Source organism: Frigoribacterium sp. MCBA15_019 (assembly GCF_001864945.1).
Classification (GTDB): Bacteria; Actinomycetota; Actinomycetes; order Actinomycetales; family Microbacteriaceae; genus Frigoribacterium.
The window spans coordinates 134,295-248,279 of sequence record NZ_MJGS01000012.1; the positions used below are offsets into that span (position 1 = coordinate 134,295).

General features: G+C 72.2%; 107 protein-coding genes (1 of these 107 cut by a window edge). 61 read left to right on the forward strand and 46 right to left on the reverse strand.

Annotated features, from left to right (window positions below; all coding sequences use genetic code 11):
• Positions 1–1,196 (forward strand): AI-2E family transporter (locus BIV04_RS09885; protein ID WP_255364250.1); only part of this gene is annotated, 1,196 nt, incomplete at its 5' end.
• Positions 1,197–1,574: 378 nt separating this feature from the next.
• Positions 1,575–2,486 (forward strand): phospholipase, encoded by a 912-nt coding sequence (locus tag BIV04_RS09890; RefSeq protein WP_255364251.1) that lies wholly within the window; start codon positions 1,575–1,577, stop codon positions 2,484–2,486.
• A gap of 110 nt (positions 2,487–2,596) precedes the next feature.
• On the opposite strand, the gene BIV04_RS09895 is transcribed toward BIV04_RS09890, so the two are convergent.
• Both BIV04_RS09895 and BIV04_RS09900 read right to left on the reverse strand, forming a co-directional pair.
• Positions 2,597–2,911 (reverse strand): hypothetical protein, encoded by a 315-nt coding sequence (locus BIV04_RS09895; protein WP_071256117.1) that lies wholly within the window; start codon positions 2,909–2,911, stop codon positions 2,597–2,599.
• 293 nt (positions 2,912–3,204) lie between these two features.
• Complete coding sequence (locus tag BIV04_RS09900) at positions 3,205–3,501, reverse strand: hypothetical protein (RefSeq protein WP_043596776.1); 297 nt, start codon at positions 3,499–3,501, stop codon at positions 3,205–3,207.
• A 113-nt stretch (positions 3,502–3,614) separates the two neighbouring features.
• Here BIV04_RS09900 and BIV04_RS09905 point away from each other — a divergent pair, with 113 nt between their 5' ends.
• A complete protein-coding gene (locus tag BIV04_RS09905; protein ID WP_071256118.1) occupies positions 3,615–4,490 on the forward strand; it encodes a transglutaminase family protein in 876 nt (291 codons plus the stop codon).
• 219 nt (positions 4,491–4,709) lie between these two features.
• Here the strand turns inward: BIV04_RS09905 and BIV04_RS09910 are convergent, their stop codons facing one another.
• Positions 4,710–6,158 carry a glucose-6-phosphate dehydrogenase gene (locus BIV04_RS09910; protein WP_071256119.1) on the reverse strand — a complete coding sequence of 483 codons (1,449 nt, stop codon included), beginning with the start codon at positions 6,156–6,158 and terminating at the stop codon, positions 4,710–4,712.
• 62 nt (positions 6,159–6,220) lie between these two features.
• Here BIV04_RS09910 and BIV04_RS09915 point away from each other — a divergent pair, with 62 nt between their 5' ends.
• Entirely contained in the window at positions 6,221–6,433 is a 213-nt protein-coding gene (locus tag BIV04_RS09915; RefSeq protein WP_043596779.1) for a hypothetical protein, read from the forward strand.
• A gap of 18 nt (positions 6,434–6,451) precedes the next feature.
• On the opposite strand, the gene BIV04_RS09920 is transcribed toward BIV04_RS09915, so the two are convergent.
• Both BIV04_RS09920 and BIV04_RS09925 read right to left on the reverse strand, forming a co-directional pair.
• Positions 6,452–7,126, reverse strand: a complete 675-nt coding sequence (locus BIV04_RS09920; protein ID WP_071256120.1) for an SDR family oxidoreductase — start codon at positions 7,124–7,126, stop codon at positions 6,452–6,454.
• Positions 7,127–7,188: 62 nt separating this feature from the next.
• On the reverse strand, positions 7,189–7,518 hold the full coding sequence (locus tag BIV04_RS09925; RefSeq protein WP_071256121.1) for a DUF3140 domain-containing protein: 330 nt from the start codon (positions 7,516–7,518) through the stop codon (positions 7,189–7,191).
• A 54-nt stretch (positions 7,519–7,572) separates the two neighbouring features.
• Between BIV04_RS09925 and BIV04_RS09930 the strand changes: the two genes are divergently transcribed.
• Positions 7,573–8,613: a glycosyl hydrolase family 18 protein gene (locus BIV04_RS09930; protein ID WP_071256123.1), complete on the forward strand. Its 1,041-nt coding sequence runs from the start codon at positions 7,573–7,575 to the stop codon at positions 8,611–8,613.
• A gap of 122 nt (positions 8,614–8,735) precedes the next feature.
• Here the strand turns inward: BIV04_RS09930 and BIV04_RS09935 are convergent, their stop codons facing one another.
• Positions 8,736–9,179 (reverse strand): hypothetical protein, encoded by a 444-nt coding sequence (locus BIV04_RS09935; RefSeq protein ID WP_071256124.1) that lies wholly within the window; start codon positions 9,177–9,179, stop codon positions 8,736–8,738.
• Between the two features lie 177 nt (positions 9,180–9,356).
• Here BIV04_RS09935 and BIV04_RS09940 point away from each other — a divergent pair, with 177 nt between their 5' ends.
• The 5 genes from BIV04_RS09940 (at position 9,357) to BIV04_RS09960 (ending at position 16,378) form a co-directional block, all read left to right on the forward strand.
• The gene (locus tag BIV04_RS09940; protein ID WP_071256125.1) at positions 9,357–9,968 is read left to right on the forward strand and encodes a hypothetical protein; all 612 of its coding nucleotides are present in this window, start codon (positions 9,357–9,359) and stop codon (positions 9,966–9,968) included.
• A gap of 85 nt (positions 9,969–10,053) precedes the next feature.
• Entirely contained in the window at positions 10,054–10,944 is an 891-nt protein-coding gene (locus BIV04_RS09945) for a hypothetical protein (protein ID WP_071256126.1), read from the forward strand.
• 411 nt (positions 10,945–11,355) lie between these two features.
• On the forward strand, positions 11,356–13,449 hold the full coding sequence (locus tag BIV04_RS09950; protein ID WP_255364252.1) for a glycosyltransferase: 2,094 nt from the start codon (positions 11,356–11,358) through the stop codon (positions 13,447–13,449).
• On the forward strand, positions 13,446–14,177 hold the full coding sequence (locus BIV04_RS09955) for an HlyD family efflux transporter periplasmic adaptor subunit (protein WP_054145227.1): 732 nt from the start codon (positions 13,446–13,448) through the stop codon (positions 14,175–14,177). The genes BIV04_RS09950 and BIV04_RS09955 overlap by 4 nt, the downstream gene beginning before the upstream one ends.
• A 146-nt stretch (positions 14,178–14,323) precedes the next feature.
• Positions 14,324–16,378, forward strand: a complete 2,055-nt coding sequence (locus BIV04_RS09960) for a glycosyl hydrolase (RefSeq protein ID WP_083396341.1) — start codon at positions 14,324–14,326, stop codon at positions 16,376–16,378.
• 33 nt (positions 16,379–16,411) lie between these two features.
• Here BIV04_RS09960 and BIV04_RS09965 read toward each other — a convergent pair whose 3' ends face one another.
• Complete coding sequence (locus BIV04_RS09965) at positions 16,412–18,064, reverse strand: PQQ-binding-like beta-propeller repeat protein (protein ID WP_071256130.1); 1,653 nt, start codon at positions 18,062–18,064, stop codon at positions 16,412–16,414.
• Positions 18,065–18,310: 246 nt separating this feature from the next.
• Between BIV04_RS09965 and BIV04_RS17155 the strand changes: the two genes are divergently transcribed.
• Together BIV04_RS17155 and BIV04_RS09970 are read left to right on the forward strand one after the other, a co-directional pair.
• Positions 18,311–18,466, forward strand: a complete 156-nt coding sequence (locus BIV04_RS17155; protein WP_177174804.1) for a hypothetical protein — start codon at positions 18,311–18,313, stop codon at positions 18,464–18,466.
• A 73-nt stretch (positions 18,467–18,539) separates the two neighbouring features.
• Positions 18,540–19,031 (forward strand): GNAT family N-acetyltransferase, encoded by a 492-nt coding sequence (locus BIV04_RS09970; protein ID WP_083396413.1) that lies wholly within the window; start codon positions 18,540–18,542, stop codon positions 19,029–19,031.
• 10 nt (positions 19,032–19,041) lie between these two features.
• Here BIV04_RS09970 and BIV04_RS09975 read toward each other — a convergent pair whose 3' ends face one another.
• The 5 genes from BIV04_RS09975 to BIV04_RS09995 all read right to left on the reverse strand — a co-directional run bounded on the left by BIV04_RS09975 (position 19,042) and on the right by BIV04_RS09995 (position 25,252).
• Complete coding sequence (locus tag BIV04_RS09975; protein WP_071256529.1) at positions 19,042–19,710, reverse strand: response regulator transcription factor; 669 nt, start codon at positions 19,708–19,710, stop codon at positions 19,042–19,044.
• The gene (locus BIV04_RS09980) at positions 19,707–21,044 is read right to left on the reverse strand and encodes a sensor histidine kinase (protein ID WP_143048657.1); all 1,338 of its coding nucleotides are present in this window, start codon (positions 21,042–21,044) and stop codon (positions 19,707–19,709) included. The genes BIV04_RS09975 and BIV04_RS09980 overlap by 4 nt, the downstream gene beginning before the upstream one ends.
• 10 nt (positions 21,045–21,054) lie before the next feature.
• Positions 21,055–22,230 (reverse strand): amidoligase family protein, encoded by a 1,176-nt coding sequence (locus tag BIV04_RS09985; protein ID WP_071256133.1) that lies wholly within the window; start codon positions 22,228–22,230, stop codon positions 21,055–21,057.
• A 155-nt stretch (positions 22,231–22,385) separates the two neighbouring features.
• Positions 22,386–23,159 carry a hypothetical protein gene (locus BIV04_RS09990; RefSeq protein WP_143048658.1) on the reverse strand — a complete coding sequence of 258 codons (774 nt, stop codon included), beginning with the start codon at positions 23,157–23,159 and terminating at the stop codon, positions 22,386–22,388.
• Between the two features lie 296 nt (positions 23,160–23,455).
• Complete coding sequence (locus tag BIV04_RS09995) at positions 23,456–25,252, reverse strand: PQQ-binding-like beta-propeller repeat protein (RefSeq protein ID WP_071256135.1); 1,797 nt, start codon at positions 25,250–25,252, stop codon at positions 23,456–23,458.
• A gap of 111 nt (positions 25,253–25,363) precedes the next feature.
• Here BIV04_RS09995 and BIV04_RS10000 point away from each other — a divergent pair, with 111 nt between their 5' ends.
• Positions 25,364–26,911, forward strand: a complete 1,548-nt coding sequence (locus tag BIV04_RS10000; RefSeq protein ID WP_071256136.1) for an APC family permease — start codon at positions 25,364–25,366, stop codon at positions 26,909–26,911.
• Positions 26,912–27,136: 225 nt separating this feature from the next.
• On the opposite strand, the gene BIV04_RS10005 is transcribed toward BIV04_RS10000, so the two are convergent.
• From BIV04_RS10005 to BIV04_RS10025, 5 genes are all read right to left on the reverse strand, one after another.
• Positions 27,137–27,829: a peroxiredoxin-like family protein gene (locus tag BIV04_RS10005; RefSeq protein ID WP_071256530.1), complete on the reverse strand. Its 693-nt coding sequence runs from the start codon at positions 27,827–27,829 to the stop codon at positions 27,137–27,139.
• 186 nt (positions 27,830–28,015) lie between these two features.
• Positions 28,016–28,753 carry a peroxiredoxin-like family protein gene (locus tag BIV04_RS10010; protein ID WP_083396342.1) on the reverse strand — a complete coding sequence of 246 codons (738 nt, stop codon included), beginning with the start codon at positions 28,751–28,753 and terminating at the stop codon, positions 28,016–28,018.
• Between the two features lie 324 nt (positions 28,754–29,077).
• Positions 29,078–29,854: a DNA-formamidopyrimidine glycosylase family protein gene (locus tag BIV04_RS10015; RefSeq protein ID WP_071256137.1), complete on the reverse strand. Its 777-nt coding sequence runs from the start codon at positions 29,852–29,854 to the stop codon at positions 29,078–29,080.
• Positions 29,855–29,857: 3 nt separating this feature from the next.
• Entirely contained in the window at positions 29,858–34,789 is a 4,932-nt protein-coding gene (locus tag BIV04_RS10020) for a DEAD/DEAH box helicase (protein WP_071256138.1), read from the reverse strand.
• Positions 34,790–34,831: 42 nt separating this feature from the next.
• On the reverse strand, positions 34,832–36,031 hold the full coding sequence (locus BIV04_RS10025; RefSeq protein WP_071256139.1) for a Fic family protein: 1,200 nt from the start codon (positions 36,029–36,031) through the stop codon (positions 34,832–34,834).
• 142 nt (positions 36,032–36,173) lie between these two features.
• On the opposite strand from BIV04_RS10025, the gene BIV04_RS10030 reads away from it, so the two are divergent.
• The 3 genes from BIV04_RS10030 to BIV04_RS10040 all read left to right on the forward strand — a co-directional run bounded on the left by BIV04_RS10030 (position 36,174) and on the right by BIV04_RS10040 (position 38,137).
• Positions 36,174–36,818 carry an FMN-dependent NADH-azoreductase gene (locus tag BIV04_RS10030; protein ID WP_071256140.1) on the forward strand — a complete coding sequence of 215 codons (645 nt, stop codon included), beginning with the start codon at positions 36,174–36,176 and terminating at the stop codon, positions 36,816–36,818.
• 2 nt (positions 36,819–36,820) lie between these two features.
• Complete coding sequence (locus tag BIV04_RS10035) at positions 36,821–37,045, forward strand: hypothetical protein (protein WP_055975237.1); 225 nt, start codon at positions 36,821–36,823, stop codon at positions 37,043–37,045.
• 93 nt (positions 37,046–37,138) lie between these two features.
• Positions 37,139–38,137 carry an aldo/keto reductase gene (locus BIV04_RS10040; protein ID WP_071256141.1) on the forward strand — a complete coding sequence of 333 codons (999 nt, stop codon included), beginning with the start codon at positions 37,139–37,141 and terminating at the stop codon, positions 38,135–38,137.
• Between the two features lie 71 nt (positions 38,138–38,208).
• Here BIV04_RS10040 and BIV04_RS10045 read toward each other — a convergent pair whose 3' ends face one another.
• On the reverse strand, positions 38,209–38,778 hold the full coding sequence (locus BIV04_RS10045; RefSeq protein ID WP_043595928.1) for a phosphatase PAP2 family protein: 570 nt from the start codon (positions 38,776–38,778) through the stop codon (positions 38,209–38,211).
• A 136-nt stretch (positions 38,779–38,914) separates the two neighbouring features.
• Here BIV04_RS10045 and BIV04_RS10050 point away from each other — a divergent pair, with 136 nt between their 5' ends.
• A complete protein-coding gene (locus BIV04_RS10050) occupies positions 38,915–39,808 on the forward strand; it encodes an SDR family oxidoreductase (RefSeq protein WP_071256142.1) in 894 nt (297 codons plus the stop codon).
• A gap of 105 nt (positions 39,809–39,913) precedes the next feature.
• Here BIV04_RS10050 and BIV04_RS10055 read toward each other — a convergent pair whose 3' ends face one another.
• From BIV04_RS10055 to BIV04_RS10065, 3 genes are all read right to left on the reverse strand, one after another.
• Positions 39,914–40,771 (reverse strand): NAD-dependent epimerase/dehydratase family protein, encoded by an 858-nt coding sequence (locus tag BIV04_RS10055; RefSeq protein WP_071256143.1) that lies wholly within the window; start codon positions 40,769–40,771, stop codon positions 39,914–39,916.
• Positions 40,768–41,763: a prolyl aminopeptidase gene (gene pip / locus BIV04_RS10060; protein ID WP_071256144.1), complete on the reverse strand. Its 996-nt coding sequence runs from the start codon at positions 41,761–41,763 to the stop codon at positions 40,768–40,770. Before pip ends, BIV04_RS10055 begins: the two co-directional genes overlap by 4 nt.
• Before the next feature lie 119 nt (positions 41,764–41,882).
• Entirely contained in the window at positions 41,883–42,308 is a 426-nt protein-coding gene (locus tag BIV04_RS10065) for a DUF1810 domain-containing protein (RefSeq protein WP_071256146.1), read from the reverse strand.
• Positions 42,309–42,433: 125 nt separating this feature from the next.
• On the opposite strand from BIV04_RS10065, the gene BIV04_RS10070 reads away from it, so the two are divergent.
• A complete protein-coding gene (locus BIV04_RS10070; RefSeq protein ID WP_071256148.1) occupies positions 42,434–43,666 on the forward strand; it encodes a GNAT family N-acetyltransferase in 1,233 nt (410 codons plus the stop codon).
• Between the two features lie 336 nt (positions 43,667–44,002).
• Here BIV04_RS10070 and BIV04_RS10075 read toward each other — a convergent pair whose 3' ends face one another.
• Both BIV04_RS10075 and BIV04_RS10080 read right to left on the reverse strand, forming a co-directional pair.
• On the reverse strand, positions 44,003–44,680 hold the full coding sequence (locus tag BIV04_RS10075; protein WP_071256149.1) for an SIMPL domain-containing protein: 678 nt from the start codon (positions 44,678–44,680) through the stop codon (positions 44,003–44,005).
• A gap of 50 nt (positions 44,681–44,730) precedes the next feature.
• Positions 44,731–45,444: an alpha/beta hydrolase gene (locus BIV04_RS10080; protein ID WP_071256151.1), complete on the reverse strand. Its 714-nt coding sequence runs from the start codon at positions 45,442–45,444 to the stop codon at positions 44,731–44,733.
• A gap of 98 nt (positions 45,445–45,542) precedes the next feature.
• On the opposite strand from BIV04_RS10080, the gene BIV04_RS10085 reads away from it, so the two are divergent.
• Entirely contained in the window at positions 45,543–46,091 is a 549-nt protein-coding gene (locus tag BIV04_RS10085) for an NUDIX hydrolase family protein (protein WP_043595902.1), read from the forward strand.
• A gap of 431 nt (positions 46,092–46,522) precedes the next feature.
• On the forward strand, positions 46,523–47,158 hold the full coding sequence (locus BIV04_RS10090; protein ID WP_143048660.1) for a hypothetical protein: 636 nt from the start codon (positions 46,523–46,525) through the stop codon (positions 47,156–47,158).
• 90 nt (positions 47,159–47,248) lie between these two features.
• Here the strand turns inward: BIV04_RS10090 and BIV04_RS10095 are convergent, their stop codons facing one another.
• Together BIV04_RS10095 and BIV04_RS10100 are read right to left on the reverse strand one after the other, a co-directional pair.
• Complete coding sequence (locus tag BIV04_RS10095) at positions 47,249–49,129, reverse strand: DEAD/DEAH box helicase (RefSeq protein ID WP_218141844.1); 1,881 nt, start codon at positions 49,127–49,129, stop codon at positions 47,249–47,251.
• A gap of 430 nt (positions 49,130–49,559) precedes the next feature.
• Positions 49,560–50,159, reverse strand: coding sequence for a DUF1684 domain-containing protein (locus BIV04_RS10100; protein ID WP_071256533.1), 600 nt, complete (start codon positions 50,157–50,159; stop codon positions 49,560–49,562).
• Between the two features lie 230 nt (positions 50,160–50,389).
• On the opposite strand from BIV04_RS10100, the gene BIV04_RS10105 reads away from it, so the two are divergent.
• Positions 50,390–50,893 (forward strand): nucleoside deaminase, encoded by a 504-nt coding sequence (locus BIV04_RS10105; RefSeq protein ID WP_071256152.1) that lies wholly within the window; start codon positions 50,390–50,392, stop codon positions 50,891–50,893.
• A gap of 31 nt (positions 50,894–50,924) precedes the next feature.
• On the opposite strand, the gene BIV04_RS10110 is transcribed toward BIV04_RS10105, so the two are convergent.
• Positions 50,925–51,413: a hypothetical protein gene (locus BIV04_RS10110; protein ID WP_071256154.1), complete on the reverse strand. Its 489-nt coding sequence runs from the start codon at positions 51,411–51,413 to the stop codon at positions 50,925–50,927.
• 87 nt (positions 51,414–51,500) lie between these two features.
• Between BIV04_RS10110 and BIV04_RS10115 the strand changes: the two genes are divergently transcribed.
• Together BIV04_RS10115 and BIV04_RS10120 are read left to right on the forward strand one after the other, a co-directional pair.
• Entirely contained in the window at positions 51,501–52,097 is a 597-nt protein-coding gene (locus BIV04_RS10115; RefSeq protein ID WP_071256155.1) for a hypothetical protein, read from the forward strand.
• A 49-nt stretch (positions 52,098–52,146) separates the two neighbouring features.
• Positions 52,147–52,452, forward strand: coding sequence for a DUF427 domain-containing protein (locus BIV04_RS10120; RefSeq protein WP_055975201.1), 306 nt, complete (start codon positions 52,147–52,149; stop codon positions 52,450–52,452).
• A 295-nt stretch (positions 52,453–52,747) separates the two neighbouring features.
• On the opposite strand, the gene BIV04_RS10125 is transcribed toward BIV04_RS10120, so the two are convergent.
• From BIV04_RS10125 to BIV04_RS10160, 8 genes are all read right to left on the reverse strand, one after another.
• Positions 52,748–53,392, reverse strand: coding sequence for a CGNR zinc finger domain-containing protein (locus BIV04_RS10125; RefSeq protein WP_071256156.1), 645 nt, complete (start codon positions 53,390–53,392; stop codon positions 52,748–52,750).
• Between the two features lie 107 nt (positions 53,393–53,499).
• Positions 53,500–53,955 (reverse strand): SprT-like domain-containing protein, encoded by a 456-nt coding sequence (locus BIV04_RS10130; protein ID WP_054145362.1) that lies wholly within the window; start codon positions 53,953–53,955, stop codon positions 53,500–53,502.
• Between the two features lie 21 nt (positions 53,956–53,976).
• Positions 53,977–55,188, reverse strand: coding sequence for a hypothetical protein (locus tag BIV04_RS10135; protein ID WP_071256158.1), 1,212 nt, complete (start codon positions 55,186–55,188; stop codon positions 53,977–53,979).
• A 135-nt stretch (positions 55,189–55,323) separates the two neighbouring features.
• A complete protein-coding gene (locus tag BIV04_RS10140; protein WP_071256159.1) occupies positions 55,324–56,532 on the reverse strand; it encodes a sorbosone dehydrogenase family protein in 1,209 nt (402 codons plus the stop codon).
• 115 nt (positions 56,533–56,647) lie between these two features.
• Positions 56,648–57,052 carry a flagellar assembly protein FliW gene (locus BIV04_RS10145; protein WP_071256161.1) on the reverse strand — a complete coding sequence of 135 codons (405 nt, stop codon included), beginning with the start codon at positions 57,050–57,052 and terminating at the stop codon, positions 56,648–56,650.
• Positions 57,049–57,933 (reverse strand): flagellar hook-associated protein FlgL, encoded by an 885-nt coding sequence (gene flgL, locus BIV04_RS10150; RefSeq protein ID WP_071256162.1) that lies wholly within the window; start codon positions 57,931–57,933, stop codon positions 57,049–57,051. The genes BIV04_RS10145 and flgL overlap by 4 nt, the downstream gene beginning before the upstream one ends.
• Positions 57,934–57,936: 3 nt before the next feature.
• The gene (gene flgK / locus BIV04_RS10155; protein WP_071256164.1) at positions 57,937–59,361 is read right to left on the reverse strand and encodes a flagellar hook-associated protein FlgK; all 1,425 of its coding nucleotides are present in this window, start codon (positions 59,359–59,361) and stop codon (positions 57,937–57,939) included.
• A 1-nt stretch (position 59,362) separates the two neighbouring features.
• Positions 59,363–59,866, reverse strand: coding sequence for a flagellar protein FlgN (locus BIV04_RS10160; protein WP_071256165.1), 504 nt, complete (start codon positions 59,864–59,866; stop codon positions 59,363–59,365).
• A 477-nt stretch (positions 59,867–60,343) separates the two neighbouring features.
• Between BIV04_RS10160 and BIV04_RS10165 the strand changes: the two genes are divergently transcribed.
• From BIV04_RS10165 to BIV04_RS10185, 5 genes are all read left to right on the forward strand, one after another.
• Entirely contained in the window at positions 60,344–61,165 is an 822-nt protein-coding gene (locus BIV04_RS10165) for a sigma-70 family RNA polymerase sigma factor (RefSeq protein ID WP_143048661.1), read from the forward strand.
• Positions 61,166–61,281: 116 nt separating this feature from the next.
• Entirely contained in the window at positions 61,282–62,106 is an 825-nt protein-coding gene (locus BIV04_RS10170; RefSeq protein WP_071256166.1) for a flagellin, read from the forward strand.
• Between the two features lie 217 nt (positions 62,107–62,323).
• On the forward strand, positions 62,324–63,712 hold the full coding sequence (gene fliD, locus BIV04_RS10175; RefSeq protein ID WP_071256168.1) for a flagellar filament capping protein FliD: 1,389 nt from the start codon (positions 62,324–62,326) through the stop codon (positions 63,710–63,712).
• Positions 63,712–64,188, forward strand: a complete 477-nt coding sequence (gene fliS, locus BIV04_RS10180; protein ID WP_083396348.1) for a flagellar export chaperone FliS — start codon at positions 63,712–63,714, stop codon at positions 64,186–64,188. Before fliD ends, fliS begins: the two co-directional genes overlap by 1 nt.
• Entirely contained in the window at positions 64,178–64,513 is a 336-nt protein-coding gene (locus BIV04_RS10185; RefSeq protein ID WP_071256169.1) for a hypothetical protein, read from the forward strand. The genes fliS and BIV04_RS10185 overlap by 11 nt, the downstream gene beginning before the upstream one ends.
• Before the next feature lie 45 nt (positions 64,514–64,558).
• Here BIV04_RS10185 and BIV04_RS10190 read toward each other — a convergent pair whose 3' ends face one another.
• The gene (locus BIV04_RS10190; RefSeq protein WP_071256170.1) at positions 64,559–66,088 is read right to left on the reverse strand and encodes a CitMHS family transporter; all 1,530 of its coding nucleotides are present in this window, start codon (positions 66,086–66,088) and stop codon (positions 64,559–64,561) included.
• Positions 66,089–66,390: 302 nt separating this feature from the next.
• On the opposite strand from BIV04_RS10190, the gene BIV04_RS10195 reads away from it, so the two are divergent.
• Positions 66,391–68,334, forward strand: a complete 1,944-nt coding sequence (locus BIV04_RS10195) for a sensor histidine kinase (protein WP_083396349.1) — start codon at positions 66,391–66,393, stop codon at positions 68,332–68,334.
• Complete coding sequence (locus BIV04_RS10200) at positions 68,331–69,029, forward strand: response regulator (RefSeq protein ID WP_071256174.1); 699 nt, start codon at positions 68,331–68,333, stop codon at positions 69,027–69,029. Before BIV04_RS10195 ends, BIV04_RS10200 begins: the two co-directional genes overlap by 4 nt.
• A gap of 147 nt (positions 69,030–69,176) precedes the next feature.
• Here the strand turns inward: BIV04_RS10200 and BIV04_RS10205 are convergent, their stop codons facing one another.
• Together BIV04_RS10205 and BIV04_RS10210 are read right to left on the reverse strand one after the other, a co-directional pair.
• Entirely contained in the window at positions 69,177–69,710 is a 534-nt protein-coding gene (locus tag BIV04_RS10205; RefSeq protein ID WP_143048662.1) for a hypothetical protein, read from the reverse strand.
• On the reverse strand, positions 69,703–69,987 hold the full coding sequence (locus tag BIV04_RS10210; protein ID WP_071256176.1) for a hypothetical protein: 285 nt from the start codon (positions 69,985–69,987) through the stop codon (positions 69,703–69,705). The genes BIV04_RS10205 and BIV04_RS10210 overlap by 8 nt, the downstream gene beginning before the upstream one ends.
• 192 nt (positions 69,988–70,179) lie before the next feature.
• Here BIV04_RS10210 and BIV04_RS10215 point away from each other — a divergent pair, with 192 nt between their 5' ends.
• The 12 genes from BIV04_RS10215 to BIV04_RS10270 all read left to right on the forward strand — a co-directional run bounded on the left by BIV04_RS10215 (position 70,180) and on the right by BIV04_RS10270 (position 81,272).
• A complete protein-coding gene (locus tag BIV04_RS10215; RefSeq protein WP_043596821.1) occupies positions 70,180–70,524 on the forward strand; it encodes a flagellar basal body protein in 345 nt (114 codons plus the stop codon).
• Positions 70,524–70,919, forward strand: a complete 396-nt coding sequence (locus tag BIV04_RS10220; protein WP_043596823.1) for a flagellar basal body rod protein FlgC — start codon at positions 70,524–70,526, stop codon at positions 70,917–70,919. The genes BIV04_RS10215 and BIV04_RS10220 overlap by 1 nt, the downstream gene beginning before the upstream one ends.
• Positions 70,919–71,275, forward strand: a complete 357-nt coding sequence (gene fliE, locus BIV04_RS10225) for a flagellar hook-basal body complex protein FliE (RefSeq protein ID WP_071256177.1) — start codon at positions 70,919–70,921, stop codon at positions 71,273–71,275. The genes BIV04_RS10220 and fliE overlap by 1 nt, the downstream gene beginning before the upstream one ends.
• Positions 71,275–72,966, forward strand: coding sequence for a flagellar basal-body MS-ring/collar protein FliF (fliF, locus tag BIV04_RS10230; RefSeq protein WP_071256178.1), 1,692 nt, complete (start codon positions 71,275–71,277; stop codon positions 72,964–72,966). Before fliE ends, fliF begins: the two co-directional genes overlap by 1 nt.
• Entirely contained in the window at positions 72,963–74,018 is a 1,056-nt protein-coding gene (gene fliG, locus BIV04_RS10235; RefSeq protein ID WP_071256179.1) for a flagellar motor switch protein FliG, read from the forward strand. Before fliF ends, fliG begins: the two co-directional genes overlap by 4 nt.
• A gap of 140 nt (positions 74,019–74,158) precedes the next feature.
• The gene (locus BIV04_RS10240) at positions 74,159–74,896 is read left to right on the forward strand and encodes a hypothetical protein (RefSeq protein WP_143048663.1); all 738 of its coding nucleotides are present in this window, start codon (positions 74,159–74,161) and stop codon (positions 74,894–74,896) included.
• Between the two features lie 62 nt (positions 74,897–74,958).
• Positions 74,959–76,317 (forward strand): FliI/YscN family ATPase, encoded by a 1,359-nt coding sequence (locus BIV04_RS10245; protein ID WP_071256535.1) that lies wholly within the window; start codon positions 74,959–74,961, stop codon positions 76,315–76,317.
• A complete protein-coding gene (locus BIV04_RS10250; RefSeq protein ID WP_071256181.1) occupies positions 76,317–76,775 on the forward strand; it encodes a hypothetical protein in 459 nt (152 codons plus the stop codon). Before BIV04_RS10245 ends, BIV04_RS10250 begins: the two co-directional genes overlap by 1 nt.
• On the forward strand, positions 76,772–77,563 hold the full coding sequence (locus BIV04_RS10255; protein WP_255364256.1) for a C40 family peptidase: 792 nt from the start codon (positions 76,772–76,774) through the stop codon (positions 77,561–77,563). The genes BIV04_RS10250 and BIV04_RS10255 overlap by 4 nt, the downstream gene beginning before the upstream one ends.
• Complete coding sequence (locus tag BIV04_RS17160) at positions 77,560–79,494, forward strand: flagellar hook-length control protein FliK (protein WP_071256184.1); 1,935 nt, start codon at positions 77,560–77,562, stop codon at positions 79,492–79,494. The genes BIV04_RS10255 and BIV04_RS17160 overlap by 4 nt, the downstream gene beginning before the upstream one ends.
• Positions 79,495–79,506: 12 nt before the next feature.
• Positions 79,507–79,953 carry a flagellar hook assembly protein FlgD gene (locus tag BIV04_RS10265; protein WP_071256187.1) on the forward strand — a complete coding sequence of 149 codons (447 nt, stop codon included), beginning with the start codon at positions 79,507–79,509 and terminating at the stop codon, positions 79,951–79,953.
• A gap of 149 nt (positions 79,954–80,102) precedes the next feature.
• On the forward strand, positions 80,103–81,272 hold the full coding sequence (locus BIV04_RS10270; protein ID WP_043597522.1) for a flagellar hook protein FlgE: 1,170 nt from the start codon (positions 80,103–80,105) through the stop codon (positions 81,270–81,272).
• Positions 81,273–81,437: 165 nt separating this feature from the next.
• Here BIV04_RS10270 and BIV04_RS10275 read toward each other — a convergent pair whose 3' ends face one another.
• The 8 genes from BIV04_RS10275 to BIV04_RS10310 form a co-directional block, all read right to left on the reverse strand.
• A complete protein-coding gene (locus tag BIV04_RS10275; RefSeq protein ID WP_218141845.1) occupies positions 81,438–82,808 on the reverse strand; it encodes a reverse transcriptase family protein in 1,371 nt (456 codons plus the stop codon).
• A gap of 428 nt (positions 82,809–83,236) precedes the next feature.
• Positions 83,237–83,509, reverse strand: coding sequence for a DUF4190 domain-containing protein (locus BIV04_RS10280; RefSeq protein WP_055975123.1), 273 nt, complete (start codon positions 83,507–83,509; stop codon positions 83,237–83,239).
• A 114-nt stretch (positions 83,510–83,623) separates the two neighbouring features.
• The gene (locus tag BIV04_RS10285; protein WP_255364273.1) at positions 83,624–84,262 is read right to left on the reverse strand and encodes a YitT family protein; all 639 of its coding nucleotides are present in this window, start codon (positions 84,260–84,262) and stop codon (positions 83,624–83,626) included.
• Positions 84,263–84,627: 365 nt separating this feature from the next.
• The gene (locus tag BIV04_RS10290; protein ID WP_071256188.1) at positions 84,628–85,218 is read right to left on the reverse strand and encodes a hypothetical protein; all 591 of its coding nucleotides are present in this window, start codon (positions 85,216–85,218) and stop codon (positions 84,628–84,630) included.
• A 45-nt stretch (positions 85,219–85,263) separates the two neighbouring features.
• Positions 85,264–86,514 carry a hypothetical protein gene (locus BIV04_RS10295; RefSeq protein WP_143048664.1) on the reverse strand — a complete coding sequence of 417 codons (1,251 nt, stop codon included), beginning with the start codon at positions 86,512–86,514 and terminating at the stop codon, positions 85,264–85,266.
• On the reverse strand, positions 86,511–87,182 hold the full coding sequence (locus BIV04_RS16805) for a hypothetical protein (protein ID WP_143048665.1): 672 nt from the start codon (positions 87,180–87,182) through the stop codon (positions 86,511–86,513). The genes BIV04_RS10295 and BIV04_RS16805 overlap by 4 nt, the downstream gene beginning before the upstream one ends.
• Entirely contained in the window at positions 87,179–88,471 is a 1,293-nt protein-coding gene (locus tag BIV04_RS10305) for a hypothetical protein (RefSeq protein WP_071256193.1), read from the reverse strand. Before BIV04_RS10305 ends, BIV04_RS16805 begins: the two co-directional genes overlap by 4 nt.
• Entirely contained in the window at positions 88,468–88,755 is a 288-nt protein-coding gene (locus BIV04_RS10310) for a hypothetical protein (protein ID WP_071256195.1), read from the reverse strand. The genes BIV04_RS10305 and BIV04_RS10310 overlap by 4 nt, the downstream gene beginning before the upstream one ends.
• Before the next feature lie 246 nt (positions 88,756–89,001).
• On the opposite strand from BIV04_RS10310, the gene BIV04_RS17510 reads away from it, so the two are divergent.
• The 15 genes from BIV04_RS17510 to BIV04_RS10385 all read left to right on the forward strand — a co-directional run bounded on the left by BIV04_RS17510 (position 89,002) and on the right by BIV04_RS10385 (position 103,279).
• Positions 89,002–89,409, forward strand: a complete 408-nt coding sequence (locus tag BIV04_RS17510; RefSeq protein WP_083396351.1) for a flagellar FlbD family protein — start codon at positions 89,002–89,004, stop codon at positions 89,407–89,409.
• Positions 89,410–89,411: 2 nt separating this feature from the next.
• Positions 89,412–90,248 carry a motility protein A gene (locus tag BIV04_RS10320; RefSeq protein WP_055975102.1) on the forward strand — a complete coding sequence of 279 codons (837 nt, stop codon included), beginning with the start codon at positions 89,412–89,414 and terminating at the stop codon, positions 90,246–90,248.
• Positions 90,245–91,291: a flagellar motor protein MotB gene (locus BIV04_RS10325; protein ID WP_071256196.1), complete on the forward strand. Its 1,047-nt coding sequence runs from the start codon at positions 90,245–90,247 to the stop codon at positions 91,289–91,291. The genes BIV04_RS10320 and BIV04_RS10325 overlap by 4 nt, the downstream gene beginning before the upstream one ends.
• Before the next feature lie 138 nt (positions 91,292–91,429).
• Complete coding sequence (locus BIV04_RS10330; protein ID WP_071256197.1) at positions 91,430–92,377, forward strand: flagellar motor switch protein FliM; 948 nt, start codon at positions 91,430–91,432, stop codon at positions 92,375–92,377.
• Positions 92,374–93,099, forward strand: a complete 726-nt coding sequence (gene fliN / locus BIV04_RS10335) for a flagellar motor switch protein FliN (RefSeq protein WP_071256199.1) — start codon at positions 92,374–92,376, stop codon at positions 93,097–93,099. The genes BIV04_RS10330 and fliN overlap by 4 nt, the downstream gene beginning before the upstream one ends.
• Before the next feature lie 2 nt (positions 93,100–93,101).
• Positions 93,102–93,743 (forward strand): flagellar biosynthetic protein FliO, encoded by a 642-nt coding sequence (locus BIV04_RS10340; RefSeq protein WP_071256200.1) that lies wholly within the window; start codon positions 93,102–93,104, stop codon positions 93,741–93,743.
• Positions 93,740–94,783: a flagellar type III secretion system pore protein FliP gene (gene fliP / locus BIV04_RS10345; RefSeq protein ID WP_369825314.1), complete on the forward strand. Its 1,044-nt coding sequence runs from the start codon at positions 93,740–93,742 to the stop codon at positions 94,781–94,783. Before BIV04_RS10340 ends, fliP begins: the two co-directional genes overlap by 4 nt.
• Positions 94,783–95,058 (forward strand): flagellar biosynthesis protein FliQ, encoded by a 276-nt coding sequence (gene fliQ / locus BIV04_RS10350; protein WP_043596053.1) that lies wholly within the window; start codon positions 94,783–94,785, stop codon positions 95,056–95,058. Before fliP ends, fliQ begins: the two co-directional genes overlap by 1 nt.
• 9 nt (positions 95,059–95,067) lie before the next feature.
• Complete coding sequence (locus BIV04_RS10355; protein WP_255349758.1) at positions 95,068–95,820, forward strand: flagellar biosynthetic protein FliR; 753 nt, start codon at positions 95,068–95,070, stop codon at positions 95,818–95,820.
• A 1-nt stretch (position 95,821) separates the two neighbouring features.
• Positions 95,822–97,120 (forward strand): flagellar biosynthesis protein FlhB, encoded by a 1,299-nt coding sequence (locus BIV04_RS10360; protein ID WP_071256201.1) that lies wholly within the window; start codon positions 95,822–95,824, stop codon positions 97,118–97,120.
• Positions 97,117–99,168: a flagellar biosynthesis protein FlhA gene (locus BIV04_RS10365; protein WP_071256203.1), complete on the forward strand. Its 2,052-nt coding sequence runs from the start codon at positions 97,117–97,119 to the stop codon at positions 99,166–99,168. Before BIV04_RS10360 ends, BIV04_RS10365 begins: the two co-directional genes overlap by 4 nt.
• A gap of 1 nt (position 99,169) precedes the next feature.
• Positions 99,170–100,360, forward strand: a complete 1,191-nt coding sequence (locus tag BIV04_RS10370) for a hypothetical protein (RefSeq protein WP_071256205.1) — start codon at positions 99,170–99,172, stop codon at positions 100,358–100,360.
• Positions 100,361–100,488: 128 nt separating this feature from the next.
• Positions 100,489–100,737 carry a carbon storage regulator CsrA gene (gene csrA / locus BIV04_RS10375; protein ID WP_043596512.1) on the forward strand — a complete coding sequence of 83 codons (249 nt, stop codon included), beginning with the start codon at positions 100,489–100,491 and terminating at the stop codon, positions 100,735–100,737.
• A gap of 341 nt (positions 100,738–101,078) precedes the next feature.
• Complete coding sequence (locus BIV04_RS10380) at positions 101,079–101,804, forward strand: ABC transporter ATP-binding protein (RefSeq protein ID WP_177174805.1); 726 nt, start codon at positions 101,079–101,081, stop codon at positions 101,802–101,804.
• Positions 101,801–103,279 (forward strand): hypothetical protein, encoded by a 1,479-nt coding sequence (locus BIV04_RS10385; protein ID WP_071256206.1) that lies wholly within the window; start codon positions 101,801–101,803, stop codon positions 103,277–103,279. Before BIV04_RS10380 ends, BIV04_RS10385 begins: the two co-directional genes overlap by 4 nt.
• Here BIV04_RS10385 and BIV04_RS10390 read toward each other — a convergent pair.
• Positions 103,218–104,075 carry a spermidine synthase gene (locus tag BIV04_RS10390; RefSeq protein WP_071256208.1) on the reverse strand — a complete coding sequence of 286 codons (858 nt, stop codon included), beginning with the start codon at positions 104,073–104,075 and terminating at the stop codon, positions 103,218–103,220. The two genes, BIV04_RS10385 and BIV04_RS10390, sit on opposite strands and share 62 nt — an antisense overlap.
• Before the next feature lie 320 nt (positions 104,076–104,395).
• Between BIV04_RS10390 and rpoB the strand changes: the two genes are divergently transcribed.
• From rpoB to BIV04_RS17475, 4 genes are all read left to right on the forward strand, one after another.
• On the forward strand, positions 104,396–107,887 hold the full coding sequence (gene rpoB, locus BIV04_RS10395; RefSeq protein WP_054145403.1) for a DNA-directed RNA polymerase subunit beta: 3,492 nt from the start codon (positions 104,396–104,398) through the stop codon (positions 107,885–107,887).
• A 49-nt stretch (positions 107,888–107,936) separates the two neighbouring features.
• The gene (locus tag BIV04_RS10400) at positions 107,937–111,818 is read left to right on the forward strand and encodes a DNA-directed RNA polymerase subunit beta' (protein ID WP_055975076.1); all 3,882 of its coding nucleotides are present in this window, start codon (positions 107,937–107,939) and stop codon (positions 111,816–111,818) included.
• A gap of 267 nt (positions 111,819–112,085) precedes the next feature.
• Positions 112,086–113,747 carry a GspE/PulE family protein gene (locus tag BIV04_RS10405; protein ID WP_055975071.1) on the forward strand — a complete coding sequence of 554 codons (1,662 nt, stop codon included), beginning with the start codon at positions 112,086–112,088 and terminating at the stop codon, positions 113,745–113,747.
• A gap of 46 nt (positions 113,748–113,793) precedes the next feature.
• Positions 113,794–113,985, forward strand: the start of a protein-coding gene (locus BIV04_RS17475; protein WP_304457119.1) for a type IV pilus twitching motility protein PilT. It continues 1,818 nt past the right edge of the window; 192 of the gene's 2,010 nt are visible here — the first part of the coding sequence; its start codon is at positions 113,794–113,796; its stop codon lies beyond the right edge, outside the window.

A 113,985-nucleotide genomic window follows, 5' to 3' on the forward strand; every position in this document is an offset into this window, starting at 1 on the left:
CCGCGGCCGCCGCCGACCCGGGCGACCCGGCCCGCGCCTCCTCGCCCGGTGCCGCACTGCCCGGTGCCGCACTGCCCGGTGCCGCGCTGCCCGGCGGTGCACCGCCCGCAGCCGCACTGCCCCCGGGCATGCTGATCGCGGGCGCCTGGGCCTGGCGCCTGCTCGCGGTGGCCGCCGCGCTGGCCGTGCTCTTCTGGCTGATCGCGACGCTCGAGGAGATCGTCGTGCCGCTGCTGATCGCGATCCTCGTGTCGGCGTTCCTCGTGCCGGTCGCGGGGTTCCTGCGTCGGCACCGGTGGCCGCGCTGGCTCGCCATCGTGGCGGCGCTGCTGGCCGGGGTGGTCGTCGTGGGCGGGCTCGTGCTGCTCGCCGTGACGCAGATCCGGGCGGGACTGCCGCAGATCGAGAAGCAGTCCGTGGCGCAGTACGACCAGCTGACGACCCTGCTGCAGGGGCCGCCGTTCCAGCTGACGAACGCCGACGTCGACGGCTACCTGAAGGACGCGCAGAACGCGCTGCAGACCGAGAGCAAGGCGATCCTCAGCGGCGTGCTGTCGATCGGCACCGCTGCCGGCCACCTGCTGGCCGGAGGCCTGCTGACCCTCTTCGCGACGATCTTCCTGATGATCGACGGCCGTGGGGTCTGGGCCTGGACCGTCCGCCTCTTCCCGAAGGCGGCCCGGCCGGCCGTCGACGGGGCCGGCCAGGCGGGCTGGCACACGCTGACGTCGTTCGTCCGCGTGCAGATCGTCGTCGCCGCGGTCAACGCCGTCGGCATTGGCCTCATCGCGTTCGTCCTCGGGCTGCCGCTCGCCGTGCCGATCGCGATCCTGGTCTTCCTGGCGTCGTTCATCCCGGTCGTCGGTGCCATCGTGACCGGCGCGCTCGCCGTGGTCGTCGCCCTGGTCTTCGCGGGGCCGGTGCAGGCCGTGGTCATGCTGGCCGGAGTGCTCGTCGTGCACCTGCTCGAGGCCCACGTGCTGCAGCCGCTGGTCATGGGTTCGGCCGTGCGGGTGCACCCGCTCGCGGTCGTCTTCGCCGTGGCGGGCGGGTCGTACGTGGCGGGCATCCCGGGCGCGCTCTTCGCCGTGCCGACGGTGGCCGTGCTCAACGTGATGGTCAAGTACGTGGCGACGGGGTCCTGGCGTCGATCCCGCGTCGCGGACGACGTCGTAGCGGCGCCCGAGGCGTCGTGATCGTGGGTCGCTGACCTGCTCGACCCGAGCCTCCTTCGCTCGGATGAGGGAGGCGCGGGTCGATGTCATCCGCTGGGCTGATGCGCCGGACTGCCCGGTTCGACACGGGATTGTGTGGTTCTACTCAGGAAGTCTCTGCATACTCGTCACTTCGCCCGGGCGCGTGCGCCCCTGTCGATCGAGTCCCCACTCGACCGAGCAGCCGTGGCGGACGAGTCGAGGCCCCACGGCCTCGCGAGACCGACACCGACCTGTCACGGCCCCTCGCCCCGTCGCGTGGACTTCGGCCACCCGTGAGCGCCCCCGAGCGCCCGGCGTGGCCGCGCCGTGTGCGCCCCGCCCGACCGGAGGCGCGGGTCGGCCGAGCACGAGGACCACATGACCACCGAGAACACCCCTGCCCCCGGCGAGGACTCCGTCACCGCCGAGTCGACCCCGACCGCCGAGGCTCCTGCCACGCGCCGCTCGCTCTCCGCCGGCCGCCGTCGCAGCGCTCGTCGCCGCCTGTCGCTGATCGGAGGCGTCGCCGCGGTCGCCCTCGTGGCGGGGACCGGTTTCGCGGTCACCTCGATGTCGGCCGCCGGTGCGGACACCATCTCGGCCGAGCAGCACGCCGCCGACGTCAAGCAGCAGAAGGCCGACATCGCCACCTCGCTGGCGCAGGCCAAGGCGCGCTCGACGATCCAGATCGCGAACCAGGTCGTGGCCTCGACCTCGAGCCGGACCGACGCCAGCGAGTTGCAGACGCAGGTCGCCTCGCTCGCCGACTACGAGAAGCTCGACGCCTCGACGCTGAACGACCGCGTCGAGAAGACCGCGCTCTCGGCGCAGACCGTGCAGTCCGCCGCCGCCGAGGCCGACCGCCAGGCCGCTGCTGCCGCCGCTGCCGCGCAGGCGGCCGCCGAGGCCCAGGCCGCTGCCGAGGCGAAGGCCGCCGCCGAGGCCGCCGCTGCCGCCGAGGCCGCCCGTGCCGCGTCCGACAACTCGGTGGCCGGGGCCAAGGCCACGGCGCAGTCCCTCGCGTCGTCGCAGTACGGCTGGGGCAGCGACCAGTTCTCGTGCCTGGTCTCGCTCTGGACGAAGGAGTCGGGCTGGAACTACAAGGCCTACAACGCCAGCGGCGCGACCGGCATCCCGCAGGCCCTGCCCGGCAGCAAGATGGCCTCGGCCGGCAGCGACTGGGCGACGAGCGCCAAGACGCAGATCACCTGGGGCCTCGGCTACATCAAGTCGGTCTACGGCACTCCGTGCGGCGCCTGGTCGCACTCACAGTCCGTCAACTGGTACTGAGCCGACCCTTCCGCGGCTCGGGTCGCACCGCCTTCTGAACGTCGCACCGCGCACACGCGCGGTGCGACGTTCAGTTCGTGGTGCGATGCCGGGTCGACGGGGGCCGGCCGCTAGTTCTGCGGGGGGATCGTCTGCCGGTCGGTGGGCTTGTCGGTGGTGACCGGCGTGGGGCGCGGGCTGGGACCGGGGCTGGGGCTGGTCGGGCTCGGCGTCGGCGTGACGGTGCCGCCGGTAGGAGGCGCGGGTGCCGGCGTCGGGATCTCGGGCGTCGACGACGGGCTCACGCTCGGGCTGACGGTCACCACGGGGTCGTCGTCGTCACCCCCGCAGGCCGTCAGCATCCCCAACGCGAGCACGACCGTCGCCGCGGCCGCACCCGTGCGCCCGCTCGTCCTCAGCCGTCCACGCTTCGTCGTCGTCCCCATGTCGGGAGCCTACGCGGGGGCCGTGGGCCTCCGCGGGTGTCGCGAACCTCCGCGGAGCGAGCGCGGTCCTCGAGAATCCGTGATCCGGTACGTACCGGATCAAGCTGTCGAGGGGATGGAAGTCCCCGGGCCTGCCCGACAGGTCTGGACGCCTGTCAGGTCGCGACGCGCAACGCGTGACGCCGCGCGGCAGGTCGCGCCGGGCGGCAGGTCGCGACGCGTGCCGGGTCGGGCCGGGTGCCAGGTGGCGACGCGCGACATCGCACCCCACGCAGCAGATCACACCGCCCGGCTCAGACCGCGCCCACCAGCGTCCACGCCCCGCCGTCGCGACGCGTCACCCGACCTTGCACGACGTCGGCCAGCTCGCCCACGGTGGCCTCGACGACGGCCCCGATGCGGTGCGCGGGCTCGTCGGCGGCGCACTCGTAACGCACCACCAGGCGGGGCTCGCCGCGCACCAGCGTGACGTCGCTCGCCTCGACCGTGGTCAGCCCCGCCGCGCTCGCGGCGGCCGCGGGCAGCACGGAGTCGGGCCGCACCCCGGGTCGCAGGGTGCCGACGGTGAGCGTGACGCGGTACGAGGGCATGCGTTCATCCAACCCGGCACCACCGACATCGAGCGGCGGTCCCAGCAGGGTCGCAGCCGCTTCACGGCACACCCCGAAACACGCCCGACTCACGGACGTGCCACCCTCTCGTCATGAAGCGCACCGCGTCCGCCCGGCTCGAGTTCGACGTCGACGGCCCTGCCGAGTTCGTCCTGTCGATCGCCGCCTCCCGCGCCTACGCCCCGGCCGGCACAGGAGCGGCAGCCGGCACAGGAGCGGCAGCCAGCACAGGCGGCACAGCCGGCACGGCCGGCACCGCCCGCATCACCGAGGAGGCGCTGGCCGTCACCCAGCACGGCGCACCCCTCGAGATCCGCGAGCTGCACGACCACCACGGCACCCTCCTCCACCTGTGCGAGGTCGGGGCCGGCCGGGTCACCGTGGACTACCGGGTCGTCGTCGACGGACGCCTCGACGAACCCGCCGTCGACGAGCTGGACCTCGTGCGGTACCGTCGCCCGAGCCGCTACTGCGAATCAGACACGCTCAGCCCCACCGCCCGCGCCGAGTTCGGCGGGCTCGACGGGCGCGAACTGCTGGCCGCGGTCGCGACGTGGGTCGGCTCGCACCTCGCCTACGTGCCCGGGGCCAGCGCTCCGACCGACGGCGCCGTGCAGACCCTGCTCGACCGGCAAGGCGTCTGCCGCGACTACGCCCATCTCGTGATCGCCCTGTTGCGTGGGCTCGACGTGCCCGCGCGGCTGGTCAGCGTCTACGCCCCGGGCCTGTCGCCGATGGACTTCCACGCCGTGGCCGAGGCCTTCGTCGACGGCGCCTGGCACGTGGTCGACGCCACCGGGCTGGCACCACGGCAGACGTTGCTGCGCATCGCGACCGGCCGGGACGCCTCCGACACGGCGTTCCTCTCGAGCCACGGCGGCCGGGTCACGGTGGCGGGGATGCAGGTCGGAGCCGTCGCCGACGTCCTGCCGCGCGACGACGTGAGCACCTTCGTCAGCCTCGGCTGACCGCCCGCCGGCACCGCGCCTCCTGCGCTCGGCCGCCCTGCCCTGCCCTGCCCTGCCCCACCGGCCCCGCCTGCCACTGCCTCGCCTGCCGCCCCGCCCGGGGCCCGACCCACCCCGCCACGAAGTAAACAGTCCGCCACACGATCGCGTGGCGGACTGTTTACTTCGTGGCGGGGTGCGGCGTGCGGGGTGCGGCGAGCGCCTGCCCGGCGGCGTGGCTCAGTCCTCGCGGTGCGCCAGCTTCGCGCCCTCGCGGGCCCGGACGGCGGGCTCGTTCTGGTGCACGCCCGCGGGCCAGGACGACGGCCCCGCCGACCCCGCCGGGTACTCGTCGATGGCGACCTCGCCGGACTTCCAGGCCTTGACGACGGGGGCGACGATGCGCCAGCCCTCTTCCGCCGAGTCGCCGCGCACCGACAACGTCGGATCGTCGTCGAGGATGCCCTCGAGCACCTCGCCGTAGGCCGTCAGGTCGGCCGCGCCGAAGTCGGCGTGCAAGGAGGCGCGGGACAGGTCGTACGAGTCGCCCGGCCCGTTGACGTTCAGCTCGAGCGACATCTCGTCGGGCGAGATCGCGATGCGGAGGCGGTCGGGGGTGCCGCCCCCGACGAACTCCTTCGGCACGTGGGTCGGCGGGCGGAACGTGATGACGATCTCACGGCGACGCGAGGCCAGGGCCTTGCCCGACCGCAGCAGGATCGGCACGCCGGCCCAACGCCAGTTCGCCACCTCGACGACGACCTCGGCGAGCGTCTCGGTCTCGAGCGACGGGTCGACGCCGTCCTCGTCGACGTAGGCGGGCAGGGTGCGGTCGTCGACCTTGCCCTTTCCGTAGCGGGCGCGGCGGGTGTTGGCGACGGCGTCGTCGTCCCAGACGTGGGTGGCGCGCAGCACCAGCTCCTTCTCGTCGCGCAGGTCGGCGGGGCCGAGCGTCGCGGGGGCGTTCATCGTCAGCACGGCCATGACCTGCAGCAGGTGGCTCTGGATCATGTCGACCATGGCGCCGGCGTGGTCGTAGTAGCGCGCGCGGTTCTCGAGGCCGAGCTCTTCGTCGTAGACGATCTCGATGCTCTCGACGTGCTGGTTGTTGAGCATGGGCTCGATGAGGCGGTTCGCGAACCGCAGGCCGAGCAGGTTGAGCACGGTCGAGCGGCCCAGGAAGTGGTCGACGCGGTGCACCTGGTCCTCGTGCACGAGTCGCAGGACCTGCTGGTTCAGCTTCTTCGCGCTGGCGAGGTCGGTGCCGAACGGCTTCTCGAGCGCGAGTGAGGTGCCCTCGGGCAGGTCGACCTTCCGCAGGGCGGCACAGGCCTTCTCGGTGATGGCGGGCGGCAGGGCGAAGTAGATCGACGGAGGCGCGTCACAGGCCTCGACGAGGCTGCGGAGGCCGTCGACCCCGGTCACGTCGGCCGTGATGTACGTGGTCGACTCGAGCAGAGCGTCGACCGCGGGGCCGCTCGCGTGGACGCTGTCGAACGACGTCTTCACCCGCGCCTTCCACTCGGCGTCGGTGTACTCCTCGACGCCGGCGCCGATCAGCTGCACACGGCGCTTCGGTTCGAGGGCCAGCAGCCCGCCGAGGCCGGGCATCAGGAGGCGCGCGGCGAGGTCCCCGCTCGCACCCAGGATCAACAGGGTCGCCGGCTCGGGGGCCTTCTTCGCGCTCATGCCGTGCACGGTAGTGGGTCGGTCGCGGCCGTGCCCGGAGCAGGGCGGCGTAGCGTGCGGGCATGAGCGACCAGACCTACACCGCCCGCTTCGTCGGCCACGACGAGACCACCACCGAAGAACTCACCCTCATCGACGGCCTGCCGCAGAAGAGCGTCACCCGCCCCGGGGCCTCCGACGGCGAGGACCTCATGTGGGAGCTCGACGACGACGCCAGCGAAGGCGGCGAGTACGTCTACCGCTCCCTCGGCGTCTCGGGCCACGACTACAGCTGACCCGCTCCGCGCGCCGGGTCAGGCCCGGCGGGTGGGGCGCACCGAGACGACCTCGGCGGTGGCCCCGTGCGGCAGGTCGACCACGAGCCGCACGGCGTCGGCGACGGACTGCGGCTCGAGGTAGAGCGACGTGTCGTACGTGCCGCCCTCGGCCGTGACCAGCTCTCGCTGCATGTCGGTGTCGACGCGGCCCGGGTGCACCGAGCTGACCCGGACGCCGTGAGGGCGTTCCTCCTCGCGCAGGGCGTCGGTCAGCGCGCGCAGGGCGAACTTGCTCGCCGCGTAGGTGCTGCCGTCGGGCCCTGCCGTGAACCCCGAGCCGCTGTTGATCGAGACGACGGTGCCCTGCGCCGCTCGCAACGCCGGCAGCAGCTGCCGGGTCACCTCGGCCACGGCGAACACGTTGACCTCGAACACACGACGCCAGTCGTCACGCGACGTGTCGGCGACGGCCCGGCCGCCGATCACGCCGGCCGCGTGGACCAACACGTCGAGCTCGTCCAGCGGCGGCACCGTGAGCGCCGGGCCCGAGAGGTCGGCGGCCCACGCCGTCGCGGACGGGAGGTCGGCGGTGATCGCCCGCAGCGCCTCCTCGTCCCGGCCGTGGACGATCACGTGGTGGGTGCGGGCGAGGTCGCGGACGACGGCGAGGCCGATGCCCCGCGAGCCCCCGGTGACGAGTGCGGTCTTCATGGGCCCAGTCTGCCGGTCGGTCCGTCCGCGCGTCAGGTCGCTGCCGGTCGGGCCTCTGCCGGTCAGGCGAGCGGGTCGTGCCCCCAGTTCATCAGCGACCAGCGCCACTTCGTGTCCGTGACGTCGCCCGAGGGGCGCTGCTTCGAGTGGCGCGCGACGTAGCCGTGGACCTTCTCCATGTGCTTCCAGTCGGCATCGGTCAGGTCCGCCTTCTTCTTCTCGAGGATGCGCACGATGTGTCGGCCGCTCTCGTGCCCGACGGACTCGCCGCCGTCCTTCTGCCCCACCTCGCGAAACTCATCGGTGTCGAGCCACTCGCGAAGCGTCGAGGCCGTCATGTTCACGTCGTCGTGGAACTGGTCCCAGGTCTGCTGTCGGTCGTCGTCTGCCATGCGACGAGCCAAGCACGCCCCGCATCGCCGTGCCGGATCGGCGATGATGGCACGGTGCGCACCCTGACCACCGGCACCGCCGCCCTGCTGCTCGCCGCCTCGCTCGCGGTCACGCTGACCTCGTGCTCGGCCGACGGGAACAACCCGACGGTCGCGCCGCAGGCGAAGATCCCGGCAGGGCTCGCGGTCGAGGGGTACGCCATCGCCTCGCCCGATGCGACGACGGCCGCGGTCGAGGCGTTCGACCGCAGCGAGGCGGCGATCGACACGGTCGGTGTCTCGGGAGTCGCGATCACGACAGGCGGGGCCGGTGTCGCCCCGAGCGACGAGTCCGCCAACTCCCTGCGCGAGGCCGCCCAGTCGGCGGGCAAGAAGGCCGAGCTGCTGGTCGTCAACGCCGGCCAGGACGGCTTCAGCGGCGAGCTCGCGACACAGCTACTGTCGAGCCGGGCCAACCGGGAGTTCGTCGTGTCGGGCCTCACCGGAGAAGTCGTCAACGGCGGCTGGGACGGCGTCCAGATCGACTTCGAGTCGCTCTCGGCCGCGGACGCCCCGGGGCTGGTCGACTTCGCCGCCGAGCTGCGCGACGCCCTGCCCGACGACGCCACGATCTCGATGGCCGTGCAGCCCAGCACCGACGAGACGGGGTACATCGACCTCGGGTACGACCTCGCCGCCCTGTCCGATTCGGTCGACCGTTTCGTGCTCATGGCCTACGACCAGCACGGCACCGGCTTCAGCGAACCCGGGCCCGTCGGGGGCCTGCCCTGGGTCGGCGAGGTGCTCGACGCCGCGCTCGAGCTCGTCCCGGCCGACCGCCTCGACCTCGGTGTCGCGGGGTACGGCTACCGCTGGACGGGCGAAGGCACCGCAGGAGGCGCGGTGTCGGTCGCCGAGGCCCGCACCGGCGCGCAGTCCACCGGTTCGTGGGACGCCGAACAGGCCGAGTACACGGCGTCGCCCGGTGACGGCTCGACGCTCTGGTGGTCGGACGGACGCTCGATCACCGCCCGCGCCGACCTGGCCGAGTCGAAGGGACTGCACGGCGTCGCGATCTGGCAGCTGACGACAGGCGACCCGATCCGCCGCGGCTGAAGCCGGGGGAGCGTCCGCCCACCAGCTGATCCGGTACGTACCGGATCGTCGGGAGTCGGAGGGGGCGGGTGCCGGGTTCGTCGATCCGGTACGTACCGGATCGACGCGAGAGAGGGCTGCCCCTACGGCGTGACGATGCCGATCGGGCCGGTCAGCTCGGGGATCTCGCGGTCGCTGAGCAGCCAGCGGTCGCCCCTGCCGGTGACCAGGAAGGCCAGCGGGCCGGGACGGCAGACGACGAGCGCGCCGCCCTCTTGGTGCAGCACGCCGTCGAGCGCGCCACCGAGGTCGCGGTCGTCCTCGGAGCCCGAGGCCGACAGGACGGCGCAGCGGCCCTCGGCACCCATCGCCTGGAGCAGACGACGCATGCCCTCGGGGTCGCTGCGGTCGGGGCCCAGCGGGTGCGCGACGGCCATGTCGACCCACTCGACCGAACCGGTCAGGTCGGCGAGGGCCTGCTCTTCGGGGCCGGCCGGGTCGACGGCGAGGTCGTGCACGGACTGCTTGCGATCGGGCGCGGCGAAGGCCTCGAGTGCGGTGATGACGGAAAGGGGGAGCGACGCCACGGGTGTTCTCCTGTCGAGGGGTTCCGACCATCCTCCCACCCGGGGTGCCCTCACAGGTCCGTCCACAGGCGGAAACCCGAGCCGGCACCGAGTCGAGCCCCGCACTACGCTGCCGGAGAGCGGCCCGACGCGCGACGACGACCCGACCTGCCCACCCACGACGACGACGGAGACACCGTGAGCGACACCCCCGGCCAGCAGCCCTGGCAGAACCCGCAGAACCCCCAGAACCCGCAGCACTCGGCCCCGTACCAGGGTCAGCACCCGCAGCACCCGCAGCAGCCCTACCCCGGTCCCGGCGGGTACTCCGACCCGCTGAAGGGCACGAACCCCGGCGTCAACACCTCGACCCCGTTCATCTGGGTGCTCGTCGTCCTGCCCCTCGTGCAGCTGATCGGCCTGGCCCTCTGGGACATCCCCGACTACCTCGAGCGCACCGCCACGTTCACCCCGGGCGTCTACCAGTCGCCCTTCACGCCGGGATACCTGGCCTACATGGGCATCGGGCTGGTCGTCTACGCGCTGACGGTCGTCCTCGCCTGGCTCGACCACCGGGCGCTGGTCGCCAAGGGCATCGTCAAGCCCTTCCCGTGGCCCTGGGCCTTCCTCACGGTCGTCTACGTCATCGGTCGCTCGGTCGTCGTGAAGCGCCGCACCGGGGGTGGCCTCGCCCCGCTCTGGCTCTTCATCGCCGTGTACCTGATCACGATCGTCGTCGCGTTCTCGGTCTTCATCGCGGCGTTCGTCGAGTTCGCCCGGACCGTGCCGTCGCTCCCGACGGCGCCGTAGCCCGCGACGCGAGGCGCAGGAGGCGCGGGTCGACCGAGCGGGCCGGCCCGCGCCTCCTGCGTCCCCCTGCTGCGAGGATGGTCCGGTGACCTCCTCCACCGCACCCCGCCTCGGCCTGCTCCTCGACGTCGACGGCCCGATCGCCAGCCCCGTGACCCGCAGCATCGCGCTGCCCGAGATCACGCGCGACCTCGTGGCGCTCGCCGCCCTCGGCGTCCCGATCGTCTTCAACACCGGGCGCTCGGACGCCTTCATCCGCGACGAGGTCGTCCGCCCGTTGCTCGCGGCAGGCCTGCCCGAGGGGTCCCGCGTGCACGGCGTGTGCGAGAAGGGTGCCGTCTGGTTCACGATCGGCCCCGAGCACGGTGTCGACGGCATCGGCCCGATCGAGGTCGACTCGTCGCTCGCCATGCCCGCCGACTTCGGTGCCGAGATGCAGGCGCTCGTCGCCGACGAGTTCGCCGACCTGGTCTTCTACGACACGACCAAGCACGCGATGGTCTCGATCGAGCAGCTCACGAGCGTCGAGTCGTCGACCTACCTGGCCCGGCAACGTGACCTCGACGAAAAGGCGATGCAGGCGTTGGTCCGCCGCGGGTTCGGCGTCCGCCGACTCGACGACGTGCGGCCGGACACGTCCGGTGCCGTGCAGTGGCGCGTCGACCCGACGATCATCTCGACCGACATCGAGTCGGTGCGGCTCGGGAAGGACCTCGGGGCCGAGCGCGCCCTCGAGCTGCTGGCGGCCGACGGCGAGCCCCCGCTCGCCTGGCGCACGGTCGGCGACTCGCGCAGCGACTACGCCATGGCCGACTGGCTGCACGCGCAGGGTCACGCGGTCGCCCACGTCGACGTCCGGCCGGCCGACGGCGTGCCCGCGACGCCCTACCCCGTGTTGACCAGCGCGACGGGCGCGATCCACGACGAGGCCGGCGCCGAGTTCCTCGCCGGCTGGCTGGCCGACCTGACCGCCTGAGTCCGGGACACGCCCGACCTGCCCCCCGGACGGGGTGAGACGGGTGAGTGTTCGACCTCAACGGGTGTCACCTCCCCGCTGTCCACGCGGGCTGTGACCCGTTCGAGGGGGCTTGCCCCCCGAACGGGTGTCACGAAAGGGCTCGAACGACCCTGTACTGTTTCGACACGTCCCCGGAACGGTCCCCCGAAAGGCCCACACCGGAGGCGAGCCCGTCGATCGAGTGGCCCGAACCGCTCGCAGTCGACGGACCCGAAACGGGAGCCCACGGCTCCCACCCGACCGCCGCCCACCCCGGCGCGTCACCTCGAGTCGCCGCTGTCGCCGACGCCCCTCCGGACGTCCGACGGCGGTTCCCCACCGCCGTCGGCGTCCGGTCGTCTCTCAGACCCGAACCCGGAGAGAACACGCATGTCCCGAACCATGCGCGTCCGCGACAGCGACGCCGAAAACCGACCCGACACCGCAGCACCCGACACCGCAGCCCCCGACACCGCAGCCCCCGACGCGGGCCCCGCCCTCGACCTGGCACCTCGCTCGCGCGGCGAACTGAGGCGCCTGGCACATCACGACGAGGTGCGGGGGTCGCGTGCGCGCCCCTCGACGCGCATCACGAGCGACCATCACGCGTCGGTCGTCTCGCGCACCGAGGGCCGTGCCCACTCGCCCTTCATGGTGCTGCTGGTGCTCGCCTGCACCATGGGCATCCTGCTGTACGGGCAGTTCTTGCTGAACCCCGCGAACCGGGGCGACCTGCTGCCCTACGTCGCGGTCATCATCGCCGAGGCCGTCCTGGTCCTGCAGGCGTTGCTCGCGATGTGGACGATCCTTTCCGGGGGTCAGAACCCCCGCGACTTCGACTTCCACTCGACGCAGGACACGCTCTACGACGAGGACGCCATCGACCGGCTCGGCGTGCGCGACCAGCCCCACCTGTGGCCGATCGTCGTCGACGGGAAGACCGTGGTCGTGGACGTCTTCGTCACGGTCTACGGCGAGGAGCTCTCGAAGATCGCGATGACCGTCCAGGCCGCCGTCGCGATGCAGGGTGCGCACCGCACCTGGGTGCTGGACGACGGTCGCAGCGACGAGGTCAAGGACCTCGCCGCGACCCTCGGCGCCCGCTACATCCGCCGGTTGACCAGCCACGGCGCCAAGGCGGGCAACGTCAACTACGCCCTCTCGGTGGCGAAGGGCGACTACTTCGCCATCTTCGACGCGGACTTCGTGCCCAAGCCGATGTTCCTGCACGAGACCGTCCCTTTCTTCATCGACGAGAAGGTCGCCTTCGTCCAGACGCCGCAGTCGTACGGCAACCTCGTCAGCATCGTCAGCCGCGGCGCGGGCTACATGCAGGCCGTCTTCTACCGGTACATCCAGCCCGGCCGCAACCGCTTCAACGCGGCGTTCTGCGTGGGCACCAACGTCATCTTCCGCCGCGCGGCGATCGACGAGGTCGGCGGCATCGACACCGACTCGAAGTCCGAGGACGTCTGGACGAGCCTGTTCCTGCACGAGGCCGGGTGGCGGTCGATCTACATCCCGATGACACTGGCGATCGGCGACGCCCCCGAGACCATCGAGGCCTACAGCAAGCAGCAGCTGCGCTGGGCGACCGGTGGGTTCGAGATCCTCTTCCGGCACAACCCGCTGAGCCCCCGTCGCACCCTGACGATGGACCAGCGCTTCCAGTACACGCTGACGGCGACGCACTACCTGACGGGCATCGCCCCGCTGTTGCTGATCATGGTGCCGCCGATGGAGATCTTCTTCGACCTGCGGCCGATGAACCTGCACATCTCGGTGCTGCAGTGGCTGCTCTTCTACTCGGGCTTCTACCTGCTGCAGATCGCGCTGGCGTTCTTCACGCTCGGGTCGTTCCGCTGGGAGGTCCTGATGCTCGCCTCCGTCTCGTTCCCGATCTACGTCAAGGCGTTGTGGAACGTGCTCAGCGGCAAGGACACCGCCTGGCACGTGACCGGCGGAGGCAAGGCGTCGAGTCCGTTCAACGTGCTCGTCCCCCAGGTGCTGTTCTGGCTCTTCCTGTCGCTCACGTCCCTCGTGGCGATCTGGCGCGACTGGGACAACCGGGTGCTCACGCTCGCCACGGTGTGGAACCTGATCAACACCGCCGTGCTCTCGGCGTTCCTGCTGGCGGCCCTGCGTGAGGCCGGGTCGATCAAGCGGGCGGCCCGCTCGGGGTCGAGCGCTCGCACGACCGTCGCCGGTCCCGTCACCACCGGCCCGGTGGCCGTGCAGACGCTCCGCACCCAGGTGGCCCGACCGCTGCCCCGCAGCCACGACGAGTTCCTCGAGCTGTCGGCCGAGCAGCGACACGAGCAACGGCGGCGCGACGACGAACGCCGTCACCTGCTCGAGGCCCGACTGGCCGTCACCGACGAGCAGCACGCCGACGAGCACCGCGCCGACGAGGCGCCGCACGCCGGAGCCGCGACCGGACCCGACCGACACGACACGAACGACCGAGAGAAGGTGGTCTCATGACCTGGGGCAACAGGATCAAGATGACCGTGGGCATCCTCGTGGTGATCGCCCTCGTGGCCGTCTTCACCGTCATCTTCACGCAACGGCAGGCGCAGGTCATCAGCACCAGTGCGGCCATCGCGAGCCAGGACTTCTCCGTCGGCACCGACTACAGCGGCACGGTCACCTCGACCGACGCCGAGGTCGGCGACCGGGTCTCGAAGGGCGACGTCCTCTTCTCGCTCCAGAGCCCCTCGCTGCAGAAGGACCTCGCCGACGACGTGGTCGTCCCCGACACGGACGCCTACACGGTGGCCGACGACGGCACGATCACCTTCATGGCCACCGTCGACGGCACGCTGTCGCAGCTCGACGTCCGCGAGGGCGGGTTCCTCGGGTCGGGCACGTCCGTCGCGACGATCGAGAAGGCCGGCACGCTCTTCGTGGACGCCGACTTCACGCTCACGCCCCGCGACTACGAGCGCATCCAGGACGGCGCGACCGTGGACGTCATGCTGCCGAACCAGCAGGTCGTCGAGGGCAGCGTCGACCTGGTCAGCGTGCAGACCAAGGACGGCGCGGCCGCGGCCACCGTCCGCGTGGTCAGCGACCAGCTGAGCGAGGGGGCCTACAACGGCCTCGTCGCGAGCGGCACGCCGGTCGAGGCGACCATGCACCTGCGCGACGACGGCATCCTCGCGGGTCCGGTGGACACCATGCAGGACTTCCTGCGCCAGATCGGGGTCTGACGATCCCCGGCGCACGGAGCAAGACGACGGGTCGGTCCGACCGACGGGATCGTTCGGGATCACCGATCGGTTCCGGGCCGGCCCGTCACCCCCAGGAGGCACGGGTCGACACCCGACGCGACCCGCGCCTCCTGACCCTCCGCCGCGTGGTCGCGGGCGTCGCCCTCGGCACGGCCGGCGTGCTCGTGCTGGCCGGGTGCACCGGCGGCTCGGGCACCGACGGCGACACCACGGGCCGACCCGACGCCGGAGGCGACGTGTTCCCCGCCTCGCAGGTCGACCCCCTCGTGGCCGCCCTGCCGCAGGAGTCGGTCGGCGACGTGCCGACCATGCGCCTCGCCGACGGGCTCGTCCCGCCGACCAACACCTGGTTCTCGGGGCTCGTGTTCGGCGACCAGCCGACGCCCGTGTTCCCGTTCCCGATCTCGTTCCAGCTGACGGAGACCGGCTTCGCGACGGGGCTGCCGGTGCCGGTGGCTTCCGAGAAGGCGATCGTGTCGCCCGCCCTGCCCGACGTCACCCTCGACGTCGGGGCCTCGGCGACCGAGGTCAGCGGCTACGACGAGGTCTCGGTGACGATCGCGCACCTCGACGGCGACACGGTGCTCGGTCACACGACCGTCGCCGAGGGCTCGCCGCTCGTCTCGTACACCGCCGCGTCCGCGCAGACCGACACCCTCGGCACGGCCGTGACGGCCGTCGGCGAGGGGCGTGGCACGTTCACGGTCGGCGACACGACGTGGGGCGTGGCCGTCACGGGCGGCAGGCTCGACGGCACGGCGGTCCGGCTCGACGAGGGCGGCTCGGTCGTGCTCGTGCCACTGCCCGACGGGGCCACCGCCGCGCAGGTGGGGACGGTGCTCGACGCGGCCGCCTCGCCGCTGGGGTCGGTGACCACCGCGCACCGCGCCTCCGGGTCCGGGTCGTCGGCGGTGTCGACCACCGAGCTCGGCTACGAGACCACCGCCGGGGGAGACACCCTGCTCGTGTCGGCCCCGCACATGGGCGACGCGGCGACGGGTGACGGCACCGGGCTGAGCTACGACACGATCTACGGCACCGTCCCGTTGTCGATCGGTTCGAGGCTGTCGTTCGACGCACCGGTCACGACGGCCTCGACCGAGCTCGACCTCTCGGGGCTGAGCGACGACCAGAGGCGACAACTCGAGGACCAGGTCGAGGCCGACGTCGCGGCGACGGAGGACCCGGCGGCGGACACCTACTTCGGCGGCAAGGCGCTGTACCGGTCTGCGATGCTGCTGCAGCTGGCCCGGCAGCTCGGCGACGACGCGTCGGCCGATACCCTCCGCACCTCCCTCGTCGACCGCCTCGACACCTGGACCGACCCCTCGGGCTGCGAGACGCGCGAGCAGGAGTGCTTCGTCTACGACCCCGCGGTGAAGGGCGTCGTCGGCAAGGTGGCCTCGTTCGGCTCGGACGAGTTCAACGACCACTACTTCCATTACGGCTACTTCCTCTACGCCGCCGGCGTCGTCGCGGCCGACGACCCCGAGCTGGCCGAGCGGTGGAGCCCCGTGATGGACCTGCTCGCGGCCGACATCGCCTCGGGCGCCGACAACGGGTCGTTCCCCGACCGGCGGGCGTTCGACCCCTACTGGTCGCACAGCTGGGCCTCGGGCTACTCGCCGTTCGCCGACGGCAACAACCAGGAGTCGTCGTCCGAGGCGGTCACCGCCTACGCCGGCCTGTCGCTCTGGGCCGCGGCCACGGGCGACGACGCACTCGGCGACGAGGCGTCCTGGATGCTGAGTGCCGAGGCCTCGTCGGCGCTGGCCTACTGGCTGAACCCCGACCTGACCGGCCCGACGTCCGCCGGCTACGACCACGAGATCGTGTCGCTGACCTGGGGCGGCAAACGCGACTACGGCACGTGGTTCTCGGCCGAGCCGTCGGCGATCGCCGGCATCCAGCTGATCCCGCTCAGCCCGTCCTCGGTGTCGTACCTGACGTCGTCGGCCGCGGGCGGGGCCGAGCAACTCGCCGCCGTCGTCGCCGAGGCGAGCGCGTCCGGCTTCGACACGCCCCTGGGTGACTACGTGCTGATGTACTCGGCGCTGCAGGGCCCCGACCAGGCCGCAGCGGCCCTGACGGCGCTCGCCGACCTGCCCGAGACGGGCATCGACGACGGGAACTCGCGCGCCTACGCGATGGCGTACGTCATGAGCGCCGGGGCGCGATAGGGCGCAGAGGCCAGGCGCAGGAGGCGCGGGTCGTCAGCCGACGACGCGCACCGGGTCGATGACGCGCACCGGGTCGACGAGGCGCTGCACGCTGCCGTCGGGGTGGTTCGCCACGAGCACGCCGCCCCAGAAGCCGAGCTGGTCGCGCTCGGTGTCGAGCTGCCAGAGGCGGTGGCCGTCGGCCAGGTCGAAGGCGGTGACCGTCGACGTGCGGCCGCTCGAGGAGGTCGTGGCGTAGCCGGTCGTGCGGCCGACCAGCGCGATCTGGGACTCGCCCGGCACCACCGCCCGGGCCAGCTCGTGGCCGGACGCCGCGTCGAGCAGGCGGACGGTGCGCTCGGCCGCCTCGTCCGACGTGAGGTCGCCGGTGACCGCCGCCGCGCCTCCCGGTTCGAAGGTCTGGGCGAAGACGAGCGCCCCCCGGCCGCCGGCGGGATCGGTGGTCACGCGGGCGAGGCCGTGGCGGCGGTCGCGGGGCGGGGTGGTCCAGAGTTCGGCGCCCGTGCGCCGGTCGACGCAGACCACCCCGGGCGTGGTCGAGAAGACGACGCAGTCGCCGGTCGTCTGCACGCCGCGGTCCTGGCGGAAGCCGTGCCGCCCGAGCTCACGACCGTCGAGCGACAGCGCCACCACGGTGCCGTCGGTGTCGTCGGTCGAGGTGGGGATCGCCGGGTCGAGGCCCACCACGACGAGGTCGCCGTCGACGACGAGGGTCGTGGCGGTCGGCAGGTCGGGCCCCCAGGCGTGCGTGTCGCCGGTGCGTCCGTCGACCGCGGTGATGGTGCCGCCGTCGAGGACGAGCAGGCCGTCGGGGGTCAGGGCCTCGTCCTGGCTGCCGGTGGTCTCGCCCGTCCACACGGGGGTGTCGAGGTCGTCGGCGGCGTAGAGCGAGAACTCACCGGTGCCGGGCTCGGAGTCGTAGTAGACGCGCGAGTCCTGGTACGAGAACTGCGGGTCGCTCGAGACGAGGGCCCAGGAGGCGGTGGCGTCGGTCAGGCGGGCACGCCCGTTCGGCGAGGTGGTCACGTCGGTCAGTTCGCCGGTCCCGAGGTCGAGGCGGGCGTACGACGAGGCGAACCCGTCCGCGCCGAAGCCCAGCGTCGAGACGAGGGTCGTGTCGCCGGCGTCGTCGGCGGGCCAGACCTGGACGAAGCCGCTGCCGGCGTCGAGCTCGGCGCCGAGGTCGACCCACCAGCGGACGGTGCCGTCGACGGGGTCGACGCGGGCGAGCCGGCTGACGGCCTGCGCGGTGCTGCCGAAGCCGCCGTCGAACCGGCAGTCGGTGTCGCCGGCGTCACCCGTGCCGGTGCCGGCGTCGCCCGCGGCGCCGCCGGCGCTGACGAGGACGTCGCCGCCGAGCCGGTCGGGGCCCACCGCGGTCTCGGCCTGCCAGAGGAGGCAGCGGCCCTGATCCGCCGGCACGCCGACGTCGGCGGGCGTGAGCGTCCACGACTGCGGGACGGGCTCGTGCCTGAGGTCGTCTCCGACGACGCCGTCGAGCGCGGCGGCCGACGAGTAGCGCGGAGCCTCGACCAGGCCGACGGTCGTGACGAGCGCCGCCGCGACGAGGACCGCGGCGGTCGCGAGGGCGAGCCGACGAGGGCGGGAGGCGCGGCGCCAGACGGCGGCTCCACGGCGGCGGGCGCGGGCGAGCGGCTGGTCGCTCGGTCGGGCGTCGTCCGTCACCCGGCCATGCTACGAGTCGGGTGCGGGGGGCGGGCCGTGAGCGGTCCCGGGGTCGCGACCCGCGCCTCCTGGGCTCCCGGGGTCGGCCGTTAGGCTGGTGCGGGCCGTCCGGTCCCGCCCGCCGGTGCCCGACCGGCGCCGCCCGTTCGCTCTCTTGCCGTCCGTCCCCTCTCGCCCGCCCCTCGAAGGAGCCGTGCCATCGAAGCCGTCGTCATCTCGATCCTCGCCCTGGCGATCGTCGTGCTCGTGGTGATCCAGGTGATCTACCGTCGCCGCGTGCTGCAGCGCCGTGAGGCGGCCGGTCAGCCGGTCGTCGGTCGGGGCACCTACGTCGTGTTCGGCGTCATGGCGGCGTTCTTCCTCTTCGCGGTGTTCGTGTTCCCGTTGCTGGTGCGGGGGTAGCTCGTGCTGAGCCGAGCCACCCCGTGCCGCTCCCGGCCCGCGTGCCACCGCACCGCGGTTCGTGCACCGCACCGTGGCTAGTCGCGGTGCCGTGCACGAACCGCGGTGTGCTGTCGCGGCCGATCTCGAGGCGTGCCTCGCGATCTGGGTCGCTGCGTGCGCCGCGCGCGACGGGCAGGCGTTCGCCGGGGTCGCCGAGCGGGCCCGACCGAAGTTCGACGCGGGCGTCGTCTGGCTGGTCGCGGACGGCGTCGACGGGGTCGACGGCTTCGTGCTCGCGACGCGCCCGGGCAGCGGCCTGCCCGCAGACCCTCCCGACGCCCCGGTACTCGGCCTGCTGGCGACCAGGCCCGGTGCCCAGGCGCGTGGGCTGGGGCGTGCCCTGCTGAGGGAGGCGACCGCCCGGCTGGGCTCGCTCGGTCACGAGCGTGCCGTCTTGCACGCGCTCCTCGACAACGTCGCCGCGGTCGGGCTGTACGAGAGCGAGGGGTGGGTGGCCGCCGGCGAACCGTACGAGCACTCGTTGCTGAAGCGGCCGTCGCAGCGGTTCGAGCGGGTGCTCTGAGCGGAACGGCTCAGCCACTCTCCGGGCGGGCGAAGCCCGAGCGGAACGCGAAGACGGCCGCCTGCACGCGGGTGCGGCTGTCGGTCTTGGCCAACAGGCTCGAGATGTGGCTCTTCACGGTGGCCGTGCTGACGAAGAGCTCTCGGGCGATGTCGACGTTGCTGAGTCCGCGTGCGACGGCGTCGAGCACGTCCCGCTCGCGGTCGCTCAACGAGTCGAGGGCCGCCCGGTGGCGCACGGCGTCCGGCGACGCTGGGGCCGGGGCGACGCGTTGCTCGATGAGGGCCCGCGTCATGGCCGGGTCGATCAGCGAGTCACCGCGGGCCGCCGACCGCACCGCGGCGGCGATGAGGTCGGGCCCGGAGTCCTTCAGCAGGAAGCCCGAGGCGCCGGCCGCGATGCCGTCGAACAGGTGCTCGTCGTCGTCGAAGGTCGTGATGAGGACCACGGCGCAGCCGATGGCCGGCACGATGCGCCGGGTGGCCGAGATGCCGTCGAGCCGGGGCATGCGGATGTCCATCACGACGACGTCGGGTCTCAGGGCGAGGGCGTCGGCCACGGCGTCCTCGCCGTCGGCGCTCTGCCCGACGACGTCGACGTCCGGTTCGGCGTCGAGCATCGTCGCGAGCCCGGCCCGGGCGATCGCCTGGTCGTCGACCACCAGCACGCGCAGCGTCATGCCGCCCGCCCTGCCGTCGACGCGGAAGCCGGTGCCGGTGCCGGTGCCGACGCGGTAGCCGTCGCAGCCGGCGCTGCCGGGGCCGACGCCGCTGCCGGTGCCGACGCCGGCAGGTCGGCCCGGACCTGCCAACCGGCCCCCTCAGGGCCCGGCCCCGCGACCAGCGAGCCGCCGAGGGCACCGACCCGATCGCGCAGGGACGGCAGGCCGGCCCCGCCTCGGGGCACGTCGGGGAACCGCTCGCGGGCAGGACCCGGGTCGGTCACCCTGACGACCGTCACGCCGGATGCGTCGCGGACCGTGACGTGCACCCGGTGCGCCGACGAGTGCAGCATCGCGTTCGTCAGACCCTCGCGCACCACGGCGACGACCGTGGCCCGCTGCTCGCCCGGCAGGTCGTCGCCGTCGAGGTGCACCGAGCAGTCGACCTCGTAGCCGAGTGACGTCAGGCGGTCGGCCATCTGCGCCAGTTCGGCGACGACCGACGTCGACCCGGTGGTGTCGGCGGGCACCGCCCGGAGCACGCGCAGCACCCCGCGGATGCGTCCCAGGACGTCCTGCCCGCCCGCGGCGATGTCCCGCATGGCCGGGGCCAACTGCTCGGGGTGCTCGTCGGCGATCCGCAGGGCGGCCTGAGCCCGGATGACCAGGGCGGCGACGTGGTGGCCGACCTCGTCGTGGACGTCCCGGGCGATGCGGGTGCGTTCCTGCTCGGCGATGCGGGCGACCTCGCCCGCCCGCAGCACGAGCAGCTCGCGGTTCGTCCTCGCGAGCTCGGTCGTGGCCTGGCGCTGCCGCCGGAGGAGGAGGGCGACCACCACGACGAGGCCGCACGCCATGAGCCGGCCGAGCACGACCGAACGGTCCTGCCCCACGTCCGACAGCAGCACCTGCGAGAGGGGCACGCCCTGCACGCCGGCCGCGGCGACGTCGCGCCAGGGCAGCACGACGAGCACGGCGAGGGTGGCGAAGGTCGCCGCGCTGGCGAACACCGGCCCGCGACCCGAGATGGTCAGGAACACCACGACCGCGAGCGGCAGGAGCGCCACGGGCGGCCCGAGGTAGAGGCCGTACAGCGCAGGGGGGAGGGGCGCGAGGGTCGTGAAGGCCGTGAAGCCGGTGACGACGGCCAGCGTCTCGACGGGCCACCGGTCGAGGGTCGCGCACGCGACCAGCGCCACGACGCCGAGGTAGAGGTACCCGGGGAGCGCCTGCGGGTACCACTCGAGTCGCAGGGCGAGGGCGAGCCCGCCGAAGTAGGCGACCCCGACCAGCGCCAGCACCACGAGTCGGGTGCGTCCCCACCCGGCCGTCGGGGTCCCGTTCGTCTGCACGGCCTCCACGCTAACGCCGCCGCCGTGCCGTGGCCTCGGCCGAAAGGACCAATCCGGCGGGGTCGGCCGCCCGGGCGAGGTCGAGCAGCTCGGCCGCGGCCCCGCGTGCGTCGGTGCTCTTCGGACGGGGCACGGGCTCCGCCTCGAGGCAGCGGGCCAGCAGTCGCTCGACCAGGCCCGCGCGGCGGGTGAGGTCCGCGGCGTCGAGGGTGCCCGGCAGGATGCGGACCTCGATCGTGTCCCGCACGGGCCGCTCGGTCACCAGCGCGGTCAGGTTGACGTCGGCGTACTTCGTCAGCCCGGTGCCCGCGGCGGCCGCCTGCAGCCGTGACCAGTCGTCGGCCCGCCCGGCGCCTCGCGGGTCGGCCCGGCCGACGAGCTCGACCAGGGCGGACGGCAGCGGTGCCAGGCGCGTGCACGCGGGGTTCGTCCCCAGAACGGTCCGCAGGGGCTCGTGCCACCACGAGAAGAGGCGCACCAGGTTGGAGAAGGCGGCGACCGATCGGAACGGGGCACCGTCGAGGTGCAGGTGCACGGCCGCCTCGACCGGCACCGCGAAGCCGAGTTCGCGCGCCGGTGCGAGCAGGTGCTCGAGGGCGGCCTCGTGGTCGGCGACGAGCGGCGGCGTGACGATCTCGCACGGTCGCTCTCGTCCCGCCGCCAGCGCCGAGGCGAGGGCGATGCTCGAGCCCGCGCCGTCGCGCAGGCGACGCACGGCACCGATCGTCTCCACCGTGCTGCCGAAGAGCACGGCCACGTCGTCGAGGGCGCGGTCGAAGGGCGTGTCGGGGGACGAGTGCCGGGCCACGAGACGCAGGAGGCGCGGGTCGTCGGACAGCACCCGGTAGGACCGGTCGTCGGGCGGGACCGCGTCGGCGGGGCGCGTGTCCATCGACGACCCGACCCGCGCCTCCTCGTGGTCACGGCGGAGGTCGTCGACGAGCGTGACGTCGTCGACGAGCTCGGCGAGGGGGCCGCCGCGGGAGTCGGACACGACGTAGCCCGGCGTCAGGTGCCAGAAGTGGCCCATGCCCGGCACGAGCGACGGCTCGGAGTCGGTGTGGAAGATGCGGGTGACCTGGCCGTCGTGGTCGCTCGCGAGACGGTCGGCGAGGGTGCGCCGGCTCGACCCGGGCGGGGCCAACAGCTCGATCTCGAAGCCGATGCGGGAGTGGAGGGTCGTCATGGGGCTTCCGGGTCGAGGGCGGGTGCGGTGCGGGTGCTGCTGGTCGTGCGGACCGGGCGGCGGCGCCACCGCCCGGTCCTGCCGCACGGTCCTGCCGCACGGTCCTGCCGCCGAGTCGGGCGGCCCGATCGGGTCGTCCGACGGGCGGGGCGGGCTCAGAGGGGCAGGTCGTCCCCGGCCAGGAGGGCGGCGCCGGCGCGCACCACGGCCGACCGGGTGTCGCTCTGCCACAGGCCTGCCAGCTGGGCCGCCTCGGCGTCGCCGTAGCCGACGAGGGCGAAGGCCCGGGCATCCTGGTCGTCGGTGTACGAGGTCGGCGCGACGGGCACCTGCTCGTGGGCGAGCAGCAGGCCGCCGACCTTCGCCTTGGCCGTCGCGACGTCGTCGCTGCCCCAGGCGACGGCCAGCCCGAGGGCTTGGGTGAAGTCGTCCTGGAACGTCGTGTCGGTGCCCGCGGCGAAGAAGGCTGCTTCGCGTTGCTCGTCGGTGTAGGCCGTCGTCGTGGCCGCGCCCGCCGCGAAGGGCAGCGCCGTGCCGGCCGTGAGTGCGGCTCCGGCCTTGCCCTTCGCCGTGGTCTGGTCCACTCCCCAGACGACCGCGAGGTTGAGGGCGTCGTCGGCGTAAGGCGAGGCGGCGAAGGCGGCCAGGTCGGCCGCGGTGTACGTGACCTTGGGGACGGTCGCCGTCGTGGGCTCTGACGCGGCCTGGGCGGCGGGGGAGCTGCCCGGGGCCGCGAGGGCGCCGAGTGCCCCGAGCCCGGCGATCGAGCCCGCGAGGGCGCAGGCGACGGCCGCGGTCGCCCCCACCCGGCGGAAGGCGGAACCGGCCGAGCGGCGCGGGGCGCCGGCGCGGTCGGTGCCGAGGCCCCGGGTCGTCGCGGTCGCGTCGTGGGTGTCGTGGGTGTCGTGGGTGTCGGTCGTGTCGTTCATGTCGGTCTCCTCGTTCGGTCGGTCGGTCGGGGTGACGGGGTCCGTCACCTCGCGACCACGGCCGACGCTAGGAGGCGCCGACACCGGGCGACAAGGGTTCGGGGTGGGGTCTGGTCGGTCGGCGGCGGACGGTGGCCGTCGGGACGAACCCGACGCGTCGCGGCCTCCTCCGAAGGGATGGTCCCGAGGCGATTCTCCCGGGTACCCACCCGCCGCGTCGCCATTCCGCCACGAAATAAACACGCCGCCACCCGATGTCATGGCGGGTTGTTTATCTCGTGGCGGGTTGCGTCGCGTCAGGCGCCGTCGACGACCGCCGTGGCGTCTCCGAGGCGGCGGACGATGCCGTCCCGGGTCACGACGACCAGGTGCTGCCCCCAGAACTGGTAGGTCAGCACGTCGTCGCCGGACGTCCGCCACAGCTCTCGGTGGCTGGAGCGGTCGAGGGCGACGACGGCCAACCGCCCGTCGACCCCGAAGGTCTGCTGGTAGACGGTCGTGCGCCCCTGGGCCAACGGTGCCGAGTACCCCGGCAGGGTCGCCTCGAAGACCACGCGCCCGTCGCCCGCGTCGAACGTCGTCACGGTCGACGTCTCGTCACCGAAGCCGTTGGACGGTGAGACGGTGACCTGCACCTCGTCGAACGGGGAGCTCGGCGAGGGGTTCCACCCCGACTGCACCGTCTGACCGCTGGCGACGGGGACCGTCGTCGACCACACGGTCTCGCCCGTCGAGGGCGACAGGCAGGTGACCGAGGCACGACCCACGGGTTCGTCCGCCTCGGCGGTGCCCGCGTCGTCCGAGCCCCTCGGCCCCGCGACCACCGGGTCACCGCTCGCGACGGTGGACGTGATGGTGACGCACCGGTCCGACACGATCAACGAGGCGTCGCCCGACAGGTCGGCCGTCCAGTCCACCGTGCCCGGCCGGTCCTGCGAGAAGGCGACGAGCTGCTGCCCGGAGGGTGCGGCGAGCGTCACGACCACGTGGTCGCCGGCCGCCTCGGGCCAGCCGTACGTGTCGTCGTCGATCGGCAGACGGTGCTCGTCGCCGGTGGCGGCGTCGACCACCCGTGACCCGTCGCCGGCCGTCGTCAGCAGGTAGAATTCGTCGTCGACGAGCCTCACGGTGGCCTGCGACGGTTCGTCGCCCTGCCACGAGACGGTGTCGAGATCGTCGAGGACGCGGAGCTCGAACCGCGTCACGTCGTCCTCGTCGGTGGTCGGCCCCGAGCCGTCGGGCCCGAACCGCGACCGGGGCTGGTGCGAGACCAGGACCGTCGTCGTCGAGACCTCCTCGATGCGCGTCACCAGGTCGTCGTCGGTCGATTCGACGGACGCGGACCAGTCGGTCACCTCGCCCGTCCGCAGGTCCACCCGGGCCAGGGTCGAGCCCGTGTCGCCCTGGACGACCAGGGTGGCCACGCGTCCGTCGGCGTCCGGGGTCACCGAGACCGACCGCACCGCCCGACCGAGGGCCGTGGCCACGTTCGCACTCCACACCACGTCGCCGGTGTCGGCGTCGACCCGGGCCAGGCGTCCCCCGGCACCGCCGCAGCGGTCGGACTGCTCGGCCGACTGGGCGGAGACGAGAGCGTCGTCGCCGACCATCCCGGCGAACGCGTAGTAGGCGCAGCCCGAGGGCATGCCGGGGGTGGCCGCGCCGGCCAGGTCGGTCTGCCAGACGGTCGTCGTGGGCTCGCCGCGCAGGTCGTCGACCAGCATCGCGGGCCGCACCGGCTCGTCGTACCGCGGTTGCATCGCGAGACCCGCGCCGGCGACGAGTGCGGTCACCACGGCGACGGCGCCGACCGTCAGCCCCAGGCGGCGAGCCCGGGAGGCGCGGGTCCAGATCCGGCGCAGCGCACGACCCGCCCGACGGCCGGCCGCCTGCAGCGGTGGCGGCTGCGCGCGCCTCCCTGCCCCGGCCGGCTCCACCCCGTCGACCTCGTCGCGAGCGTCGGCGTCGGCACGGGTGTCGCGGTCGGGGAGGCGTTCGGCACCCGAGGCGGGCTCCGCCGGGGAGCCGGCCCGCGCCTCCCACGCTGCCGTCGGGCGCTCAGGGCGCTCGGGCTGCCACGACCGTCCGTCCACGATGCCCCTCCCGCCCGCCATGCTACGAGACGCGGCCGGTCCGCCGGTATGCTGGCGCGTCGTCCCCGGAGACGGGGCCACACCATCGCCCGCACCACACCAGGAGGCAGCATGAGCACCGTCCCCAAGGCCCGGGGGCTCAGCACCCTGTGGCGCACCAAGTCGGTCGAGTCGTCGCTCGCCGACTCGACGGGGCCCGAGAACGGGCTGAAGCGGTCGCTCGGCGTCACCGACCTGACCCTCATGGGCATCGCCGTCGCGGTCGCGGCCGGCATCTTCTCGGTGGGCGCCAACGCGGCCGCGAACTTCGCGGGCCCGGGCGTCACGCTGTCGTTCATCCTCGCGGCCGTCACCTGCGGCCTGGCCATCATGTGTTACGCCGAGTTCGCCTCGACCATCCCCGTCGCGGGCAGCGCGTACACCTTCACCTACGCCACCCTCGGCGAGTTCCTGGCCTGGATCATCGGATGGGACCTCATCCTCGAGACCCTCACCGGCGCGGCCGTGCTGGCCAAGTACTGGGGCATCTACCTCAGCACCGTGTTCTCCGGTTTCGGTCTCGACGTGCCCGACACCCTGCCGCTCGGGCCGCTCGAGCTGAGCTGGGCGCCGTTCGTCATCGTCGCGTTCTTCACCGTGCTGCTCGTCCTGGGCACGCAGCTCAGCTCGCGCGTCGGCAGCGTCTTCACGGTGATCAAGGTCGCGATCGTGCTGTTCGTCATCGTGGTCGGCTTCTTCTTCGTCAAGGCGTCGAACTACACGCCGTTCGTCCCCGCGTCGCAGCCCCGCCCGGCCGGTGAGGGAGACGTCTGGACGCAGTCCCTGTTCTCGTTCGTCTCGGGCGCCGAGCCCGCGCAGTACGGCGTCTTCGGCCTGCTCGCCGGTGCCTCGCTCGTCTTCTTCGCCTTCATCGGGTTCGACGTCGTCGCGACCAGCGCCGAAGAGGTCAAGAACCCGCAGAAGACCATGCCCCGCGGCATCTTCCTGGGCCTCGCCATCGTCACCGTGCTCTACGTGATGGTCTCCATCGTGCTCACCGGCATGGTGTCGTACCGCGACCTCGCCGCCGTCGAGGCCCCGACCCTCGCCACGGCCTTCGACCTGGTCGGAGTCGGCTGGGCGGCCCAGGTCATCGCGATCGGCGCCCTGATCGGCCTGACGACGGTCATCATGGTGCTGCTGCTCGGCCTCGCCCGCATCGTCTTCTCGATGGCGCGCGACGGCCTGCTGCCCCGCTGGCTCGCGAAGACCTCGGCCGTCCGCAAGACGCCCGTGCGCGTCCAGGTGATCGCCGGCGTGGTCGTCGCCCTGATCGCCGGCTTCACCGACGTCGGCGTCCTGGAAGAGATGATCAACATCGGCACGCTGTCGGCCTTCGTGCTGGTCAGCATCGGTGTCATCGTGCTGCGGCGCACCCGTCCCGACCTGCCTCGCGCGTTCCGGGTGCCGCTGTCGCCCGTGCTCCCGATCCTGTCGGCGGTGCTCTGCGTCTGGCTGATGTTCAACCTGACCACCCTCACCTGGGCGCGCTTCGCCGTGTGGCTCGTGATCGGCGTCGTCGTGTACTTCGTCTACGGGCGTCGGCACTCGCGGGTCGGGCTCGGCGAGGACGCCGCCGCCCCGGCACCTGTCGTCGACGCCGGTGGCCGGCCGCACTGAGCGGCATCGCCGATCGACGAAGAACCCCGCTCCGTGCGGTGAACCCCGAATCTTCGGGGTTCATCGTCCGGAACGGGGTTCTTTGCGGCGTGCCAGGGGGGTGACCGGCGCAGGGGCTGACCGGCGCAGGGGCTGACCGGCGCAGGGGGTGACCGGCGCGGCCGGGCCGAACCGCGCCTCCTCGGGGTCAGGAGGCGCGGGACAGCGAAGGAGGCGCGGCGCCGGTCAGGAGGCGGGGGGCGTGTCGAGCGCGTCGACGGCGGCGACGACCTCGTCGACCTCGGTGCGGGTCGTGTAGTCGACGTGGACGTCGGCGAAGACGACCTTGCCGTCACGGTCGACGACGAGGACGGTCGGGAAGGGCACGTCGGCGGTCGCGTCGGCGTTGCTGTCGGCGACGTCGAAACCGAGGTCGGAGTGCACCGCGCGGGCGGCCGCGACCGGCTCGGTCTGGATGCCCAGGGCCCGGACGAGCACGTTGCCCGGGTCGGACAACACGGGGAACTCGAGTCCGCCGTTCGCGACGGACTGCTCGCTGCCCTCGGGGGTCTGCGGGCTGATCGCGACCAGGGCGACGCCGCGCTCGCGCAGCTCGGGCAGCAGGTCGGCCTGGTAGGTCTTGAGCGTCAGGTTGCAGTACGGGCACCAGGCGCCGCGGTAGAAGACCAGGACGGCCGGGCCCTCGCCGACGGTCTCCGACAGAGAGACCTCGTCACCGGCGGTCGTCACGAGCGTCGCGTCCACGATGGTGTCGCCCACCCGGACGGCGGCCGCGGGGACCCCCGAGTCGCGCAGTCCCGACTGCTCGTCGTCGAAGACCTTCGTGGCGTCCACGCCGATCTGGGCGTTGAAGCCCTCGTTGAACTCGGTCACCTGGTCGGCGATGCGGGTGGGGGCGCTGGAGTCGGCGTTCGACATGGAGTTCCTCTCGACCGGGGCGGTGCTGCTCGGGGCTGTGCTGACCGGGGCGGTGCGGACCACGGCAGGGCCGACCGGGTTCGGGCCGGCCGCCTCGATCGAGGGTAGGCGGATCGGCGCCCCGTCGTCCGCACCCGGCACGTTCTCGTTCGCAAACGTCCGGCCGGGCGCGGAGGCGCGGGTCGATCAGGCCGCGCGTCGCTCGAGCAGGTCGAGGGCGGCGACGATCTCGTCCACCTCGGTGCGCGTCGTGTAGTCGGTGTGGACGTCGGCGAAGACGACGACCCCGTCGTGGTCGACGACGAGCACGGTCGGGAACGGGATGTCGCCCGTCGCGTCGGCGTTGCTGTCGGCGACGTCGAACCCGAGCTGGGTGTGGACGGCGCGGGCGTCGGCACTCGGTTCGGTGCGGATGCCGAGGGCACCACTGAGCACGTTGCCCGGGTCGGACAACACCGGGAACTCGAGGCTGCCGTTCGTCGCCGACGCCTCGGAGCCCTCGGGGGTCTGGGGGCTGATCGCGACGAGCGCGACGCCGCGCTCACGGAGTCGGGGCAGCAACTCGGCCTGGTAGGTCTTGAGCGTCAGGTTGCAGTACGGGCACCAGGCACCGCGGTAGAAGACGAGCACGGCCGGCCCCTCGCCGACGGTCTCGGCGAGTGAGACCTCGGTGCCCTGCGGTGTCAGCAGCGTCGCCTCGACGACGGTGTCGCCGGGCTTCACCGCGTCGTCGGGCATGCCGGCCTCGCGCAGGGCGCTCTGCTCGTCGTCGAAGACCTTCGTGAAGTCGGGGCCGATCTGCGCGGTGAAGCCTTGGTTGAAGTCGGCCACCTGGTCGGCGATGGTGGTGACGGGGCCGGGGGTGCTGCTGGAGCTGGGGCTGCTGGGGGTGCTGGCGGTCTCGGGGGTGTTGGTGTTCGACATGGTCGTCCTCTCGCGCTGACGGGCTCGCCGGGTACGGCCGTCGGGTGCCGCCGATCGTAGGCACGTCACCTCGGACCGACGCCGAGCCGCGTCACGGGACGTCACACGCGGCCGGACGTCTGGGCGCTTGGGCGCTCGGGCGCTCGGGTGCTCGGGCGTTGCCCTGCCGATCGACCCTGCATCGCGGCACTGCTCGGCCGCCGACCCATTCCGCCACGATGTGAACATCCCGCCACACGATTGCGTGGCGGGATGTTTACATCGTGGCGGCGTGGCGGCGTGGCGGCGTGGCGGCGTGGCGGCCTGCCGGTCGGGCACGCGCCGTCAGCTCTGGCAGTGCGGGCACCAGTAGGTGTCGCGCAGCTCGAGTTCGCTCTCGCCGAGCTCGCCCCGCAGGATCTTCGTGCCGCAGCGCAGGCACGGCTTGCCCGCCCGGCCGTAGACCCAGTCCGTCGTGCCGCGGAGGTTGCCGGTCGTGGTGCGGTCCACCCGGTCTTTGTTGGCCTGGATCAGCCGGTGCGCGAGGTCGATCATCTTGGGTCGGTTCTCGACCTCGCCGACGGGACGCGTCGGCAGCACGCCCCGGAGGAAGCAGAGCTCGTTGCGGTACACGTTGCCCACCCCGGCGAGCACCCGTTGGTCGAGCAGCGCGAGTCCGACCTCGCGGGCCGGGTCGGACTCGAGGTTCGCGAGGGCCCGCGCGGCGTCCCAGTCGGGGCCGAGCAGGTCGGGGCCGAGGTACGAGACCACGCTGTCGCCGGCGTCGCGGGCCACGAGCTCGACGATGCCGAGGTCGAACCCGACGGCGACCCAGTCGGCGGTCTCGAGCACCACGCGCGCCTGGTAGGCGGGGCGCTTCCACTTCGTGCCGTGCCGGTAGACGTGCCACGAGCCCTCCATCTTGAGGTGCGTGTGCAGCGTCAGGTCGCCGATGTGGTGCAGCAGGTGCTTGCCGCGCGCGATGACGTCGTCGATCACCTCACCGCTGAGGTCGACGGTGGCGAACGCCGGCACCCGGAAGTCGCTGGCGGTGAGCGTCTGGCCGTGCAGCACCGCGTCGAGGTTCTTGGCGGCGCGGTAGACGGTGTCTCCTTCGGGCATCGGTCAGGCCCTCAGCCGGATGCCGCTCGGCGTCGGCGCGAATCCTGCGTCACGCAGGGCGTCGCCGAGGGCGGTGCCCAGCACGAACTCGCCGTCGACCCGTTCGACCGCGAGCTTGCCGATGCGGTTGCGCACGGTGGCGGCCAGCGAGCCCGCGGCCAGGGCGAGCTCGCGCTCGTCCGGCTCGCCGAAGGTCAGCACGGTCTTGCCGCCGCGTTCGACGTAGACGACCAGTCGTCCGTCGACGAGCACCACGAGCGAACCGGCCTTGCGCCCCGGGCGGTGACCCGATTTCTTCTTGCCGCCCGCGCCTCCGGACGTGTCGTTCGTCGCGCGGTCGGCACCCCCCGAGGAGGCGCGGGTCGCCTCACCCGTGGAGTCCGCTTCGGCGCGCGTCCCGGCTCCCGTCGCCGTGGTCGCCGCCGCGGCGGTGGCGGCTCGTGCCGCCGCGCTCGCGACGGCCGCGGCCTCGTCGGCGGAGACCCCGTCGAGCGTCTGCCCGGGCCACGGCAGGGCGGCGCCGTAGGGGTTCGCCGGGTCGGTGGCGGCCAGGGTCACCACGGGCACGTCGCGCTGACGACCCGCGGCGACGAGGGTGTCGTCGTCGCGGCGGTCGCCCTCGTCGCGGACGAACGACCGCAGGCGGTCGACCGTCGGCCCGGTCGCGAACTGCGCCGCTCCGAGGCCCTCGACGAAGTAGCCGCGGCGGGCCCGCCCCGTCTCTTCGAAGCCGCTGAGCACCTTGTAGGCCGTCGAGAAGCCGCCACGGACGCCCTCGTTGACGACGGCACCTCGGGTGACGACGCCGTGCCGTTCGAGCAGGATCTCGGCCGTCGCGGCGGCCCGGACGGTGCCGTCGGGTTCGGCCAGGGGCAGCAGCGACCAGCGTCCGCCCACCGTCGGCGGGCCCGCCTGGCGCGGCATGGCGACCCGGCCGCGGCTGCGGTACGACGAGCGCGACCGCGTCGGGGTGCGCGGCCTCGGCGTGCGACCGCCGCCGACCTGGGTGCGCAGGGGAGCGAAGGTGTCGTTGGTGATCTGCCCCGCCCAGACGAGCTGCCAGATGGCGGTGACGAGCGAGTCGTCGTCGGTGCTGCCGACGGCGTCGGAGAGCTGCCGGAAGAAGTACGCCCCGCCGCCGGCCAGGGCGGCGAGCACCTCGCGTTGCAGGTCGTCGGTCTCGGCTGCGGACGGTTCGGGCAGGGTGACCTGGGCGCCGTCGGCGAGGTGCAGGCTGACCCAGCCGTCGTTGCCGGGCAGGGTGCCGGTGCCCGACCAGATGACGTCGCCGGTGGCGGTGAGCTCGTCGAGCATCGACGGGTTGTAGTCGGTCACGCGGGCCGGCAGGATCAGGGACTCCCACGCCGAGGCGGGCAGCGAGACCCCGCTGAGCTGATCGACGACCTGCACCACGCCGTCGAGGCCCCGTAGCCCCGAACCCTTGAGCCCGGTGGCGACGTGCTGCCAGGCGGGAAGGAAGCGTCCGAGCGTCTCGGGGGCGACGGGTTCGACCTCGTGCCGCAGGGCGGCCAGCGACTTGCCGCGGAGGCGACGCAGCACCTCGGAGTCGCACCACTCGCTGCCCTGCTGCCGGGGCCGGAACTCACCCTCGACGACGCGACGCTGGGTGGCGAGCTTGCGCAGGGTGTCCATCACGACGGCGGTGCCGAGGCCGAGACGGTCGGCGACCATGGCGGGGGTGAAGGGCCCGTGGGTGCGGGCGAACCGGCCGATCAGGTCGCCCAGCGGGTCGTCGACCGGTTCGACGAACGCGGTCGGCACGCCGATCGGCAGGGCGACGCCGAGGGCGTCCCGAAGGCGCGAGGCGTCCTCGATGCCGGCCCACCGCACGGTGCCGGCGTGGGTGAAGCGCAGGACGCGGTTCGACCAGGCGAGATCGGTCAGGGCGGTCTCGAGCGCGCGGTGCGCGTCGTCGCGGGCGGCGACGTCGCCGGCGACGAGGGTCGCCGCGAGCCAGCTGCGGTCGATGATCTCGTCGGTGGTCAGCGGGCCGAGCAGGCGCAGCAGGTCGACGACGCCCTCGATGTCGCGGGCGCGGCGGTCGGGGGCGAGGCGCTGCAGTTCGAGTTCGTGCTGGTCGATGACGTCGGCGTCGAGCAGCTCGCGCAGCTCGGCCCGGCCGAGCAGCTCTTGCAGCAGGCTCGAGTCGAGCGACAGGGCCGCCGCACGCCGCTCGGCGAGGGGCGAGTCGCCCTCGTACATGAAGGCGGCGACGTAGCCGAAGAGCAGCGACCGGGCGAAGGGCGAGGGCACCTCGGTCTCGGTCTCGACGATGCGCACGGTGCGGCTCGCGAGGTCGCGGGTGAGGCTCATCAGGGCCGGCAGGTCGTACACGTCTTGCAGCACCTCGCGGACGGCCTCGAGCACGATCGGGAACTGTGGGTACTTGCGGGCGACGTCGAGCAGCTGCGACGACCGCTGGCGTTGCTGCCAGAGCGGCGACCGCTTGCCGGGGTTGTACCGGGGCAGCAGCAGCGCCCGGGCGGCGCACTCGCGGAAGCGCGACGAGAACAGGGCGGAGCCGCCGACCTCTTCGGTGACGATCTCGTCGAGGTCGTCGAGCTCGAACGAGAACAACTCGGCCCCGGGAGGCTCGGCGTCGGTGTCGGGGATGCGCACGACGATGCCGTCGTCGGCGGCCATCGCGCCTCCGTCCACCCCGAGCTGGTCGCGGATGCGCGCCGAGACCGCCAGGGCCCACGGAGCGTGCACCTGCATGCCGTACGGCGAGTGCAGGATCAGGCGCCAGTCGCCGAGCTCGTCGCGGAAGCGCTCGACCACGAGGGTGGTGTCGGTCGGCACGTACGACGTGGCGGCCTTCTGCTCGGCGAGGAACGCGATGAGGTTGCGTGCCGCCCGTTCGTCGAGGCCGCCGGCCGCGACGCGGGTGGTGGCGTCGGCCTCGCTCGAGTTCGACAGTTCGCGGATGTAGCCGCCGATGGCTTTGCCGAGCTCGGCGGGGCGCCCGATGCCGTCGCCCTTCCAGAAGGGCACACGACCGGGCTGGCCGTAGGCCGGCGAGACGAGCACGCGGTCGTGGGTGATGTCCTCGATGCGCCAGCTCGTCGCCCCGAGGGCGAAGACGTCGCCGACCCGGGACTCGTAGACCATCTCTTCGTCGAGCTCGCCGACGCGGGCGGCCTTCTCGCCGACCATGAACACGCCGAAGAGGCCCCGGTCGGGGATGGTGCCGCCGCTCGTCACGGCGAGGCGTTGGGCGCCGGGGCGGCCGGTCAGCGTGCCGTGGACGCGGTCCCAGACAATGCGGGGCCGCAGTTCGGCGAACTCGTCGGACGGGTACTTGCCGCTGAGCAGGTCGAGGGTGGCGTCGAAGGCGGAGCGGGGCAGGGTGGCGAAGGGGGCGCTGCGACGCACGGTGTCGAACCAGGCGTCGGCGTCGAGTTCGTCGAGGGCGACGGCCGCGACGGTCTGCTGGGCCAGCACGTCGAGGGGGTTGGTCGGCACGCGCAGCTCTTCGATGAGCCCGGCGACCATGCGCTCGGCGGCGACGGCGGAGTGGATCAGGTCGGCCCGGTGCTTGGGGAACAGCACGCCCCGTGAGGTCTCGCCGACCTGGTGCCCGGCGCGGCCGACGCGCTGCAGCCCGCTGGCGACGGAGGGCGGCGACTCGACCTGGATGACCAGGTCGACCGCACCCATGTCGATGCCGAGCTCGAGCGAGCTCGTGGCGACGACGCAGCGCAGCCGGCCGCTCTTGAGGTCGTCCTCGATCAGGGCGCGTTGGTCTTTCGACACCGACCCGTGGTGGGCACGGGCGAGCAGGGGGTCGCTGCCCGCGGTCTGCCCCGACCCGCCCATGAGCTGGGCCGGTGCCCCGCCTCCGACGGCCGGGTTGCGCGGCGCGGCGGGTGCCGGGGCGAAGGGGTCGACGGTGTCGGCGGCCGAGTCGTCGCCGACGGTACCGGCCGTGACCAGCTCGCCCCGCGCCTCCTCGGTCGCGCGCACGGCGGCCTCGAGGTCGCCGCCCTGGCGTTCGATCCAGATGTCGTTGAGGCGGGCCGTGAGGCGTTCGGCCAGGCGACGCGAGTTCGAGAAGACGATGGTCGAGCGGTGCGCGGCGATCAGGTCGACGATGCCCTCTTCGACGTGCGGCCAGATGGAGCCCTGCGGTGCGGCGCCGGCGGCCGACCCTTCGAGCGGGGCGGCGGTGCCGAGCTCGGTCATGTCGTCGACGGGCACGACGACGCGCAGGTCGAACTTCTTGTCGGCGCGCGGGTTGACGATGGTGACGGGTGCCGGCCCGGCCAGGAATCGGGCGACCTCTTCGGGCGGGCGCACGGTCGCGCTGAGGCCGATGCGCTGGGCCGGCTTGTCGAGCAGGGCGTCGAGGCGCTCGAGCGAGAGGGCGAGGTGGGCGCCGCGTTTGGTGGAGGCGACGGCGTGGACCTCGTCGATGATGACGGTCTGCACGCCCTTGAGGGTCTCGCGCGCCTGCGAGGTGAGCATGAGGTAGAGCGACTCGGGCGTCGTGATGAGGATGTCGGTCGGGGTGCGGGCGAGCCGGCCGCGGTCGCTCGAGCTCGTGTCGCCCGAGCGCACGCCCACCGTGATGTCGGGAGCCTCGGTGCCCAGGCGGCGGGCGGTCTGGGTGATGCCCACGAGCGGCGAGCGGAGGTTGCGCTCGACGTCGACGCCGAGCGCCTTGAGCGGAGAGATGTAGAGCACGCGGGTGCGGTGCAGCTTCTCGTCGGGCGGGGGCGACGAGGCCAGCGAGTCGATCGACCAGAGGAACGAGGCGAGCGTCTTGCCCGAGCCGGTCGGCGCGATGACGAGGGCGTGGTCGCCTTGGCTGATGGCCGTCCAAGCGCCCTCTTGCGCCCGGGTCGGCGCGGCGAAGGCCCCCCGGAACCACTCGCGGGTCGCGGGGGAGAAACGGTCGAGCACGTCGGTCATCGCTGCCATCCTGCTCTGCACCACCGACATTCCGCCGGGGGGTCAGCCCAGCACGGTGGCCTCGCCCCGGCGTCCTGAGCGCGCGGCGAACGCATCCAGCGCCTCGAGGACCTCGTCCGCCCGCCAGATCGTGCCCATCTTGTACTCGGCCTTCTGCTTCAGTACTCCGGATTCGACCAGCCGTCGGAGCAGGGGGTAGACGTTGCTCGGGGTGAGCGAGAGCCGCGAAGCGGCCGTCGTGGCGTCGAGGACGGGTTGGTGGACGAGCAGGTCGAGCAGGCGCCAGACCGAGGAGTCGCGTCGTGCGGTCACGCGGGCAGACCAGGACGCTCGGACGTCGTGGAGGTCGTCGACGAGCGTCCGGGCGTTCGCGACCGCCCGGAGGGACGCTTCGGCCGTCAACCGCACGATCGGGTCGAGCTCGCCCGCGCGGTAGGCCTTCAAGGCCCGGTGGTAGGCGTCGACGTCGGTCAGCAGACCCGCCGAGACCGGCACCGTCACGGACCGTGTGACCCCCTTGGACCGCAGCATCGCCTGGGTCAGGGATCGCCCCGTCCGACCGTTGCCGTCGGTGAACGGGTGGATGGTCTCGAACTGGGCGTGGGTCACGGCGGTCTGGACGAGGACGGGTAGGTCGTCGCGTCGTGCGAACGTCAGGCAGTCGTCGAGCAGGCCCGGGACCCGTTCGCTGACGGGGGCGACGAACTCGGCGCCGACGGGGCTGGCGCTGCTGCGGCCGATCCAGACCTGCTCGGTCCGAAGGGCGCCGGGCGTGTGCCGCGCGTCCGACGCCATCAGCGTGGCGTGCATCGTGAGGACGGAGGCGCGGGTCAACTCGTCGGCCAGGTCGATCGCCGCCGACACGGCCCGCGTGTTCGCCGCGATCAGGGTCGCGTTGCGCTTGCGTTCGTCCCCGAGTTCGGCAGAGAACACGGATCGGGCGTTCGCGGTCAGGTTCTCGATGCGCGACGAGGCGACGGCCTCGCTGCGCAGCAGGAGCGGGGCGAAGGCCGCCACCTCGCCGCCGAGGGTGGCATCGAAGCGGGTCAGTTCGAGAGAGGCGTCCTCGGCGAGAGCGGCGACCTCGGGAGACGGAGAGGGGTCGAGTGCGCCGATCAGTGGGGGCACCGCCGCACGGAACACGGCCGGGCGGAACAGCTCGGTGCGCAGCCCGGCCGTCGGGCGCCCGGACGGCACCCACGCGACCTCCTCGTGGTCGAGTGGAGGCCAGATGGCGGTCACGACACCTCACAAGTCAGAATCCGGTCACATCGCTTTATGACTTACGATGCTAAGTCATAATCTCCCGTGTCGAGATTACGGTTCGAGGCCTCGCGGCGCAACGCTCGCCGGCCGTGTCGGCCGCCCCGGCTACGGTGGGCGCATGCCGAACCTGCTCCATCTCGACTCGTCCGCCGACCTCACCACGAGCCGCTCGCGCGCGATCACCGCGGCGTTCGCCGACGCCTGGCGCGACCTCGGCGCCGACCACACGGTCACCCGCCGAGACCTGCACGTCGACCCGCTGCCGCACCTGAGCGACAGTGCGTTGCACTGGCCGCCGCGCCTCCGTCAGCCGGGCGACGCCCCCGACCCCGCCCACGAGGCCCTGCAGCAGGCCCTCGTCGCCGAACTCGTCGCCGCCGACGTCGTGCTGATCGGTGCCCCGCTCTACAACTACTCGCTGCCCTCGACGCTCAAGGCCTGGGTCGACAACATCCACCTGCCCGGCGTCACCGCGCCCTTCGACGGCGACGACCAGCAGCCGATGCTCGGGCGACCCGCGGTCGTCGTGACCAGCCGCGGCGGCGTCTACGACGCGGGCACGCCCACGGCCGGCTGGGACCACGCCACCCCGGTCCTCGACATCGTCCTGGGGGCGACGCTCGGCATGCGCGTCGAGACGATCGCCACGAACCTCACGCTCAGCGACCGGCTCCCGATGCCCGAGGCGGCCCGCGAGCGGGCCACGCGCGAACTGCGAGAGGCGAAGGAGGCGGCGGTCGCCTCGGCCCGCCGCCTCGGCTGACCATGTCGTCGCGTCGACGAGGCGGCCGTCGGGCCGGGGCCGCGCGCCGGCTGAAGTCGATCGTCGCCCGCGTGTTCGGCATGCTGGCCGCGGCGCTCGCCATCATCGGCCTCGTGCGGCTGCTGCAGGGACAGGCCGGGTTCGGTGCCGCCTTCCTCTTCGCGGGCTTCGTCTCGGTCGTCGTGTCGTACGCCCTCGTGCGCAGCGTGAACGCGTCCCGACGCTGACCGCACCTGCGGCTGAGGCTGCGCCTGCATCTGCATCTGCATCTGCATCTGCATCTGGGTCACCCGTCGGGCGGCGTGGCTAGGCTCGACGACATGCAGAGCCGCACCCTCGGAACCCGTTCATCCTTCCTCGCCGACCGCCCCGTCTCGGTCATCGGCCTCGGCACCTGGCAGCTCGGTGCCGACTGGGGTGACGTCAGCGAGAGCGACGCGCTCGACGTGCTGGGCGCCTCCGTCGAGTCCGGGGTGACGTTCTTCGACACCGCCGACGTCTACGGTGACGGGCGCAGCGAGCAGATCATCGGCCGCTTCCGCGCGTCGAACCCCGACGTCCCTCTGACGGTCGCCACGAAGATGGGCCGCCGGCTCGACCAGGTGCCGTCGAACTACGTCCGCGACAACTTCGTGGCCTGGACCGACCGGTCACGCCGCAACCTCGGCGTCGACACCCTCGACCTCGTGCAGTTGCACTGCCCGCCCACCCCCGTCTTCGAGAGCGACGCCGTCTACGACGCCCTCGACGAGCTGGTCGAGAACGGGGCGATCCGCGCCTACGGCGTCAGCGTCGAAGAGACCGCACAGGCCCTGACCGCCATCGCCCGCCCGAACCTCTCGACCGTGCAGATCATCTTCAACGCGTTCCGTCTCAAGCCCCTCGACGAGGTGCTGCCGGCCGCGCGACGCGCCGGCGTCGGCATCATCGCCCGGGTCCCCCTCGCGAGCGGGCTGCTCTCGGGCAAGTACACGACCGAGACGACGTTCGCCGAGAACGACCACCGCACCTACAACCGGCACGGCGAGGCGTTCGACCAGGGCGAGACCTTCAGCGGCGTCGACTTCGAGCAGGGCGTCGCCGCCGCGCAGGAGTTCGCCGCGGCCGTCCCCGACGGAGTCACCGTGCCGCAGGCCGCCCTCGCCTGGATCGTCGAGCAGCCGGGCGTCAGCACGGTCATCCCCGGCGCGCGCAACGTCGCTCAGGCCACGGCGAACGCGGCGGCCGGAAGCGTCGGTGACCTCGCCGACGGGCTCGACAGCGAGGTCGTCCGCATCTACGACCAGTACTTCCGCGAGGCCGTCCACCCCCGCTGGTAGTCCGAGCGGGTCGACCCGGCCGGTTCCCGCTCGGTGTCGCCGAGCCGGGCCCGGCGGGGAACCCCGTCGGGTCAGCGCTCGCGCGGTGACACGAGTCGCCCGACCAGCGCGACGCCCGACCCGATGATCAGTCCGCCGACCACGTCGGACGTCCAGTGCGCCCCCACGTGGAGGCGCGACCACGAGACGGCGCCGGCCAGCGGCAACAGGGCTGCCGCGGCACCCGGCGACTCGATCGCCACACCCGTGACGAAGCCGGCGGCACAGGCCGCGTGGCCGGACGGGAACGACGCGGACAGCGGTTGGCTGCGCAGGCGTCGTTCGATCGGGACGTCGTCGATCAGCGGACGGTTGCCGCCGAAGATGCGCTTGCCGACGATGTTCGCCATGGCGCTCGCAAAGCCGAGCGACAGCGTGCCCCGCACGGCGGCGCGACGCTGGCCCACGAGGGCGAGGCCTGCGGCGACCGCGGCCCACAACAGCCCGTGGTCGGCGAAGTGGCTGAGACGGCTGAGGTTGCGGTCGACGACCGGCACCCCTCGGACCGAGTTGATGCGTTTGGCGGCCCGGCGGTCGGCGCGCAGCACCCAGGCGGGCAGGACCTGACGGGGAGTCTCGGAAGGCAGTGGCAGCAGGGGCACGCGACCACCGTATCTTTCCCCGGGGGCCGCGCCGCGCCTCCTCGGCTCGGCTCGGCGTGCTGCGACCCGCGACGTCGCTCCGGGCAGGGGTACAAGCTGGGCCGGCGCACCCCGGCCGCCGCGTACACCGGGGGACATGGCAGACAACATGTACACCCCGCAGAACCCCGTCACCCAGTACCCGCAGCCGCCCTTCGAGCACCAGCAGCAGAGCGCTCCCGGCGACGTCCACGCCATGAAGCCCGAGCCCGACCACGGCGAGACCAGCTACGTCGGCAGCGGTCGCCTCGCCGGCCGCAAGGCCCTCGTCACCGGTGCCGACAGCGGCATCGGTCGCGCCACGGCCATCGCCTTCGCCCGCGAGGGAGCAGGCGTCGCGCTGAGCTACCTCGCCGAGGAGCAGTCGCAGGCCGAAGAGGTCGCCGCGCTCGTCCGAGACGCCGGTCGCACCGCCGTCCTGCTGCCCGGTGACCTGCAGGTCGAGCAGACCAACGCGGACATCGTCGAGAAGACCGTCGCCGAGCTGGGCGGCCTCGACATCCTGGCGATCATCGCCGGCGTCATGCCGACCGTCAGCAGCATCGACGACTTCGAGACCGAGACGCTCGACCACGTCCTCAAGGCCAACATCTACCCGCTGTTCTGGCTGACCAAGGCCGCCTCGAAGCACCTGAAGCCGGGGGCGTCGATCATCACGACCTCGTCGATCCAGGGCTTCCAGCCGTCGCCCGACCTCGCCGAGTACGCCGTGTCGAAGGCCGGCATCGCGAACTGGACCCGCGCCATGGCCCAGCAGCTCGCCGAGCGCGGCATCCGCGTCAACGGCGTCGCGCCCGGCCCCGTGTGGACGCCGCTGCAGCCCGCGTTCGTGCCGAACGAGAAGATCGAGAGCTTCGGCTCGGAGGCCGCCTACGGTCGCCCCGGCCAGGCCGTCGAGCTGGCCCCGTCGTTCGTGTTCCTGGCCAGCCAGGAGTCGAGCTACATCAGCGGTGAGACCATCGCCGTGACGGGTGGCACGCCGATCCACTAGATCGCCGACCCACCCTCGAGGACGCCGTCGAGTGGACCGGACACCGTCGAACACCTCGGTGCCCCGTTCGCCGGGCGGCGTTCTCGTGCGCCGGGCGGGCCCGGCTCAGGGGTGCCGGACGCCCTCGCCCGCGATCACGGCACGGTACCCCTCGCGGAAGGTCGGATACGCGAAGTCGAACCCGGAGCCGCGCAGTCGCGCGTTCGACAACCGCTTGTCGCCGCCCGCCTGACGGCCCCGAGGAGGCGCGCTCGGCGGCACGGGCACCCCCAGTTCGTCGGCCACGAACGTCAGCACGTCGTCGAGCCTCGACGGCTCGTCGTCGACCCCCACGTACAGGACGTCGGTCGGCTCCGGGGTGGTGGTGAGGTGCACGATCGCGGTCGCCGCGTCGTCCCGGTGGATGCGGTTCGTGTGCGGCGAGCTGCCCGCCGGCTCGGCCAGTCTCGCCTCGCCGTCGCGGACCTGGGTGATGAGTCGTTCCCTGCCCGGACCGTAGATGCCGCCGAGGCGGAGCACGACGCCGTCGGGCCGACGTTCGTGCAGCAGGGCCTCGGCCTCGAGGATCACCTCGGCCGTCGGTGAGGCCCCCGTCGCCGGAGTCGCCTCGTCGACGACGCTGCCGTCGTCGACGTCGTACACGGCGGTCGACGAGACGAACAGCACCCGGGCGTCGACCGCCCCGGCCTCGTCGAGTGCGTCGAGGACGGTGCGCAGACCGTCGACGTAGGACGCCCGGTAGGTGGCAACGTCGCGCGACCCGGCCGAGAGGGCGACGACGACGACCTCGGTGTCGGCGGGGAGCGTGGGGCGGGTGGTGCTCAGGTCGATCGAGACGCCCTCGATCGAGGCCGGGAGCTTGCCTGCCGAGCGGCGGAGGCCGAGGACGCGGTGCCCGAGGGCGACGAACCGCAGGGCGGCCTCGGTGCCGAGGTCGCCGCAACCGGCGAGGACGACGGTCATCGGGTCACCTCGTCGTCGGCTGCGGTCGGTGCGTCGGCGAACCGGTCGGTCGCCGCGATCAGCGCGTCGAGGATGCCAGGCTCGTCGAACGCGTGCCCGGCGTCGTCGACCAGGACGAACTCGGCGTCGGGCAGGGCCGCGTGCAGGTCGAAGGCCGTGGTCGCCGGAGTGCACAGGTCGTAGCGACCCTGCACGATGACCGTCGGGATGTGCGCGACGAGGTGCGCGTCACGGATGAGCTGGCCCTCGTCGAGGAAGCCGCGGTGGACGAAGTAGTGGTTCTCGATGCGGGCGAAGGCCAGGGAGAACGCCGGGTCGGAGTACCGCTCGACCAGGTCGGGTCGGGGCAGCAGGGTGATCGCCGAGGCCTCCCACGACGACCACGCGACGGCGGCCGGCCCGTGCACGGCCGGGTCGGGGTCGGCGAGCAGACGCGAATAGGCCTCGATCAGTCCGCCCGGTCGGCGTTCGTCGACCGGCACCGGGGCGAGGTAGCCCTGCCACCGGTCGGGCAGCACGTTCGACGCCGGACCCTCGTAGAACCAGTCGAGCTCGCTCTGTCGCAGCGTGAAGATGCCGCGCAGCACGAGCTCGGTGACCCGGTCGGGATGGGTCTCGGCGTAGGCGAGCGCCAGGGTCGACCCCCACGAGCCGCCGAACACCTGCCAGCGGTCGATGCCCAGGTGCTCGCGCAACGTCTCGAGGTCGGCCACGAGGTGCGGCGTCGTGTTCGTCGAGAGGTCGGTGCCGAAGGTGCCCGCGTGCGGCGTGCTGCGTCCCGCCCCGCGCTGGTCGAGCAGCACGATGCGGTACCTCCGCGGGTCGAACAGGCGGCGGTGCGCGGGCGACGACCCACTGCCGGGCCCGCCGTGCAGGAAGACCACCGGCTTGCCGTCGGGGTCTCCGCATTCCTCCCACCAGACGTGCTGGCCGTCACCGACGTCGAGCAGGCCGGAGTCGTACGGTTCGATCTCGGGGTAGAGCGGGGGCATGCCGACGAGCGTAGCCGTGGGTGCCGACACCGGCAGGGGAGGCGCGGCGCCTGTGGGGGGCGACCCGCGCCTCCTCGTCCGGGGACGAGCCGTCGACCGAAGGACGGCGGTCGCCGGACTCAGAGAAGGGCGACGGTCAGATCGTCCTCGACGCCGTCGAACCACCGGTCGAGCACCGCCCGGAACGCGGGCTCGGACGGGTCGGCCCGGCCGAAGAGGGTCATCGACGACCGCAGCTTGAGGGCGTCGATCCCGCCCATCAGGTCGTCGACGCTCGCTGCGTCCGCTGCTGCGGCCAGACCCGCCGCCTCCCGCAGCCGCGGGCCGAGGACGGGGTGCGCGAGGTAGGCCCGCGCCTCGTCGAGCGAACGGATCGCGTAGGTGCGATCCATGCCGCTGCGGCCGAGGCCGGCGATCTGCGGGAAGACGAACCACATCCAGTGCGACGACTTCCGCCCCCGGCGCAGCTCGGCGAGGGCCCGGTCGTGGGTGCCGCCGGCGTCCTGCGCGTCGACGAACCGGTCGAGGTCGAAGGGGTCGCTCATCGACCCGTTCTACGCCTCGTGGGTCGGGTCGTCGCCCCCTGGCGCGGCTGCGGATGACGGCGCTAGTCTGGTCGGCTGCCCTGCCGGGCGGCGGACGACGTCCCCGCCTCGACCCCGGAGCCCCCGTGACCGACATCGTGATCGACGAACTCGTCGTTCCCCGCACGCTCGAGCCCCGTCCCGCCGCCGACCGCGACGCAGACGCGGACACCGCCCCCGACCGCGCCGACCGCGCCGCGCGCGTCGCCGCCTACGTCGAGGCGATCGCCCTCGAGAACGCCGTCCAGACCGAGGTGCTCGGTTTCGGCGACCTCGACTTCGCTCCGGCCGAACAGCTGCCGCAGTGGCACGACCCGTTCACGCCGCGGCGACTGTTCGTGGTGCGGGCCGCGGGCCGCATCGTCGGCCAGGCCACCTACGAGACGCTCGCCGACCCGGCGGTCACGACCTGCTGGCTCTGGGTCGCCGTCGCCCCCGAGCACCGCCGCCGGGGCCTCGGCACGGCCCTGCTCGACCACCTCGAGGCCGTCGCCCGCGCCGCCGGCCGCACCGACGCGATCGCCTTCGTGGCCTCCGGCCAGGGCGTCGCCTCGGGCCAGGACGTGGCGTCCGGCCAGGGCGGGGCCTCGGGCCAGGGCGCCACCGCAAGCCAGGGCGCCACCGCAGGCTCGGCCCCCGCGACCGCCCCGGCCGACCGCCTCGAGGCCTCGACCGGTCACGGCTGGGTGCCCCGCGCCTCCTCGGAGGTCCGGTTCGCGCTCTCGCGCGGCTACGCGCTCGGCCAGGTCGAGCGCATCAGCCGCCTGCCGCTGCCGGTGGACGAGGAGGCGCTGGCCGCGATCCGCTCCGAGGCGCTCGCCGCGGCGGGGGACGAGTACCGCGTCCACACCTGGTCGGGCCCCACTCCCCGGCGCTGGCAGTCCGACGTCGCGGCCATGGCGACCGCCCTGAGCACCGACGCGCCGATGGGCGACGTGCCCGAGCCGGAGGACGTCTGGACCGTCGAACGCCTCGTCGAAGCCGAGCAGCGACGGGCCACGAGCGGGCGTGCCTCGCTGACCGCGGCGGTCGAGCACGTGCCGACGGGCCGCCTCGTCGCGTGCTCCGACCTCGCGGTGCCCGACGACGCGGCGCGGCCAGCGATGCAGCAGATGACCCTCGTGCGGCGGGAGCACCGCGGGCACCGGCTGGGCTGGCTGGTGAAGGTCGCGAACCTCGACCGGTTGGCCGTGGAGAAGCCGGGCCGGCCGGCCGTGCTGACGTTCAACGCCGAGGAGAACCGTCCCATGCTCGCCGTCAACGAAGCCGTCGGGTTCGTGCCGATCGGCGTCGAAGGGGTGTGGCACCGGCCGCTCTGAGTTGCGGCGCCGGGCTGACAGGCGGCGCGGCTCCCCGGGGTGCCGGAACCGGAATCGGACCAGCCGCTCGGGTCGGCGTGTGCCGAACCCGACCGGTGGCGAGCCCCTGGCGTGCCGAACCCGACCGGCAGCACGCCCCTGGCGTGCCGAACCCGACCGGCAGCACGCCCCTGGGTGTGCACAACCCGACATCGCCGCGACGACGCGCCGCTCATGTCCGCCGTCGCCCGGCGTGTCGAAGTCCGGTTGTCGCGATTTGCACACCGAGACGGTGATACCGGGGCAGGGGCAGGGGCAGGGGCAGGGGCAGGGCCGCGACGCGGGGGAGCAGGCGGCTCAGGCGACGAAGTCGGCGCTGACCTCGGCGGAGACCTCGATGTCGTCGGGGTGCAGGTCGAACGTGACGGGGCCGCCCGACGAGAACGTCGCGACGGCACGGGCCAGGCCGAAGGGGCTGCCGCCGCCCGGTGCCCCCGGTCGCAGCCCCGGCTCGAACACCGACTGTAGCGTCGGCTGCCCGAGCCCGAGCGCCTCGGCGTAGTCGCCGGCCCGGGTGACGGCGTCGGCGATCGCGGCGACCCTCACGGCCGTCTCGACCTCGGGTCGGCGGGCGTGGCTGAGCGACCACTCGATCCATTCGACGGTCACGCCCGGTTCGAGGGCGACGTCGCCCACCCACGACGCCAGCGCCCCGAAGTCGCTGAACCGCACGTCGACGGCGGCCCGGGTGCGGAACCGCACCCTCGAGGAGGCGCGGGTCGAGTCGCCCCCGTCACCCCGGTCGGTCGCCGCCTCGGTCTCGACCGCGACCGTGACGCTCTGGGCGCTCCACCAGGTGGCTGCCTCTTGGCGGCGCCAGGCCGTCGCCTGCTCGGCGAGGCGGGAGTGCACGGCGGCGGTGTCGCGGACGACCTTCTCGCGGTCGTCACCGTCGAAGCCCACGGTGAGGTGGACGACACCGCGCTCGGCACGGTGGCGGTGGGTGGCGGAACCGGACACCGAGAGCGTCGCCATCGCGCGCCTCCTTCGTTCGTCGGGGGTGAGGGGCCGGGGCGGGCCGCGGATCAGTCGGTGGAGTCGGCGCCGGCGACCGACACGGGTGCGTCGGCGTCGACGACCGGGGCGGCGGTCACGCGGCCGATGAACGCGTTGAGATCGTCGAGCTCTTCTTGCGAGATGCCGTGGGCCAGCCCCGGGTACACGGTCTGTTCGGCGTCGGCGTGCGCCTCGAGCCAGGCCGAGGTGCGCTCGACGGCGTCGGCGGGGATGATCTGGTCGACGTCGCCGCGACCGTAGAAGACCGACGGGCGGACGGCCGCCACGGCGTCGTCCCGTGCGGCTGCGCGCTCGAGCGTGGCGTCGTCACCTGCGGCGGGGACCACGAACCCGGCGAGCACGGCGGCGAACGCGAACCGCTCGGGCGCGTGCCGCACCAGCTGCAGCGAGAGCGAACCGCCTTGCGAGAAGCCGAGCAGGCTAACGCTCGGGTGAGCGGTCGCCAGGGAGTCGAGCCAGGCGAGCACGGCGTCGGCCGCGTCGTCGACGGCACCCGGGTCGGGCGCACCGGGCGTCGAGAGCGGGTACCACGAGAAGCCGTCACCGTGAGGCAGAGGTGCCCGCAGCGACGCCGCCACGAAGTGCTGCGGCAGGTAGGGAGCGAGGCCGATCAGGTCGCCCTCGTGCGAGCCCACGCCGTGCAGCAGCACGAGCAGTGGCCGCCCGTCGCGCTCGGCCTCGACGGCGGACCACTGGACGAGGGACGGGTCGATCTGCACCATGGGCCGAGCCTAGCGACGGGTGGCGACATCGGGGCCGGTGCTGTTCGCCCGTAGCGTCACGTCACGCGATCGGGCCGTCGAGCCGGTAAGAATGGGCCATGAGCTCCGTGCGGACACCCGACCCCGACCCCAATCCCGGCTGGCTCTCGGAGGACGAGCTCTTCCAGGCGCGGCAGCACCTGCCGATCCTCTACGTCGAGGCCGTGCCCGTGCGCACCGACGGCATGGGGGTCGTGACCGAGGTCGGAGTGCTGCTCCGCGCCTCCGACGAGGGGTCGATCTCGCGCATGCTCGTCTCGGGCCGGGTGATGTACGGCGAGAGCCTGCGCACCGCCCTGTTCCGTCACCTCGAGAAAGACCTCGGGCCGATGGCCTTCCCGCAGCTGCCGCCGTCGCCGGTGCCGTTCCAGGTCGCCGAGTACTTCCCGCTGCCCGGCTCGTCGGTCTACACCGACCCCCGTCAGCACGCCGTGTCGCTCGCCTACGTGGTGCCCGTGACCGGCACCTGCGACCCGCGGCAGGACGCCCTCGAGCTCACCTGGCTGACGCCGCACCAGGCCGCCTCCGACGAGGTCGCCGCCGAGATGGAGGGCGGCCGCGGCACCCTGCTGCGCAGCGCCCTCGCCTCCGTCGGCGCCCTGCACTAGCCCCGGCGCGCAACACCCCCGAACCGGCGCGACACCCTCGGATCGCGGGGTGTCACGCCGGTTCGGGGGTGTCGCCCGGCACTCCTCCACAGGCGAGGAGGCGCGGCTCGCGTTCCTCGCGGCGCTCGGCCAAGCTGAACCGATGCGTGACATGTCAGGACTGCTCATCCGTCGTTCCCGGCTCGTCGACGACGGCGTGGATGCCTCGTCCATCGAGCGGGACGCGCGACGTGGCCTCGCGGTGCGGCTCGCCGCCGGCGTCTACGTCCGGGCGGACGACTGGCGGTCGCTCGACGCCGCGTCGAAGCACACCGCCCGCGTGCACGCGGTGCTGCCCCGGCTCGGACCGCACGCCGTCGTCTCGCACGAGTCTGCCCTCGCCGTTCGGGGGTTTCCGCTGCTGGGTGAGTGGCCTCGAGCGGGTGCACGTCGTGGCACGACAGCGCGCTCGCGACAAGGTGACCGGGTCGGTTCACCAACACGCGGCGCCCCTCGGCGACGGCGAGATCGACACGGTCGACGGGTTGCCGGTGGTGGGTGCCGCCCGCGCGGCCATCGACAGCGTGCGCCGGCATGATCTGCGCGGGGCCACCGTCGTGCTGGACCACGGGCTGCACGTGGGGGCGTACGACCGGGCCGCGCTCGAGGCCGCACTGGCCGCCCGGCCCGGGGTGCCCGGGCGTCGACGGGCGGCGGTCGCGGTCGCCTTCGCTGACGAGCGGTCCGAGTCGCCGGGCGAGTCGCTGAGCCGGGCGGGCATGAGGGCTGCGGGGCTCGCGGGGCCCGAGTTGCAGGCCCGGTTCCCGGTGACGGGCCCCCTCGTCGGCTTCGCGGACTTCTGGTGGCCGCAGTTCGGCGTCATCGGCGAGTTCGACGGCGAGGTGAAGTACCGCGACGAACGGATGCGGGCCGGGCGCAGTCCCGAGCAGGTCGTGATCGACGAGAAGCGGCGCGAGGACGATCTGCGGGCGCTGCCCGGCGTGCGCACGGTCGTCCGGTGGACCTGGGGCGACGCCCTGCGCGCCGAGCCCATGGTGCGGGCCCTCGCCCGTGCCGGGGTGCGCTGATGTGGGTGGCAGCGCAACACCCCCGAACCGGCGTCACACCCTCGGATCAGAGGGTGTCACGCCGGTTCGGGGGTGTGGCAGCGGGTCGGGTCAGCGACCGCCGCGCTGGCCGCCGCCGGTGCGGGCCTTGCCGCCGACGAGGCCGCCGACCTTGAGCGAGCCGGGACGGCCGCCCTCGGACGAGGCGCGGCGTCCGCCGCTGCGCTGGCCGCCGTCACGCTGGCCGCCCTCGCGCGAGCCGCCGAGCGACGCGGCGAACTCGGCCTGGTCGTTGCGGACCGCGTTGGTGCGGCTCTGGCCGCCGTCGCTCTGGGTGCCGCTGCTCTGGGCGCGGCGACCGGTCTGGCGGGTGCCACGGGTCTCGTCACGAGCACCGTCACGCGCGCCACGGGCGTCGTCACGGACGGGCGTGGACGAACCGCGGCCCGACTCGGTCGAGTAGAAGGTCGAGGCGCCACCGCGGGGGGCGGCGTCGCGACGCGCACCTCCGTCGCGGCCACCCTGGCGGCCGCCGTCACGCGAGCCACCCGAGCGACCCGCACCGGCACCGGCGCGACCGGCGTCGGAACCGCGACCCGCGCCTCCCTGGCTGGGGCGACCCGAACGGTCCTGACGGGCGATGGGGTTGCCCTGCGAGTCCTGACGGGCGGCGCGCTTGCGCTGGGCGTTGGCGCCCTGCGAGCGTCCGCCGCCACCCTGCTGCTGCTGGACGGCAGCCTTGGGCGAGGGCTTGACGTAGGCCGCGACCTGGCCGACGAGGGCGTCGACCTCGGGCGAGTTCGGCGTCACGGAGGTGATGGTCGGGCGGATGTCGGCCTTCTTCATCAGCTGGGCGACGTCGCGCTTCTGGCTGGGGATGACGAGGGTGACGACGTCGCCCTCGGCTCCGGCGCGGGCCGTGCGGCCCGAGCGGTGCAGGTACGCCTTGTGCTCGGTCGGCGGGTCGACGTGGATGACGAGCTCGATGTCGTCGACGTGCACGCCTCGGGCGGCGACGTCGGTGGCGACGAGCACGCGGGCCGAGCCGTCCTGGAAGGCGGCGAGGTTGCGGTCACGTTGCGGCTGCGACAGGTTGCCGTGCAGGTCGACGGCGGGGATGCCGGACTCGGTCAGCTTCTTCGCGAGCTTCTTGGCGTGGTGCTTGGTGCGCATGAAGAGGATGCGACGGCCCTGGCCGCCGGCGAGCTTCTGGATCAGCGCGTTCTTGCTGTCGACGTCGGGCGTCTCGAAGACGTGGTGGGTCATCTTGGCGACGGGCGAGTTGGCCTCGTCGACCGAGTGCAGCACCTCGTTGTGGAGGAACTGCTTGACCAGCTTGTCCACGCCGTTGTCGAGGGTGGCGCTGAAGAGGAGGCGCTGGCCGTCGTTCGGGGTGGCCTTGAGGATGCGCGTGACGCCGGGCAGGAAGCCCAGGTCGGCCATGTGGTCGGCCTCGTCGAGCACGGTGATCTCGATGGCGTCGAGCTTGACGAAGCCCTGCTTCATCAGGTCTTCGAGGCGGCCGGGGCAGGCGATGATGATGTCGACGCCGGCCTTGAGGGCCTGCACCTGACGGTTCTGCGAGACGCCGCCGAAGATGGTGGTGGTGCGCATGCCGTAGGCCTCGGCGAGCGGGGCGAGCACGGCGTCGATCTGCGTGGCGAGCTCGCGGGTGGGGGCGAGGACCAGGCCGAGGGGGCGACCGGCGCGGCGGTTGCCGCCGGCCAGCTTGCCGCCGAGGCGCGCGGCCATGGGGATGGAGAAGGCGAGGGTCTTGCCCGAGCCGGTCTTGCCGCGGCCGAGGACGTCGCGTCCGCCGAGGGTGTCGGGCAGCGTGTCGACCTGGATCGGGAAGGCGGTGGTCTTGCCTTCCGCGGCGAGGGACTTCACGATCGGGGCGGGCACGCCCAGCGAGCTGAAGGTGACGGTGTCGGCCGCCTCGTCGACGGTCGTGGCGTCGGTGTTCTCGGTGTCGAGGGTGTTCGTTGACATGTGGTGCACCTTTCGGGGCATCGGTGTCGAGCCGGGCCGAGGCTGCCTGGCCGCCTGCTGGTGCGAGGGCACGTCGGGGACGTGCTCGCACGAGGGCGGGGCAGTGCCGGGAGAACGGCTGTCGTAGCCGGGCTCGAGGTGTGGCGACGGTGCAGGTGTGCACGATCGTTTCGCCGCAGAGTGAGCTTCGCGCGCCTGCTGTTCTGCCTGGGTGTGTGCCAGGGCGGAGAGGCGGTGAGGGGCGTGCTACGACGCAGGGAGCCGATCGGACCGGCTCGCAAGTGACCCCAGCCTAGCGGCTGGGGCCGGAAAACGCGACGGGTGTGGTCTGCACGCCTGTGCGAGGGCGACGGCGGTGACGACTACAGCGTCGCGGTGGAGGTCGACACCGAGCCCAGGGGTTAGGTGCGCGTCCGTCCGCAGGGGCCGGTCAGACCGTGCGCCCGTACCGCTCGCCGACGGGGATCTCGACCGCGACCGTGTTGCCCGGCTGCGCGAGCGGGCAGGCCCAGGCCGGGTCGTAGGCACAGCTCGGGTTGTAGGCGAAGTTGAAGTCGAGCACGATCGTGCCGGGCTCGCCGCCGGCGCCGAGGTCGGCTCCCTTGACCGAGTCGATCAGGTAGCGCCCGCCGCCGTAGGTGCCGCCGGGCTTGCCTGCCAGCGCGTCCTTGATCGGGATGAACAGGCCGCCCGCGTACTGCGCCAGCTTCCACACGTCGAGGCTGCCGACGCCGGGCACGTCGACCACGCCGACGAGGTCGAAGAGCACGTCGCCGTCGGTGCCGGTCTCGACCACCATGCGTCGCGGTTCGGCCGGCTCGACCGCCACCTCGAAGCGCCATGCCGGGTCGTACGGCTTCGTCGGCAGGCCGGTGAAGTCGGGGCGGTCCTCGGGCAGCAGCGGAGTCGAGGGGTGCGTCGAGAACAGCTCGTCGCGGGTGCGTCGCCACAGGTCGTGGGCCGCCGCCAGGTCGGTCGCCTCGCGTATGTCACGGTAGAGCCCGTGGATCGTCCGCCGCCACGACGCGATGTCGAGCGCGCCCTGGGCGGGCGTCGGGCCGGTGGTCTCGGCAGGGGCGTCGGCTGTGGTGTCGGGGGTGGTCTCGCCGGTGGACGAGGAGGTGCGGGTCGGGTCGGTCACCTCTGCCACCGTACGCAGGCGGTCGCCCCGCCGCCCGTGGCTCCCTCACAGGCGGGTCGCCCGTCCACAGCGCCCCGTCCCGGCCGCGGCGATGGGCGCCCCGTGGCTACGCTCGCCCCATGACGACCGACACCACGACCACCGATCCCACCGTCACCCCGGCCGACCTCGCGCAGCTGCACCGCGCGATCGAGGTCGCGCAGCAGGCCCGTGACCACGGCAACCATCCCTTCGGCTCCCTGCTGCTCACGGCGGACGGAGAGGTCGTTGAGGCCGAGAACACGGTCGTCACCGAGGGCGACCCGACGGGCCACGCCGAGACGAACCTCGTCCGCCTCGTCGCGCAGCGGTTCGACAAGCCGACGCTGAAGGCCGCGACCCTCTACACGAGCACCGAGCCGTGCGCGATGTGTGCCGGAGCGATCCACTGGGCCGGCATCGGCCGGGTCGTCTACGCGCTCGCCGAGCAGCAGCTGCTCGGCATGGTCACCGAGCAAAAGGGCGAGTCGACGCTCGACCTGCCCTGCCGCGAGGTCTTCGCCCGTGGGGGAGGCGCGGTGTCCGTGTCGGGGCCGGCCCTGTTCGACGACGCCTCGGCCGTGCATGCCGGGTTCTGGAGCTGACGCCGGCTCCCGGTGCGGCGTGCTGCCGAGGTCAGACGTGCTTCGGGTGGGTCGGAGCCCCGCGCCAGCTCGGGGCCAGCGCCTTCATGCGCAGCGCGCGCCACTGCCACGTCGCCCAGAGCCCGGGCCAGAGCAGCAGGCCCAACGGCCCGGCGTGGAACTCGAGCCGGTCACGCAACAAGGTGTGGTCCGGGCCGTCCGGCACGACGGCCATCCGGTGGTTGATGCGCATCCGGGCGAACTGGCCGCTCGTGCCGCGACCGGTGTCACGCTGGATCCACGCACCGTCCCGTTCGTGCCAGTCGAGGTCGACGTGCGTGCTGCCGAGCGGCAGGACGCCGAGGATGCTCGCGGAGACCGGGTGCGCCTCCTCGGTCCAACGGTCGGGGAAGCCCGACGGCGACTCGGACCGGTAGACGACCAGCGGCTTCGTCACGGCGACCATCACCCGGGGGTCGCGCAGGGCGTCGGTCGCGACGTCGACGGGGCAGGCGAGGCGGAGTTTGAGCTGCACGTGCATGCCCCGATCCAACTCCCGCCGCCTGATCGGATGTCACGTCGCGTCACGCACGGGCGACGTCCGAGCGCGGCTGCCTACGCTGGTCCGATGAGTTCGCACGGCCAGCAGAAGTACCAGGTGAGGCTCGACCACGGCGTGGCCGGAGCCGCCCGCATCGCCCCCGGGGCGCACGTCGTCGTCGTGGTCGACGTGCTCGACGGGCACGGCACCCTGTCGCGGGACGAGACCGTGCGCGTCGTCGCCGCGCTGCCCGAGGTCGCGAGCGGGGCCGACGTCCTCGTCGTCACCGGCGCCAGTGCCGCGGCCGAGGTGGCCCGGCACGTGGTCGATCGTCAGACCCGAGAAGGAGACCGCGCCCTCGTCGCGATCGTCGCCGCGGGGGCGGTCGAAGCCGACGGGTTCCGGCCCGCCGTCGAGGACCAGCTCGCCGCCGGAGCGGTGGTCGACGCGCTCGCAGCGGTCGGCATCGACTTCTCGTCACCCGAGGCGGCCGTCGCCTGCGCCGCCGCCGGGGCGCTCGCCCGGGCCTCGTCGCACCTGCTGACGGCCTCGGCCTCGGCGACCGAGCTGGTCGCGACCGACCGGGGCGACGTGGTCGACGCGGCCCGCGCCTCCTCGTCCTCCGTGGCGGTCGTGGCCGTCGTCCGGGAGGGCTCCCGCGAGGAATTCATCCCCTCGGCGTAGCGTTGCGGCCAGAGCGACCCGAACGTCGCCCCGACCCGCAGGAGGAACCATGAAGGCAGTGCTCACCGACGGAACCGTCGTCGCCGAGGCCCCGAAAGACGAGCTGATCTCGATCGAGGGCAACTGGTACTTCCCGCCCGCGAGCGTGAACTCCGACCTGCTGACCGAGAGCCCCACCCAGTACCACTGCCCGTGGAAGGGCGACACCCAGTACTTCAGCGTGAAGTCGGGCGACGACCTGCTGCAGGACCGCGCCTGGAGCTACCCGACGCCGATCCCGACCTCGTTCGACCGCGTCGGCAAGGACTACTCGGGCTACGTCGCCTTCTGGAAGGACGTCTCGGTCGTCGACTGACCTGTCGTCGCCCGTCGTCCGTCGCCCGCGCGGGTCGGCCCCGTGCGGAGCCGCACCGCTCACGCCGCCACGAAATGAACAACCCGCCACGCGATCACGTGGCGGGTTGTTTACTTCGTGGCGGGGAGAGCATGTCGGGTGCCGGGTGCGGGGCGTCGGGCGGCACGCCGGGCTGGGTGACTGGACAGAGGCCGAGCGGGTCAGCGGGCTCGGGTGGTGGCCGAGCGGGCCGGACGGGGTGGCCGAGCGGAGCGGCCGATCAGCGTGCGCGACTCCGACCTCGGCCGAGGGAGGGTCAGGCGCGGGCGGCCCGGGCACGGTGTGCCCGCACCTTGGCGCGGTTGCCGCACCGCTGCATCGAGCACCAGCGGCGGCTGCCGGCGCGCGACTCGTCGAAGAAGACGAGCCCGCACGCCTCGTTCGTGCACCGACGGAGGCGCGAGTCCGGTCCGCCTCCGAAGCCGACGGTCGTGAAGAGGGTCACCGCGTCGCGCGCGACCGACGCCATCGCCTGCCCGAGCCGCAGGCGCCCCGCCCCGGCCTGGCGTCGGCCGCCCTCGAGGGACGGCGGGACGTCGGGCAGCGCCGCGAACAGGTTGAGCGTGTCGACGTCGTCGGGGTCCGTCGAGGTGCCGTCGGCCGCGGCCACCGCGAGCCGGGCGATCGCGTCGCGCAGGCCCCGGGCGTCGGCGAGTTCACGGTCGCCCGCCGAGCCCGCGATGCCGTCGAAGCGTTCGCCGATCCAGTCGTCGAGATCGGCGGGCAGCAGCAGGCCGTCCCACGGGGTCGATCCGTCGGCGGGCAGGCCGAGGCCCGACTCCGGGCCGAAGCGCGACCCGGCACGGAATCCGCCGAGGTAGGCGAAGTCGAGGCTGAGCGCGCCCGAGTCGAAGAACCACCGGGTGTCGGTGTCGGATCTGAGCCACTGTCCGGTCTGCACCTGACCACCCTAACCGGTTACGGGCCTCCTCGGCCTTCCTGTCCCTGCTCCGAGGGGCAGGGGCGGGGGCAGCCGCGGGGGCGGACGACGGCCCGGGAGGCGCGGCGTCAGACCTCGCGCTTGGTCCAGGTGATCAGGTGGGCCGGGTCGTACCGACGCGAGCACCGCCCGCAGGCGAGCGGCCGCGCGGGCTGCCGGTAGCGGTAGTGCTCGTGCCCCGCCGGGCAGACCCCGACCCAGGGGGCGAGTTCGCTGGCGATGGCTCCGTCGTGCAGGCGTGAGCCGACGTAGCCCAGGTCGGTCGCGACGGCCTTCCACCGGGGGCCGTGACCGGCGCGCGAGCCGGCGAGGGCGTGGGCGACCTCGTGCAGCAGCACCTGGTGGATCTCGTCGTCGTCGTATCGGCCGGCGAGGTGCCGCGAGACCGTGATGCGCTTCGTCGTGTAGTTGCACAGGCCCGCGCGGGTCTTGGCGTTGTCGAAGCCGAAGGTCCACACGGCGGGGTCGAGGTGCAGGTCGATGAGCGCGGCGGCCCAGCGCCGCACCCGGTCGAGGTCGGCCACGTCGAGGTCAGGAGGCGCGGGTCAGCGCCGCGGGAAGGGCCAGGTGGTGGGCTCGTCGTCGCGCGGGAGGCCGTCGACGACCCCGGTCACGCCGGTGCCGCCGGTTCGGGGCCGCTCGGCGGTGCGGCTCTCGTCCTCGCCACGACGTTCGGCGTCGAACTCGTCGGAGTCGCGGTCTCGGTGACCCGCGGCACGCTCGGCCAGGTGGCTGATCTTGCCCCAGAGACCACCGTCGCGGGGTGCGGCAGGGGCGGTCGCGGCGACCTTCTCGGCTCGGGCCGCGGCGGCCTCGGCCACGGGCGACGCGGCGGCCTCGTCGGGCATCGACTCGGGATCGAAGCTGATCGCGGCGGTGCGCGCGGCGTCGATGGGCTGACGGACCGGCACCGCGCCTCCGTCGGCGTCGACGTCGGAGGTCGTGGCCTCGGTGCTCGGCGGAGCCTCGGGGGCGGGAGCGGGAGCAGACGCGGGCGACCCGCCGTAGAGCGCGGCGATGCCGTCGAAGCGGGGCACCTGGGTCCGGGCCGGGGCCGCGGGCGAGACCGGCGGCGCCGACGTCAGGGGCTGGACCGGCACCGGGTTCGTGTCACCCACGGCCGAGGCCTCGATCCGTGGCTGCGGGCCCGTGTCGCTCAGGTAGGCGCGCATGACGCCCTCGATCGCGACGCGCAGCCCGTTCGTGCGGTCGCGCGGAGCGCCTGACGCCTCGTACGCCTCGAGTGCCTTGGCCAGCGTCTCGCGAGCCTCTTCGTTGCGGCCGAGGTCGTACAGCGTGTAGCCCTCGAGTTCGGCGGCGGCGGCCTCGAGCTCGCGCCACTCTTCGGTGGCGGCCGTGATGCGGCTGGTGTGCAGGTCGTTCAGGGCACGGTCGAGCTTGCCCTGCTCGCGGAAGATGTGCGCCCGTCGGATGCGGGCGGCCGTCGAGTCGGCCCGGTCGCCGGTGAAGTGCGCCAGGCGGAAGGCCTCCTCGGCGATGGCGAGGGCCTCGTCGAGGCGGCCGAGCAGGCGCAACAGGTCGGCGCGCTCACCGAGGGCGGCGGTGCTGCGGCTCTGGCCCAGGGCGGCGAGGCGGGCCTCGGCGGCGGGCACGTCGACGGCCGTGCGCAGGCTGACGGGGTCGAATCCGCCGGCGCCACCGATGCCGCGCACGACGGGTGCGGCGAGCCCCGGCGGCACGGTCTGGGGGCGGGCGCTGCCGGGTGCTGTCGTGTCGGGTCGGTCGTGCTGGCTCATCGAGTACGAGGGTAACCGCCCGGCCCCCGAACAGGCCGCGCGGCGCGCAGCGTGGAGGCGAGTGTCCCGGGCCCGTGTGGAGAACCCGACCCGCGCCTCCTCGGGTCGCGTGCCGAACCCGACCCGACCCGCGGGTCAGGGGACGGCGGTGAGGGGGACGCTGACGATGCGGTCGTCGCCGGCGCTCGGCGTGCCGCGGCCGTCGGTGTTGTTCGTCACGAGCCAGAGGGTGCCGTCGGGACCGGGCAGGACGTCGCGGATGCGGCCGAGCGACCGATCTCCGGCGAAGAGCTCGGTCGGCACGGCCTCGGAGCCGGGCGCCACCTGGATCTCGAACAGCTTCTCGCCGCCGAGCCCGGCCAGGTACAGCGTCGTGCCGACCGCCGTGAGGCCGCTCGGGCTGGCGTCGTCGGTCGACCACAGCAGCACCGGATTCGAGAAGCCGGCGACCTCGCCGCGTCCCTCGACCTCGGGCCAGCCGTAGTTCGCCCCGGGCTCGAGGGCGTTGAGCTCGTCGTAGGTGTTCTGTCCGAACTCGGCCGCCCAGGCGGCACCGGTGGCGTCCCAGGCGATGCCCTGCGGGTTGCGGTGGCCGAGCGAGTAGACGAGCGACCCGGGCGTGGGGTTGTCGTCGGGCACGCCGCCGACCGGGGTCGCGCGCAGCACCTTGCCGCCGAGCGACCCGGGGTCCTGGGCGTTCGGCCGTTGGTTCGCGTCGCCCGTCGTCACGTAGAGCAGCCCGTCCGGGCCGAACGCGATGCGGCCGCCGTCGTGGTTGCTCGCCTTCGGGATGCCGGTGATCACGGCCTCCTGCTCGCCCAGGCCGTAGGAGCCGGCCTCGCCCGTGACGGGCGCGCGCACGACGCGGTTGTCGTCGGCGGTCGTGGCGTAGGCGTAGAGGTACGACGGCGACCCGGCGAGCACGGCCAGGCCGAGCAGTCCGCCCTCGCCTTCGTGCACGACCCCGTCGATCGTGCCGGCCTCTCGGGTGCTGCCGTCGGCGAGCATCTCGAGCACCGTGCCGGTGTCGCGCAGGCTGACGAACGACGACCCGGTGTCGAGTCGCACGACCGACCAGGGGGCGGCCAGGTCGGTGGCGACGTCGGTCGGTTCGGCGTCGGCCGCGACGGTGACGGCGGTCGCGTCGGTGGTCGCTGCGACCGGGCCGGGACCGGCGGCGGCGGTCGGGTCGGTCGGGGTCTCGGACGCCGGGCGGGTGGCGGCCCGGCCGCCCGAGCCCGTGGCGTCGGCCCCGGCGGTGCAGCCGACGAGCAGGACGGCGGTGACCGCCGCCATCGTGCCGACGGCGAGCCGGTGCCGTGTGGTGCGGGGTGTCGTGATCATGATCGCGCCTCCTGCGATCAAGGCAAGCGGACGACCAGCGCGACCGCATCCGTCGTCACCACACCGTGACCGGCTTCGCAGCCGGTGCCCAGCCCGGCGCCCGGGATGCGCGGGCCTACGAGCTCGGGTTCAGCTCGGCGCGCAGCGGCCAGTCCTGGCCCTCGAGGATCAGCTGGGCACCCGCCCCGGTGCGGACGTTGACCACGATCGGCGCGAGCAGGTTGACCGTCATGCCGGTCGCCGCGGGCGTCGCGACGACGAGCAGCAGGGCCTCGGCGGCGTCCTGCAGGTCGAGGGTGGCGGACTGGTCGTCCGACACGACGGGCGAGTAGTCGGGCAGGTGCACCGACGCGTCGAGCACGAACAGTCGCACCTCGGACCCGCTCGCCCGCAGGGCGAACAGTCCGGGGGCACCGTCGATGCGCTCCAGCGAGAAGTCGGTCAACGGCTCGAGACCGAACGGAGGAGCGACGAACGTCACGACGGAGCCCGCGACCTCGCGGGCGGCGTTCGCGCTCATCGGAGGAAGTCCATCAGCGTGGGCTGCAGCACCTTGGCGGTGACCGCGAGGGCTGCCTGGTAGGAGGTGTTCTGCATCTGGAGCTCGAGCACGGCCTGGCCGAGATCGAGGTCCATGATGCCGGCGCGCTGCGCCTCGAGCGTGGTCTTGGTGTCCAAGAGGGTGTCCTCGGCTCTCAGGATCTGGGACTGTCGTGCCCCGATGTCGGACTGTACGCCGCGGACGGCCGTCAACCGGGCGTCGACCTCGGTGAGCCGCGTCCCGACGTTGACGCCGGCCCGCAGGTCGCTGCTGATGCGGTCCAGCATGCTGAAGACCGAGTCGGCACCGGTGCCGAAGGCGGTGGCCCCGTCGGCGTCGACGCGCACACTGGTCTCGACGCCGATCTGGCGGGTGACCGACGAGCCCGGGGTGCCGGTGTAGCTGAAGTCGGGGCGGAAGGCGACGCCCGCGTCCGACGTGCCGGCGAAGACGCTGCGACCGTTGTACGAGGTGTTCGCCACGGCGAGCAGGTCGGCCTTGAGGCCGTCGATCTCGGTCGCGATGGCGTCGAGCGCCGGTTGTGACAGCGCGCCGGTGTTGGCGCCCTGCACCGTGAGGTCGCGCACCTTCTTGAGCACGTCGTCGGTGGACGACAGCGCCGAGTCGGCCAGCGAGAGCCACCCGTTGCCGTCGCCGACGTTGCGGGAGAACTGCACGTTCGCCGCCTGCTCGGCCTTGACCCGCAGCGCGTCCGCCGTGCCGGCCGGATCGTCCGACGGCTTCGCGATGCGGTCCAGGGTCGACGCGCGCTGCTGGGCCTGGTCGACCCGGTACGAGCTGGTCTGCAGGTTGCGCTGCGCGGTGAGCATCGCCATCTGGTTCGTGGTGCGGGTGATCATCGGTTACCTCCCGACCCGTCCCATGCCGTTGATCAACGTGTCGAGCATCTCGTCGATCGCGGTCATGACCCGGGCCGCGCCCTGGTAGGCGTGCTGATAGGTGAGCAGGTTGACGTTCTCCTCGTCGAGGCTGACCCCGGCGGTCGAGAGCTGGCGACCCTTGGCGGACGTCGCCGCGAGGTCGGTGAGGGTCGAACGGTCGGCCTCGGTGCGGGCCGTCGCCCCGATCGTGCTGACGATCGAGCCCCAGGTGCGGTCGGGGGAGCCGACCGACAGGCCGATCTGGCCGACGGCCCGGGCGACCGAGCCGTCGAGGGCCCCGCCCGTGCCGTTGCCCGAGGCGATGGTCGAGGCGCCGGTCGGCAGCACGGTGAGGCCGCGGGCGGCGGACACCCCGGCGGTGAACCCGAAGAAGGCGTGACCCGTGGTGCCGTCGGCCGTCGTCCCGGTGGAGTGCACCGCGTTGACCTGGGCGGCGAGCTGGGTCGCGAGGGCGTCGTAGCTCGCCGCGGCCTCGGCCAGCACGCCGCCGGTGCCGCCGGGAGCGGCCGGGGCCAGCACCGACAGCGAGCCGGCGATGCTGCCGCCGTCGAGCGAGATCGGGTCGCCGGGGCGGTGGGTCCATTCGAGCGAGACCCCCGAGGAGGCGGTGGCCAGGGTGTAGTCGCCGGTCACCTTCACCTGCCGGGCCGAGTCGCCCGACACCAGGGCGTTGCCGCCGACCAGGACGTCGACCGTGCCGTCCGCGTTGTCGCGCACCGTGCCTCCGGCGAGCGTCGCGATCTTCTCGGTCAGCGCCGAGCGCGCGTCCACCAGCTCGTTGGTGCTGACACCCTGCTGTGTCGCGGTGCGGATGCGCACGTTGAGGTCGGCGACCTGGGTCGCGGCCGAGTTGAGCTGCGAGGCGAGACCGTCGAGCTGCTGACGCTGCGAGGTCCACTGGTCGTCCACGGCCTTGTAGCCGGTCGAGAGGGTCTGGGCGATCGTGTTCGCCTGGCCGAGCAGCACGGCGGCGGGGGCGGCGGACGACGGGTCGTTCGAGACGTCCTGCCAGGCCGACCAGAACTTCGTCAGCTGCGAGGCGATGCCGGTGGTGCTCGGCTCGTTCAGGGAGGACTCGAGGGCGGCGGTGACCGAGGCGCGCACGCCCTGGTAACCGGCGGCCCCGGCAGCGCCGCGCACCTGCGCGTCGGCGAACCGGTCGCCGATGCGGGCGATGCCGTCGACCGACACGCCCTGTCCGGGCTGCACGCCGGTCGAGAACAGGCCCACGCGGGCCGCGGCCTCGATCGAGGACTGGGTGACCCGTTGGCGCGTGTAGCCCTCGGTGTTGACGTTGGCGATGTTCTGGCCGACCACGTCGAGCCCGGTCCGGGCCGCGGTCAGCCCGCGGTAGGCCGTGTTGAGGCTGCCGAACGTGCTCGCCACGTCAGAGCCGCCCGTCGAAGAGGTGGCCGCCGGAGGCGCTGGCCGAGTTCGCGTGTCCGGTCTGGCCGGACGCGTCGTACGTCGCGGTCGCGGGGCCGGTCGACGCGGTGGCCAACGTCTCCTGCGTGGCGCGGGCGGCGGCCCGGAGGAATCGTTCGTTCTCGTCGCGCAGCTGCGCGATGCGGCCGGTCAGCTCGGTCATGGCGCGCAGGTGGGCGGTGAAGATCTCGCCCCACGGGCCGGCCGGGGCCGCGGCGATGATCTCGCGCAGCGGGGCCTCCTCGTCGGTGCCCCACTCGCGGGCGACGGCCGACACCTCGACGCTGCGCTCGAGGCCCGCCGACCGCAGGCGTCCGAGCACCTGCTCGACCTCACGCGTGGCGTGGTCGATCCAGCGGCTGCGGCCCGCGGTGAGCAGCAGCTGCTCCTCCTCGAGCTTGAAGGTCAGCAGCTCGAGCAGCTCGCGCTCTCGCCAGAGCAGCGCGGAGAGTTCGTTCGCGCCCATGGGGGCCTCCTCGGTCGGTTGCGTCGGTGCGTCGGGTTCGTCGGTCGTCGGCGAGGAGTGCCTGACGTCCTCTGCACCGGGGACTATCGGCGGAGGCGCGGCGTGCGTTAGCGGCGGGCCCGAGTGTCCTCGTCCGGGCTCCTAGCCTTAAAGGAGCGGTCGAAGCTAGGGGCGTTCCGACCCAGTCCGGGGGTGGGGGCACGGGGTGTGTCCCCCGAAGGGATGACGACCGTTCCCCCGCACTGGGGGCAGTCCCGGCCTGCCGCCACCCCCCTCCTGCTCGATAGCGTTGCAGAGCAGCGACGGGCCCCCGACGGGTCGGTCGCAGCGCACCATCCGCGGTCCCGCCCCTACCTGTCCGGGCGACCCGCGCCTCCTCGGCGAACCCTGTCGACGTGCCCTGATCAGAGGGCCGTTCGTCGCGCCCGGAGTCACCGTCACCGGACCACAGAGGTCCCCTTCGCACTGGGAGTCGCGATGAACCGCACCGAACGCAACGCCATGGTGGTGGAGAACCTGCCGTTGGTCGGTTACCTCGTCTCGGAGGTGTGCGCCCGCGCCACCCACCTGTCCCGCGACGACCTCGCCTCGGTCGGTGCCGTCGCCCTCGTGCAGGCCGCCGACGCCTTCGACCCCACCCTCGGCATCCCGTTCGGCGCCTACGCCCGCACCCGCATCGTCGGTGCGTTCGCCGACGACATGCGCTCGGGCGACTGGGCCAGCCGCGGCACGCGCAAGCGCATCAAGGAGACCCTCGCCGTGCAGGAGGCGCTCACCGCGACCCTGGGACGCGCCCCGAGCGTGGACGAGATCGCCGGTGCCCTCGGAGTCGACCGTCAGACGGCCGCCGGCGCCCTGACCGACGCGGCCCGGACCGTCTCGGCCCTCGACGACACCGTCGCCGACCACCTCGCCGCCGATCTGCCGCTGCCCGAGGAGAACCTGCTGGTCTCGGAGCGCAGCCGCTACGTCGCCGCGGCCGTCGAGGCCCTGCCCGAGCGCATGCGCCTGATCGTCGAGGGTGTCTACTTCGGCGACCGCACGGTCACCGAGATCGCCGACGAGCTCGGCATCACCCACTCGGCGGTGTCGCAACAGCGCACCGAGGCGGTCCGCCTGCTGCGCGACGCCCTCGAGTCGCACTACGCCGACGACCCCGACGCCGAGTTCACGCCGGTCTCGAAGACCGCGCCGGCCCGACGCAGCGCGTACCTGTCGCGCGTCGCGACGAACGCCGCCGTCGGCATCGCCCGCGCCATGCGCGAGCCCGATGCGGCCGTCGTCAGCACGGCGGTCTGAGATCGCCCGAAAAAACTTCTGCGGCTGACTTACAGCCGCGGTCGACCGGCCGACAGTAGCCGGTGTCAGCCCACGGATGGGCCGACGAACACCACCCAGTCACGGAGGAGAACACCATGGGTATGCAGATCAACACCAACCTCGCGGCCAACAACACGTACCGCAACCTGAACGCCACGCAGAACGACCTGTCGAAGAGCCTCGAGAAGCTCTCGTCCGGCCTCCGCATCAACCGTGCCGCTGACGACGCGGCCGGCCTCGCGATCTCCGAGGGCCTGCGTTCGCAGGTCGGCGGACTGACCGTTGCCGCACGCAACGCCCAGGACGGCATCTCGGTCGTCCAGACCGCTGAAGGTGGCCTCACCGAGGTGCACTCGATCCTCCAGCGTGTCCGCGACCTCGCGGTCCAGTCGGGCAACGACTCGAACAACGCCGACGCCCGCACGGCCATCCAGACCGAGGTCACGGCGCTCGGCGACGAGCTCACCCGCATCGGCAACTCGACCAACTTCAACGGGATCGACCTGCTCAACAGCGCCGGCTCGCTGACGTTCCAGGTCGGCGCCGGCTCGACGGCGGCCAACGACCAGATCTCGGTGAAGCTCACCGACATCACGGCCGTCGCCACCGCCGTCAAGGCACTCACGTTCGGCGACTCGGCTGCAGCGCTCACCTCGATCGCGGCCGTCGACACCCAGATCAAGAACGTGTCGTCGGCTCGTTCCGAGCTCGGTGCCGTGCAGAACCGCTTCGAGCACTCCATCGCGTCGACCAACGTCGCGAAGGAGAACCTCACGGCGGCCCAGTCGCGCATCCGCGACGTCGACATGGCCGAAGAGATGGTCAAGTACACGCGTTCCAACGTGCTCAGCCAGGCCGGCACCGCGATGCTGGCCCAGGCGAACCAGAGCAGCCAGGGCGTGCTGTCGCTCCTCCGCTAGTCCTAGCTGAGGAGGGTCCCGTGCTCCCAGCTCGGGCCTGACACATCGCTTCACCGCGGTCGGAGACCGGGTGGTGCCGAGGTCGCAGCTGATCCTGCGTCCTCGCACCACCCGGTCTCGCCACGACCGCCGTGGTCTGGTACCCCCACGCACTCGATCTGCCCCCACCTGTTCCCTGACATCCCCGCCGCACCCACCCCTTCGACAGGAGCACCAGATGGCCTCGCTCGGCATCGACGGCCTCGTCAGCGGGCTCGACACGACCACACTCATCAACACATTGATGCAGTCCGAGGCCGTGCCGCAGACGATCCTGAAGAACAAGGCCACCGTCGGCCAGACGCTCGTCACTGCCCTGCAGGGGCTCAACACGAAGATCGCCGACCTGGCGACGCTCGCGGCCTCGGCCGCCAAACCCGGGTCGCTCTCGTTGTTCACCCCGACCAGCAGCTCGACGGCGGTGACGGCGACCACCGTGGCCGGGGCCGTCTCCGGATCGGTCGACCTCGTGGTCGGGGCGACCGCCTCGTCGAAGACCGCCGTGACCGCGGCCATGACCGCCTGGCCCGACTCGCCCGCCACCCTGACCTTCGTCTCGGCCGCCGGGGTCACGACCGAGGTGACCGCCGCCTCCTCGTCGCTCGACGACGTCGTGACGGCGATCAACGCGTCGGGCGCCGGCATAGCCGCCGTCAAGGTCGCCTCGGGCAAGGACGCCTCGGGTGCCGTGCAGTACCGCCTTCAGCTCTCGAGCGAGAAGAGCGGTGCCGAGGGCGGGTTCGACGTCTATCGCGGCACGGCCGCCGACGTCGACGCCGGTACCGCGCCCGACCTGATCGCCCAGCCCGGTGCCGCCGTGATCTCGCAGGCTCGTGACGCCTCGATCACGCTGTGGGCGGGGACGGCGGCCGAGCAGGTCGTCACCAGCAGCAGCAACACGTTCACCGATGTGCTGCCCGGTGTCTCGGTCACGGTCTCCGCCGTGACCACCGCACCCGTGCACCTCTCGATCGCCCGCGACGCGACGGCCGCCACCAAGGTCGCGACCGACCTGATCGCCGGTGTCAACGCCGCTCTGGGCCTGATCAGCACCAAGAGCGCGGCCACGACCTCGACCAGCGCGACGGGGACGACGACCGTCACCGCGGGCGTCTTCGGTGGCAATTCGACCACGCGTGGCATCACTCAGCGTCTGACCGATGCCGTGCTCAGCCCCGTCGGCGGTCAGTCGCCGAGCACCATCGGCATCTCGATCGACGCGAAGACCGGCCAGTTCGCCGTCGACGCCACGAAGTTCGCCGCCGCCCTCGCCGCCGACCCCGAGAAGGTACAGGCGACGATGAGTGCGATCGCCGCGCGGGTGGCCTCGACGGCCACGGCCGTCTCGGACAAGTTAGACGGCTCGCTGACGAAGGTGATCACCGGTCAGCAGTCGGTCGTCAAAGACCTCACCAACCGTGTCAGCGAATGGGACGACCGCCTGGCGTCCCGCCGGGCGAACCTGCAGAAGACCTACTCGGCCCTCGAGGTCTCGCTCAGCGCGCTGACCGCGCAACAGAGCTACATCACCAGCCAGCTCGCCAGCCTCTCGTCGAGCAGCAGCTGATGGACGCCACCTCGTTCGCCGCCTTCGCCGCGGCCTCGGCCGGCCCCTCGGCCGTCGTGCAAAAGCAGCGCGCCCAGTACACGAGCGACGCCGTGCTGTCGGCGACGCCCGTGCAGCTCGTCACGATGCTCTACGACCGCCTCATGCTCGACCTGTCCCGCGCCGAGGCCGCGCAGGTCGCCGCCAACTGGGGCGCCGCCTCGGAGCAGTTGCTACACGCCCAGGCGATCATCGCCGAGCTGTCGTCGTCGCTCAAGATCGACGTCTGGGACGGCGGCGAGGGCCTCCTCGCCCTGTACACCTACACGTCGACCGCCCTGGTCAACGCCAACGTGCACCGTGACGTCGCGCAGACCCGCGAGGTCACCGGACTGCTCGAACCGCTGCGCCAGGCCTGGCACGAGGCAGCGGCCTCGCTGCAGGCCGGTGCCGCCTCGACCGTCCCTGGCCTGGCCGGAGGCTTCGGTGTCGCCTAGGACCGAGCGGACGCACGCCGCCTGGCGCGCCGCCCTGGACGAGCTGGAGGCGCTGGTCGCCGAGGCGGACTCCTCGCTTCCCGCAGGTGACGCCGACACGGCGACGGCGCCGGCCCCTCCCCGACGTTGGACGCCCCCCACGGGGCTGGGCCCGTTGCCGCAGGACCTGGCGACCCGCGCCTCCTCGTTGGCCGAGCGCCAGCGCGGCGTCATCGGCCGCCTCGAGGCCGCCCGGGCCGCCGTGCTGCAGCACCTCGGCGCCGTCCGCACGGTCGAGGCGTCGCACGAGCCGTCGCGCCCGGTCTACCTCGACGCCACCGGCTGAGACAGAGCAAGGGCCGGCCCGGCCCGGCCCGGCCCGGCCGCAGCCTCAGCCGAAGGGGATGACCCCGACGACGACGGCGACCACGAGCATGACGACCGAGACGACGGCCGCCCGCCAGAGGACCTTCTTGTGGTGGTCGCCGAGGTTGACGTTTGCGAGGCTGACCAGCAGCAGGATCGCCGGCACGAGCGGGCTCTGCAGGTGCACGGGCTGGCCGATGACCGATGCGCGCGCCATCTCGACCGGCTCGATGCCGAACGCCGCGGCGCTCTGGGCGAGCACGGGCAGGATGCCGAAGTAGAAGGCGTCGTTGCTCATGAAGAAGGTGAGCGGCAGGCTGAGCAGCCCCGTGATGACGGCCAGGTACGGGCCCATCTCGTTCGGGATCACCTGGACGAGCCACTGCGCCATCGCGTCGACCATGCCCGTGCCGTTGAGCACGCCGATCAGCACGCCGGCGGCGAAGACCATCGAGACGACGCCGACGATGCTCGGCGCGTGGGCGACGATCTCGGCCGACTGCTGCTTGACCTTCGGGAAGTTGATCAGCAGCGCGACCGCGACGCCGACCATGAACACGTAGGCCAGGGGGAAGAGGTCGAGCACGAGCAGCACCATCACCACGACGGTCAGCGCGAAGTTGAACCAGATCAGCTTGGGGCGCAGGGTCTCGCGGGTGGGGTCGAGCATGGTGTCGGCCAGGGTGCCGCTCATCGGCGTGCCGTTCTCGCTGCCGCCGGTGCCGCCGGGGTTGTCGATCGCGCGCTCGCCGGGGGCGTCCGCCCGGCTGCCGTCGGCGCGACCGCCGCGCAGGCCGAGCGCGACCGTGGGGCTGGTGAACATCGAGACGCCGACACCGGCCTTGCCCGGTCCGCCGCCTCGGGCGGCCGTGGCGAGCTCGCGCGACAGCGGTGACATCTTCTCGGCCGCCGCGGCCAGCACCGAGCCGCCGAGCTCGACCGTGCCGAGGCGGCGGCGCTCGCGCAGGCCCATCAGCCAGGCGAAGACGAACACGATGACGAGGCCCGTGATGAGCGACGGCACGAGCGGCACGAAGATGTCGGACGGTGCGACGTTGAGAGCGGCGGCGGCGCGCACGGTCGGCCCGCCCCAGGGGACGATGTTGAGCGTGCCGTTGGCGAGGCCTGCGACGCAGGTCAGCACGACCGGGCTCATGCCGAGCTTGAGGTAGATCGGCAGCATGGCGGCGGTCGTCACGATGAACGTGGTCGACCCGTCGCCGTCGAGCGAGACGGCCCCGGCCAGCAGTGCCGTGCCGAGCACGATCTTCGCGGGGTCGTTGCCGGTCACGCGGAGGATGAACCGCACGAGCGGGTCGAACAACCCGACGTCGATCATCAGCCCGAAGTACATGATCGCGAACATCAGCAGCGCCGCGGTCGGGGCCAGGTCGCCGATCGCCTCGATCACCATGTCGCCGATGCCGAGGCCGGCTCCCGCGAACAGGCCGAAGATGGTCGGCACCATGATCAGGGCGAGCATCGGCGAGAGCCGCTTGGTCATGATCAGCACCATGAAGGTGGCGATCATCAGATAACCGAGGATGACGAGCATCAGGACTCCTTCGTCCGGTTCGTGTGTCCGGGCACGCTAGCCGCGCGTCACGACCCGCGTCGCGCTTGTGCGCATTGGCCGACTATCGCGCGTTGGCACCGTTCTGCGCATTCTGCTCAGGACGCACGGCCCGCCCCGCCCCGCCCGACCCCGACCCGCCCCGGCTCGGCACCGCGTTTCGTGCACCGCACCGTATCTAGACGAGGTGCGGTGCACGAAACGCGGTGCGGCGCGTGCGCGAGGGCAGGGCGGGGCCGCGAGGAGGCGCGGGGCGCGTCGGCCATGCCCGGTACCCTGGCGGCGTGACCGACGACAGCTCACCACGGCGACGCCGCACGCCGGCGAGCCGTCGGGCGGGTGCGCGACGCGAGCCGGGGCAGGGGGCGACGCCGCGCCTCCGGAAGCGACGTTTCGCCACCGAGGTGCTGCTGTTGCAGCTCGCCGTCGTCACCGCCATCGTGCTGCTGACCAGTGCCGTCTTCGCGACGATCGCCGTCCAGCGCCTGGCGCGCGAGGCCGAGTCGACGGCGCTCGCCGTGGCTCAGAGCGTCGCGAGCGACGCCGACGTCCGCGAGCAGGTCGCCCGGTTGAGCGTCGACGGCACCGAGATCGACCGGGAGGCGCTGGCCGGGGGAGCCCTGCAGCGCACCGCGGTCGCGGCCCAGCAGCGCACCGGGGCGCTCTTCGTCGTCGTGACCGACGATCGCGGGGTGCGGCTGGCCCACCCGGACCCCTCCCGCATCGGCGAGCGCGTCAGCACCAGCCCCGACGCGGCCCTGCGGGGCGAGGAGGTCGTCGCGTGGGAGCGGGGCACGCTCGGCGACTCGGCCCGCGCGAAGGTGCCGGTGTACGCGCCCGGCGTCTCGGCCGGCGCGGCGTCGGCGGGGTCCGGTCCGGCGGCGGACGTCGTGGGCGAGGTCAGCGTCGGCTACGCGCCGACCCGGGTCTACGACACGCTCGTGCAGGACGCCCTGCCCGTCGTCGGGGTGGCCGTGCTGGCCCTCGCGCTCGGCGTCGTCGCGTCGGTGCTCATCCGTCGGCGGCTCGACCGGGCGACCCTCGGTCTGCAGCCCGAAGAACTGTCGACCCTCGTGCAGAACCAGCAGGCCGTGCTCGGCGGCGTCGGCGAGGGCGTGCTCGCGGTGTCGCGCGACGGCGTGGTGACGGTGTGCAACGACCAGGCCGCTCGACTGCTGGGACTCGACGCGGGCGCCGTGGTGGGGCAGCCGCTCGACGGGCTCGACCTGCCCGAGGGGCTCGTCGCGCTGCTCGGCTCGAGCGGTCGGCACGGCGACGTCGAGGTGACCCCGGCAGGAACGCCGGCCGGCACCACGACCGACACCACGCTCGTGGTCGACCACCACGTGCTGCTCGTCGACGTGCGCCCGGTCTCGCGCGACGGGGTCGACCTCGGCCGGGTCGCCGTGGTGCGCGACCGCACGGCCGTCGAGGCGCTCACCCGCCGGCTCGACGCCGTCGGGGCGATGACGACGGCCCTCCGTGCGCAGCGGCACGAGTTCGCCAACCGGCTGCACGCCCTGTCGGGGATGCTCGAGCTCGGTCGGGCCGAGCAGGCCCGTGCCTACCTCGCCGACGTGCTCGACCACGGGCCGCTGCGCTACCCGGTCGCCCACGCCGACCGGCTGACCGAGCCGTACCTGCAGGCGTTCCTCGGGGCGAAGGGCGTCGAGGCCGCCGAGCGCGGGGTGCTGCTGAAGCTCGGGCCCGAGACGTTCGTCACGGGGTCGGTCGTCGAGCCCGGCGACGTGACGACCGTGCTCGGCAACCTGGTCGACAACGCGGTCCGGGCCGCCGTGGCCGGTCGCGTCACCCCGGCCTGGATCGAGGTCGAGGTGCTGGACGACGGCACCGACCTGCACCTGTCGGTGATGGACTCGGGCGACGGCGTGGCCGACGCGGGGCTGCTGTTCGACCGCGTGCCGCACGACCCCGACGCCGGGCCCGGCGATGTCGACCCCACGCGCGTGCACGGTCTGGGCTTCGGGCTGCCGTTGTCGCGCGACATCGCCCGACGGAGGGGCGGCGACGTCTGGCTCGGCTCGCCGGGCGGCGAAGAGCACGGTGCGGTCTTCTGCGCGAGGCTCGTGGGCGCGGTCTCGAGCGAGGCGGTGGGGACGGGCGGGTCCGAACCGGCCCGCGCCTCCTCGGCCACCGCTGCATCACACGACTTGCACGACCCGCGCACCGGCGGCGACCCCCGCGATTCCGAGAGGACCACCCCGTGACGACCGAACTCACCGTGCTCGTGGTCGACGACGACTTCTACGTCGCCGACCTGCACCGCCGACAGGTCGAGCAGCTGCCCGGCCTGCGGGCGCTGCCCCCGGTCGGGACGGTCGCCGAGGTGCGTCGCGTCCTGGCCGAACGGCCCGTCGACCTGTTGTTGCTCGACGTGCACCTGCCCGACGGCAGCGGACTCGACCTGCTGCGCGAGGTCGACGTCGACGCGTTCGTGCTCAGCGCCGCGTCGGACGCGGCGACCGTGCGGCGGGCCCTGCGGCGCGGGGCGCTGGGCTACCTGATCAAGCCCTTCGCGTCGGGCACGCTCGTCGACCGGCTGCGCGCCTACCAGCGGTACCGCAACGTGCTCGACGAGCGGACGGCCGTCGACCAGGAGGCGCTCGAACGGGCCCTGCGCATCCTCCATTCCGGCGACGCGGCGAAGGCGGCCTCGCCGTCGCGGTCGGCGACCGAGCAGGCGGTGCTCGAGCAGTTCGGCGCGGAGGCCGGTGCCGGTGCCGTCGGCGGGGCCGACGTCGGGCCGGTCGAGCTCTCGGCGGCGGACGTCGCCGCCCGGGTCGGGGTCTCTCGCGCGACGGCCCAGCGCTACCTCGCGGCGCTCGCCGCCGACGGCCTCGTCACGATGAAGCTCAGCTACGGCACCACCGGCCGCCCCGAGCACCGCTACTCGCGCCCCTGACGCGACCCGCGCCTCCTGCCCGTCGCCCCGCCGCCGCACCGCACCGCCGACCGAACGTCGCACCGCCCACATCGGCGGTGCGACGTCCAGTCGGCGGTGCGACTGCGCCTCCTCGTCGAACGCTCAGCCGAGGAGGCGCGGCCCGGCTCAGTCCGAGGGATCGGTCTCGACCGTCGGTCCGACGACGCCGAGGAGGACGTAGTTCTGCCCGGGTGACGCACCGTCGTCGCCGGCCTGGACGGTCAGCTCGAAGCCGTCGTAGCGGCCGTCGTCCGAGGTCAACGTGACCCAGCGGCCTCCCGCGTTCGACGTCTCACGGTCGAGACCCACCGTCCAGCCGTCCGAGACGTGGGCGTCGATCACCGACTCGGCGATCACGAGCTGGGGTGCGTCCGGCACGAGGTTCACGTACCGCAGCACCCGCCACTCCTGGATGCTGCCGTCGGCGTCGTCCGCCGAGCCGCCGATCGCCGCCGCGCTGTCCTCCTGGGTCTCGACGCTCGCCACGAGCGTCGGGTCGATCTGGGCTTGGAGGCCGTCGATCAGTTCCGTGGCGACCGCGCCGGTCTCCTCGAGGGTCAATCCGTCGTCGTCATCGTGAGGGCCCGTCGTTCCGGTGCTGCACGCCGTGAGGAGGGCGAGGCCCAGCACCACGAGGCAGAGCACTCGGCGATCACCCACGGAGGCCCACGAACCACCAGAGCGACGCGATCTCGGCGGGCTGCCGCTGGAGGCCGATCCACAAGCCGACCGGCCACAGGAGCAGGGGCAGCACGACCCCGACCGCGATCGCCGCGACCACGAGGGCGAGGAACACGAGCCCGACCAAGGCACCGACCGATTGGCGGCCCAGAGCATCCTCCGCAGCCGCCTCGTCGTCGTCCACGACGAGCTTCTCGTCCGGGTCGGGGGCGTGCTCGTCCCCGAGGCCCAGCAGCCGTCGGCCGTCCTCGTCCATGCGCGCGCCTCCGTCCCCCGGTCCTGGGCGCGACGCTAGCAGCAGCGTGCGTGCGCCCCCACTACGGGGCAGCTGCCCGCGCACCGCTTACGCCGCCCCGCGCCCCGCCGATAGAGCGCCGTGAGCACGGATCGCTCGCACACCCCGGCCACGGATCGGCCCCCGCACTCCACCGACCCCACCGGGACAGGCATGCCACTCGAATCCGTGACGCAAGCGGCGCTGCAGAGCGCCCTCGACGGTCTCTCGCTGCGCCAGAAGACGATCGCCGCGAACATCGCGAACGTCAACACCCCCAACTACACCGCCAAGCGGGTGCAGTTCGAGGAGGCGCTGGGCAGGTCGGTCGCGTCCGGCAGCGGAGCGGTCCAAGCGTCCACGTCGCGCAGCCTCGAGCCCACGCGCCTCGACGGCAACAACGTCAACCTCGACACCGAGACCCTGTCGAACGTCGACACGGTGTTGCGCTACCAGTTCGCCACGCAGGCCATGAACTCCGAGCTGACGGCCGTGCGCGCCGCGTTCCGGACGAACTGATGACCGCCTTCGACGCGATCGGCATCGCGAGCACCGGCCTGACCGTGCACCGCAAGTGGCTCGACGCAGTCTCGGACAACATCGCCAACGTCAACACCGTGAAGTCGATGGACGACACCGCCTTCCAGGCCCGCTACGTCGAGGTGCAGGAGGGTGCCGGCACCTCGGGCGTCTTCGTCAAGGCCGACCGCTACGGCAGCGAAGCCGGCCGCGTCACCTACCTCCCCGACCACCCGCTCGCCGACGCCGAGGGATACGTGCGCATGCCCGACATCGACCTCGGCGCCCAGATGGGCGACCTGATCATGGCGCAGCGTGGCTACCAGGCCAACGCCGCCGTGGTCGACCGTGCCAAGACGGCCTACGAGGCCGCACTCCAGATCGGACGTGGCTGATGCCCATCGCAGGAATCCAGGCCCTCGGGGCCGTGCAACAGAGCGGCTACGCCGACGTGAGCGCGCTCATGAAGGCCGGCGGAGCGTCCGACGTGACGGGCGCGACCGGCGCGACCGGCGCCTCCTCGGTCTCGGGCGCGACCTTCGGCGCGACCATGACCGGTGCCGTCGAGGGCCTGCAGCAGCTGCAGTCCGAGTCGAAGACCCTCGCGGTCAAGGCCGTCACGGGCGACCTGACCGACATCCACGACGCGACCATCGCCGCGACGCGTGCCCAGGTCACGCTCGAGCTGGTCAGCGCCGTCCGCAACAAGGGCGTCGACGCCTTCAACGAGATCATGAGGATGCAGGCCTGATGCCCACCGCCGTCAAGGGCCAGCTCGCCAAGCTCGGTGCCGCCCTCCAGAGCTTCACGGTCGCGCAGCGCACGATCGCCGTCATCCTGCTCGCCGCCCTGGTGCTCGGCATCGTCGCGCTCGTCAGCTGGCTGGGCAAGCCCACCTACACGCCGCTGTTCAGCGGAATCGACCCGACTGACGCGAGCGCCATCGTCGAACTGCTGCAGACCGACGGCGTGCCGTACCAGCTGACCGCCGGCGGCGGCACGATCCTCGTGCCCGAGAACGTCGTCTACGACGAGCGCCTCAAGGCCGCGGCCGCCGGACTGCCCGCCGCGAGCTCGGGTGGCGGCTACTCTCTGCTCGACACGATGGGCGTCACCTCGTCCGAGTTCCAGCAGAACGTCACCTACAAGCGCGCCATCGAGGGCGAGCTCGCCAACACGATCAAGGCGATGGACGGCGTCAAGAACGCCAGCGTGCAGCTCGCGATCCCCGAGGAGTCCGTGTTCGTCGCCGAGCAGCGCGACCCCACCGCCTCGGTGTTCGTCGAGACCCAGGCCGGCGCGACGCTCGACTCCAAGCAGGTGCAGGCCATCGTCAACCTGACCAGCGCCTCCGTCGACGGCATGAAGGCGACCGACGTCGCCGTCACCGACGCCTCGGGCACGGTGCTGTCGGCCGTCGGCAGCGGCGCGGTCGGCGGCGCGGGCGGCGACGCGAGCGACTACGAGTCCAAGGTCCAGGCGTCGGTGCAGGCGATGCTCGACAAGATGGTGGGCCCCGGCAACTCGTCCGTCGTGGTGGCCGCCGACCTCGACCAGAGCTCGGGCACCAAGGTGACCGAGTCGTTCTCGCAGCCGACCTCGGGGCCGATCGCGCTCAACGAGTCGGGCACCACCGAGCAGTACGGCTCGGGGGCGGACGGGGCGAACGGCACCGGCGCGACCGGCGTGCTCGGCCCGGACAACATCGCGGTGCCGAACGGCACCGCCGCCGACGGCACGACCACCGCGGGCATCGGCGCCGACGGCGGATACACCAACGAGTCGACCACCAAGAACAACGCCGTCGACAAGGTGACCGAGAGCCTGAACGTGCCGGCCGGTGAGGTCAGCCGGCAGACGGTCTCGGTCGCGCTGAACTCGGCCGCGGCCAACGGGGTCAACATGCAGAGCGTGCGCGACCTCGTCGGTGCCGCCGCCGGCATCGACGCCGCGCGCGGCGACACCGTCCAGGTCGCCCAGGTCGACTTCGACACCTCGGCCGCGGACGCCGCCGCCGAGGCGCTCAAGGCCGCCGACGCGGCGAGCGCGAGCGAGGCGATGTGGGGCACCATCCGCACGGTCGGCATCGTCGCGGCCATCGCGATCGCCGCCATCGTCGGCCTGATCGTCTTCGCCCGCCGCAGCCGCCGCCAGGACCGCGAGGACGTCGACCTCGGCGAGCTCGCCCCGCAGAACGGTGCCCAGACCTGGGACGCCACGATGCCGCTGTCGCTCGACGACGCCGTCGCCACCTCGCGGCTCACGCTGCCCGGCATGGGCGAGGCGAAGACCGAGCTGCTCGACGTCGACGCCCCGACGCCGTCGCCCGAGTTCGTCTCGGCCGAGCGCCGCCGGGCCGAGATCGACGCGATGGCCGAGCGCGACCCGGGCAAGACCGCCGAGCTGCTGCGCGGCCTGATGGACGACCGGCAGCCCGCATGAGCCTCGTCCCCACCACCTTCGGCGCCCCGGCGGCCCCCGGGGTCGGCAAGCCGTTGACCGGACCGCAGAAGGTCGCGGTCATCCTGATGCAGATGGACCAGGCCCGTGCGGCCGCGGTCATGAAGGAGTTCAGCGAGGTCGAGGCCGAGGAGATCGCGGCAGAGATCGTGCGCCTGCGTCGCGTCGATCCGTCGCTCGCCGAGGCCACCGTGGCCGAGTTCCACGATCTCAGCGTCAGCGGCCGCTACCAGCGCCGCGGCGGGCACGACGTCGCCGTCGGTCTGCTCGAGGCGTCGTTCGGTTCGGAGCGTGCCGCCGGCGTCATGGAGCGCATGGCGTCCAACATGGCCGGCAAGTCGTTCGAGTTCCTCGACGAGGCCGAGGCCGGTCAGGTGGTGACGCTGCTCGACGGCGAGCTGCCGCAGACCATCGCCCTGGTGCTCGCCCACCTGCGACCGCAGCAGGCCTCCGCCGTGATGTCGGGACTCGACGTCGAGCTGCGTGCCGACGTCGCCCAGGCCATCGCGACGATGGGCACGGCCACCCCCGAGTCCGTCGGCATCGTCGCGGCCACCCTCAAGGTGCGGGCCGGCGCCGTCGTCGCCCCGCGCGAGCAGGTCGAGGTCGTCGGGGGCATCCAGCCGCTGATCGAGATCCTCAACCGCAGCGACGTGGCGACCGAGAAGGCGCTGCTCGAGGGCCTCGACGAACGCGACCCCGAGCTGGCCGAGGAGGTGCGATCGCGCATGCTCACCTTCGAGGACATCGTCAAGCTCGAGTCGCGCGACATCCAGCAGGTGCTGCGCGGCATCGACGCGGCGATCCTCGCCACCGCGATGAAGGGTGCACCGTCCGCGGTGACCGAGGTCATCCGCGGCAACGTCTCCGAGCGCAACCGCGAGCTGCTGGACGACGAGCTGCAGTCGATGGGTCCGGTCCGCAAGTCGCAGATCGAGGAGGCGCGGGCGTCGGTCGTGCGCGCCATCCGCGAACTCGAGGCGATGGGCGCGATCACCATGCACCGCTCCGACGACGACGCCCTCGTCGAGTAGCCCGGCCCCCCTTCGGGGCAAGGGCTAACGCCGGTCCGGCGGAGGCCGAGAGTCGCCGGTGAGCACGGATCGCTCACCTCACCCCTGGCCACGGATCGGCCGTCACCCCCAACGCCGAACGGCCCGTGATGCTCGATTCCGTGATGACCCCCGAGGGCGCTGCCCCGGTCTTCGCGCGTGTCAGCTACCCGTCCGTCTCGCTGCCGGGGTCCGACGCCGCCACCACCCGACAGGCGCACGACGCCCGGGCCGAGGCCCGCGGTCACGCCGCCGGGTACGCCGCAGGCCTCCGCGCCGCCGAGCTCGAGCTCGCCGCCCGCCGTGCCGTCCTCGAGGCCGAGCACTCCGACCTGCTGCACCGCCTGCAGGCCGCGACCGTCTCGGCCGTTGAGGCCCTCGCCACGTCGGCCCGCGCGCTCGACGCCCGCGTCGCGCCCGTCCTGGACGACGCCGAGGAGGCGCTGGTCGCGACCGCCTTCGAGCTCGCCGAGGCGGTCCTCGGCTACGAACTGCGCGCCTCCGAGTCCGTCGACGACGGGTCGCACGGGGTCGACGCCACCGCCCGGGGCGCCGCTGACACGGTCGACCCGCGCAGCGGCCGCACCGCTCGTGCGGCCGTCGCCCGCGCCCTCGCCGTGACCGACCCCGGCGACGTCGTGACCGTCCGTCTGCACCCCGCCGACCTCGCCCAGCTCGACGCCGCGACCCGCGACTCCGTGGCCGCCGACATCGCCTTCGTCGCCGACGCGACCCTGGCCCGCGGCGACGCCGAGGCCGAGCGGCGCATCGGCCAGGTCGACGCCCGACTCGGCACCGCGCTCGACCGGGCCCGGACGGCGCTGCTCGGCGACCCGGCGTCGGACGGGGGCGTCTCGTGACCCTCACCGCGCCTCCTGCCCTCGTGTCGGCGGGTGCCGTCGTCGACGGCGGCCGTCCGCGCGTGCCGTCCGCCCTCGCCCCCCGTCTCGCCGCCGCACGCGTGGCGGCCCGCCCGCAACGCGTGGGCCGGGTCAGCTCGGCCGTGGGCCTCGGCCTCACCGTGCAGGGCCTCGACGCGGCCGTCGGCGAGATCGTCGCCGTCGGCGACACGACCGTGACGTCCGGCGGCACGGACGTCGGCTCGAACCTCGCCGAGGTCGTCGCGACCACGCCCGACGGCGTGCGGTGCATGCCGCTGGGCCGCCTGACCGGCATCACGACCGGCACGCCCGTGCGCTCGACCGGTCGTCCGCTGCTCGTCCCGACCGGCACGGGCCTGTTCGGGCGCGTGCTCGACGGGCTCGGTCGGCCGATCGACGGCAAGGGGCCGCTCGTCGGCGCCGACGGGGGTCGCGTCGACCTCGTGCCGCTCGACCACGAGACCCCGTCCGCCATGCACCGGGCGCGCATCGACACGCCCCTGCAGCTCGGCGTGCGCGTGCTCGACACCCTGACCACGGTCGGCAAGGGCCAGCGCGTCGGCCTGTTCGCCGGCTCGGGCGTCGGGAAGTCGTCGCTGCTGTCGATGATCGCCCGCGGCTCGGACGCCCAGGTCAGCGTGATCGCCCTGGTCGGCGAGCGCGGCCGCGAGGTGAGGGAGTTCCTCGAGGACGACCTCGGCCCCGAGGGCCTCGCCCGCTCGATCGTCGTCGTCTCGACCAGCGACGAGCCCGCCCTCATGCGCCTCCGTGCCGCGTTCGTCGCGACCCGCATCGCCGAGTCGTTCCGCGACCAGGGTGCCGACGTCGTGCTGATGATGGACTCGCTCACCCGCGTGGCGATGGCCCAGCGCGAGATCGGCCTCTCGGTCGGCGAACCGCCCGCGACCCGGGGCTACCCGCCGTCGACGTTCTCGGTGCTGGCCGGCCTGCTCGAGCGCGCCGGCACCGACCGTATCGGCTCGGTCACCGGGCTCTACACGGTGCTGGTCGACGGCGACGACCACAACGAACCGATCGCCGACGCCGCCCGCAGCATCCTCGACGGGCACGTCGTGCTCGACCGCAAGCTGGCCGTGACCGGGCACTTCCCGTCGGTCGACGCGCTCGGCTCGGTCTCGCGCGTCGCCTCGAAGGTGACCAGTCCGCCGCAGCGCGCCGCCGCGACGACGCTCCGCAAGGTGATGGCCGCGCGCCGGGCCGCGCAGGACCTCCTCGACGTCGGCGCGTACCAGCGCGGCACCAATCCACTCGTCGACGCGGCGGTCGACCACCAGGGCGCCATCGACGCGTTCCTGCAGCAGGGCATGGACGACCGGGCGGCCTCGGCCGACTCGTGGAACGCCCTCGCCTCGCTCACCTCACGGTTCGGAGCGATCTGATGGCACGTCCGTTCTCGCTGCTCGGCCTGCTGCGGCTGCGTCACGCCCAACAGGACCAGGCCGGTGCCGTCCTCGCCGAGGCCAACGACCGCCTGCGCGAGGCCGCCGACGAGCGCGTGCGCGCCAAGCGCACCCTCGCCGACGAGCCGTCCGAGGTCACCGACGCGGCCATGCTGAGCGCGCTCGCCGCCTCACGGGCCTCGTCGCGCGGCATGCTCGCCGAGCTCGACGCGGTCACGCAACGCCGTCAGGCCGACGCCGACGCCGCGCAGGCCGCCTTCAACGAGGCCCGTCGTGCGGCGATCGGCCTCGAGAAGCTCGAGCACAAGCACGTGGTGGCCGAGGCGGCCGCGGACCTGCGCGACGAGCAGATCGCCCTCGACGAGATCGCCTCGCGCCCCCGCCCCGACGGTTCGCCGTCCGGCCCCGACCCCGAGAACCCAGGAGGCGCGGCGTGAGTCCCGTGACCGAGGTCCTGTCCCGCATCCAGGACATCCAGGCGACCATCGCCCAGTTGCGCACCGGCACCACCGGTGCGGCGACGTCCGCGACGGCCACCGCCGCGTCCGCGACGTCGGCCACGGCCTTCGCCGACGCGCTCGCCGGCACGTCCGGGACGGGTGCGACGGGGACCAGCGCCTCCGTGGACGCCGTGGCCGGATCGGTCGCGAGCGGCAGCGGAGCCGACGGCTCGGACGTGGTCGAGTCCGCGAAGAAGTACCTCGGCGTGCCGTACGTGTTCGGCGGCGAGGATCGGACGGGCATGGACTGCTCGGGCCTCGTGCAGACGGTGTTCAAGGACCTCGGCGTCAGCATGCCGCGGGTCGTGCCCGACCAGGCGAAGATGGGCGCCGAGGTGTCGTCGCTCGCCGAGGCGAAGCCCGGCGACATGCTCGTGCCCAAGGGCGAGGGCCACATCGTGATCTACCTCGGCGACGGCAAGGTGCTGCACGCGCCCCGCCCGGGCAAGGACGTCCAGATCGTCGACAACTGGTACAAGGACTCCGACCTCAGCACGATCCGGCGCATCGTCCCGGCCGAGGGCGCGTCGGGTGCCGCGTCGACGTCGGGCGCGTCGTCAGCGCTGTCGGGCCTGTCGGGCCTGTCGGGTCTGTCGGGTCTGTCGGGCTTGTCGGGTCCCTCCGGCCTCTCCGCTTCGGCCGGTGCGTCGGGCGCGTCCTCGTCCGGGACCGACCTGATGACCGCTGCCCTCCAGAAGCTGATGAGCGCGGGGGTGGCCTCGTGACCCTGTCCCGCACCCTTCCGTTCGCGCCTCCCGCTCTGTCGGAGGCCTCGTCGCTGCGCGCTCCCGTCGGGTCGCGCGGGCAGGGAGCAGGCGGTGCCGGTGCTGGTGCTGCCCGCGACGCCGACCGTGCGGCCGCCGGCTTCGGCGCCGCCATGCGTGACGAGCACGCCTCGCGGGCCGCCGACCGGCGCGACGCCCGGGTCGTGGACCGTGACGCCCGCACCGCCGACCGTGATGCCCGTACCGCCGACCGTGACGCACGTACCGTCGGCCGTACCGTCGACCGGAACGCCCCGGTCGCACCGAACGCCTCGCCCCCTGCCTCGGACGAGACGGTCGCCACGTCGTCGCTCGACCCCGCGTCCGTCGCGCCCTGGCGCCGGTCGTTCGCCGACGCGACCTCGGCGCCGACCGCCGGATCGACCGGTGCCGCCGAGCCCGGAACCGCGAGCGGTGCCGCCGAGCCCATGTCGACGACCGACGGCGGGCCCACCGTGTCGGACGGCATGGCATCCGGCATCGCGACGCCCCTGCCCGTCGCTGTCGCCAGCGCTGTCGCTGTCGCCGGCGTCGTCGCCTCCGGCCCGGCCGGGTCCACCGGGACGGCGGACGCCGTCGGGACTGTCCCCGCTGCGGCTCCTGCCCTCGGCGCCGTGTCGCTGCGTCCTTCCGCGTTCGCCGATCCGGTACGCACCGGATCGTCGACCTCCTCCGGCGCCTCGGCCGAGAACCTCGATCCGGCACGTACCGGATCGGCCGTCTCGTCGGCGGTCGCCGGGCCGGTCTCCGACCTCGCCCCGGCCCGTACCGGATCGGCCGACCCGTCCGTCGCCGGCCCGGCCCTCGGCGCGTCAGCACTCACCGCCACCTCCACCTCCACGGGAGCTGCTGCCGTCGCCGCTCCCGCCGCGGCAGCGATCGCTCCGATCACCACGGCGTCCACCCCGGGGACCGCCGCCGCGACCGCGACCGCTGCCACGCCCGGCGCGCCCGAAGCCGCCGCCGCGACCGCCGCGCCCTCCGGCACGGGTGCGGCCCGCACGTCTGCCGACTCGGCCCCTGCCGGTCCGTTCGCTCCGGTACCCACCGGATCGGCCGACCGCTCCGAGGCGCTGCCCGTCGCCGGTGATCCGGTCCGTACCGGATCAGCGACCCCGAGACCCGCCCCCTCCGCGGCAACGGCGTCGGACGGCCGTCCCGTCTCGTCGCCCGCCACCGTCACGTCCGGCCCGTCCGGCCCGGCGGCCCCCTCCACCTCGACGACGACGGCACCGTCACCCGCCACCGCCTCGGCCGCCGCGACCGCCCCCGTCGACCCGATCGTGCTCACCGTCCCCGGGGCCGTCGCGACGTCCGCGGCCTCCGCCACCAGCGCCTCCTCGTCCGCGGCTCCGACGCCGTCCGCGGCGCAGCCGGCCCCGTTGACCCAGCAGCTCGCGCGCCCGCTGTTCACGCTCGCCGCGGCGGGTCCCGGGGTGCACGTCGTCACCGTGGACGTCGCCCCCGAGGCGCTCGGCCCGGTCACCGTCCGGGCTCACGTCTCGGCGCACGGCACGCACGTCGAGATGTTCGCCGCGTCGGACGCCGGCCGCGACGCCGTGCGGGCGATCCTCGGCGACCTGCGTCGCGACCTCGCGACGGCGTCGAACCCGGGAGGCGCGGGTCACCAGACCAGCGTCGACCTCTCGTCCCAGAACCAGCCGTCCGACGCCCGGGGCGACCGCTCCGGTCAGCCCGGCTCGCTCGGGGCCCAGACCGGTGCCGACGGCGGGCCGGGTCGGCAGGCTCGCGACGCCGCCGAGGTGCGCACCGCCGACGCCCGCACCGGACGCGCGCCGCGCGACGGAACCGACCTTCTCGACGCGACGGGTGCGGTCGACCGTGCCCGCGCCTCCTCGTCCCTCTCGACGTCCCTCGACGTCCTGGCCTGAACCGGAGACCCCATGCCCTCGATCGACCAGATATCGGGAACCGTCGACGTCGCGACCCAGATCGCCGCCGCCAACGCCGCGAAGAGCGGCTCGAGCCGCACGACGGCGAACACGATGGACAGCGAGATGTTCATGAAGCTGCTCGTCACGCAGCTCAAGAACCAGGACCCGTCGACCCCGATGGACACCAACGCCATGATGTCGCAGACCACCCAGCTGGCGATGATGGAACAGGTCACGGCCCAGACGACGACGGCCAACGAGAACTTCTCGCTGCAGATGCGCATCGCCGCGTCGAACCTCGTCGGCCGCGAGGTCAGCTACACGGGCCCCGACGGCGTCGAGGTGAAGGGCACCGCCACGAGCGTGTCGTTCGCCGAGGCCGTCCCCAAGGTCTCGGTCGGCGGGAAGGAGGTCGCCTTGGATCTCATCTCGGGCATCGCCACCACGAAGGCGTGACACGACCCGCACGACCCGCACGACCCGAACCACCCGCACGACCCGCACGACCCGCACCACCCCTCGAACCGCACCGGGAGCAGGACGCGACCGGCACCACCCGCGCAGGACGCGCCTCCAGATCTCTCCCCAGCTGAAAGGCAGCACCCATGCTCCGCTCCCTCTACTCCGGCATCTCGGGCCTCCGCTCGCACCAGACGATGCTCGACGTCACCGGCAACAACATCGCCAACGTCAACACCGCCGGCTTCAAGTCGTCGACCACCCAGTTCCAGGACACGTTGTCGCAGATCACGCAGGGCGCCGGCGGCCCGCAGACCGGCATCGGCGGCACGAACCCCGCGCAGATCGGCCTCGGCGTGCAGGTCGCCGGCATCTCGACGAACTTCGCGCAGGGGTCGGCGCAGGCCACCGGCAAGGCCACCGACCTGATGATCTCGGGTGACGGCTTCTTCGTCACCCGCCTCGGCAACGACACCGTCTACACCCGCTCGGGTGCGTTCGACTTCGACGCCGACGGTCGTCTCGTGTCGTCCGACGGCAAGATCGTGCAGGGCTACTCGGCGACGAACGGCGTCATCAACGACGGAGGCGCGCTCGGCGACATCACGCTGCCCCTGAACGCCGCGGCCCCGGCGACGGCGACCTCGAGCGCCACGGTCGGCGGCAACCTGCCGAGCGAGTCGGCGGTCGGCGACAAGATCGTGCGCGACACCAAGGTGTTCGACGCCAACGGCCTCGAGCGCACCCTGACGCTCACCTTCACCCGCACGACGACCGGCTGGGACGCCTCCGCGACCGACGGCAACGGGGGCGCGACCGCCTCCATGGCCTTCACCGACGGCAAGCAGACCGGTGCCGCGTCGCTGCGGCTCAACGGCGTCACCGTCGACCTGTCGGGCATCACCGGCTTCGCGGCGCTCAACACCACGTCGATCACCGAGCAGAACGGCCGCGCGGCCGGCACCCTGCAGGGCTTCTCGCTGTCGAAGGACGGCACGCTGATGGGCCAGTTCAGCAACGGTTCGACGGTCGGCCTCGGTCGCGTCGTGCTCGCGACCTTCACGAACCCCGGCGGCCTCGAGAAGGAGGGCAACTCGGGCTACCGCGCGACCGCCAACTCGGGTGCCGCGACGGTCGGCGCCCCCGGTTCGCCCGGCGTCGGCTCGCTGGCCAGCGGCTCGCTCGAGATGTCGAACGTCGACCTCTCGCAGGAGTTCACCAACCTGATCGTCGCCCAGCGCGGCTTCCAGGCCAACGCCCGCATCATCACCACCTCGGACGAGGTGCTGCAGGAACTGACGAACCTCAAGCGCTAGCCGGCTGGTCGCTGGTCGCTGGCGGCCCGCGTCACCCTCCGCACCGCGTTTCGTGCACCGCACCCGATCTAGACCGGGTGTGCCGCACGAAACGCGGTGCGTTCGTCGTCCGGAGGCGCGGCGCCGCCCAGGAGGCGCGGTGCCGGTCAGGAGGCGCGGTGCCGGTCAGCGGGGGACGCGCGCGAACGCGGCGCGCAGCCGGGCCCCGCGCCCGGGGTTGAGCTGCTCGACCCAGCCGATGCGCCCCCACAGCTGGGCCGCGAAGTCCGGGTGCCCGGCCCGGTTCTGCGCCTCGAGCCCGGTGGTGGCGGCGTTGTGCAGCACGGCCCGCAGCCGGTCGTACTCGGAGCGCACCGTGTTGGTGCCCTGGTTGACGACGACGCCGGTGACGACCTGTCGCGTGGCCGCCCCGCGCACCCGGGTCTTGGCCGGGTTGAGCTCGTGTCCCTCGTCGCCGACGATGCGTCCCACGCCCCGCACGAACGCGTCGGCCCGCGCCGCGAGGGTCCCGTCGCCACTGAACGCGAGGTCGTCGGCGTACCGCGTGTAGGTCGCGCCGGCGGCCCGGGCGTACCCGTCGAGCCGCGAGTCGAGTCGGCGGACGGCGACGTTCGCGAGGGAGGGCGAGGTCGGCGCGCCCTGGGCGAGATGGGCGACCGCGAGGGCCTGGCGCAGGGCGAACCGCTGGTCTGGGTCGCCGCCCGGGGGCATGCGCGACAGCACGCCCGGTGGCACCGAGGTGGTGCACAACCCGGTGAGCACGTGGGCGACGGCGTCGGGCAGTCCCTCGCGGCGCAGCGAGCCGAACACCTGCCCGGCGGTGACCCGGGCGAAGAACGAGGTCAGGTCGAGGGCGATCACGACCTCACGGCCGACGTGCCGCCGGGCCCCCGTGACCGCGCTGCGCCCGGGGACGAACCCGTGCGCCGCGTCGTGCAGCGGCACTGCCGCCAGCACCTCGTCGAGCACGACGCGTTGCAGGTCGCGCAGTCGGAAGCCGGGCACCTCGAGCAGCCGTGGCGTGCGTCCGGGCCGTGCCCGCCACTCGTACCGGTGGTGCTGCAGGGGGCCGCGTTCGACGCGGCGGTGCCACCGGCCGGGGTCGGCGAACCAGTCGAGCTCGCCCACGGTCAGGTGCAGCAGCCGGGCGACGTCGGCCACGGTGCCCAGACGCAGGAGGCGCGGGTCGGCCGAGCGCGACCCGTGCTTCACGGGCACGTGGTGGACGATGCGCAGCGGACGGCCGCGCGCACCCGCCTCGGCCACCGCCTCGGTGAAGGCCGGGTCGCGGCGGATGAGGGCGGCGAGCGTGCGGGGGTCGTCGTGTGGTGCCCGGGGCAGGGTTCGGACGAGGCCCCGGGCGAGTGGGCGCCAGAAGCGGGCGGGCCCGTCGATCGCCTCGCCGGCTGCGGCGGCGAGCCCGCGGACCGACCACTCCGCGCCGAGGAGGGCGTCGGCGAGGGCGGTCGCCACGGCGTCGGGGCCCGGATCGGGATCGCGTGCGCCCGCGGCGGCGGCGGGGGAGCGGGCGCTCACTCGGAGCCCGTCCGGCCGCTGGTCGAGCGGCTCACGGTCGTACGCGCGCGAGCCGGGCGTGCCCCTGGTGCCGGGCGTGCCGGGGTGGATGTGATCCGCGGGGTGCGGCGGTGCCTCGGCGACTCGTGCATCGGTGCGGGCCGCGCGCCGCGCGAAGCGCGGTCACCGGCCTGCGGAGCGGTGCCGTGGTCGATCTGCGTGCCCCGGGGTAGCCCCGGAGAGGAAGGCACAACGCGTGTGCCGTCCACCTCGCCGAGACACCGTCGCATGCCCACACGTTAACGGCGGCCACCGACGTCCGCGATCCCTCGCGAGGCGGAACCCGTGTCGGGCGGAGCGCCCGCCCGGGACGCGAAGGAGGCGCGGTGCCTGCTCTGCAGACACCGCGCCTCCTGTGCTCCCCGGCTGGTGTGCCGGGGCCGATCGACCTAGTAGGTCGTCGGCATCGAGTTCATGATGGCGGGCAGGATCACCGCGATGTAGATGATGCCGAAGATGATCGACGCGATGCTGATGATGACGCCGGCGAGGGCGAGGCCGCGGCCGCGCTCACCGGTCTTCTTGATCTTCGACAGGGCGATCAGGCTGACGACCAGCCCGGCGATGTTGAAGACGAAGGCCAGGATGAACCCGACGATCGCGAGGACGTTGTAGCCCGCGGCGGTGCCGGCGGACTGGGGCATGGCGGTGTTGTTGGACATGAGGGCTCCTAGGTGGTGTGACGTCCGGGGACGTGCAAGACGAGAGTGACCGCTTCGAGACGAGAATGCCTCAAACAGACCGGTCGTGCACGGAAGTCTGGCAGAAAGTTGTGATCACGTGTGGCCGACATACCGGCCGGCCTTGTGGTTCATCGCGAGGACGAGGTTCAGGACCACGGCGCCGAGGGCCGAGAGCAGCACGATCCACGGCGAGACGACGGTCAGCGAGGTCAGCACGATGAGCACGTCGAAGCCCATCTGGACGTAGCCGGCGCGCAGCCCTGCGCGTTCCTGCAGGACGAGGGCGAGGATGTTGATCCCGCCGAGGCTGGCTCCATGGCGGAAGAGGATCAGCAGGCCGACGCCGACGAGCAGGTTGCCGGCGAGGGTGCCGTAGATCGGGTTGATGCCGTCGATGTCGAACATCAGGGGGTGCAGATACGAGAACGCGGCCAGCATGACGACGGTCAACACCGTGCGCAGGGTGAACGGCCAGCCTTTCTTCCACACCGCGAGTGCGAAGAACGGCACGTTGACCAGGACGAACAGCACGCCGAAGGTCCAGCCCGTGGCGTAGCTGGTGAGCAGGGCGAGGCCCGCCGTGCCGCCCGAGACGGCCCCGCTGGTCTTCAGCAGGAACAGCCCGAACGACGCCAGGAAGACCCCGGTCACGACGCCCATCACGTTCTCGGCGAGCGTGTGCTTCGTGGTGTCGACGGTCTTGATCGAGCCGGTCAGGGCGGGGTCGTCGATGCCGTGACGAGCCGGTGCGGCGGCGTCGGGGGTCGCGGCGTCCGGCAGTCCGGCGGGGGAGGACTCGGGGGCGGGCCCGTCGTCGCTGTCAACGGCGTCCCGCTCCGCGCTCGCGGTGCGGGACGTGCTCGCGGTCGGGGTGGCGGAGGAGGCGGTGGTGACGTCGTCGGCGCGGGCGGCGGGGGTGGTGCCGGGGCGCGACTCGTCGAGGGGTTCGTGGGTCACCGGCACATCCTGCCAGCCCCCTGTTTCGCGCACGTGACGCGCCGCGCCCCCTGCCGCTCAGCCCGCCGCACCGTCGCGTGGACGAGACGCCGCCGCACGCCGCGGTGTGTCGTCCACTCGACGGTGTCCTATTGGAGCGATCAGGCCCCGCCGGCCATCACCATGGCGATCGGCACGACGACCGCGATCAGGCAAGCGACCACCACGAAGGCGCAGAGCACCGGACGTCGGGTCGTCAGGGGAACGACGCCGGGCACGATGGCGGCGGCTTTCTTGCCCGAGAAGACCTGGTCGGCCGGCATGATCGTGAGTCGTGCGTGCTGGGCGATCTCGAGCAGCTGTTCTCCAGGCCAGTTGGCCTCGGTGAGGACGAGTCGGCGCCCCTTGCCGTCGCGGACGGCGAGGTATGCGAGGTTCTGCACACCCAGGTTGAGAGTGCAGAGGATGCCCCGCTGTGAGCCGTCGAAGTCGACGGTCGTGGTGCGTCCCCACCCGCGTCGGGCCACTGCAGCTTCGTACACGGTGATGCTCGTCGTCCGGAGGTAGATCCACAGGCCAGCCGCCAGAACGACCAGCAGGACGAGCAGGTACGGGACGACGGTCATTCCCATGCGGTTCCAGCCGATCAGGAAGGCGAGGGGTATCAGGACGAGTCGGCCTTTGGCCTTCGCCCAGAAGTGCGACCATGTCGGCCGGTAGGTGACGGCGGAGGAGAGGGACGTGGTGGTCATCGTTGTTCTTTCTGTTCGGACGGGTTGTGTTGGGTACGTGGGGGCTCAGCGGAGTCGGTCCTGCCAAAGCGCCCACGCTGCGATCGATACGTAGGTGACGACGAAGAGTGCGGTCGAGGCGATGGCCAGCACGGCCCAGATCGGGTCGGCATCGAGCGAGTCGACCAGTCCGACGGCTAGCGGCAGAGCAATGCTGCCCATGATGAAAGCGGCCGGGACTGCGGTCACCAGCGTCGGGGTCCGCCACGGGCCAGCGCCGAGAAGGGCCTGTCGTCCGTCTGATGTGCCACCCACAGGCGGCAGCTTTCTCGAACTTTCGAGGTCGACCTCAGTCAGCTCGGTTCTGGAGAGTCCTGCCGACTCGAGGAAGACACTCAGGGCCTGGAGATCGAATGCGTGTCGCCGTGACGGGCGGACCAAGAGCCTCGGCTGCCGTGTGCAGTCGTAGAGAGCGACCGAGCCGTCCCGTAGGAAGCCGAACTCGGTCAACGCGTCGCGGCGCTGACGGCCGCCCTCGGGCTGACCGAGGCGGAATCGTGTCTCCACGCCCACAGCATCGCGAACGCCGAGGTGCCCGTCCGTCAGCCAGAACATGACGACCCCTTTGTCGGTGGCGAGCGTCGTGCTCGTGGACGGGCTGGTGGCCAGGTGTCGTGAACAGCGGGTCCACGCCAGAGCCGGCAGTGTGGCCGCGATTGCGGTCGAGGCGCACCACACGCTCGACATGGCAGCCAGGTGCGATGCGAAAGGACGCGCGGCTTCGTTGAAAAAGGCCGTGATGGCGAGGGCCAAGACGGCTACGTAGGACAGCCCGGAGCTCAGGGCAACCCCGACATGGACCTGTGCCAGCCTGATTCGTCGTCGTTCGACTTGGGGCGACACGAGGAGCACCTCGGGCTGGCTGATCATGGGGGAGGTCTTGAGGCGCGACCAGGCACCGGGTGCCTTTCCGATTCTCTCGAAGAGGCTCTCGAAACCTGAGCTCGCCAGCATCCGCGCTGGTTCAGCGACCGAGTGCCCGGGCCACCACTGGTCAAGGGGGAAGACGAGCAGCTGGTCCGCGGTCTCGATCCAGGCAACGCCCTCGGGGCCTGCGTGCCGGAAGAAGAAAGGGTGGTCCGATTGATTCGCCCAACCCAGACGGCGGATTCTCGAGGAATCCGTCAATCGAAGCGATCTCCCACCCTTCGCGTCAGCCCACAGGGTTCGGTCGTGATCCCACCGCAACGAGTGAAAACCTCGATCGGCCCCGACGAATGGGCTTGAAGACGACTTGACGACGTCGGCGGGGTTCACGCCTCGACCCATTCCAAAGTCTCGACGATGCGATCCGCGTGAGCCAGGTACGGACCGATTGGACCGGGACCGAATGTGTCGAAGATCAACAGCATGACGGTCTCGGACGACTGCGGGAGGCGGACAGCGAACGTGATCTGTGCCGTCGTGACATCAGGCAGGCCGCCAGAAGCCGGCGATGGGGCGGCCGTTGTGCCGAACTGGGCAAGTGTGTCTTCGACCTCGCTCCGCCACTGACCATGGGTCAGTTCTCTTCGGACCAATCGTCGGGCGACGTCGCCGGCCGGCATCGACCGCCATTCGAAGGTCACGCGCGCCCCGGCGGGCGTTGAAACGGCCCCCCGCAGTGTTCGCTCGATTTCGTCGCAACTGAGAGCGGTTCCGGCATGGACGAGCGATACGGCCAAGGTCATCGGAAAGATGCCGGTCCGCGAAGGTCCGCAGAAGAGAAAAAGCTCGAATGCTCCACGTTCGAAGGCAGCCGTGCACCTCGTCGTCAGTATCTTTGCCAGCTCGCGGCGTCGCCTGGCCGCGAGCCCGCTGTCCCGACCGGGTTCGCGTGTTGCGGCTTCAGCCGCCATGCGATGGCTGAGTGTCGAGGCCTCGGCCACCGATCGGGCTCGGCGCCACGCGGGAGGCATGGTCATTCTGTAGCCGAAATCGGTCACAGCGACCCCACTTGGACACTCGTCTTCTTGTCTTCCCAGTACGTGCCGTCGAGCAGGCCAGCCACCACCGTTGTCATCTGCTGGAGCTCCGTTACGAGGCTGTAGGCACCGGCAGTCCCTCCTGTCACAGCCCAACGAAGGCCCATCGTCTTCATCTGTGCGGCAAGGGCCCCGCCGGGCCCGAGTTTCATGACGGCTGAGAGTTCGGCCCACCCGCCCGTCAGGAGGCCGTCGACGAGCACCACGAAGGGTTTCTGTCCGGCCTCGTCGGCGGCTCGGAAGACACCGTTTCGAGCGCCCTCTTCAGCGGTCTTCCTCGCCGTCTCGACCTTTCGCGCGGGGACCGCTCCTGCTCGGGCTGCCCCGGCTCGGCTCGCCGAGGACGATGCAATGCTCCGTGTCGCGCCAGCCACGGCGAACTTCATGCCGTTCAGTGACTGCAAGCCGACGATGGCCATGCCTAGTCCGACCAGGTCGGCGATGACGTCTTCCTTCGTTGCGTCACCTGCGAGCGCTTGCACTGACGTGATGGCAAGCGTGGCTGCAGCTGCTGCGATGCCTAGGGCGATGATCCACCCGACGGGGCCGCTGAACAGCATGACCAACAGGCCGACCGCCGCCAGCACCGGCCCGAGCGCGTTCAGGACGTCCTTGATCGCCCCCAGCACCCCGCGCGCATCGTGCACCACCTGCTTCACCCCGTCCCACCAGGTGTCGCGCAGCTCGTCGTCGCCGGCCAGGCGGATGGCGGCGATCGCCTGGTCGTTGAGGGCGCCGTACTCGCCGTCCGTGTCGCCCCCGGTGCCGACCAGGCGGGTGATGACGGCTTTCGCGTCCGCGAGGTCGGTGTCGGCGAGGTCGACTGCCCGCGTCCGGGCGGCCTCTTGCCGGTCGATCTCGAACGGGTCGGTCTCGCCGGGGACGACGAACTTGTCGGCCGTGCGCCGCGCCTCCTTCGCCTCGTCGGCGTCGAGGCGCGCGGCGTCCGCCTGGCGCTGCAGCTCTTCGAGACCGTCCGCGTAGGTGTCGAGCGCCGTGGCGAGGTCGAGGTAGCGCTGCTTCGCCTTGTCGATCGCGTCGGCCAGCGGTTCCGCCGACGTCGTGAAGGTGCGGCCCGACTCGGAGTCCCACCCCTCGGCCTTCGCCAATCGACGCAGCCGCCTCGACTGTGTCTCGATCGACGTGCCCGTGGCCCGAGCCGCGACCGCCGACGACCGGATGTCGGTCGGGTCACCGGGCACGGGGTCGGACGCCATGTCGAGCGGACTCCAGTCCCACGGGCGGCTCATGCCACACCCGCCGTGTCGGTCGGGGCCAGCGCGGCAGCCAGCTCGTCCTCGGCCTGCGTGAAGGTCTTCGCCGCGCCCTCGGCCATGGCGCCGACCGCCGCGATCGACTCGAGCATGCGGCCCCGGGCGATCGCCCAGTCGTCGACGAACGCGGTGACGGCCTGCTGCAGGCGGGGTGAACCGACGCCGTCACCGGAGGCGCCGGCGCTGCCCGACGACAGGTCGGTGTGCAGGGTCTGGAGGTCGCGGGCCAACGCGGCCAGCGCCTCCAGATCGATGTCCATGTACAGCGCCACGGCGGTTTCCCCTCGTCGATATGACCAATGTCACACACCATACCGACTGTTCGGACCGCCACGACCTGCCTGTGGACAACGGGCCGCGCGACGGGAAGCGCGAGAGGGCACACACCGACAACCCGCACCTAACGCCCCGCCACCCCCGGCCGATAGTCACCCGTAGCCGCTCAGGACGAGCAGCGACACCTGCCCCACGGATGGCGGCAGGAGACACAGACCTAGGACGGGCCGATGATCGTCGTCACGCGACTCAACGACAGCAGATTCGCTGTCAACCCTGACCTCATCGAGCGCATCCACGAGACGCCCGACACGGTCCTGATCATGGTGGACGGCGCGAAGTACGTCGTCACCGAGCCGATGGCCGAGGTCATCGAGATGATCGCCCGCTACCGGGCGCGCATCGTCTCGCTCGCCTACGACGAGCCGTCCGCCACCGCGCCGGCCAGCCAGTCGCTCGGCAACCGCACCTCGACCGGCCCTCAGCTCGGGATCGTCCGCGGTTCGTCGGGTTCAGGAGGCGCGGGTCGCGTCACCGAGTTCCGTCCCGCCGTGCAGGCTCCCGCGGTGCACGCCCCGACCGCCCCGACCGCCCCGACCGCGCCGGCCGCAACGGCCGACACCACGCAGGGACGCTGACCGTGGATCCCGCAACGATCATCGGCATCGTCCTCGCGCTGGGCGCCCTCTTCGGCATGATCCAGCTCGAGGGCGTCAGCATCGCCGGGCTGCTCCTGCCCGCCCCGATCATCCTCGTCTTCGGCGCCACGATCGGCGTCGGCATCGCCGGCACGACCATCAAGGACGCGATCCTCAGCTTCAAGAAGATCACCCGCGCCTTCACCGGCAAGGTCGTCCCCCCGCAGTCGGTCATCGACGGCGTCGTGTCGCTCGCCGAGAAGGCCCGCAGCGAGGGCCTGCTCTCGCTCGAACAGGAGGCCGAGAAGCTCGACGACCCCTTCATGAAGGGCGCGCTGCAGAACATCGCCGACGGCACCGACGGCGAAGAGCTGCGCATCCTGCTCGAGGACGAGATGGAGTCCCGCCTCGCCGCCGACCGCACCGCCAGCAAGTTCTTCATGAGCCTCGGCGGGTACGCCCCCACGGTCGGCATCGTGGGCACGGTCGTCAGCCTCACCCACGTGCTCGAGAACCTCGCCGAGCCCGACGAGCTCGGCCACATGATCGCCGCGGCCTTCGTCGCGACCCTGTGGGGCCTGCTGACGGCGAACTTCCTCTGGCTGCCCCTCGGTGCGCGCCTCAAGAAGCTGGCCGACCTCGACGAGCTGCGCATGACGCTGCTCATGGAGGGTGTCCTGGCGGTCCAGGCCGGAAGCCAGCCGCGCCTCCTCGGCGAACGCCTCAAGGCGATGGTGCCGACGCACGCGCTCGAAGGCGGCGACGGCAAGGGCGGCAAGGGCGGCAAGGCCAAGGCCGGCGCGAAGAAGGGCGGCGACGACCAGGGGCTGGCCGCATGAGCGGGGCACGTGGTGGGCGCAAGAAGAAGGGGCACGCCGAGGACGAGCACCCCGACGAGCGCTGGATGGCCTCGTACATGGACATGATCACCGTGCTGATGTGCATGTTCATCGTGCTGTTCGCCATGTCGAACGTCGACCAGGACAAGTACATCGCCCTGCGCAACTCGCTCGCGACCGGCTTCGGCCAGACCGACGTGGGCAAGGTCGACACGGCCTCGGGCACCGTCGTCAACGCCGCCGACGTGACGGCCGAGGGCAAGGGCTACTCGTCGGGCGACGAGACCGACATGAGCAAGGCCGCCGCCTCGGGTGAGGCCCAGACCGCCGAGCAGGCCGCCGCCGCCACGGTCGCGGCCCAGGGCGAGCTCGACGACCTCACCGCCATCAAGGCCGCGATCGCCGCGAACCTCGAGGGCTCGGGGCTGAGCGCCGACGTCGAGTTCGCCGTCGACGACCGGGGTCTGACCGTCCGCCTGATCGGCTCCGAGACCTTCTTCGGCACGAACAGCGCCGACCTCAGCGGCACGGCCGTCACCGTGATGAACGCCATCGGCCCGGTCCTGAAGACCTCGGGTCACGACGTCTCGGTGGAGGGCCACGCCGACCAGCGCAGCTCGACCGCGCCGTACGCGACCAACTGGGAGCTCTCGTCCGCCCGCGCCACCCAGGTGCTGCGCGACCTGGTCGAGCGAGGCGGCGTGGGCGCCGACCACATCCAGTCGGTCGGCTTCGGCTCGTCACGTCCCCTCAGCACCGGCACGACCGACGCCGATCTCGCGTCGAACCGTCGGGTCGACATCGTCGTCCTGTCGAACCAGTCCGACGCGGTGAGCGCGCTGCTGCCGCAGCTCGAGCAGGCGGCGGCCGCCGCAGGAGGCGCGGTGACCGACGGTCGCAACCCCACCGTCGAGCAGGCGGCCGGCACCTCGACCACGGCCGAGTCGGGTGACACGTCGAAGGCGGGCACCGCGACCGAGACGACGACCGAGAAGAAGACGGAGAAGAAGACGGAGAAGAAGGAGGAGTCCTCGGGCCACTGACCTCCGCCGGGCCCCTCCCGGCCCCTCCCGGCCCGGTAGCGCGACACCGGCCCCGGAGCTCGACGACGGCAACCCAGTCCGGGGGGTACACGCCGTCCTGGGCTAACGCTCAGGTGGGGCGGGCCGATAGCTCCGTCCGTGACACTCCTCGACGCCCCGACGGGCAGCAGCGCACCGACCGCGACGGTCGGCTCGTCGACGCGCCCGCAGAAGACCGTCGAGGTCTACGACTTCCGCCGTCCGACGACCCTCGCCCGTGAGCACTCGCGCGTCCTCGAGCTGGCCTTCGACACCTTCGCGCGGCAGTGGGGAACGCAGCTCACCGCCAAGGTCCGGGTGCTCTCGCAGGTCACCTGCGACCAGGTGCAGATGCTCACCTACGACGAGTACGCCTCGTCGCTGCCGGCGACCACCGCGATGGTGCTCTGCACCCTCGAGGGCGTCTCGGCGAAGGCCGTCATCCAGTTCCCGTCGTCGGCCGCGCTCACCTGGGTCAGCCACATGCTCGGGGCCGCCAAGCCGGCGAGCCTGCCCGAGCGCACCTTCACGCCCATCGAGCAGGCCCTCGTGCGCCGCCTGATGGACGATGCCCTCGACGACCTGCGCTACTCGTTCGGCACCATGCTCGCCGACCCGATCAGCGTCGGCGGGTTCCAGTACAACTCGCAGTTCGCCCAGGCCGCGCAGAAGTCCGACCTGATGATCGTGGCCTCGTTCGAGATCCGCGTCGGCGAGCGCGTGGCGCCCGGCACGGTCGCGATCCCGGCCGACGTCCTGCTGTCGCAGCTCGGCGAGTCCAACCCGACGATCGACGCCGCCGACGCGCGTGAACTGCTCGGCGCCCAGCTGGCCTCGGTGCCGGTGGGCGTCTCGCTGACCTTCGCCCCCGCCGCGGTGCTGCCGAGCGTCGTGCTGGGGCTGGCCGTCGGCGACCTGCTGCCGCTGCCCCACCCGCAGCACCGCCCGCTCGAGATCAGCGTCGACGGCCAGCCCGTCGGCCGCGCCGCCGTCGGGGCCGCCGGCTCCCGTCTGGCCGGCATCGTCGTCTCCACCTCCCTGACCGGCACCGAAGAAGGAACCTCATGACCGGCACGACCATCACCCTGCACACCGCGGCGGCCGAGGCGCTGGTCGCCCAGCTGCCGACGCCCACGCCGCTGCGTGCCGTGGCCGTCGACCCGGCCTCCGCGCACGGCCTCCGCCTCGCGGGCTCGTCCGTCGTGGTCACGTCGTTCGTGGGGTCCGTCTCGGCCGACACCGCGGTCCTGCTGGCCGACATGGACCAGCTCGCCGCCGCCGCGGGCACCGACAACCCGATGGTCTCGGTCTCGGACGTCCTGCGTCCCGCGCTCGAGGCCGCGACGGGAGTGCTCGGCACGGGCGTGCTCGGCGAGAGCCGTCGCGAGTCCGCCGACGCCCTGCTGGCCGACCCCGAGACCGTCGTCTTCGAACTGACCGCCGCGGGGCAGCCCGCCGGCTGGTTCGCGCTGCGCCTGCGCGAGACCGGCACGATCGGAGGATCGTCGCCGATGGCGCCGACCCCGGGCTCGGTCTCGACCGGCAACCTCGGCCGCATCAACAACGTCGAGATGGCCCTGACGGTCGAGATCGGCCGCACCCGCATGTCGGTCCGCGACGTCCTGGGCCTCGAGCCCGGCGCCGTCATCGAGCTCGACCGTTCGGCCGGGGCCCCCGCCGACGTGCTGCTCAACGGCCGCCTGATCGCGCACGGCGAGGTCGTCGTCGTCGACCAGGACTACGCCGTCCGCATCACCAAGATCCTCGACGTCGCCGACGGCATCGCCTGATCGTGGACACCGTCGTCGTCGGCCTGCGGGTCGTCCTCTCGTTGGGCGTCGTCCTCGCCCTGCTCTGGGTGCTGCAGAAGCGCCTGGTGAAGGGCGGTCGCGCGGGCACCCGCGCCACGTCACAGGTCTCGGTCGTCGCCCGCCAGGGCGTCGGCGCGAAGGCGAGCGTCGTCGTGGTCGACGTCGAGGGCGAGCGCCTCGTGCTCGGCGTGACCGAGTCGTCGGTGACCGTCCTGGCTGCGGCCGACCGTCCCGTCGAGGCCGTCCCTCTCACGCTCGTCCCGTCGGGTGCGCCCGACGACGAGCCGACCCCGGTGCAGGAGGCGCGGGTCACCCCGATCGCACCCGTCGCGATCCCGGCGCCCTCGGCCTCGTTCGCCGCCGTGCTGTCGGCCGAGACCTCGGCGGCCCCGGCCCTCGCCACGACCCCGTCCCTCGCGTCGGCCTCCGCCACCCCCGCCGAGCTGCTCCGCCCCCGCGGTGCCGCCCGTCGTGCCGCGACGGCCGGTCTCCGCGGCCGCGCGCCTCGTGACCCGGCCGCCCGCCGCACCGGGCGAGCCGCGAAGTCGCTCGAGGGCTCGATCCTCGCCCCCGACACGTGGCGTCAGGCCGCAGCCGTGCTGCGCAGCGGACGAGTCGGATGACCGGCCGCCGGTCGTCCGCGTCCCCGACCCGCCCCTCCTTCGCGTCCGCCCTGCGCCGGCTCGTCCGCCCGACGGTGCGTGACGGCCTGCACGGAGCCCCCCTGGGCCGCTCGGTGGTGGCCGTGCCCGTGCGCTTCGCCGACACGCGCTTCGCCCGCGCGGTCGTCGTCACGCTGCTCGCCCTCGTCGTGGCGTCCGCCCTCGTCATGCTGATCGGTCAGCAGGCGAACGCCGCCCCCGTCTCGCCGACGGCCCCCACCGCGCCCACCGCCCCGGCCACGGACGGCACCGGCACCGAGGGCACCACGGGCACGACCCCGACCGACTTCACCGACACCGATCAGACGACGTCCGACGGCACCGGCTCGGGCGGCCTGAACATCGACATCAACGGCCCCGACGGGGCACCCAGCCAGGCCGTCGTCACCCTGATCGGCATCACGCTGCTGAGCGTCGCGCCCGCACTGCTGCTGATGATGACGTCGTTCACGAAGATCTTCGTGGTGCTCGCGATGACGCGCAACGCGCTCGCGCTGCCGTCCATCCCGCCGAACCAGGTGCTCGCGGGGCTGGCCCTGTTCCTGAGCCTGTTCATCATGGCTCCGATCCTGACCCACATCAACACGGACGCCGTGCAGCCCTACCTCGACGGCCGCCTCGACCTGCAGGGCGCGATCGACGCCGGCATCGCCCCGCTGCGCGAGTTCATGCTCGCCCACACCCGCGAAGAGGACCTCGCGCTGATGACCCGCTCGGCGAACCAGCCGAACCCCGCCAGCCAGGCCGACGTGCCCATGCTCACGCTCATCCCGTCGTTCATGATCAGCGAGCTGCGCGCCGCGTTCATCATCGGCTTCGTCATCTTCATCCCCTTCCTCGTCATCGACCTCGTCGTCAGCGCCGCGTTGATGTCGATGGGCATGATGATGCTGCCGCCGGTGATGATCTCGCTGCCGTTCAAGATCCTGCTGTTCGTCCTCGTCGACGGCTGGGGTCTCATCATCAAGAGCCTCATCGAGAGTTACCAGGTGGGTGCCTGATGGATTCCAACGCCGTCCTCGACCTCTCCATGCAGGCCCTGATCATCACGGGCAAGCTCGCCGCGCCCGTCCTGATCACCTCGCTCGTCGTCGGCTTCGCGATCTCGCTGCTGCAGTCGATCACCCAGATCCAGGAGGTCACCCTCTCGTTCGTGCCGAAGGCCGTCGCCGTCGGCATCGCGCTCATCGTCACCGGCCACTGGATGATCAGCGAGATGGTGTCGTTCACGACCATGGTGTTCGACCGCATCCCCCAGCTGCTCAGCGGCGGGTAGGGGCCGACCGTGTCGTTCGACCTGAGCTGGCTCGAGGCCACCCTCCTCGCCGCCGTGCGCATGACCGCGTTCCTCGTGATCGCGCCTCCGTTCTCGTACCGCGCGTTCCCGGCGCGGGTGAAGGCCATGCTCGGCATCGGGCTCGCGCTCGCCGTCGCGCCGCGCGTCACCCCCGGCTACGTGTCGCTCGAGACGGGGCCGTTCGTCATGGCGCTCGTGCTCGAGCTCGTCGTCGGCGCCGTGCTGGGGTTCCTGGTGTTCGTCGCCTTCGCCGCGGTGCAGGCGGCCGGCAGCCTGATCGACCTCTTCGGCGGCTTCACGCTCGCCCAGGCGTTCGACCCGCAGTCGATGGTCAACGGCGCGCAGTTCACCCGGCTGTTCCAGATGACCGCACTCGCGCTGATGTTCGCGACCGGGGGTTACCAGCTGATCATCGGGGGACTCACCCGCTCATTCGACGCCGTCCCGCTCGGTCTCGGCATGGACCTCTCCCGTCCGGTCGAGCTGCTGACGACCGGCGTCAGCCAGCTCTTCCTCTCGACCATCCAGATCGCCGGGCCGCTCTGCGTCGTGCTGTTCCTCGCCGACGTCGGTCTCGGACTGCTCTCGCGCGTCGCGCCGGCCCTCAACGCCTACGCGATGGGCTTCCCGCTCAAGATCCTCATGACGGTCATGCTGGCCGGCGGTGTCTTCCTCGCGCTGCCCGGCGTCGTGGCCTCGTTGACCGGCGACGCCGCCGACATGCTGCTGGGGGTGGGCTGACATGGCGGACGACTCCGGCGAGCGCTCCGAGGCCGCGACCGACAAGCGGATGAAAGAGGTCCACTCGAAGGGCCAGCTGTCCCGGTCGCAGGACCTCAGCGCCTGGGTGGGCGTCGGCGCCGCCGCCGTGATGATCCCCTCGACCATCGAGCGGGCGTCCTCGGCGGGCGTCGACCAGATGTTCTCGATCCGCCAGGCCATCACGCACCCCGACTCGTCCACCGTCGTCACCGAACTCATGCAGGGCGCGGGATCGATGGGGGCGACGATCGGGCCGATGCTCGCGGTCGTCGGCGTGGCCGTGCTCGCGACCGCGATCGTGCAGGGCGGCGTGCACATCAAGCGCATGACCGGCAACTACGAGCAGTTCAACCTGCTCAACGGCCTGAAGAACACCTTCGGCACGCAGGCGTTGTGGAACGGCGCGAAGGCGCTGATCAAGACGACCGTCGTCGGCCTGGTGCTCTGGTTCGCCATCCAGGGCCTGATGCCCGTGCTCATGAGCGGCGGCGGCCTCAGCGTCTCGGCCGTGCTCGCGGAGGCGAAGGTCGGCACCGGCATCCTGATCAAGGCCGCGATCGCGGCCGGCCTGCTGCTCGCCTTCGCCGACGTCTTCGTCGTCATGCGTCGCAACCGCAAGAAGACGCGCATGACCAAGAAAGAGGTCAAGGACGAGAACAAGTCGAGCGACGGCGACCCCCTGGTCAAGTCGCAGCGGCGTTCCCGTCAGCTCGCGATGAGCCGCAACCGCATGATCGGGGCCATCGCCGACGCCGACGTCGTCATGGTCAACCCGACCGACTACGCCGTCGCGGTGAAGTACGAACCCGGCAAGTCGGCGCCGCGCGTCGTCGCGAAGGGCGCCGGCACGGTCGCCGCCCGCATCCGCGAACAGGCCACGGCCGACGGCGTCCCGCTCGTCGTCGACGTGCCCCTGACCCGGGCCCTCCATGCCGCCTGCGGCCTGGGCGAGGAGATCCCCGTCGACCTCTACACGCCGGTCGCCCGCGTGCTCACCTTCGTCATGGCGCTCAAGGCCTGCGGCACGCTGAAGGGCACGCACACGCCGCCCCGCGTCACCACGGCCGACGAGGTGGCCGGCGTCCTCGCGCCCGAGTCGCTCGAGGCCGACGCCGTGCCCCGCCGCCTCCGCATCGCCCGCGAGGCCGCGACCGGCGCGACCGGCACCGCGACCGGCGCGACCGGCACCGCGACCGGCACGACCTCCGCGCCGTCCCGCACCGCGCCTCCTGCGGTCTCCCGCTCCGTCCGCCCCGCCACCTCTGGAGGCACCCGATGAAGTCCACCCTGCCCAAGCTCGCCGTCCCGGTCGGCATCGTCGGCATCGTGCTGCTGCTCGTCGTGCCGGTGCCCGCGCCGCTGCTCGACGTGCTGATCATCCTCAACATTTTGTTGGCGCTGGTGATCCTGCTGACGACGCTGTTCGTCAAGAAGCCGCTCGACTTCTCGGTGTTCCCGTCGCTGCTGCTCGTGGCGACGCTGTTCCGCCTCGGACTGAACGTGGCCTCGACGCGCCTCGTGCTCGGCGACGGCTACGCGGGCGACGTCATCGCGGCGTTCGGTCACGTCGCCGTGAGCGGCTCGATCATCATCGGCTCGGTGATCTTCCTGATCCTCGTCGTGATCCAGTTCGTGGTCGTCACCAAGGGTGCAGAGCGCGTCGCCGAGGTGGGCGCGCGCTTCACCCTCGACGCCATGCCCGGCAAGCAGATGGCCATCGACGCCGACCTCAACGCCGGTCTCATCACCGACGAGGTCGCCAAGCAGCGCCGCGCCGACGTCAGTGCCGAGGCCGACTTCTACGGCGCCATGGACGGTGCGTCGAAGTTCGTCAAGGGCGACGCGATCGCCGGCATCATCATCATCATCATCAACCTGGTCGGCGGCATCGCGATCGGCGCCCTGCAGAACGGCATGGCCATCGGCGACGCCCTGTCGCACTACGGGCTGCTCACCATCGGCGACGGTCTGACCACGCAGATCCCCGCCCTGCTGATGGCCGTCTCGACCGGCATGATCGTCACCCGCTCCGGCGCCGACACCGAGATGGGCGCGCAGGCCGCGTCGCAGCTCGGGCAGTCGCGCATCGCGCTCGCCGTGGCCGGGACCGCCGCCATCGGCATGGGCTTCATCCCCGGAATGCCGATCGTCGCCTTCCTGCTGATCGGCGGGGCGCTGCTGGTCGTCGCCTACCGGCTCGGCGTGGCCGCCAAGGCCGAGGAGGCGCGCGCGGCCCTCGCAGAGCAGCAGGCGGCGGTCGTCGCCCCCACCGACACGACCGACGACCTGCTCGAGCAGATGCGGGTGCACGCGCTCGAGATCCTGCTCGCACCCGACCTCGTCGACATGGTCGGGGGAGCGTCGGACGACCTGCTCGGCCGGGTCAAGGCGCTGCGCCGCAAGATCGCGGTCGACCTCGGCATCGTCGTGCCGCCCGTCCGCACCCGGGACAGCGTCGACCTGCCGCCGGCCACCTACTCCATCCGCATCGCGGGCGTCGAGGCCGGCCGCGGCCAGGCCCCGGCCCGGTCGGTGCTCGCCCTGGGCGACTCACTCGACGGACTGCCCGGCACGGCCACGGTCGAGCCGGTCTTCGGCCTCGCCGGCAAATGGGTGCCCGCCGAGATGCGCCACAGCGCCGAGATGACCGGCGCCACGGTGATCGACCGCGTCTCGGTCCTGGTGACGCACCTGTCGTCGATCATCGCCGACAACGCCGCCCGACTGCTCACCCGCGAGGACGTCCGCGTGCTGACCGAGGGCGTCAAGCAGGTAAACGCCCCGGCCGTCGACGACCTCGTGCCGAACATGCTGTCGCTCGCCGAACTGCAGCGCGTCCTCCAGGGCCTGCTGTCGGAGCGCATCCCGATCAACGACCTCGCGCGGATCTGCGAGGGGCTGACGCTGCGGGCGAAGGTGTCGACCGACCCGGAGGGACTCGTCGAGGCGGCCCGCGCCTCCTTGGGGCCCGCGCTCACGGCGCAGTACCTCGACGGCCGCGTGCTGCGGGTCATCATGATCGACCCCACCCTCGAGCAGTCGATGCTCGAGGGGCTGCGGCCGAGCGACCAGGGCACGCAGATCCTGCTCGACGGGCACCGGGTCGAGCAGGTGCTCGGGTCGCTGCGCGAGGCCGTGCAGTCGGTCGAGGCCCAGGGTCTCAGTGCGGTGCTGGTCTGCGCTCCTGCGTTGCGGCCGGCCATCCACCGGCTCGTGTCGGCGCAGCAGAACGGCCTGCCCGTGCTGTCGTACCAGGAGGCCACCGCCGCCGGTTCGACCATCGAGACCGTCGGCGTCGTCCGCGCGACCGACTCGATCGTGGCCTGAGATGGCGACCACGATCGTCATGACCGGCGAGACGCTCGACGCGCTGCGCCGCGAGGTGCGGGCGACCCACGGTGCCTCGGCCCGCATCGTCGCGGCGCAGAAGGTCACCGTCGGGGGAGTCGCCGGCTTCTTCGCCCGCAAGCACTACGAGGTCACGGTCGAGGTGCCCGACCCCGCGATCGACCTGCCCGTCGCCCGGGTGCGCATCACGACGCCGGTGCCGGCCGAACGCGCGGGCATCGCGGCACTGCTGGCGTCGGCGGACGAGGCCGAGGACGCGTTGCAGGCGGGGGCTCCGGCACCCCGGGCCGCGTGGTCGGCCTCGATGGCCCCCGGTGGCGCCGTCGCGTCGAGCACGCCCGTCCGGGACGGGTTCGACGACGTGCTGACCGGCTCGGCCGTGCCCGTGAGCCCGCGTCGGGCCGCCCGCGCCGCTGCCGCCGCCGCGGGTGGGGCGTCGGCTTCGCCGTCAAGCGCAGGAGGCGCGGTGCCGGTCGCGGCCCCGGCCGACGTCTCGACGCGCACCGACGCGTTCGCCTCGATCATGGACGACCTCACCTTCAACGGCATCGCGCCCGCCGCCGGCGCCGGCGGGGGTGCCGGCGCTGGTGCCGTGGGTGCGGGTCCCACCGCCTTCGCCGACGGTGACGCCGCCGACCCCGACGCGCCGCACGGGGCCGCTCCCCGCCGCACGGCCGCCTCGCTCGCGGCCGCCGCCGACGCCCTCGCCGCGCAGGCCCGAGCCGTGGCCTCCCCGGGTGTGCCGCCCGCCCCCGACGTGTCGCGCGGGGCAGGCGACCTCGTCGTGGTCGTCGGCCGCCCCGGCGACGCCTTCCGCGTGGCCGCCCAGATGGCGTCGACCTTCGGGCTGCGCTCGGTCGACGTGTCGGATCGACGCAGCGGCATCCTGGCCCGCGCCACCGGCGTGCACGAGAACTCGGCCGTCGTGACGGCCCTCGCCTGGGACGCCGCCGCTCCCGCCACCCTCGAGGCGATCGCCGCCGACCAGGTCTGGGTCGCGGTCGACGTCGGCCGCAAGCACGACGACACGGCCCGCTGGGTCGAGGCCGTCCGGGCGGTCGCGCCCGTGGTCGCGGCCGCGGTGGTCGGCGAGGACGACACGGCGACCCCGGGCACGGTTCACCTGCTCGGCGTGCCGGTGGGCTGGCGCGAGGGAGGCGCGGGCCGCTGAGCCGCGCCTCCTGCGGTGGGCGTCCTCCCGCGGTCGTGCCTCGTGGCCGGCGCCGTCCCGGGCCCGCCGACCCGCGCCTCCTGCCTGTCGTCGCGACCGGAGCGCCCCGCGCTCAGTAAGCTGGCCCGATGCTGGTGCTGACACGCAAGGTCGGAGAACGCATCGTGATCGGCGACGACATCGTCATCACGGTGCTCGACTCCCGTGGCGACGGCGTGCGCATCGGCATCGACGCACCGCGCGGGGTCAAGATCCAGCGCGAAGAGGTCATCAAGGCCGTGACCGAGGCCAACGTCGAGGCGGCGAAGGCCCCCGACGACGCCGAGGCCCGCCTCCGCGCCGCCCTCGGCGCCCCCGCCCCCCGCGCCGACCAGTAGCCCCGCCGCCCGGCCCCACGGTTCCCGGACCGGGTCGCTGTGCGTTCGTGCCGTCGCGCGCTCATGCCGTCACGCCGCCGCACCCTCACGCCGCCACGAAATGGACACACCGCCACCTTTTCGCATGGCGTCGTGTCCACATCGTGGCGGGGTGCCCGAGAGGATGCCGATCTCGGGCCGATCTGACATTGTGGATAAGAATGTTGCTACCTTCGTCGCATGCACGACAGTCGCGTCCAATGCCTCTCGCCAGCTGCCTCCGACCGCGTCGTCGGCGAGTCGGCGAGGTCGACGATCCTCGATGCCCTGCCCGACTACCTGTTCCTCCGCGGAGGCACCAGATGACGGCCGTGTCGCTGTGGGGGGTCGGCCTCGACGTGGTGGACGCGAAGGGGGCGCGGCGCCCCGTCCTCGAGCAGATCTCGTTCACCGTGGCGAGGGGTGAGACCGTGGCGCTCATGGGGCCCTCCGGGTCCGGCAAGTCGTCGATCCTCGGGTGCGTGGCCGGGCTGCAGGACTGTTCGACGGGTCGCGTCGACGTCCTCGGTGGCGACATCCAGGCGCTCGACGCCGCAGGCCGTGCGTGGGTGCGGGCTCATCACGTCGCCCTCCTCCTGCAGGGGGACGACCTCCTGCCCGCTCTGACGGTCCGGGAGAACGTCGAACTCCTCCATCGCATCCGCGGCGAGAGGCCCCCGGCCGACGTGATCGACGACGCCCTTCGTCGCGTCGGACTCGCCGACAGGTCCGACGAACTGCCCGAGGGTCTGTCGGGTGGCGAGAGGCGCCGGGTCGCACTGGCCAGGGTCGCCGTCCAGCCGCCTCACATCACATTGCTCGACGAACCGACCGACGGGCTCGACCCGAGGTCGGTCGACGCCGTGGTCGAGATGATCCGCATCCGCTCCAGTGCCGGCGCGGCGGTCCTCGTCGTGACACACGATCCGAGGGTGGCGTCCGCTGCCGGTCGCGTCGTCTTCGTCGACCGGGGCCGGGTGCGCCATGACGTGACCGGTCCGACTCCGGAGGGGCTCGAGACCCTCTTCCGTTCGACTGGCACGGCATGACGGTCTGGCTGGCCTGGAGGTCGATCCGCGCAGACCCCCGGGCGGCCCTCGCCGCCACGATCGTCGCCTTCGTCTCGACCTCGGCCCTGACGTTCGTGCTGGGACTAACGGTGACCTCCGAGATCACGAGGCGGATCGAGCCCGATCCGGTGGACGCCGACGTGAGCCCTGTCGTCGTCGCCACGGCGATGGCGACGGTCGTCGCCCTGATCCGCGTGCACGCACTCGCCGTGCGCGGCGACGAGGTACAGAGCGCCCTCCTGTCGACCGCAGGGCTGGGTCCGAGGCGCGTCGTTCGTCTCGCACTCGCCCGGGCAGGTGGCTGTGCCGTCCTCGGGGCGGTGCTCGCCGCGCCACTCGCCCACGTCCTCGTCCTGGCGCTGGTCCGTCCCTCCCTCGACGTCGTCGTCCCCTCGCCCGTGCTGCTGGTCGGCGGCAGCCTGTCGTGGACGTGCAGCGCTGCGTCCGTCGTGGCGCTGTCCCTGCTGTCGGCGCGCTCGGCAGCCTCGAGGGCTTCGGTGCGCCTCCCGGCTCGGGTCCTCCGCGGCGACGGGGCGGACAGCACGGCGGCCGCCGCCCCGTCCGCAGGTCGGATCGTCGTCGTCGCCGCCCTGTGGCTCGTGTTCGTCCTGCCCGTCGTGGCCCTCGTCCTCGTCTGGGACGGATTGACGGCGGCCGTCACGTCCGGCGCGGGGTTCTTCGACCAGGCCGACGTCGCCGCGTTCTCCGAGCTCGCGTTCTTCACGCCCTCACTCCGGTTGCTCGCGCTGGACTCGACGGTCGGCGTCGTGTCGGTCGTCTCCCTCGTCCTCCTGTACCCGTGCTTCACGCCGTGGTTCGTTCGGCGCTGGACACGACTGGTTCCCGACGGCAGAGGAGTCGTCTGGCGGATCACGAGGGCCCGGGCGGTTGCCGGGACCGTAGCCGGCGTGTCCACGACGGTGACCGTCGGCCTCTTCGTCGGTCTCGTGATGGCGACCGGGTCAGCGCTCGACCTGGGTGTGATGCTCGGAGCCGCACCCGCCGGGGCCTCGGCGTCCCAATGGGGTCAGACGGCTCTGGCCCTCGGGCCGGCGTCGGCAGTGGCGCTCGCGGGCGCGGCCGCCTCCACCCTGCTCCGCGGCCCTCGCCGCGACCCCGACCGACTCCACTTGTCCGCCCACGGGGCACGACCGTCCGTCGCGCGACGGATCGCCCTGGCCGAGGGGTTGGTCGTCGTGCTCACGGCCACGCTGCCCGTCGGTCTCGTCGTGGCGACGTCGACGGGCCTCTCGCTCGCGCTCGCCGTGGTCACCAGGGTGCCGGTGACGCCCACCCTGCCGAACGTCGTCCCCGTCGTCGTCGCGACGGTCCTCGCCACGGTCGCCGTCGTGGGCGCCACGGGGGCGGCCCAGTGGTTCGACCGGAGCGTGATCACCGCGCCCCGAACACGCTCCGCGACGGCTCGGGCGACGGCACGGCCGTGGCGTCGGTGACGACGGGCGCCCCGGCGACGAAGTCGCGCAGCTCGCGGCCGTGGACCACCTTGGCCGGCAGCGGGTCCGACGAGTAGAGCCGCGGCATGCGGTCGGTCGGCAGCGGCGACGGCGAGGCGATCAGCACGACGTTGCCGAAGCGGCGCCCCTTGAGCGTGGCCGGGTCGGCGACCGCGACCACGTGCTCGAACACGGTCGCGAGCGTCGACGCCTGGCCCCGGGCGAAGGCCAGGCCCGCGCCGTCGGCCGAGTTGACGATCAGCATGCCGGTCGGCGACAGGAACTCGGCCGCCGCCGTGTAGAACTCGAGCGAGGTCACGTGCGCGGGGATCTGCGAGCCGCCGAACACGTCCACGATCAGCAGGTCGACCGTGCCGCGCAGCCCGGCGGGCAGCTTCACCATGACCTCGCGGGCGTCGCCGTAGCGCACCCGAATGGAGGCCCCGCGTGGCAGCGGCAGCGTCTCGCGCACCAGGGCCACGAGGTCGGCCTCGAGCTCGATCACCTGCTGGCGCGAGCCCGGCCGGGTCGCCTCGACGTACCGCGGCAGGGTCAGGGCGCCGGCGCCGAGGTGCAGCGCCGTCACCGGCCCCTCGGGCAGCAGGTCGACCGCGTGCCCGATCCGTCGGACGTACTCGAAGGCCAGGTGCGTCGGGTCGTCGAGGTCGACGTGCGACTGGGGCGTGCCGTCGACGACGAGCGTGTACGAACCAGGGCGGTGCCGGTCCTCGTCCACGCGGGCGAGGCCCGCCCCGATCGAGATCTCGACGGGTGGATCGTCGTGCTGTGCGGCCATGCCTCCAGCCTCCCATCCCGGGGACGAGGAGGCGCGCGCGGCCCCCGATCCCGTGGAATGCCTGTGCATGCGCCCGGGTTATACCGAAGCTCGAGCGAAAGGTCAACGACAGGGCTTGCCAGGCGTGTCCGGGGCGACCTAGTATGGACCTTTGCGCTCCCCGTGCGTCCTGTCGTCATATTGCGGTCGACAACGTCTCGAGACACCCACCCCCGAATATGACGGCGGGGTGGATGGTGTCCGCCGGGTAGGGCCGTTCACTCACTCACCACATACTGTCCGACAGTGATGACCCGACGGGGTCCACGGAGGTTACTTCCTTGGCTGCTGCGAACAACGCATCCACCAACTCGCCCAAGAACGGTCGCAACGCATCGCGGCTCTCGTTCGCCAAGATCACCGACACGCTGACGGTCCCCGACCTGCTGGCGCTCCAGACCGAGAGCTTCGACTGGCTCGTCGGCAACGACATCTGGAAGGACCGCCTCGCCGAGGCGACCGAGCAGGGTCGCACCGACCTCGCCCTCCACTCGGGCCTGGAAGAGATCTTCGAAGAGATCTCGCCGATCGAAGACCTCGGCGAGACCATGCAGCTCTCGTTCACGGCTCCCGAACTCGAAGAGCCCAAGTACACGATCGACGAGTGCAAAGAGCGTGGCAAGACCTACGCCGCGCCGCTCTACGTGAACGCCGAGTTCATGAACCACCTCACCGGTGAGATCAAGACCCAGACGGTCTTCATGGGTGACTTCCCGCTCATGACCGAGCGCGGCACGTTCATCATCAACGGCACCGAGCGTGTCGTCGTCTCGCAGCTCGTCCGCAGCCCGGGCGTCTACTTCGAGCGCGCCTCCGACAAGACCAGCGACAAGGACATCTACTCGGCTCGCGTCATCCCGAGCCGCGGTGCCTGGCTCGAGTTCGAGATCGACAAGCGCGACCAGGTCGGCGTCCGCATCGACCGCAAGCGCAAGCAGAGCGTGACCGTCTTCCTCAAGGCCCTCGGCCTGACGAGCGAAGAGATCATGGAGGAGTTCAAGGGCTTCGCCTCGATCGAGGCCACCCTCGAGAAGGACGCCATCCTCACCAAGGAAGAGGCGCTCAAGGACATCTACCGCAAGCTCCGTCCGGGCGAGCAGGTCGCCGCAGAGGCCGCGCGTGCGCTCCTCGACAACTTCTACTTCAACCACAAGCGCTACGACCTGGCCAAGGTGGGTCGCTACAAGATCAACCGCAAGCTCGGCATCGACGCGCCCCTGGGCGACTCGGTCCTGACCGTCGACGACATCGTCGCGACGATCAAGTACCTCGTGTCGCTGCACGCCGAAGAGAAGACGATGAACGGCACGCGCGACGGCGAGCCCGTCCAGCTGCGCCTCGACGTCGACGACATCGACCACTTCGGCAACCGCCGCATCCGCGCGGTGGGCGAACTGATCCAGAACCAGGTCCGCACCGGTCTGTCGCGCATGGAGCGCGTCGTCCGCGAGCGCATGACCACCCAAGACATCGAGGCGATCACGCCGCAGACCCTGATCAACGTGCGCCCCGTCGTCGCCGCGATCAAGGAGTTCTTCGGCACCTCGCAGCTGTCGCAGTTCATGGACCAGAACAACCCGCTCTCGGGTCTGACGCACAAGCGTCGCCTGAGCGCGCTCGGCCCCGGCGGTCTGTCGCGTGAGCGCGCCGGCGTCGAGGTCCGCGACGTCCACCCCTCGCACTACGGCCGCATGTGCCCGATCGAGACCCCTGAAGGCCCGAACATCGGTCTGATCGGTTCGCTCGCGTCCTTCGCGCGCATCAACTCGTTCGGCTTCATCGAGACGCCCTACCGTCGCGTGGAGAAGGGCAACGTCACCACGACGATCGACTACCTCACCGCTTCGGAAGAAGACGACTACGTCGTCGCCCAGGCGAACGCCCCCCTCGACGACAAGTTCGACTTCGTCGACGACAAGGTGCTCGTCCGCAAGAAGGGCGGCGAGGTCGAGCTCGTCGACAAGGCCGAGGTCGACTACATGGACGTCTCGCCGCGCCAGATGGTGTCGGTGGCCACGTCGCTGATCCCGTTCCTCGAGCACGACGACGCGAACCGCGCCCTCATGGGTGCCAACATGCAGCGTCAGGCCGTCCCGCTCGTCCGCAGCGAGAGCCCCCTCGTCGGCACCGGCATGGAGGGCTACACCGCGATCGACGCCGGTGACGTCGTCACCGCCGACGCCGCGGGCGTGGTCTCCGAGGTGTCGGCCGACGTCGTCACCGTCCAGCTCGACGACGGCGGCACGCAGGACTACTTCCTGCGCAAGTTCGACCGCTCGAACCAGGGCGCCAGCTACAACCACCGTGTGATCGTCGACGCCGGCCAGCGCGTCGAGGTCGGCGAGGTCATCGCCGACGGTCCCGCGACCGAGAACGGCGAGCTCGCACTCGGCAAGAACCTGCTCGTCGCGTTCATGCCGTGGGAGGGCTACAACTACGAGGACGCGATGATCCTGTCGCAGAACCTCATCAAGGACGACACTCTCTCGTCGATCCACATCGAAGAGTACGAAGTCGACGCCCGCGACACGAAGCTCGGCAAGGAAGAGATCACCCGTGATCTCCCCAACGTCAGCCCCGACCTGCTGGCCGACCTCGACGAGCGCGGCATCATCCGCATCGGTGCCGAGGTGCGCCCCGGCGACATCCTCGTCGGCAAGGTCACGCCCAAGGGCGAGACCGAGCTCAGCGCCGAAGAGCGTCTGCTGCGTGCGATCTTCAACGAGAAGAGCCGTGAGGTCCGCGACACGTCCCTGAAGGTGCCCCACGGCGAGCAGGGCACGGTCATCGGCGTCAAGGTGTTCGACTCGCAGGACGGCGACGACGAGCTCGGCTCGGGCGTCAACCAGCGCGTGGTCGTGTTCATCGCCCAGAAGCGCAAGATCACCGCGGGTGACAAGCTCGCCGGTCGTCACGGCAACAAGGGCGTCATCTCGACGATCCTTCCCGTCGAGGACATGCCCTTCCTCGCGGACGGCACGCCGGTCGACATCATCCTCAACCCGCTGGGTGTTCCCGGTCGCATGAACTTCGGCCAGGTGCTCGAGATCCACCTCGGGTGGATCGCGGCGCAGGGCTGGAACGTCGAAGGCGTCCAGGAGTGGGCGAAGAACCTGCCCGAAGAGGCGCTCAGCGCCGCTCCCGGCACGAAGGTCGCCACCCCGGTGTTCGACGGTGCCGCCGAGCGCGAGATCGAGGGTCTGCTCGACTCGACCCTGCCGACCCGCGACGGTGAGCGTCTGATCGGTTCGTCCGGCAAGGCGCGTCTGTTCGACGGTCGCTCGGGTGAGCCGTTCCCGAACCCGATCTCGGTCGGCTACATGTACATCCTGAAGCTCCACCACCTCGTCGACGACAAGATCCACGCGCGTTCGACGGGTCCGTACTCGATGATCACGCAGCAGCCGCTGGGTGGTAAGGCACAGTTCGGTGGCCAGCGCTTCGGTGAGATGGAGGTCTGGGCCCTCGAGGCCTACGGCGCCGCGTACGCGCTGCAAGAGCTCCTGACCATCAAGTCGGACGACATCCTCGGCCGCGTGAAGGTGTACGAAGCCATCGTCAAGGGCGAGAACATCCAGGAGCCCGGCATCCCCGAGAGCTTCAAGGTCCTCATCAAAGAGATGCAGTCGCTGTGCCTGAACGTCGAGGTCCTCTCGGCCGACGGCCAGACGGTCAGCCTGCGCGACACGGACGACGAGGTCTTCCGTGCCGCCGAAGAGCTCGGCATCAACATCTCCTCCCGCTTCGAATCGTCGAACGTCGACGAGATCTAAGCCCCCTTCCCACAACGACACGTCGATACATCTGACAAGGGATTAAATTTTGATCGAAGCAACAACTTTCGATGAGCTGCGGATCGGCCTCGCCACTGCCGAGAACATCCGCGCCTGGTCGCACGGTGAGGTCAAGAAGCCGGAGACCATCAACTACCGCACGCTGAAGCCCGAGAAGGACGGTCTCTTCGGAGAACAGATCTTCGGGCCCTCGCGTGACTGGGAGTGCGCGTGCGGCAAGTACAAGCGCGTCCGCTTCAAGGGCATCGTGTGCGAGCGCTGCGGCGTCGAGGTCACGAAGTCGTCCGTGCGTCGTGAGCGCATGGGCCACATCGAGCTCGCCGCCCCCGTCACGCACATCTGGTACTTCAAGGGCGTCCCCTCGCGCTTGGGCTACCTGCTCGACATGGCCCCGAAGGACCTCGAGAAGGTCATCTACTTCGCGGCCTACATGGTCATCTCGATCGACGAAGAGGGCCGTCACGCCGACATGCCCGGACTCGAGAACGAGCTCCGCCTCGAGATCAAGCAGCTCGAGTCGCAGCGCGACACGCGCATCGCCGACCGCCTGAAGAAGCTCGAGGACGACCTGGCCGTCCTCGAGGAAGAAGGCGCGAAGAGCGACCAGAAGCGTCGTGCGAAGGACGGCGCCGAGAAAGAGATGTCGCAGACGCGCAAGTCGTTCGACGAGGACATCAACCGCCTCGAGCGCGTGTGGGAGGACTTCCGCAACCTCAAGGTCGGCGACCTCAAGCCCGAGGACGCCGTCTTCCACGAGCTGCAGGACCGCTTCGGCATCTACTTCGAGGCCCACATGGGCGCCGAGGCGATCAAGAAGCGCCTCGAGGCCTTCGACCTCACCACCGAGGCCGAGAACCTCCACCTGCAGATCTCCGAGGGCAAGGGTCAGAAGAAGATCCGCGCCATCAAGCGCCTGCGCGTCGTCAGCTCGTTCCTGGCCACCGGCAACTCGCCGGCCGCCATGGTCCTCGACGTCGTCCCGGTCATCCCGCCCGAGCTGCGCCCGATGGTGCAGCTCGACGGTGGCCGCTTCGCGACCAGCGACCTGAACGACCTCTACCGTCGCGTCATCAACCGCAACAACCGCCTCCGCCGCCTGCTCGACCTCGGTGCCCCCGAGATCATCGTGAACAACGAGAAGCGCATGCTGCAAGAGGCCGTCGACGCCCTGTTCGACAACGGTCGTCGCGGTCGTCCCGTCACCGGTACCGGCAACCGCGCCCTGAAGTCCCTGAGCGACATGCTCAAGGGAAAGCAGGGTCGCTTCCGCCAGAACCTGCTCGGCAAGCGCGTCGACTACTCGGGTCGTTCGGTCATCATCGTCGGCCCGACGCTCAAGCTGCACCAGTGCGGTCTGCCCAAGCAGATGGCCCTCGAGCTGTTCAAGCCGTTCGTCATCAAGCGCCTGATCGACCTGAGCCACGCTCAGAACATCAAGTCGGCCAAGCGCATGGTCGAGCGTTCGCGTCCGCAGGTCTGGGACGTCCTCGAAGAGATCATCCGTGAGCGCCCCGTGCTGCTGAACCGTGCGCCCACGCTGCACCGTCTCGGCATCCAGGCGTTCGAGCCCCAGCTGGTCGAGGGCAAGGCCATCCAGCTGCACCCGCTCGTCTGCGCGGCGTTCAACGCCGACTTCGACGGTGACCAGATGGCCGTGCACCTGCCGCTGTCCGTCGAGGCCCAGGCCGAGGCGCGCATCCTGATGCTCGCCTCGAACAACATCCTGAAGCCGTCCGACGGCCGCCCGGTGACCCTGCCCGCACAGGACATGATCATCGGTCTGCACTACCTGACGACGGTCACCGAAGGTGCCGAGGGTGAAGGCCGTGCCTTCTCGTCGGTCGCCGAGGCGATCCTCGCCAAGGACCAGGGCTCGCTCGACCTCAACGCGATGGTCAAGATCCGCATGAACGGCGTGCACTTCGCCGAGGGCGAAGCTCCAGAGGGCTACGAGGTCGGGCAGGACATCCTGCTCGAGACGACCCTCGGTCGTGCGCTCTTCAACGAGAACCTGCCGGCGGACTACCCGTTCGTCCAGCAGGTGACCGACAAGGGCATGCTCTCGACGATCGTCAACGACCTCGCCGAGCGCTACCCGAAGGTCGCCGTCGCGGCAGCCCTCGACAACATCAAGGACGCGGGCTTCTACTGGGCCTCGCGTTCGGGTGTCACCGTCGCGCTGTCCGACGTGCTCACGCCTCCGCGCAAGCCCGAGATCGTCGCGGGCTACGAGAAGCAGGCCGCGGCGGTGCAGTCCGAGTTCGACAAGGGCCTCATCTCCGACGCCGAGCGTCGTGCCGACCTGATCAAGATCTGGACGGAGGCCACGAACGAGGTCGCCGCCGAGATGCGGGCGAACTTCCCGATCGACAACACCATCAACCGCATGGTGACGTCCGGGGCACGTGGTAACTGGCTCCAGGTGCGCAACATCGCCGGCATGCGAGGCCTGGTGAACAACCCGAAGGGTGACATCATCCCCCGCCCGATCATCTCCTCGTACCGCGAGGGTCTGTCGGTGGCCGAGTACTTCATCGCGACGCACGGTGCCCGCAAGGGTCTGGCCGACACGGCCCTCCGTACGGCCGACTCGGGGTACCTGACCCGTCGTCTCGTCGACGTGTCGCAGGACGTCATCATCCGTGAAGACGACTGTGGCACCTCGCGCGGCCTCGAGATGCCGATCGCCGCACCCGACGCGAACGGCGTCATGGTGCGCGACGCGACCGTCGAGAACACCGTGTTCGCACGGTCGCTCGCGGCAGCCGCGGTGGACGCCAAGGGCACGGTGCTGGCCGAGGCCGGCGCCGACGTCGGAGACGTGCTGATCGACGAGCTCGTCGCGGCCGGTGTCGAGACCATCAAGGTCCGCTCCGTCCTCACCTGTGAGGCCGCCGTCGGTGTCTGCGCCCAGTGCTACGGCCGCTCGCTGGCCACCGGCAACCTGGTCGACATCGGTGAGGCCGTCGGCATCATCGCGGCCCAGTCGATCGGTGAGCCCGGCACGCAGCTGACCATGCGTACCTTCCACACCGGTGGTTCGGCCTCGGCTGACGACATCACGCAGGGTCTGCCTCGCGTGACCGAGCTGTTCGAGGCGCGTACCCCCAAGGGTGCGTCCCCGATCGCCGACTCGGCCGGTCGCATCACGATCGAGGACACCGACAAGGCTCGCCGCGTCATCCTGCAGCCCGACAACGGCGACGAAGAAGTGATCTACCCCGTGCTCAAGCGTTCGACCCTCCTCGTCGAGGACGGTCAGCACGTCGAGCTCGGTGAGCAGATCATCGCCGGTGCGGTGGACCCGAAAGAGGTCCTGCGCGTCAAGGGCGTCCGTGCGGTGCAGCAGCACCTCGTGGGTGGCGTCCAGGACGTCTACCGCTCGCAGGGTGTGCCGATCCACGACAAGCACATCGAGGTCATCGTCCGTCAGATGCTCCGCAAGGTCACCGTCGTCGACCACGCCGACACCGACCTGCTGCCCGGTGAGCTCGTCGACCGGTCGAAGTACAACGAGATCAACCGTGCGGCACTGACCGAGGGCAAGCGGACCGCGTCCGCTCGCCAAGAGGTCATGGGCATCACGAAGGCCTCGCTGGCGACCGAGTCGTGGCTGTCGGCCGCGTCCTTCCAAGAGACGACCCGCGTCCTGACGCAGGCGGCCATGGAAGGCAAGAGCGACCCGCTGGTCGGTCTGAAAGAGAACGTCATCATCGGAAAGCTCATCCCCGCGGGCACCGGCCTGTCGCGTTACCGCGACGTGTCGGTCGAGGCGACGGAAGAGGCGAAGGCGGAGCGGTACCCCAACCGCGTCTTCACCGACGATGCATCGTTCAACGAAGCCGACCTGAGCTTCGTGGACTTCGACTCGTTCTCTTCGGACGACTTCACGCCCGGCACCTACAACTGAGAACCCCGCAAGGAGGCGCGGTGAGGGTCTGACCCGCACCGCGCCTCCTGAAGGCCTCGCCTCGAAGGGCCCCGGCTCGCACCTCGTGCGGACCGAGGCCCTTCGTCGTCACGCGGGCGGGCCCGCACCCCTTCGAGGGGCACCCGCTCTGGGACGTGCCGGCGACGACGTCCCGGCCGTAGCGTGAGGCAAGCTCGGTCCCGACCCCGAGCGTCGAACGGCCTCGTCGTCCTACCCCCGAGGCCCTGTACTTCCGAGGAGGTACGCGTGGCTTCCATGACCGAGATCCTGATCTTGCACGGGCTGTTGCCGATCGAGCAGCTCGACGTGATCCCGCGCGGCCCGGCCGAGGAAGAGGCGTCGATCCGCGACCTCCTCTCGCGAGGCGTCGTCACCGAGATGCAGGTGGCGCGGGCCCGGGCCACCGCCGCCGACCTCGACTTCGTCGAGCTGATCGACTACCCCGTCGACCGCTCGGCCGTGACGATGGTGCCCGCGGCCGTGTGCCGACGGCACAAGGTCCTGCCGATCGGCGTGCGCGACGGTTCGTTGATCCTCGCCATGGAGGACCCGGGCGACGTCTTCGCCATCGACGACGTCCGCGCGGGCCTGCGCATGGGCGTCGACCCCGTCGTCGCCGAGAAGAACGACCTCCGCGCCGCCATCGACCGCTACCTCCGCGCCGACGACGAGCTGAACGACCTGACGTCGACCCTCGAAGAGGAGAGGGCGCACGAGACGGCCGCCGACATCACCGACGGCCCGGACGACGACGTGCCGATCGTCCGGTTCGTCAACCTGCTCGTCAGCCAGGCGATCACCGACCACGCCTCCGACATCCACATCGAGCCGTCCGAGACCGACGTGCGCATCCGCTACCGCATCGACGGTGTGCTGCACGAGATGCAGCCAGCACCGAAGGCGATCCAGAACGGCGTCATCTCGCGTCTCAAGATCATGAGCGAGATCGACATCGCCGAGCGCCGCAAGCCGCAGGACGGCCGCATGTCGGTGCGCCACGGCGGGCGCCAGATCGACCTGCGGGTGGCGACGCTGCCGACCGTGTGGGGCGAGAAGGTCGTCATGCGCATCCTCGACAACTCGAACACCTCGATGAGCCTGCGCGACCTCAACCTGCTCGAGCGCAACTTCGACGTCTACGCCGAGTCGTACTCGAAGCCCTACGGCATGATCCTCGTCACCGGCCCCACGGGCTCGGGCAAGTCGACGACGCTGTACACGACGCTCAACGCCGTCGCCCGTCCCGAGATCAACGTCATCACGGTCGAGGACCCGGTCGAGTACCGCATGAAGGGCATCAACCAGGTGCAGGTCAACCCCAAGGCGGGCCTGACCTTCGCGAGTGCGCTCCGCAGCATCCTGCGGTCCGACCCCGACGTCGTCCTGCTCGGCGAGATCCGCGACCACGAGACGGCGCAGATCGCGATCGAGGCGTCGCTCACCGGCCACCTCGTGTTGAGCACGTTGCACACGAACGACGCCCCGAGCGCGATCACCCGCCTCACCGAGATGGGCATCGAGCCCTTCCTCGTGGGGTCGGCCATCGACTGCGTCGTCGCCCAGCGCCTGGCGCGTCGGCTCTGCGACCGGTGCAAGACGCCCACGGCCTACTCGCCGCTGCAGCTGGCGCATCTGAAGTTCCGCGTCGGGCCCGACGAGAACCCCACGGTGTACCAGCCGGTGGGCTGCCAGCAGTGCTCGAACACGGGCTACCGCGGTCGCATCGCCCTGCACGAGGTGATGAGCGTCTCGGAAGAGATCGAACGCCTCGCCGTCGCCCGCGCGTCCAGCGCCGAGATCGGCCGGGTCGCCCGTGAGCAGGGCATGTTGAGCCTGCGTCAGGACGGTTGGGCGAAGGCCAAGCTCGGCCTCACCAGCGTCGAAGAGATCCTGCGGGTCGTCGCGTGACGCCCGTCTCCGGCCGAGCCCGGACCGAGAACGAGGAGGCCCTCTCATGAGCGCTTCGATCTACGACCTCCCCGACGACGCGGCAGCCGACGCCGCTCCCGGAAGCTGGACCCCCGGGCGTCCCGGCGACGAGATCCGGACGGCCGCCGCCACCACGGCGACCGCGCCGTCGCCGGCTCCGGCCGACGTGTCCTCGGCGTCGCCCTTCCCGCCCGCCCCCGCGTCCGCCGGCGGCGCC

What these genes read in the sequence shown, in the direction of transcription:
- BIV04_RS09890 (WP_255364251.1), top strand. Translation starts at nt 1,575, where the DNA reads ATGACCACCGAGAACACCCCTGCCCCCGGCGAGGACTCCGTCACCGCC.
- BIV04_RS09895 (WP_071256117.1), bottom strand. Translation starts at nt 2,911, where the DNA reads ATGGGGACGACGACGAAGCGTGGACGGCTGAGGACGAGCGGGCGCACG.
- BIV04_RS09900 (WP_043596776.1), bottom strand. Translation starts at nt 3,501, where the DNA reads ATGCCCTCGTACCGCGTCACGCTCACCGTCGGCACCCTGCGACCCGGG.
- BIV04_RS09905 (WP_071256118.1), top strand. Translation starts at nt 3,615, where the DNA reads ATGAAGCGCACCGCGTCCGCCCGGCTCGAGTTCGACGTCGACGGCCCT.
- BIV04_RS09910 (WP_071256119.1), bottom strand. Translation starts at nt 6,158, where the DNA reads ATGAGCGCGAAGAAGGCCCCCGAGCCGGCGACCCTGTTGATCCTGGGT.
- BIV04_RS09915 (WP_043596779.1), top strand. Translation starts at nt 6,221, where the DNA reads ATGAGCGACCAGACCTACACCGCCCGCTTCGTCGGCCACGACGAGACC.
- BIV04_RS09920 (WP_071256120.1), bottom strand. Translation starts at nt 7,126, where the DNA reads ATGAAGACCGCACTCGTCACCGGGGGCTCGCGGGGCATCGGCCTCGCC.
- BIV04_RS09925 (WP_071256121.1), bottom strand. Translation starts at nt 7,518, where the DNA reads ATGGCAGACGACGACCGACAGCAGACCTGGGACCAGTTCCACGACGAC.
- BIV04_RS09950 (WP_255364252.1), top strand. Translation starts at nt 11,356, where the DNA reads ATGTCCCGAACCATGCGCGTCCGCGACAGCGACGCCGAAAACCGACCC.
- BIV04_RS09955 (WP_054145227.1), top strand. Translation starts at nt 13,446, where the DNA reads ATGACCTGGGGCAACAGGATCAAGATGACCGTGGGCATCCTCGTGGTG.
- BIV04_RS09975 (WP_071256529.1), bottom strand. Translation starts at nt 19,710, where the DNA reads ATGACGCTGCGCGTGCTGGTGGTCGACGACCAGGCGATCGCCCGGGCC.
- BIV04_RS09985 (WP_071256133.1), bottom strand. Translation starts at nt 22,230, where the DNA reads ATGACGACCCTCCACTCCCGCATCGGCTTCGAGATCGAGCTGTTGGCC.
- BIV04_RS09990 (WP_143048658.1), bottom strand. Translation starts at nt 23,159, where the DNA reads ATGAACGACACGACCGACACCCACGACACCCACGACACCCACGACGCG.
- BIV04_RS10000 (WP_071256136.1), top strand. Translation starts at nt 25,364, where the DNA reads ATGAGCACCGTCCCCAAGGCCCGGGGGCTCAGCACCCTGTGGCGCACC.
- BIV04_RS10005 (WP_071256530.1), bottom strand. Translation starts at nt 27,829, where the DNA reads ATGTCGAACGCCGACTCCAGCGCCCCCACCCGCATCGCCGACCAGGTG.
- BIV04_RS10010 (WP_083396342.1), bottom strand. Translation starts at nt 28,753, where the DNA reads ATGTCGAACACCAACACCCCCGAGACCGCCAGCACCCCCAGCAGCCCC.
- BIV04_RS10015 (WP_071256137.1), bottom strand. Translation starts at nt 29,854, where the DNA reads ATGCCCGAAGGAGACACCGTCTACCGCGCCGCCAAGAACCTCGACGCG.
- BIV04_RS10020 (WP_071256138.1), bottom strand. Translation starts at nt 34,789, where the DNA reads ATGACCGACGTGCTCGACCGTTTCTCCCCCGCGACCCGCGAGTGGTTC.
- BIV04_RS10030 (WP_071256140.1), top strand. Translation starts at nt 36,174, where the DNA reads ATGCCGAACCTGCTCCATCTCGACTCGTCCGCCGACCTCACCACGAGC.
- BIV04_RS10035 (WP_055975237.1), top strand. Translation starts at nt 36,821, where the DNA reads ATGTCGTCGCGTCGACGAGGCGGCCGTCGGGCCGGGGCCGCGCGCCGG.
- BIV04_RS10040 (WP_071256141.1), top strand. Translation starts at nt 37,139, where the DNA reads ATGCAGAGCCGCACCCTCGGAACCCGTTCATCCTTCCTCGCCGACCGC.
- BIV04_RS10050 (WP_071256142.1), top strand. Translation starts at nt 38,915, where the DNA reads ATGGCAGACAACATGTACACCCCGCAGAACCCCGTCACCCAGTACCCG.
- BIV04_RS10055 (WP_071256143.1), bottom strand. Translation starts at nt 40,771, where the DNA reads ATGACCGTCGTCCTCGCCGGTTGCGGCGACCTCGGCACCGAGGCCGCC.
- pip (WP_071256144.1), bottom strand. Translation starts at nt 41,763, where the DNA reads ATGCCCCCGCTCTACCCCGAGATCGAACCGTACGACTCCGGCCTGCTC.
- BIV04_RS10065 (WP_071256146.1), bottom strand. Translation starts at nt 42,308, where the DNA reads ATGAGCGACCCCTTCGACCTCGACCGGTTCGTCGACGCGCAGGACGCC.
- BIV04_RS10075 (WP_071256149.1), bottom strand. Translation starts at nt 44,680, where the DNA reads ATGGCGACGCTCTCGGTGTCCGGTTCCGCCACCCACCGCCACCGTGCC.
- BIV04_RS10080 (WP_071256151.1), bottom strand. Translation starts at nt 45,444, where the DNA reads ATGGTGCAGATCGACCCGTCCCTCGTCCAGTGGTCCGCCGTCGAGGCC.
- BIV04_RS10085 (WP_043595902.1), top strand. Translation starts at nt 45,543, where the DNA reads ATGAGCTCCGTGCGGACACCCGACCCCGACCCCAATCCCGGCTGGCTC.
- BIV04_RS10095 (WP_218141844.1), bottom strand. Translation starts at nt 49,129, where the DNA reads ATGTCAACGAACACCCTCGACACCGAGAACACCGACGCCACGACCGTC.
- BIV04_RS10105 (WP_071256152.1), top strand. Translation starts at nt 50,390, where the DNA reads ATGACGACCGACACCACGACCACCGATCCCACCGTCACCCCGGCCGAC.
- BIV04_RS10110 (WP_071256154.1), bottom strand. Translation starts at nt 51,413, where the DNA reads ATGCACGTGCAGCTCAAACTCCGCCTCGCCTGCCCCGTCGACGTCGCG.
- BIV04_RS10115 (WP_071256155.1), top strand. Translation starts at nt 51,501, where the DNA reads ATGAGTTCGCACGGCCAGCAGAAGTACCAGGTGAGGCTCGACCACGGC.
- BIV04_RS10120 (WP_055975201.1), top strand. Translation starts at nt 52,147, where the DNA reads ATGAAGGCAGTGCTCACCGACGGAACCGTCGTCGCCGAGGCCCCGAAA.
- BIV04_RS10135 (WP_071256158.1), bottom strand. Translation starts at nt 55,188, where the DNA reads ATGAGCCAGCACGACCGACCCGACACGACAGCACCCGGCAGCGCCCGC.
- BIV04_RS10140 (WP_071256159.1), bottom strand. Translation starts at nt 56,532, where the DNA reads ATGATCACGACACCCCGCACCACACGGCACCGGCTCGCCGTCGGCACG.
- BIV04_RS10145 (WP_071256161.1), bottom strand. Translation starts at nt 57,052, where the DNA reads ATGAGCGCGAACGCCGCCCGCGAGGTCGCGGGCTCCGTCGTGACGTTC.
- flgL (WP_071256162.1), bottom strand. Translation starts at nt 57,933, where the DNA reads ATGATCACCCGCACCACGAACCAGATGGCGATGCTCACCGCGCAGCGC.
- BIV04_RS10160 (WP_071256165.1), bottom strand. Translation starts at nt 59,866, where the DNA reads ATGGGCGCGAACGAACTCTCCGCGCTGCTCTGGCGAGAGCGCGAGCTG.
- BIV04_RS10165 (WP_143048661.1), top strand. Translation starts at nt 60,344, where the DNA reads ATGAACCGCACCGAACGCAACGCCATGGTGGTGGAGAACCTGCCGTTG.
- BIV04_RS10170 (WP_071256166.1), top strand. Translation starts at nt 61,282, where the DNA reads ATGGGTATGCAGATCAACACCAACCTCGCGGCCAACAACACGTACCGC.
- fliD (WP_071256168.1), top strand. Translation starts at nt 62,324, where the DNA reads ATGGCCTCGCTCGGCATCGACGGCCTCGTCAGCGGGCTCGACACGACC.
- fliS (WP_083396348.1), top strand. Translation starts at nt 63,712, where the DNA reads ATGGACGCCACCTCGTTCGCCGCCTTCGCCGCGGCCTCGGCCGGCCCC.
- BIV04_RS10190 (WP_071256170.1), bottom strand. Translation starts at nt 66,088, where the DNA reads ATGCTCGTCATCCTCGGTTATCTGATGATCGCCACCTTCATGGTGCTG.
- BIV04_RS10210 (WP_071256176.1), bottom strand. Translation starts at nt 69,987, where the DNA reads ATGGACGAGGACGGCCGACGGCTGCTGGGCCTCGGGGACGAGCACGCC.
- BIV04_RS10215 (WP_043596821.1), top strand. Translation starts at nt 70,180, where the DNA reads ATGCCACTCGAATCCGTGACGCAAGCGGCGCTGCAGAGCGCCCTCGAC.
- BIV04_RS10220 (WP_043596823.1), top strand. Translation starts at nt 70,524, where the DNA reads ATGACCGCCTTCGACGCGATCGGCATCGCGAGCACCGGCCTGACCGTG.
- fliE (WP_071256177.1), top strand. Translation starts at nt 70,919, where the DNA reads ATGCCCATCGCAGGAATCCAGGCCCTCGGGGCCGTGCAACAGAGCGGC.
- fliF (WP_071256178.1), top strand. Translation starts at nt 71,275, where the DNA reads ATGCCCACCGCCGTCAAGGGCCAGCTCGCCAAGCTCGGTGCCGCCCTC.
- fliG (WP_071256179.1), top strand. Translation starts at nt 72,963, where the DNA reads ATGAGCCTCGTCCCCACCACCTTCGGCGCCCCGGCGGCCCCCGGGGTC.
- BIV04_RS10250 (WP_071256181.1), top strand. Translation starts at nt 76,317, where the DNA reads ATGGCACGTCCGTTCTCGCTGCTCGGCCTGCTGCGGCTGCGTCACGCC.
- BIV04_RS10265 (WP_071256187.1), top strand. Translation starts at nt 79,507, where the DNA reads ATGCCCTCGATCGACCAGATATCGGGAACCGTCGACGTCGCGACCCAG.
- BIV04_RS10270 (WP_043597522.1), top strand. Translation starts at nt 80,103, where the DNA reads ATGCTCCGCTCCCTCTACTCCGGCATCTCGGGCCTCCGCTCGCACCAG.
- BIV04_RS10280 (WP_055975123.1), bottom strand. Translation starts at nt 83,509, where the DNA reads ATGTCCAACAACACCGCCATGCCCCAGTCCGCCGGCACCGCCGCGGGC.
- BIV04_RS10290 (WP_071256188.1), bottom strand. Translation starts at nt 85,218, where the DNA reads ATGACCACCACGTCCCTCTCCTCCGCCGTCACCTACCGGCCGACATGG.
- BIV04_RS10305 (WP_071256193.1), bottom strand. Translation starts at nt 88,471, where the DNA reads ATGAGCCGCCCGTGGGACTGGAGTCCGCTCGACATGGCGTCCGACCCC.
- BIV04_RS10310 (WP_071256195.1), bottom strand. Translation starts at nt 88,755, where the DNA reads ATGGACATCGATCTGGAGGCGCTGGCCGCGTTGGCCCGCGACCTCCAG.
- BIV04_RS17510 (WP_083396351.1), top strand. Translation starts at nt 89,002, where the DNA reads ATGATCGTCGTCACGCGACTCAACGACAGCAGATTCGCTGTCAACCCT.
- BIV04_RS10325 (WP_071256196.1), top strand. Translation starts at nt 90,245, where the DNA reads ATGAGCGGGGCACGTGGTGGGCGCAAGAAGAAGGGGCACGCCGAGGAC.
- fliN (WP_071256199.1), top strand. Translation starts at nt 92,374, where the DNA reads ATGACCGGCACGACCATCACCCTGCACACCGCGGCGGCCGAGGCGCTG.
- fliP (WP_369825314.1), top strand. Translation starts at nt 93,740, where the DNA reads ATGACCGGCCGCCGGTCGTCCGCGTCCCCGACCCGCCCCTCCTTCGCG.
- fliQ (WP_043596053.1), top strand. Translation starts at nt 94,783, where the DNA reads ATGGATTCCAACGCCGTCCTCGACCTCTCCATGCAGGCCCTGATCATC.
- BIV04_RS10360 (WP_071256201.1), top strand. Translation starts at nt 95,822, where the DNA reads ATGGCGGACGACTCCGGCGAGCGCTCCGAGGCCGCGACCGACAAGCGG.
- BIV04_RS10365 (WP_071256203.1), top strand. Translation starts at nt 97,117, where the DNA reads ATGAAGTCCACCCTGCCCAAGCTCGCCGTCCCGGTCGGCATCGTCGGC.
- BIV04_RS10370 (WP_071256205.1), top strand. Translation starts at nt 99,170, where the DNA reads ATGGCGACCACGATCGTCATGACCGGCGAGACGCTCGACGCGCTGCGC.
- csrA (WP_043596512.1), top strand. Translation starts at nt 100,489, where the DNA reads ATGCTGGTGCTGACACGCAAGGTCGGAGAACGCATCGTGATCGGCGAC.
- BIV04_RS10380 (WP_177174805.1), top strand. Translation starts at nt 101,079, where the DNA reads ATGACGGCCGTGTCGCTGTGGGGGGTCGGCCTCGACGTGGTGGACGCG.
- BIV04_RS10385 (WP_071256206.1), top strand. Translation starts at nt 101,801, where the DNA reads ATGACGGTCTGGCTGGCCTGGAGGTCGATCCGCGCAGACCCCCGGGCG.
- BIV04_RS10390 (WP_071256208.1), bottom strand. Translation starts at nt 104,075, where the DNA reads ATGGCCGCACAGCACGACGATCCACCCGTCGAGATCTCGATCGGGGCG.